The organism is Pseudoxanthomonas sp. Soil82, assembly GCF_040446535.1.
GTDB lineage: Bacteria > Pseudomonadota > Gammaproteobacteria > Xanthomonadales > Xanthomonadaceae > Pseudoxanthomonas > Pseudoxanthomonas kaohsiungensis.
The window spans coordinates 56933-169634 of sequence record NZ_JBEAAK010000002.1; the positions used below are offsets into that span (position 1 = coordinate 56933).

Consider the following 112702-nt stretch of genomic DNA (forward strand, 5'->3'; position numbering starts at 1 on the left):
CCAGGGCCGGTTCGGCCTGGATGCCGCGCAGGGTGGCGATCGCTTCCTCGATCTTGCCGGCCTCGACCTGGGCCTTGGCCACGCGCAGCGCGGCCAGGGCCGCATAGGTGCCTTCCTGGCCGGCCAGCAGCGCGCCGGCCTTGTCGGTGGCGCCGTCCTCCAGCTGCTTGACCGCTGCGGCATAGGTCGAATGCGCCTGGTACTGCTGCTGCGCCTGGTGCTTGCCCCACCACTGCCAGCCATAGATGGCCGCGATGCCCAGGGCCAAGCCCCCGAGGATGCCAAGTGCGTTGTTGCGCAGCCACGAACGGACGCGTTCGCCCTGCTCGTGCTCGTCAAGAAGGTCGTCGATTGCCATGCAGTTCCCTGCCCCGCGCGGGCCGCGCCGGGACTTCTATGTCCAGTGGAGTACCGGCCCGCGCCGGCTACTCGGCAGGGGTCACGGAACCGTCAGAGGATACCGTAAAGCGGGCCACGTTCGCCCGCTGGTACGGCGCCGTGTCCACGATACTGCCCGCTTGCTGAACGCGTACCGCGGTCGCGTTGCCGAGCACCACGCGCAATCCCGCGCCGAGGTCGAAGGTGCGGTTGTCGCCGGCACGCATCAGGCCCTGCTCGACCGTCGTGCCGTCGGGCGCGACCACCTGCATCCAGCTCTCGCCGCCGAAATCGAGCACGAGCTTGCCGGCGGCCGGGCTGCGGTTGACCGGCGGCGCGAGCGAGGCGACGTAGGGACCGGCATCCGCGGCCGGAGCGGCCAACGGTGCTGCTGGCGGCGGCAACGGGCTGCCCTGCGCGGGCATGGCCGCCTCGGGTGGCACCGCATCCAGCGAGGCGGTGGTGGGTGCCACGTCGCTGAAATGCGAACGGGTGGCCAGCCATACGGGGACGACGATGGCCGCGGTGATCACGACGTAGACCGCGCGCCGCCCCATGTTCTCCATCAGGCGCTGGTAACGGGGGGCATGCGAATGGCTCACCAGGTCCACCGGCGCCGTGGGCGCGATCTCCGCGTCCAGGAAGGGCTCGACATCGACCCCCAGCAGGCGCGCGTAGCTGCGCAGCTGGCCACGGACGAAGACGCTGGCGCCGATCACCTGCCAGCGCCCTTCCTCCAGCGCCTGGACGACGTGCACCGGCATGCGCAGGCGGGTAGCCACTTCCTGCACGCTCAGCCCCGCCGCGGTCCGCGCGTCGCGCAGCCGGCCGCCACACCCTCGCGCATCACCGTGGATGTTCGCGCTGGATTCGTGGATCACTTTGGATCTTCCCCGGTTCTGGCTGTCGCGGCCTGCGGGAACTCCGCCCGCAACCGCTGCTCATATCGATTGGCGGCCGCCCTGTCGCCAAGCCTCTCTTCGATCCTGGCCGCGAGTTGTAACACGGATGCATCGGCCGGCGCAGCCGCCAGCCTGCGTTCCGCGAACGCCCGCGCCTCGAAGTATTGCCCCTGGCCATATTGATACTCGGCCATGCTGGCAAGTGCATAGGCATTTTTGGGTTCGATTTCCAGAGCGCGACGCAAATCACGCTCCGCCCGTTCGCCCTGCCCGCTTTTGAGGGCGCAACCGCCGGCATTGGCCAGCGCCGAGCCTGGGGTGCGGTAGCCGGGCGCGGCCAGAGCACGATCGAACCAGACCAGCGCCTCGGCCGGATAGCCGTTGGCGCACAGCCACGCGCCGTAGTTGTTGAGGACCTCGCCCCGCTGGGGGGACAGCTCGGCGGCGCGCCGGTAGTGCTCGCCCGCCTGGGCGGTCTGGCCGCGCCGGGCGGCGATGGCGCCCAGGAGGGTGTAGGCGTCCGCCGCGGCAGGGTCCAGCTTCAGCGCCTTGTTGGCCTGCTTCTCGGCCTCGGCAAGGTCCCCGGTGGCGAAGCGCTGGCCGGCCAGGCCCAGGGTCTCGCGGACCCGCACCCGCTTCTTGGTGGCCTCGCTGTCCGAATAGCTGTACTCGGGCGCGATCTGCTCGCTGCCCTTGATCTTCGGTGGCTTGACCGTGGCCGACTTGGAACACGCCGCCACCAGCACCAGCACACACGCCAGGAGGATCGCGCCGCGATCAGGCCGCATGTCCGCCGACCTGCCCGTTCGTTTCCAAGTCAGGGGCCAGGCTGCGGCGGAACTGCGCCTGGCGGCGGGTGCGATCCATCACCTGTCCCTTGAGCTGGCCGCAGGCCGCGTCGATGTCGTCGCCACGGGTGCGTCGCACCATGGTCAGCACCTGCGAGTCGAGCAGGATCTTCTGGAAGGCGCGGATCTGCGCCTCGTCCGAGCGCTCGTAGCGGGTGCCGGGGAAGGGGTTGAACGGAATCAGGTTGACCTTGCCCGAATCGCGCGCCTGCACCGAGTTGTCGAACTGGCGCATCAGCTTCGCCAGCTGCCGCGCATGCTCGGGCTGGTCGTTCACGCCCTTCATCAGGGTGTACTCGAACGTCACCGAGTCACGCTTCCTGTTCGCGCGCAGGTAGCGCGCGCACGACGCCATCAGCTCGGCGATCGGGTACTTCCGGTTGAGCGGGACCAGCGTCTCGCGCAGTTCGTCGGTGGGCGCATGCAGCGACACGGCCAGCGAGACGTCGCTCTCGACCGAGAGGCGATCGATCATCGGCACCAGGCCGGACGTCGACAGGGTCACCCGCTTGTTGGCCAGGCCGTAGCCCAGGTCGTCGCGCATCACGCTCATCGCGCGGACGACGTTGTCGAAGTTCATGAGCGGCTCGCCCATGCCCATCATCACCACGTTGGTGAGTCGGCGCTGCTGGTGCGGCACGTTGCCCAGGTGGCGCGCGGCCACCCAGACCTGGCCGATGATCTCGGCCGTGGTCAGGTTGCGGTTGAAGCCCTGGGTGGCGGTCGAGCAGAACGTGCAGTTCAGCCCGCAGCCGACCTGCGAGGACACGCACAGCGTGCCGCGCCCCTTGTCCGGGATGTAGACCGTTTCGATCGCGTTCTTGCCATCGGTGCCCATCGCCAGCAGCCACTTGTGGGTGCCGTCGGCGGAAGGCTTGTCGAACACGACGTTGGGGACGACGACCTCGGCATGGGCGTGCAGCTTGGCCCGCAGCGCCTTGCCCAGGTCGGTCATCTGGTCGAAGTCGGTGACGTAGCGGTGGTGGATCCACTTCATCACCTGGTGCGCGCGGTAGCGCTGCTCGCCGAGGGTCTCGGCGAAGAAGCGCTCCAGGCCCTCGCGGTCGAGGTCGAGCAGGTTCTGGCGCGCCGGCGCCTTGCCAGCCCCGACCGGGTGCGCGGGCGCACCACCGGCGATCGGGTCGCCGGTGGTGGTGACGCTGGGAATCGGCTGCAGGCCGGCCACGTCGCTATCCCTCGCTCAGCGCGAGACGACTTCGGTCGCGGCGAAGAAGTACGCCACTTCGATCGCGGCATTCTCGACCGAGTCGGAACCGTGCGCGGCATTGGCGTCGATCGACTCGGCGAAGTCGGCGCGGATGGTGCCCGGCGCGGCTTCCTTCGGATTGGTCGCGCCCAGCAGCTCGCGGTGCTTGAGCACGGCATTCTCGCCTTCCAGGACCTGGATCATCACCGGGCCGGAAATCATGAACTCGACCAGCGCGTTGAAGAACGGACGCTCGCGGTGCACGGCGTAGAAGCCCTCGGCCTCGCGGCGCGACAGCTGCTTGTACTTGGCGGCCACGACCTTCAGGCCGGCTTTCTCGAAGCGGGAGTAGATTTCGCCGATGACGTTCTTGGCGACGGCATCGGGCTTGACGATCGAAAGGGTGCGCTCAAGCGCCATGGACTTCTTCTCTAGTGACGGACGGACGTTCCGGACCAGGACGGCCGGAGGTTAGCACGAAAAACCCGCGCTGGGACGCGGGGTTAGCTTCAAATGCGTAGCGCGATTCTAGCATCGGCGGCCCCCGCTTTGCTCAAGACCGTGCCAGCGACCGTATTGCTGCACCGCAAAATGACCCGGCCGTCGCGCGGGCCTAGGATAAAACAATCGTTTGATTTACCCGGATACGGCATCACAGGCATGGGCAAGCCCGCACACTTCTCCACCAAGGACCGGATCCTGGGCGCGGCCGAGGAGCTGTTCGCCCAGCACGGGTTCGCCGGTACCTCGCTGCGCCAGGTGACCAGCCTGGCCGCGGTCAACATCGCGGCCGTGAACTACCACTTCGGCTCCAAGGAGAACCTGGTCAACGAGGTCTTCCGCCGGCGCATGGACGGGATGACCGCCAGCCGCCTGCAGCAGCTGGAAGTGGCGCTGCGCGACCACCCCGGCCAGCTCGAGCCGGTGCTGGCGGCCTTCATCGAGCCCGCGCTGGCCCTTGCCCAGGACCGCAACGGCGGCGCCTCCTTCGTGCGGGTCATCGCCCGCGCCTACGCCGAGCACAACGAGAGCCTGCGCAAGTTCCTCTCGGACCACTACGGCCACGTGCTGCGCGAGTTCGGCAAGGCCCTGGCCGGCTGCCTGCCCGGCCTGGACAAGGAAACCCTGTACTGGCGCCTGGACTTCCTGGCCGGCTCGCTCACCTACGCGATGTCCGACTTCGGCCTGATCAAGCGGCCGGCCGGCGCCAGCGAGGCCACGCACCGGGCCCGTGCGGCCCGCGAACTGATCCGATTCGCCGCCGCCGGCCTCCAGGCCCCGGCAAAGTAATCACGTTAAAACAACAGGTTGAAAGACATGTCTGAGAAACTTCTTGTACGTCGCGTCGCCGTTCTCGGCGCCGGCGTGATGGGCGCGCAGATCGCCGCCCACCTGACCAACGCGGGCGTGGATACCGTCCTGTTCGACCTGCCCGCCAAGGAAGGTCCGGCCGACGGCATCGTGCTCAAGGCCATCGCCAACCTGGGCAAGCTCAGCCCCGCCCCATTCGCCAGCCGGTCGCTGGCCGAGGCGATCACCCCGGCCAACTACGACACCGGGCTGGAGCAGCTGAAGGATTGCGACCTGATCATCGAGGCTATCGCCGAACGGATGGACTGGAAGCAGGACCTGTACCGGAAGATTGCCCCGTTCGTGGCCGACCACGCGGTGCTGGCTTCCAACACCTCGGGCCTGGGCATCAACAAGCTCGCCGAGGTGCTGCCCGAGCAATTGCGCCACCGCTTCTGCGGCGTGCATTTCTTCAACCCGCCGCGCTACATGCACCTGGCCGAACTGATCCCGGCCAGCACCACCGACCGGGCCGTTCTGGAGGGCCTGGAAACCTTCCTGGTCACGAACCTGGGCAAGGGCGTGGTCTACGCCAAGGACACCCCGAACTTCATCGGCAACCGCATCGGCGTGTTCTCGATCCTGTCGGTGATCCACCACACCCGCCAGTTCGGCCTGGGCTTCGACGAAGTCGACGCGCTGACCGGCCCGCTGGTCGGCCGGCCGAAGTCGGCCACCTACCGCACCTCCGACGTGGTCGGCCTGGACACCATGGCCCACGTCATCAAGACCATGGCCGACACCCTGCCGGGCGACCCGTGGCACAAGTACTTCCAGTCGCCGGACTGGCTGGCCGCACTGATCGCCAAGGGCGCGCTGGGCCAGAAGACCGGCGCGGGCATCTTCCGCAAGGTCGGCAAGGACATCGTCGTCCTGGACCTGGAAAAGCAGGACTACCGCGCATCGGACCGCAAGGCCGCCGACGAGGTGGTCGAGATCCTCAAGATCAAGAACCCGGCCGAGAAATTCGCCAGGCTGCGCGAGAGCTCGCATCCGCAGGCGCGGTTCCTGTGGGCCGCGTTCCGCGACCTGTTCCACTACAGCGCCTACCACCTGGCCGACATCGCCCACACCGCGCGCGACGTCGACCTGGCCATCCGCTGGGGCTACGGCTGGTCGCTGGGACCGTTCGAGACCTGGCAGGCCGCCGGCTGGAAGCAGGTCGCGCAGTGGATCGCCGACGACATCGCCGCCGGCAAGGCCATGAGCGACGCCCCGCTGCCGGCCTGGGTGCTGGACGGCCGTGATGGCGTGCACGCGGCCGCCGGCAGCTACAGCCCGGCCGACAATGCACTGGTGCCCCGCTCCGCCCTGCCGGTCTACCAGCGCCAGCGCTTCCCCGATCCGCTGCTGGGCGAGAAGTTCGACGCCGGCCAGACCGTGTTCGAGAACGACGGCGTGCGCATGTGGCATGACGGCGACGGCATCGCCGTGGTCGGCTTCAAGACCAAGATGAACACCGTCTCCGACCAGGTGCTCGACGGCCTGCAGGAGGCGATCACCATTGCCGAACGCGATTTCCAGGGCCTGGTCATCTGGCAGCAGAAGGAGCCCTTCTCCGCCGGCGCCGACCTGGCCGGTGCGCTGGGCGCGCTGCAGGCCGGCAGGATCGAGCAGTTCGAGGCGATGGTCGCCAACTTCCAGCGCACCAGCCAGCGGATCAAGTACGCGCTGGTCCCGGTGGTGGCGGCCGTGCGCGGCCTGGCCCTGGGCGGCGGCTGCGAATTCCAGATGCACAGCGCCCGTACCGTGGCCCACCTGGAGAGCTACATCGGCCTGGTCGAGGCCGGCGTGGGCCTGCTGCCGGCCGGCGGCGGCCTGAAGGAGCTGGCGGTGCGCGCCTCGCGCGCGGCCGGCGCCGGCGGCGACGTGTTCGCCGAGCTGAAGAAGACGTTCGAAACGGTGGCGATGGCCAAGGTGTCGACGTCGGCAGTCGAAGCGAAGGAGCTGGGCCTGCTGCGCCAGGACGACGTGGTCGTGTTCAATGCCTTCGAGCTGCTGCACGTGGCCAAGGCGCAGGCACGCGCGCTGGCCGAGGCCGGTTACCGTCCGCCGCTGCCGGCTCGCCGCATCCAGGCCGCCGGCGACGTCGGCATCGCCACCTTCCGCATGCTGCTGGTCAACATGCTCGAAGGCCGCTTCATCAGCCCGTATGACGACGAGATCGCGACCCGCATCGCTACCGTCCTCAGCGGCGGGGAGATCGACCGCGGCTCGCTGGTCGACGAGGAGTGGCTGCTCAAGCTCGAGCGCAAGCACTTCGTCGAACTGGCCCAGCAGGAAAAGACCCAGGCCCGCATCGGCCACATGCTCAAGACGGGCAAGCCGCTGAGGAACTGAGGCCAGCGCGGCGCCGTCGCAGCGATGGCGCCGCGGCCTCGTTCGCAGCAGCCCCCAAGGTCTTCCCGAATTCCGGAGTAAACCAATGACCAAGCAGATCCAGGACGCCTACATCGTCGCCGCCACCCGCACCCCGGTCGGCAAGGCGCCCAAGGGCATGTTCCGCAACACCCGCCCCGACGACATGCTCGCCCACGTGCTCAAGTCCGTGGTCGCGCAGGCGCCGGGCATCGACACCTCGCGCATCGACGACGCGATCATCGGCTGCGCCATGCCCGAAGGCGAGCAAGGCATGAACGTGGCGCGCATAGGCGTGCTGCTGGCCGGCCTGCCCGACACCGTGGCCGCGCAGACCATCAACCGCTTCTGTTCCTCCGGCCTGCAGGCCGTGGCCCTGGCCGCCGACCAGATCCGCCTGGGCAACGCCGACCTGATGCTGGCCGGCGGCACCGAGTCGATGTCGATGGTGCCGATGATGGGCAACAAGGTCGCCCTATCTCCGTCGGTGTTCAAGGACGACCACGTCGCCATCGCCTATGGCATGGGCATCACCGCCGAGAAGGTCGCCGAAGAGTGGAAGGTCTCGCGCGAGGAGCAGGACGCTTTCGCGGTGGCTTCGCACCAGAAGGCGCTGGCTGCGATTGCCGCCGGCGAGTTCCGCGACGAGATCAGCCCCTACGAAATCCTTTCCCATGTGCCGGACCTGGCCGGCAACACGATCCAGCTGCGCAAGAAGCTGGCCGATACCGACGAAGGCCCGCGCGCGGACACCTCGATGGAAGGCCTGGCCAGGCTGCGCCCGGTGTTCCGCAACGGCCAGTTCGGTGGCACCGTCACCGCCGGCAACTCCTCGCAGATGAGCGATGGTGCCGGTGCGGTCCTGCTGGCCTCCGAGCAGGCGATCAAGGATTACGGCCTGACCCCGCTGGCCCGCTTCGTCAGCTTCTCGGTGGCCGGGGTGCGCCCGGAGGTGATGGGCATCGGCCCGATCGCCGCGATCCCCAAGGCGCTCAAGCAGGCCGGCCTGACCCGCGACCAGCTGGACTGGATCGAGCTCAACGAAGCCTTCGCCGCACAGGCGCTGGCGGTGATCCGCGACAGTGGCCTGGACCCGTCCAAGGTCAACCCGCTGGGTGGCGCGATCGCGCTGGGCCACCCGCTGGGCGCGACCGGCGCAGTGCGCACGGCCACGATCGTCCACGGCATGCGTCGTCGCCAGCAGAAGTACGGCATGGTGACCATGTGCATCGGTACGGGCATGGGCGCGGCGGGAATCTTCGAGGCGCTCTGACCCGCGCCTAGGCCTCAAGGGCCGGGACCCACTAATGCAGACGGCGCCCTCGGGCGCCGTCTTTTTTCTTGCTTGCCCCTGCGGTCGCACTTCAAGCAGCCGGCATACTCCGCCCGCTGGCCGCTCAGTCGATGTCGCGCACGCCCAGCTCGCTGAGCGCCTTCTGCATCATGTCGCGGGCCGGATCGCTGAGCTTTTCGTGGTCAAGCGCGTAGCGGATGGTGGCCTCGATCAGGCCGATGTGGGTGCCGCAGTCGAAGCGCGTGCCCTGGAAGCGAAAGGCATGGAACGGATCGTCGGCCAGCAGCGAGGCGATCGCGTCGGTCAACTGGATCTCGCCACCGGCGCCGGGCGTGGTCGCCTCCAGCAGCCCGAAGATGCGCGGACTCAAAACGTAGCGGCCGACCACGGCCAGGTTGCTGGGCGCATCTTCCGGCCTGGGCTTCTCGACGATGCGGCGGATCCGCCCCTGTCGGCCATCGAACGCATCGGTCGCCACGATGCCGTAGCTGCCGGTGCTTTCCGCGGGCACGTCCTGCACCGCGATCATGCTGGCACCGGACGCCTGGGCCGCATCCGCCATCTGCTTCAGCGCCCCGGGGCCGCGGTTCCAGATCAGGTCGTCGGGCAGCAGCACCGCGAACGGCTCGTCGCCGATCACTTCCTTCGCGCACAACACCGCATGGCCCAGCCCCAGCGCCTCGGCCTGGGTGACGAAGATGGCGCGCACGCCCTCGGGCAGGACGTGCCTGACCAGCTCGAGCTGTTCGGTCTTGCCGGCACGCTCGAGCTTCTGCTCGAGCTCGTAGGCCTTGTCGAAGTAGTCGGCGACCGCATGCTTGTACCGGTTGGTGATGAACACCAGCGTGTCGCACCCCGCTTCGATCGCTTCGTCCACGGCGTACTGGATCAGCGGCCGGTCGATGATCGGCAGCATCTCCTTGGGAACGGTCTTGGTGGCGGGAAGGAAGCGGGTACCCAGTCCTGCGACCGGGAAAACTGCCTTGCGGATCCTCTTGGACGTCATCGTGTCGATCGGGCCTCGCGTGCGGGGAACGGAACCACGACCGCGCCCGCATCGGGCACCGCCGCCAGCTCCGCCGGAATGAATTCGGGGATTACTTCGCGCAGCACCTGGCGCAGGCTGTCCTCGTCGTAGTGGGCCACCGCCTCACGCATCCGCTCCACTCCCAGGCGCACCTGCTCGGCGGACGACTCGCGCGCGCCGGCCTCCAGGATCTTGGAATGCGAGGTCGGGCGATAGTGCTCGTCCGCGTAGAACAGGGTTTCGTGCAGCTTCTCGCCCGGACGCAAGCCGGTGTACACCACTGCGATGTCGCGGCCGGGCTGCTTGCCGGCCAGGCGGATCATCTGCTCGGCGAGCAGCCGGATCGGCACCGGCTCGCCCATGTCGAGCGTATAGATGGCGGCGTGCGAACCGGCGGCAGCGGCCTGCACGATCAGCTGGCAGGCCTCCGGGATGGTCATGAAGTAGCGCGTGACCTCCGGGTCGGTGACCGTCACCGGCCCGCCCTTGCGGATCTGTTCGCGGAACAGCGGCACGACGCTGCCGGCCGAGTCGAGCACGTTGCCGAAGCGCACCGTGACGAAGCGGGTGCCGCTGCTCTTGGCGTCCAGCGACTGGGCGATCATCTCGGCGAAGCGCTTGGTCGCGCCCAGTACGTTGGCCGGATCGACCGCCTTGTCGGTGGAGATGAAGACGAAGGTGCCCACCCCCCTCTCGCGGCACAGCCGGGCAACTGTATCCGTGGCCAGCACGTTGTTGCGCACCGCCTCGCGCAATTGCGCCTCCAGGAGAGGCACCTGCTTGTAGGCGGCGGCGTGGAAGACCGCATCGGGCTGGCCCAGGCGCAACGCGTGGGCGGTCACGGCCGGGTCCCCGCAGTCGCCCAGGACCGCTTCGATCTCCAGGTCCGGGAAGGCGCGCTTCAGGTCGCCATGGATGGTGATCAGCGCCAGCTCGTCGATCTCCAGCAGCACGATCTTGCGCGCGCCATGGCGCGCGCACTGCCGGCACAGCTCCGAGCCGATCGACCCGCCCGCCCCTGTCACCATCACGGTGCGCCCGCCCAGCCAGCCACGGATGAGCTTCCAGTCCGGCATGACCGGCTTGCGCCCGAGCAGGTCCTCGATGGCCACTTCCTTGAGCTCGCCCGGAAGCGCCTGGCCTTCCAGGACATCGGTCAGCCGCGGCACGGTACGGAACGGCAGGCCCGTGCGCTCGCAGATCGCCATCACCCGCTGCATGCCGGCCGCGTCCAGCGATGGCATGGCGATGACCAGCATGCCGGCGGCCGTCTCCTTGGCGACCGAGACCGCATCCTCCAGGCCCCCGAGCACGGCGAGCCCGTGCAGGCGCGAACCGCGCAGCCTGGGCGCATCGTCGAGGAAGCCGACCGGTTCGTATGCGCCGGATCGCCGCAGGTCCCGCACCAGCGCCTCGCCGGCACGGCCTGCCCCGAGGACAAGGACTCGCCGGACAGCCAAGCCGCGCTGCCCCAGATGGTCTTTCCAGACCCGGTAGAGCAGCCGGGGCATCCCCAGTAGCACGGTGAGTGCGAATGGGTAGACCACCAAGACCGTGCGCGGAACCGACTCCAGCCGGTTGTAAACGGCCAGCCCCAGAACGATCGCCAGCAGGCCGAAGATACCGGCCTTCAGGATGTTCCAGAGATCGGGAACGCTGGCGAAACGCCATAGTCCGCGATAGAGACCGACCCGCCAGAAGACCAGCCCCTGGGCCACCAGCACCAGGGCCACCGTGGGCGAGAACTCCGTCCACGTATAGCCTTCCTGACGGCTGGCATAGCGCAAAACATGGATGAGCTGCCAGCACACATAAACCATGACCAGGTCGTGGATCACGACCGCTATGCGGGTCAGCGCCACACTCGAGTTCGCTCGGGGGTTCATGCTTGCCTTTCAGTTCCCTTCCCTGGAATGAGGCGCCGTCGTAACCGGACCCAGCCCAGGAGCGCAATGGACAGCCAAAGCGCCACGCCCCCCCCGGCGAGCCATGGCGCAACCCCGCTCAGATAAGACGCAAGGATAACAGCGACAAAGCTGAATGCAGCGTAGACGAGGGTCACGAATGTGTGACTGCGCCCCGCTTTTACCCAGCACTGATAGAGATGAGAAGTGTGCGGTCGCCACCACGCCTCGCCGGCCAGCATGCGCGCACCCAGCGTCAAGGACGCGTCAATCAGAAAGGCCGAGAGTGGTAGCACCAGCACGAAAGCGTACGGAATAACCTCCTTGGGTGCCCTCCAGGCAGCGAGCCCGACCAGCGCCGCCAGCGCGTATCCCAGCGTGCCGCTGCCCACGTCGCCCAGGAAGATCCGGGCCCTGGGAAAGTTGAACGGCACGAAAGCCGCCGTTGTCGCTGCCAAGGCCAACGCCGGGCACGCGGCGGCCGGAACCAGCCAGGCGAATGCAGCCGCCACCAGGACCGCCTGGCTTGAGGCCAGTCCATTGATGCCATCCATGAAGTTCCAGACGTTGACCAGTACCGGCACCGAAAGGGTGGTAAACACCGCCCATCCCCAGCGCTCCTCGGTGCCATGCAGGCCCCAGGCCAGCACCACGCCGGCCAGGCCTTGCACGCACAGGCGCAGAAGCGGCGACAGGGAATGGTGGTCGTCGACCCAGCCGATGCCGGCCACCAGCAGCAGGCCGATGGCGAAGCCCAGCAGGGGCGCAGGATCAGCCATCCCCGTCGTGCCGGCCACGAGGCACCCGAACAGCAACGCAACAGCGATCCCGATGCCCCCGCCGCGCGGCGTCGGCACCGAATGGCTTCGACGCTCTCCCGGCTGATCGATCAGCTTGCGCCAGCGCGCATAGGCCAGGGCCAACCAGGTCCCCGCCGCCGACACTCCTGCGAGGAGCATCAGCCAGGCCGCCATGCCCATCAGACGACCGCGTAGTTGAGCAGCGGCTTCACCGTGCCCCACTCCTTGCAACTGGGACACTGCCAGTGGTGGGTCCGCGCACCGAAGCCGCAACGCGTACAGCGGTAGCTCGGGTTGCGCACGAGCAACTGGTCGGTGATGTGCTTGAGGTCGTGCAGGGTCGCGGTGCTGTCCGCGCCCACGGCCAGGGTCAGGTCGATCAGCGCGGCCTCGCCCCGCACCGACGGCCGATCCTTGAGCTGCCTGCCCAGGTAGTCGCGCGCAGCTTTGGCCCCCTCTTGCCCCTCGATCAGGCGGGTCAGCGCCAGCACCGGCGCGATGCCTCGATAGTGCTCGCTCATCTCGGCGAGGAACGCGCGCGCACCCGCGTTGTCACCGACTTCGCCATAACAGGCCAGCAGGCTGGGCAGGAACTCCGGCAGGTAATCGGGATCGTGTCGTGCGGCGCGCTCGAAGGCACGGATCGCACCCTCCGGATTGTGCGAATCCACCTCGATGCGGCCCTCGAGGATGCCTGCGCGGACGCTGCTGGCATCGGCCTGGTAGGCCCTGGCGATCGCGCTGCGCGCGCCATCGAGGTCGCCGTTGGCGCGATGGCGATCGGCCAGTTCGCATTCGAACTGCGCCACCAGCTTGCCCATCGGTTCGCCGGTGACTTCCTCGTAACGCACCGCATTGTCGATCGCCCGCTCCCAGTCGCGCTCGGCCTGGTAGATGCCGATCAGGTGCCTGAGCGCCTGCGGCGCGCGCTGGTCGATCCGCGCCAGGTCGGTGAAGACCGTTTCGGCGCGATCGAGCAGGCCGGATTTCATGTAGTCCTCGCCGAGCGCGAGCAGGGCCTGGACGCGCTGCTGGTCGCTGAGGTCGTTGCGCTGGACCAGGCCCTGGTGCAGGCGGATCGCGCGGTCGACCTCGCCGCGACGGCGGAACAGGTGCCCGAGCGCGACCTGGGTCTCGAAGGTTTCCTTGTCCAATTCGGCGATGTGCAGGAAAAGTTCGATCGCCTTGTCCGGCTGTTCGTTGAGCAGGTAGTTCAGGCCTCGGAAGTAGGTGCTGGACAGGCGGCTGACCTGGGTGTCGCCGTGCCGCTGCCCTCCCCGCCTTCCCACCACCCAGCCGGTAAGCGCGGCCAGCGGCAGCAGCAGGAAGAACCAGAACCATTCGTTGAGGAATTCCATGGATCAGGTTCCCTGATAGGGGGGGCGCGGGCCGTGCTCCGCGACCGCAGCGGGCGGCGCAGGACGGGACGCGCGCCGCAGGCGCGCCTGCAAGGGCAGCACCGTGGTGGCCATGACGATGCCACCCCCGAGCAGCACGCCGGCCAGCAGCGACACCATGATGGCGACGCCCGATGTCGTGACGACCTCGGCGATGCCGAAGTCCAGCACGACCTTTTGCGGATTGAGTGAACCGACCACCAAGCCGGCGGCCAGGAAGGCGACCAGCACCAGTAGACGAAGAATGCTCATGTCCCGACTCCTGCGGCAGTCGGGGGAAGCTTAGCGGACCTGAACGACGGCGACGAGCCGGTCAGGGGCCATCATCGGACGAGGCCGGGGCCGGCAGCACGTCGCTGACCTTCTCGCGCAGCTCCTTGCCTGGCTTGAAATGCGGTACGTGCTTGCCCGGCAGGGCGACCGAATCGCCGGTCTTGGGATTGCGGCCCAACCGAGGCGGGCGGTAATGCAGGGAAAAGCTGCCGAAACCCCGGATCTCGATCCGCTCGCCGGACGCGAGCGCGCCCCCCATCATCTCCAGCAGCGACTTGACGGCGAGGTCGACGTCCTCGGCCTTCAGGTGCGACTGGCGGCGGGCCAGGATTTCGATCAGTTCGGACTTGGTCATCTCAGGCAGGCTGGATGGGTGTGGACAGGCCGCGGCGGCCCGGGAGTCCCGGACCGCCGCGGTTCTGCTTCTGCTATGGACTTACTCGGACTTGCCGCCCAGCTGCGCGCGCAGCAGCGCACCCAGGCTGGTGGTGCCGGCGGCGGCCTCGGCGGCCGTCTTGTTGTACTCGGCCAGCGCCTCGGCGGTCTCCGCCTCGTCCTTGGCCTTGATCGACAGCTGCAGGCTGCGGCCCTTGCGGTCCATGCCCACGAACTTGGCCTCGACCTTGTCGCCGACCTTCAGGTGCTGGGTCGCATCGTCGACGCGGTCGTGGCTGATGTCGCGCGCGGCCACGTAGCCCTCGATGCCGTCGGCCAGCTCGATGGTGGCGCCCTTGGCGTCCACTTCCTTGACCGTGCCCTCGACCTTGGAGCCCTTCGGGTTGGCGGCCATGTACTGGCCGAACGGATCCTGCTCCATCTGCTTCAGGCCCAGGCTGATGCGCTCGCGCTCCGGATCGACCGCGAGCACGACCGCGTCAAGCGTGTCGCCCTTCTTGTAGTTGCGCAGGATGTCCTCGCCGGTGGTGTTCCAGCTGATGTCGGACAGGTGGACCAGGCCGTCGATGCCGCCGTCCAGGCCGATGAAGATGCCGAAGTCGGTGATCGACTTGATCTGGCCGGACACCTTGTCGTTCTTCTTGTGGATCGCGGCGAAGGTCTCCCACGGATTGGCGGCGACCTGCTTCATGCCCAGCGAGATGCGGCGACGCTCCTCGTCCACGTCCAGGACCATGACCTCGACCTCGTCGCCGACCTGCACGACCTTGGACGGGTTGACGTTCTTGTTGGTCCAGTCCATCTCGGACACGTGCACCAGGCCTTCCACGCCCGGCTCGATCTCGACGAACGCGCCGTAATCGGTGACGTTGGAGACCTTGCCGAACACGCGGCTGTTGGCCGGGTAACGGCGGGCGATGTTGTCCCACGGATCCTCGCCCAGCTGCTTCAGGCCCAGCGAGACGCGGTTGCGCTCGCGGTCGAACTTCAGCACGCGCACGTCGAGCTCGTCGCCGACGTTGACGACTTCGGACGGGTGACGGACGCGCTTCCACGCCATGTCGGTGATGTGCAGCAGGCCATCGATGCCGCCGAGGTCGACGAACGCGCCGTAATCGGTCAGGTTCTTGACGACGCCCTTCAGCACCGCGCCTTCCTGCAGCTTCTCCATCAGCTGCTCGCGCTCCTCGGAGTGCTCGCTCTCGACCACCGCGCGGCGGGAGACGACCACGTTGTTGCGCTTGCGGTCCAGCTTGATGAGCTTGAACTCAAGCTCCTTGCCTTCCAGGTAGGCCGGGTCGCGCACGGGGCGCACATCGACCAGCGAACCGGGCAGGAACGCGCGGACGTCCTTGATGTCGACGGTGAAGCCGCCCTTCACCTTGCCGCTGATGCGGCCGGTGATGGTCTCGTTCTTCTCCAGGGCTTCTTCCAGCTCGTCCCACACCATCGCGCGCTTGGCCTTCTCGCGCGAAAGCACGGTCTCGCCGAAGCCGTTCTCGATGGAGTCGAGCGCGACCTTGACCTGGTCGCCCACGCCCACGTCGATCTCGCCGGCGTCATTCCGGAACTGCTCGATCGGCACGATGCCTTCGGACTTCAGGCCGGCGTTGATCACCACGACGTCGCCGCGGACTTCCACGACGGTGCCGATGACGATCGCACCCGGCTTCAGCTTGGCCAGGTTGGCCTGGCTCTGTTCGAACAGTTCGGCAAAAGATTCGGTCATTGTTGATTACTCGGTTGAACACACGGACGGGATGCCATCGGCAAGCATGAGTGCCGCGCTCCCGCCCCCCTGATCGGCCCGCAAGGAGCCTTGTGTGGTGGGTTGGAAAAAACCGCCGTGGACATCCACGACGGCGCCTTTGGCGCTTGCGCGCCTTCTGCTGCGTGCGATCTTGCAGGTCGGCCGGTCAGTCGGCGCGAGCAGGCACCAGGGCCAGCACGCGATCGACGACCTCGTCGATGGACAGGCCGGTGGTGTCGAGGAGGACGGCGTCGTCGGCCGGCTTCAACGGTGCCACCGCGCGCTGCGCATCGCGGGCGTCGCGGGACAGGATCTCCCGCAGCAGACCGTCAAATGTAACCGAAACCCCTTTTTCCTTCAACTGGTTATGGCGCCTGCGGGCGCGCTCTTCGGCACTCGCGGTCAGGAACACCTTGGTCGTGGCGTCCGGGAAGATGACCGTGCCCATGTCCCGGCCGTCGGCGACCAGGCCCGGCTCGCGGCGGAACGCCCGCTGCCGCTCCTTGAGCGCGGCCCGGACCTCCGGGATCGCCGCGATGGCCGAGGCCAGGGTGCCGGTAGTCTCGAGCCGGAGCTCGTCTGTGGCATCGGTTCCGTTGACAATGACCCTCAAACTCCCGCCATCATCCTGGAAACGGATGTCGGTATCGAAAGTGCAGCGGACCAGCGCGGCCGGATCCGACAGGTCCAGGTCGGCCCAGCTGGCCGCCACCCCCACCGCCCGGTAGAGCGCACCCGAGTCCAGGTAATGCCACCCCAGGCGACCGGCGACGAGCCGGCTCACCGTACCCTTGCCCGCACCGGAGGGGCCATCGATGGTCAGGACCGGGACGGGGGGCATGGCGGCTCCGCAGGCTGCAGGGGGCCGGATTGTAGCCCGCACCCGGCCCGGCTCCGCGCGGCGGACGCAAACGCTTGAACCGGCACGGGAAACCCGGCTAGAATGGCGGGCTTGTTTGCACGCCCGGGCCAGAGCGGCCCTGGCTTCCCATCCGTCGTCCTCCGAGGTGTGTCATGAAAGTCCTGTCCTCCCTGAAGTCGGCGAAGGCCCGTCACCGCGACTGCAAGGTGGTCCGCCGCCGCGGAAAGGTCTTCGTGATCTGCAAGTCCAACCCGCGCTTCAAGGCCCGCCAGCGCTGAAGCCGGCAGGCGCCCGGCCACGGCCGGTAGCGCGGATCGACGCGAAGGCCGCAGCGATGCGGCCTTCTGCGTTTCGGGCACCCCTGCGGCCGCCGGATGTTGACGCCGAGCCCACCTTGGCCCGTGCGCTTCTGCTTACAATCGGCGCGACGCCGGGGATCCAGGCGCGCAATCCACGCCGCCACCGGCGGCCATCCAACGGGGAGAGCACCGCGATGAAGCACCGCCCGAACACCCTGATCCTGCTGGCCCTGCTCGCCCTGTGCGGCGGCGCCCAGGCCGACACGCTGCTGGTCGAACGCGCCCAGCAGAAGCCGGCCGTGGCCCAGCCCGCGCGCGGCCTGAGCATGGGCGAAGTCGAAGCCCGCTTCGGCACGCCGCAGGAAAAGCTCGATCCACGCGGCGGCCAGAAGCGCCAGTGGCCGACGATCAACCGCTGGGTCTATCCCGACTTCATCGTGTAATTCGAGAAGAACAAGGTGATCGACGTGGTGGCCCACCAGGCCAGCCCCGGCGAAGTCGGCCCGAAGCCACCGATCAGGTAACGCCCTTCGCGGCAGTTGCCAGATGGCGTGTGGCGGGAGGCGTTTCGCCATCCGGCCCCTGCCGGAAGCGACTGCCCGCAGCCCGCGCCGCAAAGCCCGGGCCCCGAACCGGCGCGGTCCCCGCGCAAGTCCGCACTCTCCGTGCGGTGTTTTCGATTCCAGCAAGCCCGTGCCTCCAGCGCGGGCGTCGAGTAGCCCCAGGAAATGACCGATACGCTGCGCTTTCCCGCCGAATGGGAGCCCCAGGAGGCGATCCTGGTCGCCTGGCCCCACGCGGGCACCGACTGGGCCGAGCGCCTGGCCGAAGTGGAGGAAACCTACATCGCCCTGGTCCAGGCGGTCACCCGCTACCAGCCGGCCTGGATCTGCGTGGCCGACGACGACCTGCAGACCTATGCCGAGGCACGCCTGCGCTCGGCCCGGGTGGACATGACGAAAGTCCGGTTCGTGCCGTTCGACTACGACGACACCTGGCTGCGCGACTCGGGCCCGATCACCCTGCGCGAGGGCGACGGCTTCCGCGTGCTCGATTTCCGCTTCACCGCCTGGGGCGGCAAGTTCGAGGCCGGACGCGACGACCGTCTGGTCGAGGCGCTCGACCAGCAAGGGTTGTTCGGCGGCGCGCCGCGCCAGCGCATCGATTTCGCCCTGGAGGGCGGCGGCATCGAGACCGACGGCGACGGCACCCTGCTGACCACCTGGCACTGCCTGCATGAGCGGCACCCGCAGGCGAGTCGCGAGGATCTGGACGCCCGGCTGCGCCAGTGGCTGGCCCAGGACCGCGTGCTCTGGCTCGACCACGGCTACCTGGAAGGCGACGACACCGACGCCCACATCGACACGCTGGCGCGCTTCGCGCCCGGCGATGCGATCGTGTTCCAGGCCTGCGACGACCCCGCCGACAGTCATCACGCCGAACTCCAGGCGATGGCCGCCGACATCGCCGCGCTGCGCACCGCCGATGGCCGTCCCTACCGCCTGTTCCCGCTGCCGTGGGCGCGGCCGATCGTCGACAACGGCCGTCGCCTGGCCGCGTCCTATGCGAACTACCTGATCATCAATGGCGCGGTGCTGATCCCCGCCTACGGCGATCGCGCCGACGATGCCGCGGCCGCGGTGCTCGCCCTGGCCTACCCGGGCCGGGACATCGTCCAGGTCCCATGCCGTCCGCTGATCTGGCAGAACGGCAGCCTGCACTGCATCACCATGCAGCTGCCCGCCGGGCTGGGGCGCTGAGTCGCCGGCGTTCCCGATACGCGCCGCGCCTTCGTTCGTCCACGCTGCCTTCAGGCCCGGTGCGCGGCGCCGGGTTACCATCCACGTTTCCGCTTATGCACTGCACGCCCATGACCCGCAAGACCCTCACCGTCGCGCTGATCCAGGAGCGCAACCACGGCGATGCGCAGGCCAATCTTGCCGCGATCGAATCGCGCGTGGCCGAGGCCGCCGCGCAGGGCGCACGACTGGTCCTGCTGCAGGAGCTGCACAACGGGGCCTACTTCTGCCAGCACGAATCGGTCGCAGAGTTCGACCTGGCCGAGCCGATTCCCGGTCCGAGCACGGAGCGCCTGGGCGCGCTGGCGAAGAAGCACGGCGTGGTGATCGTCGGCTCCCTGTTCGAGCGCCGCGCCGCAGGGCTCTACCACAACACCGCCGTGGTGCTGGAGAAGGACGGCACCCTGCTGGGCAAGTACCGCAAGATGCACATCCCCGACGACCCGGGCTTCTACGAGAAGTTCTACTTCACCCCGGGCGACCTCGGCTTCTCCCCCGTCGACACATCGGTCGGGCGGCTGGGCGTGCTGGTGTGCTGGGACCAGTGGTACCCGGAAGCGGCGCGGCTGATGGCGCTGGCCGGCGCCGAACTGCTGCTCTACCCCACCGCCATCGGCTGGGACCCGGACGACGCGCAGGACGAGAAGGACCGCCAGCGCGACGCCTGGGTGCTCAGCCATCGCGGCCATGCCGTGGCCAACGGACTGCCGGTGCTGTCCTGCAACCGGGTCGGCCACGAGGCTTCGCCGCTCGGCGCTTCCGGCATCCAGTTCTGGGGCAACAGCCACGTGCTCGGCCCGCAGGGCGAGTTCGTCGCCGAAGCCGGTGCCGAACCGACCGTGCTGGTGTGCGACGTGGACCTGCAGCGCAGCGAGCACGTGCGCCGGATCTGGCCGTTCCTGCGCGACCGGCGGATCGACGCTTACGGCGACCTGCTCAAGCGTTACATCGACTGAGGCGCGCGCGTGCCCGCCCTGCTCCGCGACGCCACCGCGGCCGACGTGGCCGCGATCACCGCGATCTACGCCATCGAGGTGCGCGCGCACGTCAACACCTACGAGTACGACGTCCCTGACGAGGCGGAAATGGCGCGGCGCATGGACGCCATCGTCGGCGCCGGCTACCCGTACATCGTCGCGCAGGAGCCGGACGGCACGATCGCCGGCTACGCCTACGCCAGCAGCTACCGCGCGCGCCTGGGCTACCGCATGACCGTGGAGAACTCGGTCTACGTGGCCGCCGGGCGCCAGGGCCAGGGCATCGGCGCGGCCCTGCTCGGGCGCCTGATAGCGATGTGCGAGGAGCGCGGCTTCCGGCAGATGATCGCGGTCATCGGCGAGCCCACCAACACCGCCTCCATCCGCCTGCACGAGAAGTTCGGCTTCCAGCTCGTCGGCATCTTCCGCGGCATCGCCTGGAAGCATGGCCGCTGGCTGGATACCGTGCAGATGCAGCGTCCGCTGGGCGCAGGCAACAACGAGCCCCCACATGAACGCTGATCCGACGACTTCGCAAGACACCGTCCCGCCCGCGGTCGATCCGCTGCACGGCCAGCCGCACCAGATCGTCGAGCGCGACGGCGTGCGCTACACCCTGCTCGGTACCGCGCATATTTCCCAGGCCAGCATCGACGCGGTGCGGGCCGCCATCGACAGCGGCGCCTACGACACCGTGGCCGTGGAGCTGGACGCCGGCCGCCTGCAGTCGCTCTCCGACCCCGATGCGCTGGCGCGGATGGACATCGTCAAGGTGCTGCGCGACGGCAAGACCCACCTGTTCGCCGCGAACCTGGCCCTGGCGGCGTACCAGCGGCGGTTGGCCGAGCAGCTGGGCGTGGAGCCGGGCGCCGAACTCAAGGCGGCCGTGAGCGAGGCGCGCGCTCGCGACCTGCCGGTGCACCTGATCGACCGCGAGGTCGGGCTGACCTTCCGCCGCGCCATGCAGCAGCTGGGCTGGTGGGGGCGGGCCAAGACCGGTGCCGGGATCCTGCTGGCGATGGTCGGCGACGAGGAGATCGGCGAGGACGACATCGAGAAGCTCAAGGGCGGCGATGTGCTCGAATCGAGCTTCGGCGAGTTCGCCGCGCACAGCCCGGCGCTGTACGAAAGCGTGATCGCCGAGCGCGACCGCTACATGGCCGCCAACCTGCGCGACGCCGGACAGGGAGCCCGCCACGTGCTGGCGGTGGTCGGCGCCGGCCACCTGCCCGGCCTGGCGCGGCACCTGCGCGAGGACGGCACGCCGCCGCAGGCGGTACGCAGCGAACTCGAGGCGGTGCAGGAACGCAAGCGCTTTCCCTGGTTCACCCTGGCGCTGTCGGTATTCGTGGTCGGCGGCTTCGCCTGGGGGTTCTGGCAGGGCGGACTGGACGTCGGATCGGACCTGGTGGTGCAGTGGGTGCTGGCCACTGGCCTGCTCGGCGCGCTGGGCTGCGCGATCGCCGGCGGACATCCGCTCAGCATCCTGGCCGCTTTCATCGCCTCCCCGCTCACGCCGCTGCATCCGGCGCTGGCCTCGGGCACGATCAGCGCCCTGGTCGAAGCGACGCTGCGCAAGCCTACCTATGCCGATTTCATGGCACTGCGCGACGACGTGCAGACCGTGAAAGGCTGGTGGCGCAACGGCGTGGCCCGCGTGTTGCTCAACTTCTTCCTGACCAGCCTCGGCACCGCCATCGGCGTGTGGACCGGCGGCCTGCGCATGCTGGGCCGGCTGGTCGGCTGAGCCTGACGGGGCGGTTCAGCAGAGCGGGATGTCGCCGCCCCGCGCCATCCCCACGCCCAGATTCGCCTGGCGCGCGCCGCGTGGCAGACCCATGGCGGGTCGAGCCCCGCTCGCGGCGGGCTTGCGGATTCCCACCGGCGGACCTGAGCCTTACGGCTATCGCCGCGCGCGCGTCGGCGGGCAGGAGCCCGCCACGCACGTACCCGGCCACGACGGGCCGGGCTGGCCTCATTCCACGTGCATCGCCGCCACCGAGGCGGCGCTTGGCCCCGCCGCCTCGACGCCGCGCGCGCGGCGCACCAGCCGCTTAACCCCGCTGCTCAAGTCGTCGAGGATCGCGTAGATGGTGGGCAGGAACAGCAGGCTGACCACGGTGGAGAACGCAAGGCCACCGGCGATCGCCCGCGCCATCGGCGCATAGGCCGGGCCGTCGCCGGCCATCTTGGTCTCCGCCAGCGCGATCGGGATCATCGCCAGGATCGCGGTGCCCATGGTCATCAGGATCGGGCGCAGGCGCTCGCGGCTGCCCTCGACCAGCGCATCGGTGCGCGACATGCCGCGCCGGCGCAGGTTGTTGATGTGCTCGACCATGACGATGCCGTTGTTCACCACCACGCCCATCAGCACGAGGATGCCGATGAAGGACATGATCCCGAACGTCGTGCCGGTCAGCGCGAACAGCCAGAACACGCCGAACACCGAGAACAGCACGCCACTCATGATCGCCGCCGGGAACAGCAGCGACTCGAACACCGCCGCCATCACGATGTAGATCATGACCAGTGCGATCAGCAGGTTGAACATCATCTGCGCGCTGGCCTCGTCCTCCTCCTGGAACGCGCCGCCATCGAAGGAATAGCTATAGCCGACCGGGAAGACCATGCCCTTCAGGGTGTCCTCCATCGCCTTGCGCGCCTCCGGCACGGTGACCTTGTCGGCCAGGTTGGCCTGGACCGACAGCGTCGTCTGGCGGTTGGTGCGCTGGATCTGGGTCGCCGACGGCGTGACCTCCACGTCCACCAGGCTCAGCAGCGGCACCGTGCGCCCGTCCGGGGAACGGACCATGAAGCCCTCGAGGTCCTCGGTGCCATAGTCCTCGGCACCGGCGAAGCGGACCCATACCGGCACCTCGGTCTCGCCGCGGCGGAACTCGCGCAGCGGCGCGCCGCGCAGGGCCAGGCCGACGAAGCTGGCCACCTGCTCTGCGCTGAACCCGAACGCCGCCGCCCGGTCGCGGTCGACCCGGACGTTGAGCTCGCTGTTCTGGTCGCCGATGTCCACGCGCACGTCGCGCAGCTCCGGGCGCCGCGACAGGATCGGCACCAGCTCGGCGGCGATCTCGCCCAGGGTCTGGGTGGAATCGCCCACCAGCTGGAAGGACACGTTCTGGCCGGGCTGCCCACCGCCGCCCTGCCCGCCCTGGTTGCCGATGCCGATGTTGGCGCGCGCCGACTTCGGCAGTTCCTTGCGCAGCGTCTCGACCAGGGTCTTGGTCTCGCCTGGCTTGTCGGTGTCGAACTTGACCATCGTGCCGCCCCAGCCCTGCTCGCTGAAGAACGAGTAGATCTGGGTGATGCGGTACTTGGCGCGGTTGGCCTCGAGGAACTGCTCGATCCGCAGCACCTCGCTGGACATCTGCTCCTTGGTGTACGAGCCCTTCCACTGGTAGTAGACCTGGGCCTCGCCGCCCTCGTCGCCGCCGAACATGTCGAACTTGGTGAACTTGATCGGCACCAGGCTGACCAGCACGACCAGCAGGATGCCAAGCACGCTCCAGCCACGGTGGTCCAGGGTCCAGCGCAGCAGGCCGGCGTAGCGGCGCTGCATCCGCGGGATGAAGCCGTTGGTGTCGTGCACCAGCGGCGGGGTCTTCAACCGCGCCGACAGCATCGGGATCAGGCTGACCGCCACCAGCCACGAGGCCAGCAGCGAGACCGAGATCGTGATCGCGATCTGGCCCAGGTAGATGCTCAGGAAGTTGCGCTCGCCGAACAGGTTGGGCACGAACACGATGCAGTGGCACAGGGTGCCGGCGGACAAGGCGATGGCGACGTGGCGGGTGCCGACGATCGAGGCGGCGACCGGGTTGTCGGGGAACTTCTCCCGCTCCTGGTAGATGCTCTCCACCACCACCACGGCGTTGTCGACCAGCATGCCGATGGCCAGCAGCAGCCCCATCATGGTCAGGATGTTGAGGGTGACGCCGGCGAAGTACATGAAGCCCAGCGTCATCACGAAGCAGATCGGGATGGCCAGGGTGACCATCGCCACCGACGGCCAGTGGCGCAGGAAGAACCACAGCACCACGATCGACAGCACCAGGCCGATCAGGCCGGCCTCGGCCAGCTCCAGCAGCGAGGAGGTGACGTTGTCGCCCTGGTTGTCGATGATCTTGATCTGCACGTCGCGCAGCGAGGGCTGCGCGCGGATCGCCTCCACCTCCGCCAGTGCGCGGCGCGAGACCTCCACCAGGTTGGCGTTGCGCTCCTTGAAGATGTCCAGGCCCACCGCCGGCTTGCCGTCCAGGCGCCGGCCGTAGTCCATGCGCGCCGGCTTGAGGCGGACGTCGGCGATGTCGCCCAGGCGCACGTTGTTGGGTCCGACCACCAGGTCCCGCAGCTGCTGCAGGTCGGTCAGCTCGCCGACGGGCTGCACCCGCAGGCGTTGCGGGCCGTCGCTGATGACGCCGGCGGAAATCGAGAAGTTGACCGCCTGCAGGCGGGTGGTCAGGTCGTTGAGGCTCAGGTCGTGCGCGGTCAGCCGGTCCTGGTTGATCGCGATCTCGACCTCGTTGGGCGGCGCGCCCGACACCTCGACCCGGGCCACGCCGGGGATCCGCTCGATCCGGCGCTTGAACTCGCGCTCGATCATGTCGTACGCGCCGGTCAGGTCGGTCGCGCTGGCCAGGCGCACGCGCAGAACGGGTTCGTCGGTCGTGGAGAACTTGAAGACGAAGTAACGCTGCATGTCGTCGGGCAGGTCGTCGCGGATCGCGTCGAGCCGCTCGCGCGCCTCCGACGCGGCGATCGCCACGTCGCGGTCCCAGTCGGAGAACTGGATGAAGATGCGTGCGCCCTCGGCGTTGGCCTGGGACTCCATCCGCTTGATGCCCGGCATCGTCGACAGCGCTTCCTCGGCCGGCCGCAGGACCGTGCGCTCGACCTCTTCCGGCGTGGAGCCGGTGTACGGCAGCTGGACGAAGATGAACGGCGGCGACACCTCCGGGAACGCCTCGAGCGGCAGGCGGAAGGCCGCGATCAGGCCGATCACGAACAGCGACACGAAGAACATCACCGTGGTGACCGGGCGCCGGATGCTGAACTCCGCGACGCTCATGCGGGCGAGCCCTCGCCTTCGACCGCCGCCGTGCCGGCCAGCCGGCGCGCGCGGCGGCCGCGCTCCCGGTAGTACTCGTCGGCGCGGCGGTCGAGCAGGTCGTACACGACCGGGATCACCACCAGGGTCAGCAGCGTGGACACGATCAGGCCGCCGATCACGGTCACCGCCATCGGCGAGCGCACCTCCGCGCCCGGGCTGCCGAACAGCGGCGCGATCGCCAGCGGCAGGAAGCCGAAGACCGTGCACAGCGTGGTCATGGCGATCGGCCGCAGGCGCGAACGGGCGCCCTCGACCAGCGCGGTGCGCTTGTCCACGCCGGCCTCGCGCAGCTGGTTGACCTTGTCGATCAGGATGATCGCGTTCTTGGTCACCAGGCCGACCAGCAGGATCAGGCCGATGAACACCACCACCGACACCGGGGAGCCGGTGAGGAACAGCGCGCCCACCGCGCCGACCAGCGCCAGCGGGATGGTGAACAGGATCACGAACGGATGCAGCAGGGACTCGAACTGCGACGCCATCACCAGGTAGACAAGGAACACGGCCAGGCCGAACGCGAACAGCAGCGAGTTGAGCGATTCGGACAGTTCCTCGCCCTGGCCGCCGATGTGCATGCCCACGCCCGCGCCCAGCGGGTTCTCGGCCACCATGCGTTCGACCTCTTCCACCGCCGTGCCCAGGTCGATGTCGCGCAGGTTGGCCGAGACGATCGCCACGCGCACCTGGTCGGCGCGGTGGATCTCGCTCGGACCGGTGGTGGAGACCACGTCGGCCACCGCGGCCAGGGTTACCGGGCGGCTGCTCCCCGGGTTGACGATCAGGCGGCGGATGCTCTCCACCGACGTGCGATCGTCCTCCTGGGCGCGCACCAGCACGTCGATCTTGCGGTCGCGGAAGCTGTAGCGCGTAGCCACTTCGCCGCGCACCTTCTTGACCACCACGTCGGCGACCTGGCGCGTGGTCAGGCCCAGCGAGGCGGCGCGCTCCTGGTCGAAGCGGATCTGGATCTCGGGGAAGCCCTGCTCCACGGTCGAGGTCACGTCGGCGTAATGCGGGTTGGCGCGCAGCAGCGCCGCCAGCTTCTGGCCCGCGTGCTCGATGCCGGCCAGGTCCTGGCCACGCAGTTCCACCTCCAGCGGCGTGGACGAACTCAGCAGCTGCGGCCGGCTGAAGTCGACCTGCACCGCGGGCTGGTCCTTCAGCGTCGCGCGCAGCGCCTCGGTGGTGCGCGCCTCGACTTCGGCGTTGCCGCCGTTGGCCATGACCACGGTCAGCTTGCCGATGTTCTCGCCGCTTTCGGTCGGGTTGGCGTCCAGCCGGGTACCGCTGCCGCTGACGCCATACAGGCTCTGTACCCCCTCGGCGCCGGCGTGCTTCTGCTGCAGGCTCCGCACCAGCGCGTCGGTCTGCGCCAACGGCGTTCCCGGCGGGAGCTTGACCGTCATTTCGAAGCGGTCCTGGGCCAGCTGCGGGATCAGGTCCGCGCCCAGTTGCGGGACGACCAGCAGCGCGGCGACGAACACCGCCGCGGCCAGCCCGAGCACCCGGCCGGGGCGGTCCAGTGCCCGCGGTAGCAGTTTCATGTAGCCCGATTCAGCACGGTGGTACGGCGACATGGCCAGGTCACTGGCCTTGCGCATGACCGGGCCGACCACCGCCACCAGCCCGCGCCAGGCGCGGACCAGCAGCCAGGCCACGCCGAGGAAGGCGCCACGGATGCCGGCTCCGAGCCCGCGGCCGGTGGCTGCCATCGGCTTCTGCCAGCGCGACGCGGGGCGCCACTGCGGATGCGGGGCCTCCTCGGGGAACGCCAGCGGCGGCCGCCCCTTGAGCGAGCTGAGCATCGGGATCAGGGTCATCGACACGACCAGCGAGATGGCGATGGCGATCGCCACCGTCAGCGCCTGGTCGCGGAACAGCTGTCCGGCGATGCCCTGCACGAATACCAGCGGCAGGAATACCGCGATCGTGGTCAGGGTCGAGGCGACCACCGCCATGCTCACCTCGCGGGTACCGGCGATGGCCGCCTCCAGCACGCCCAGGCCGCGTTCGCGCGCCTTGGCGATGCTTTCCAGGACCACGATCGAGTCGTCCACCACCAGGCCGGTGGCCAGCGCCAGGCCGCCGAGCGACATCACGTTCAGGCTCAGGTCCAGCTGGTCCATGAAGAAGAACGTGGTGATGATCGAGACCGGCAGCGACAGGCTGATCACGAACGTGCTCCAGCCATCGCGCAGGAACAGGAAGATGATCAGGATCGCCAGCATGCCGCCGATCACCGCGTCCTTCTTGACGTCGGCGATGGCGTGCTCGATGAACAGCGACTGGTCGTCGATGATGGTCAGCTCGACGTCCGGCGGCACCTGCTTCTTCAGCTGCTCCAGGCGCGCCTTCAGCGCCTTGGCGGTGGCGACGGTATTGGCGTCGCCCTCCTTGTAGATGGCCAGTTCGACCGCTTCCTTGCCGGCCAGGCGGATAACCGCCTCGCGCTCCTTGAAGCCCTGGCGCACGTCGGCGACGTCCTTCAGCCGCACCGGCATGCCGCCGGCGACCGCGCTGCTGCCGCCGCCGGACGAGGCGCTCTGCACCGAAGCCGCCGCCGCCAGCACGCTGGCGTCGCCGGAGGCGGCGGCGATCGCCGCCATCTGCTGCGCCGCCGAGCTGGCCGCGTTGTCGCCGCCGCTCTGGGTGGTGACCAGCATCTCGCGGATCTCGTCGACCGAGGCGAACTGGTTGACCGTGCGCACCAGGTAGCGCTGCGAGCCTTCCTCCAGGCGGCCGCCGGAGATGTTGATGTTCTCCTGCTGCAGGCGCTGGATGACGGTGTCGATCGGCAGGTTCAGCTGCGCCAGCTTCTGCTGGTCGATGTCGACCTGGATCTCGTCCTCCAGGCCGCCGCCGACCTTGACCGCGGCCACGCCGGCGACCGGCTCGAGCTTCTTCTTCAGGTCCTCGTCGGCATAACGGCGCAGCTCGGTGAGCACGCGCACGCTTTCGCCTTCGCTGGTCGAATCGGCGTTGCCGGACAGCGCGACGCGCAGGATCGGCTCGGTCGACGGATTGAAGCGCAGCAGCACCGGCGCCTTGGCTTCCAGCGGCAGGAACTGCGCCAGCAGCTCCATCTTGTCGCGGACCTCCAGGCTGGCCTGGTCCATGTCCGTGCCCCAGGCGAACTCCAGCACCACGTCGCTCTGGCCGGTGCGCGAGACCGACTTGAGCTTGCGCAGGTTCTTGACCACGCCGACGGTCTCTTCGACCGGCTCGGTGATCAGGGTTTCGATCTCCAGCGGCGCCGCCCCGGTGTACTCGGTGCGCACGGTGAGGGTCGGATAGCTCAGGTCGGGCAGGAGGTTGACCTTGAGGCTGTTCAGCGAGATCAGGCCGAACAGCACCATGGTCACGGTGATCATCGCGATGGTCACGCGACGCCGGGTGGAGAACTCGACCAGCCCCCCGCCCAGCCTGCCATCCCCTGCCGCGTCGTGCGGCGCGTGGTCGGTAGCGCTCACTGCTTGCTACCGGCGGTCTTGGCGGCGTCGGCGTCGGCCACGGCCTTGGCCGGCGCCTCGGCGCCGATGACCTGCACCGCGCTGCCCTCGCGCAGGGCGACCTTGCCGGCGGTCACGACCTGGTCGCCGGGCTTGAGGCCCTCGCGAACTTCGATCCACTCACCGTCCACGTAGCCGACCTTGACCGGCACGCGCGCGGCCTTGCCTTCGCGGATCACGAACAGGGCCGGCTCGCCGTCGTCGAGCAGGGCCACGCGCGGCACCACCAGCGCCTTGGGGCGCTGGTCGTAGTCGATGCGGATGCGACCGAACATGCCCGGCTGCAGTGCGTCGCCGCCATTGAACGCGCTGATCACGCGGAACGTGCCGCTGCCGGCGTCCACCACCGGCGCGACCCGGTCGACCACGCCCTCGAAGGTGCGGCCCGGCAGCGCGTCGACCTGCATATGCACCGGCTGGCCGGCCTTCATCGTCGCCAGCTCGCGCTCGGGCACGTTGAGCGTGGCCTCCAGGCGGGAATCGTCGACGATGCGGAAGATCGGGGTGTTGATCTGGACGAAGTTGCCGGGCTTGATCGAACGCGAGGCGACCACGCCGGCGATCGGCGCGGTCACGGTGGTGTAGGAAAGCTCGAGTGTGGCCATGTTGTACTGGGCGCGCGCGTTCTCCAGGTCGTAGCGCATCTGGTCGACCTCGCCCGCGCTGATCAGCTGCTGGGCGACCAGCTGCTGCGCGCGGCGGTAGTTGTTCTCCAGCTTGCCCATCTGAGCCTGCGCCTGGGCCACGGCCAGCCGCGCCCGGTCGGGGTCGAGCCTGACCAGCGGCTGGCCCGCCTTGACCTGCTGCCCCTCCTGCACCAGCACCGCCAGGGCGACGCCGGAGGTCTTGGCCACGACCTGCGATTCGGCCAGCGGCTCGAGCGCGGCGGTGCCGGTGTAGCTGGCCGCGATCGGCCGATTGGCCGCCTTCACCACCTCCACTGGGATCGCCTCGACTTCCGGCTCCTTGGCCTGGGCCTCGCCCGGGCCACCCTCCCCCTTCTTGCAGGCGGTCAGCGTGGTGGCGAGGACGAAGGCAACCGCAGCAGCGCGCATTCCGTGGCGCCGGCGGGGGGTATGGCGAGTGGCCATGGCGATATCCATATGAGTCGGTGGCAGGGGGTGTGATCAGGTGTTGTATACAAGTAGATCACCTGAACAGTCGCGCGCCATGCGCCGAAGGTCATGGGTACCGGCGGCGCGCCTCCGTTCGACCGGACGCACGGACGCAGGTTCCGGTCGCGTGAATGCTGAGGCTATACTGCGGCGGCTTCGTGACCGGCCCCGGCCGGCACGACCGCCCTACTTCCGCGACCGACCCCGGACCACCGAATGATGCGCCCGCTGCCGCTAGCCGCCTGCCTTGCCCTGGTCACCGCCCTGCCCTTCGCCGCCGTCGCCCAGGATGCCGCCCAGCCGGCCGCCGCACCGGCCACCACCGAAGCCGCTCCCGCCGCCCCTGCTGCACCCGCCGCGGCGGGCGCCCTGGTCGGCGACCCGAAGACCGGCCACCAGCTGACCTACACCTGCCAGGGTTGCCACGGCATCACCGGCTACAAGAACGCGTATCCGAGCTTCAAGGTGCCGCTGATCGGGGGCCAGTCGGCCGAGTACCTGGCCCAGGCGCTGCACGAATACCGCGACGGCACCCGCAAGCACCCGACCATGCAGGCCCAGGCCCAGAGTTTCTCGGACCAGGACATCGCCGACATCGCCGCCTTCCTGTCCACCCTCAAGTAAGCAGCCGCCTCCAATGACGACAGCCGTGACCGCCCAGCGTCTCGCCATCGCCCTGCTCGCCGCCCTCGCCCTGGCGGCCTGTTCCGGACAGGAAAGTTCCCACGCCCCCGCCGAAGGCGAGGCGCAAGCCACCAAGAGCTCGTCCGCCGGCCTGCCCGACGGCCGCGTCGCCATCGGCGAGCAGCTGGCCAATGCGAAGGGCAAGGCCACCGGCCAGAGCTGCATCGACTGCCATGGTCCGGACGGCAATGCGCCGATCGACTCGACCTATCCCAAGCTCGGCGGCCAGTACGCCGACTACCTGGCGCATGCGCTGCAGCAGTACCGCAAGGAAGAGCGCCAGCACGCGCTGATGACCCCGCAGGCCGCCGGCCTGAGCGACCAGGACATCGCAGACCTGGCCGCGTTCTTCGCCTCGCGACCGGGCCAGCTGCGCGACCTGCACGGCGTGCACTGACCCAACCGCAGCGTCATCCGGTTCAAGCGAAGGCCCGCGCGAGCGGGCCTTCGCGTTCCCGGGATAAATCGACCAGGAGCGCTGACTCCGGGTGGGCCGTGCCGTGCGGGTATGGCTTACCCCTCGGGACGGCATCCTGCCTTTACGAGGGGCCGTGGCACATCCATGTGCCACTTGCGCCATACCCGCACGGCACGACGTCCCCGGGGCGCTGCAACGCCGCAGCTTCGATCAGACAGCCGAAGCAACCAGCGATTCCGGCAAACGGCGATGGGGCCTTGCCCCAGGCGGCCAACTTGCTGGCGACTGCGGCAGCCGATGACCCGGCTCGCTTCCGCGCCCACCCATTGACAGTCTTTTAGACCGTCCGCTCACCGCGGCACGGCACAATGCAGGCATGGCCGCCTCCCCCGCCCCTTCGCCCAAGCCGCGCCGTGAACGCGGCAACCCCAGCCTGCGCGAACGCTTCGACGCGATGCGCAACCTGCCACCGTTCCTGCGCCAGATCTGGCACACCAGCCCCGGCCTGACCCTGACCAGCCTCGGCCTGCGCCTGCTTCGCGCATTGATGCCGGTGGTGATGCTCTACATCGGCAAGCTGATCATCGACGAAGCGATCCGCGTGGTCGGCCTGGGCCTGCAGGTCGAAGGCCTCGGCCAGGCCATCCAGGGCGGCGAGCTCGACCACCTGCTCTGGCTGCTTGGGCTGGAGTTCGTGCTGGCCGTGGCATCTGACCTGCTCGGCCGGCTGGTGAGCTACGCCGACGGGCTGCTCTCGGAACTGTTCACCAACGCCAGCAGCGTGCGCCTGATGGAACATGCGGCGACCCTGGACCTGGAGGACTTCGAGGACCCGGACCTGCAGGACAAGCTCGACCGCGCCCGGCGCCTGACGATGAGCCGGATGAACCTGATGAGCCAGCTGTTCGGCCAGGCGCAGGACGCGGTCACCGTGGTCGCCTTCGCCGCCGGCCTGCTGGTCTATGCCCCCTGGCTGATCCTGCTGCTGGCCGTCGCCCTGGTACCGGCGTTCATCGGCGAGGCGCACTTCAATGCGCTGGGCTACTCGCTCAACTACCAGTGGACGCCCGAACGCCGCCAGCTCGAGTACCTGCGCCAGACCGGCGCCAGCGTGGAAACGGCCAAGGAGGTGAAGATCTTCAACCTCCACCGCTTCCTGGTCGGGCGCTACCGCGCGCTGGCGGAGAAGTTCTACCTCGCCAACCGCGCCCTGGCCCGGCGTCGCGCCTTCTGGGGCGCGCTGCTGGCGGCCCTGGGCACGCTCGGCTACTACGTCGCCTACGCCTACATCGCTTGGCGCACGGTCACCGGCGACTTCAGCATCGGCGACCTCACCTTCCTCGCCGGCAGCTTCCGCCGCCTGCGTCAGCTGCTGGAGGGCCTGCTGGTCGGATTCTCGCAGGTCGCCGGCCAGGCCCTGTACCTGGACGACCTCTACTCGTTCTTCGAGATCGAGCCGGAGATCGCCTCGCGCCCGGATGCGATCCCGGTGCCGCGGCCGATCGAGCGCGGCTTCGTGTTCGACAACGTCGGCTTCCGTTATCCCGGTGCGGACGGGTGGGCGCTGCGGGGCGTCGGCTTCGAGCTGCATGCCGGCGAAGTGCTGGCCCTGGTCGGGGAGAACGGCGCCGGCAAGACCACCCTGGTCAAGCTGCTGGCGCGGCTGTACGAGCCGGACGAAGGCCGCATCCTGCTCGACGGCCGCGACCTGCGCGACTACGACCTGGACGACCTGCGCGCCAACATCGGGGTGATCTTCCAGGACTTCGTCCGCTACCACCTCACCGCCGGCGAGAACATCGGCGTGGGCCGGATCGAGGCGCTGGACGATAGCGCGCGCATCCGCGACGCCGCGCGGCAGGCGATGGCCGATGCGACGATCCAGGCGTTGCCGCTGGGCTACGACCAGGTGATCGGCCGCCGCTTCAAGAACGGCATCGACCTGTCCGGTGGCCAGTGGCAGAAGATCGCCATCGCCCGCGCCTACATGCGCGACGCGCAGGTGATGATCCTGGACGAACCGACCGCCGCGCTGGATGCGCGCAGCGAGTTCGAGGTGTTCCAGCGCTTCAAGGAGCTCTCGCAGCGGCGTACCGCGGTGCTGATCTCGCACCGCTTCTCGAGCGTACGCATGGCCGACCGCATCCTGGTGCTGGCCGGGGGCCGGGTCGAGGCCAGCGGCACCCACGACCAGCTGATGGCCCAGGGCGGGCGCTATGCGGAGTTGTTCGAACTGCAGGCCGCCGGCTATCGTTAACGGCCTCACGCCCCGCCCGGAAAACGACGCATGCGCCCGCCACACGCCTCCGCCGCCCTCGCCCTCGCCGCCTGCTTCGGCCTGGCCGCCTGCAAGCCCGCCCAGGATGCTGCCGCACCGGCATCCACGCCCGCCGCCGCCAGCGAACCGGCGCAGACCATCGCCACCGAGAAGGGCGAAGCCCGGTTGAGCGTGATCGCCCGCGGATTGGCGCACCCCTGGGCGCTGGCGCCGCTGCCCGATGGCGGATTCCTGGTGACCGAGCGCGGCGGCGCGCTGCGCCGCGTGTCGGCCGACGGCGACGTCTCGGCGCCGCTGGCCGGCGTGCCCGACGTCTCCGCGCGCGGCCAGGGCGGCCTGCTGGACGTGGCATTGGCACCGGATTTCGCGCAGAGCCGCCGCATCTACCTCAGCTACGCCGAGCCGGGCGAGGACGGACTGGCCGGCACCAGTGCCGCCTACGCCACCCTGGGCGAGGCCGGCCTGGAGGGCGTGACCGTGTTCTACCGGCAGGAGCCGAAGGTCAATGCGGAGAACCATTACGGCTCCCGCTTCGCCTTCGACGACGCCGGCCACGTGTTCATCAGCCAGGGCGACCGCACCCTGCGCCCGGCGGCCCAGGAGCTGGACAAGCTGCAGGGCAAGCTGGTGCGCCTGAACCTGGACGGCAGCGTGCCGGAGGACAATCCCTTCGTCGGCCAGGACGGCGCGCGGCCGGAAATCTGGAGCTACGGCCACCGCAACTCGCAGGGGCTGGCCATCGACCCGCGCACCGGCACGCTGTGGGAGGTCGAGCACGGACCGCGCGGCGGCGACGAGGTCAACCTGCCCCAACCCGGCAAGAACTACGGCTGGCCGATCGTCACCCACGGCATCAACTACTCCGGCCAGCCGATCCCCGAGGCGGTGGGCAAGGAGAAGGAAGGCATGGAGCCGCCTCACTTCGTGTTCGAGGTTTCCCCCGGGCTGTCGGGGATGGCGTTCTACACCGGCCAGGCGGGCAAGCCCTGGAACGACAGCCTGTTCCTGGGAGCGCTGGCGCAACGCAACCTGATCCGGCTGCAGCTCGAGGGCGACCGCGTCGTGGCCGAGGAGCGACTGCTCCAGGACCTGGGCGAGCGCATCCGCGACGTGCGCGTGGCCGCCGACGGCAACCTGTACCTGGTCACCGACGAAGAGGACGGCAAGCTGTTGAAGCTGGAGCCACCGCAGGCCTGAGCCGCTCCCCTGGCGCTCCGTGGCCGGCAGCCGCCGGCACGGAGCGGCCGGCACGCACCGCACCCGCCGGCCTTGCGCCCTGACCCTGCGCAAGGCCGGCCCCGGCCGGTCGGCTACAATACGCGGCGAACATCCCCACGCCGCATACCCGATGTCCTCCGCCTACGGCACCGAAACGGTGCTCGACGTCCGTCACTGGACCGACGACTACTTCAGCTTCACCACCACCCGCGACGACGGTTTCCGCTTCGAGAACGGCCAGTTCGTGATGATCGGGCTGGCCACCGAGGGCGGCAAGCCGCTGCTGCGCGCCTATTCGATCGCCAGCGCCAACTGGGAAGAGCAGCTGGAGTTCTTCAGCATCAAGGTCCCCAACGGCCCGCTGACCTCGCGCCTGCAGCACATCCAGCCCGGCGACACCGTGCTGGTCGGGCGCAAGCCCACCGGCACCCTGCTGATCAGCGACCTGCATCCGGGCCGCAACCTGTACCTGCTGGGCACCGGCACCGGCCTGGCGCCGTGGCTGTCGGTGATCAAGGATCCGGAAACCTACGAGCGCTTCGAGCGCGTGGTCCTGTGCCACGGCGTGCGCAGCGCCGGCGACCTGGCCTACCGCGATTATTTCGAGAAGGAGCTGCCCAACCATGAGCTGCTGGGCGAGATCATCCGCGAGAAGCTGCTGTATTACCCGGCCGTCAGCCGCGAAGATTTCCCCAACCACGGCCGCCTGACCGACCTGATGGCCAGCGGCCAGATGATGCGCACGCTGGGCCTGGACCCGCTGGAGGCCGAGCACGACCGCGCCATGATCTGCGGCAGCCCGCAGATGCTGGCCGACTTCCGCGCCCTGCTCGATGGACGCGGCTTCACCGCCTCGCCGCGGATCGGCACCCTGGGCCAGTACGTGTTCGAGCGCGCCTTCGTCGAGAAGTGAGGCGCCGGCCTTGTCAGCGCGGCGGCCGGGCCAGTGCCCGGTCGATCGCGCCCAGCAGCGCCTCCGGGCGCGTGCGCGGTGCGTAGCGCGCCAGCACCCGGCCGTCGCGGCCGACCAGGAACTTGGTGAAGTTCCACTTGATCGCGCCGGTGCCCAGCAGGCCGCGCTTCTCGCGCCGAAGCCAGGCCCACAACGGATGGGCGCCGGGGCCGTTGACCTCGACCTTGGCGAACATCGGGAAGGTCACCCCGAAGTTGAGCGCGCAGAAATCGCGGATCGCCGCTTCGTCGCCCGGCTCCTGGTGGCCGAACTGGTCGCAGGGAAAGCCCAGCACCGCCAGGCCCTGCCCGCTGCGCTCCCGCCACAGCTGCTCCAGCCCCGCGTACTGGGGGGTGAAGCCGCAGCGCGAGGCGACGTTCACCACCAGCAGTACCTGTCCGGCGAATTCGGACAACGGCCGCTGGTGGCCGTCGATGTCGGTGGCGGTGAAATCGTAGGCGACGGTCATGGGCGGTTCGCGGAGGATTCGCGGCCAGCATAGCCCGCCGCCATCCGAAGGTGTCCGGCCTTGGCCCTGGCGCCAGCCCCGGAAACAGCACGGCCAGCGAAACGCCTGGCCTCCGGCTTCGTGGATCGCACCGCGCTTCGAGACGCCCGTGACCGGGACCCGGCCCCGGGCCGGGCCGGCGCCCGTGTCTTTCGTCACGGGCGGCCGCCCCGGCGGGCGGGTTAGATTCAACGGAATCTTTCCCGCAGGATCCGTTGTAATGAAGAAGACCGGCCTTTACCTGGCGCTCGCCGCCGCCCTTGGATTTGGCATGACCGCCTGCAACCGCACCGAAAGTCCCGCCGCCGGCGCCACCGCCGAACAGGCCGCCCCGGCCACCCAGGACAACCCGTTCTTCGTGCAGAGCGAACTGCCGCTGCAGTACCCGCACTTCGACCGGATCAAGGACAGCGATTTCGGCCCGGCCTTCGACGCCGGCATGGCCGAGCAGCTGAAGGAAGTGGAGGCGATCGCCAACAATGCCGAGGCGCCGACCTTCGACAACACCATCATCGCGATGGAGAACAGCGGCCAGGTCCTCGATCGCGCCGCCACCGTCTTCTTCAACCTGTCCAGCACCGACACCAACGACGCGCGCAAGAAGCTCGACGCCGACTACTCGCCAAAGTTCGCCGCCCACCGCGATGCGATCTACCTGAACGGCAAGCTGTTCGAGCGCGTGCAGGCGCTGTACGACCAGCGCGACACCCTCGGCCTGGACGCCGAAGGCGTGCGCCTGGTCGAGCGCTACTACACCGACTTCGTCCGCGCCGGCGCCAAGCTGTCCGACGCCGACAAGGCCAAGCTCAAGGACATGAACGCGCAGCTGGCGACGCTGGGCACCCAGTTCGACCAGAACGTGCTCAACGAAGTCAACGCCTCGGCGGTAACCTTCGACAGCGCCGACGCGCTGGCCGGCTCGTCCGAAGCGCAGATCGCCGCGGCCGCCGCCGAGGCCAAGAAGCGCGGGCTGGACGGCAAGTACGTGGTCACCCTGCTCAACACCACCGGCCAGCCGCCGCTGACCTACCTGAGCAACCGCGATGCGCGGCAGAAGATCTTCGAGGCGTCGATCGCCCGTGGCAGCCGCGGCAACGAATACGACAACACCGGCGTTGTCGCCCAGGTGATCAAGCTGCGCGCCGACCGCGCCGCCTTGCTCGGCTACCCGAACCACGCCGCCTACGCGCTGGAAGACGCCACCGCCAAGACCCCGCAGGCGGTCAACGACATGCTCGGCAAGCTGGCCCCGGCCGCGGTGGCCAACGCCACCCGCGAGGCGGCCGAGCTGCAGAAGATGATCGACCAGGAGCAGGCCGCCAAGGGCGAGCCGACCTTCCAGCTGGAGCCGTGGGACTGGGCGTACTACAGCGAGAAGGTGCGCCAGGCCAAGTACGACTTCGACGAGTCGCAGCTCAAGCCGTACTTCGAGATGAAGAACGTGCTGGAGAACGGCGTGTTCTTCGCAGCGACCCAGCTGTACGGGATCACGTTCAAGGAACGCACCGACCTGCCCAAGTACCGCGAGGACACCTGGACCTACGACGTGTTCGACGCCGACGGCAAGCAGCTGGCGATCTTCATCTTCGACCCGTACGCGCGCGAGTCCAAGCGCGGCGGCGCCTGGATGAACTCCTACGTCTCGCAGTCGAAGCTGCGCGGCACCCAGCCGGTGGTGGCCAACCACCAGAACATCACCAAGCCCGCCGACGGCCAGCCGACGCTGCTCACCTGGGACGAGGTCACCACGATGTTCCACGAGTTCGGGCATGCGCTGCACGGCATGTTCTCCGACGTCAGCTACCCGTACTTCAGCGGCACCAGCGTGCCGCGCGACTTCGTCGAGTTCCCCTCGCAGGTCAACGAGATGTGGGCCGACTGGCCGTCGATCCTGGCCAACTACGCCAAGCACTACCAGACCGGCGAGGCGATGCCGCAGGCGCTGCTGGACAAGGTCCTGGCCGCGAGCAAGTTCAACCAGGGCTTCGCCACCACCGAGTACCTGGGCGCGGCGATGCTCGACCAGCGCTGGCACCAGCTCAGTGCCGACAAGGCGCCCGACGCGGCCGGGGTGATGCCGTTCGAGGCGCAGGCGCTGAAGGACGACGGCATCTACTTCCGCCCGGTGCCGCCGCGTTACCGCACCCCGTACTTCAGCCACATCATGGGCGGCTACGCGGCCGGCTACTACGCCTACATCTGGTCCGAGGTGCTGGACGCCAACACCCAGGCCTGGATCCGCGCCAATGGCGGCCTCAAGCGCGAGAACGGCGACCGCTTCCGCGCCACCCTGCTCTCGCGCGGCGGCAGCAAGGATGCGATGCAGCTGTTCCGCGACTTCGCCGGCCACGACCCGAAGATCGAGCCGCTGCTGGAGAAGCGCGGGCTGGACGCGGCGCCGCCGCGCTGATCCCATCGCCCTGCCACAGCGACTGCGCCACCTCCGGGTGGCGCAGTCGTTTCCGGCGCCGGGTTCTCCACAGGCGGTGTGGATGACGCCTGCACAAAGCTGTGGATAATCGCCGGCGCGCCAGGCGTGGCGTGGCTGTCAAGATGACTGGCGTTTTTTTCGCCGCCGGTGTCGGTGGCCGCGCGCCCGGGCCTCAACGCGGCGCGAGGTAGCCGCCGGGCACGCCCCGCGGCGACAGCACCAGTTGCCAGAGCTGCGCGCGCCGGGTGCGGAAGCTGGCCATCGCACCGGCCAGGTAGAACCGCCACATGCGCCGGAAGCGCTCGTCGTAGCGTGCGTCCAGTCGCGGCCAGGCGGCCTCGATGTTGGTCCGCCAGGCCTGCAGGGTGCGGTCGTAGTCGGTGCCGAAGTTGTGCCAGTCCTCGATCACGAACAGCCCTTCGCTGGCGGAGGCCACCTGCGCGGCCGACGGCAGCATCGAGTTGGGGAAAATGTACCGGGCGATCCAGGGATCGGTGTGGTGGGTCGAGACGTTGCGGCCGATCGTGTGCAGGAGGAACAGTGCATGCGGCGGCAGGCAGCGCTGGACCACCTCGAAATAAGTGCGGTAGTTGCGGTCGCCGACGTGCTCGAACATCCCGATCGAGAACGCCGCATCGAACGGTTCATCGAGCTCGCGGTAGTCCTGCAGGCGGATCTCCACCGGCAGCCCGGCGCAGAGCTTGCGTGCGAAATCGGCCTGTTCGCCGGAGATGGTCACGCCCACCCCGGCAACGCCGTAGCGTTGCGCCGCGAACTTGAGCGCCTCGCCCCAGCCGCAGCCGATGTCGAGCACGCGCATGCCGGGCCGCAGCTCGAGCTTGCGGCAGACCAGGTCCAGCTTGGCCTCCTGCGCCGCGTCCAGGTCGCCGGCCTGGCGCCAGTAGCCGCAGCTGTAGACCAGCCGGGAGCCGAGCATGGTCGCGTACAGGTCGTTGCCCAGGTCGTAGTGGCGCTTGGCCACTTCGGCGCTGCGCGTGCGCGACTGGCGGTTGGACAGGCGCGCCAGCAGCGCGTCGCCGACCTCGGCCAGTGCATGGACGCGCTCGTCCAGGCGTGCGTCGATCAGGCGGGCAAGGAAACCGTCCAGCGAACGCGCATCCCACCAGCCGTCCATGTACGACTCGCCGAGCCCGAGCGACCCCTGCGCCAGGAGGCGCGCGTAAAGCCGGTCGTCGTGTACCTGCAGGTCCCAGTCGCGTCCACCGTCCACGCGCACGCCCGCTTCGTCGAGCAGGGCCTCGATCCGGCGGCGCGAGCGCGATGCGGCGGACATGGGGCGGTCGGCCTAGGGTACGAACAGCGGACTCACATCGGGCGCCAGGAGCGGCTTGAGCACCGCCGCCGGCACCTCCACGCGTTGCACGCCGTCGGCGTACGGTCCGACCTGGTAGGGCGGGAACACGAAGCGCAGCGCGGCGATGCGGCCGTCGGCCGCCGGCACCGGTTCGAACTGGGCGAAGTTCTCGGGTACCGGGCGGGTGCCCTCATCGATCATGCGGAGGGCCACGGCCAGCAGCCGCTCGCGATCGCCGGATTCGAGCGCCTCGTCGGCGGCGCGCGTGTGCGCCGCTGCACCCAACTGCTCGCCGACGTAATCGGCCACCGACCGCCAGCCTTCGGGCGAGGCCAGCAGGTCCTGCGCGGTCAGCATGCGCTGCTGGCGCGGCAGCCAGACGAACCTGGCCAGCAGGGGCTGGCCGTGGGCGCCGCCGGTGTACAGGCTGCCGTCGGCCGCCACCGCCACCACCTCGCTGCTGCGCATCACCTCGCGGAAACCCAGCGACAGCTCGTAAGGCGCGGTCGGCTTTTCCCGCAGGCCGGACACGGCCTGCATCAGTTCGCCGCGGGCCGCCTCGGCGTAACCGTGGAGGGCGCGGGCCAGGCCCGGGTCGGCGGCCACGCCCGGCGGGTAGCTGATCCCGACCACGTAACGCGGGTCGGTCTCGATCACATCGTCCAGGGAGACCGGCGCTTCGGCCGCCGCCGCGGGAGCCGAAGGTTCCGGCGCGGCCGCGGCGGCGGGCCCCGGATCGGTGGTCGCCGGGACCGGGTCGTTCCCGCGCTGGCAGGCTACCGCCGCCGGCAGGAGCAGCAGGGCGAGGACGATCCGGATGGGGCGGTTCAGGGTCATGCGGCACCTCCTTTGTGCAATACGGAAAGCCTGCCGACCGCAGGCCCGGGGAGCGGTCAGCCGGCCACCAATCCGGCATACGCCGGATGGCGGGCGACCCAGGCACGGGCGTAGGCGCAGGCGGGAACAACCCGCCAGCCCTGCTCCCGTGCATGTTCGAACGCCGCCCGCACCAAATGTCCGGCGATGCCGCGGCCGCCAATGGCGGCCGGGACCCCGGTGTGGTCGATCACCAGCCTGCCGTCCTGGACGCGGTAGACGAGCTCGGCCTGGTGGCCTTCCACCTCCACGTGGAAGCGCTGGCGGCCGGAGTCATGCTCCACGGAGGGAAGGTCGGTCATGGCGGCTCCAGGGAGGGTGGCGGCAGAAGGCGACGTCCTGCGTCACATTCTGGCCTGAACGCCGCCAAAGCGGGGTGACGACATTGCTGAACAGGTGGCTGCGGCGGGCCTCCGGGTTGGCACGGGTTGTGCGTTGATTCAGGCAAGCGATACCGAGCCAGAGTCTGCAGGGAACCTCACCATGAATGCACTGGAACACAACAGCCCGACCGATTTCGCCAGCGATTCCTCGCTGCTTGAAGGCCTCTACCAGCTCGTCGTCAACGGCCACACCGATGGCTGGGAGTTCGAGCAGCTCGACAGCGTGGTCTACGAGCGGCTCAAGCACGCCTACGCCGTGACCAACTGACGGGGGAAGGACGAAGCAGCGCGGAAACGCGCGCTTGCGTCCGGGGGCAGCTCCGTCGGCGGCGGGGCTGCCCTTTTTGTTGATGGCTACCGGTGATCGCGCTTGCGCTGGTTGCGCCGGTCATGGGTGCTGACGCTGCCCTGGATGGCCCGCATCCGGCTTTCCCCGGCGTGCAGTTCGCGAAGCCTGGCCTCGGCCTCGGCCGATGCGTGGTCGGCAGCGCCGACGGCTTGCGGCGCGGCGTGCGGATCCTCCAGTTGCCTCCATGCGGGCGTTTCCCGGGCGTGCTCCTGGTGCGCCTGCAACAGTTCGCGGGTACGTGCCAGCGCCTGTTCCGGGGTCAACGGCGGCGCCTTGCGGCGGCCTCCCGCGGCGGGGCGCACCGCCTTGCGCGACTTGGCTCCGTTGGCGGTGCGGCGTGACGGCATCACGGCCTTCGACGCCGCCTTCTTCGCGATCGCAGCCTTCTTCGGCCCCCCCGCCTCGACCACCTTCCTCGTGCCGGTGGATACCTTCCCGGTCGATGCGTTCCTGGTGGCGACTTTCTTGGTCGCGGTCTTCTTGGTCGCGGTCTTCTTCGTGGCGGTCTTCTTCGTCGCGCTCTTCTTCGGGACAGTCTTCTGGGCGGCAGACTTCTTGGTCGCAGACTTCTCGGCGGCAGGCTTCTTTGTCGCGGCCCTCTTGGCTGCAGCCTTCTTGGTCGCGGACTTCCTGGCGACACCCGACTTCTTCGCCACCACGCCCTTGGCCGCAGCTTTCCTGGCCGGAGCCTTCCTGGCTGTAGCCTTGAGCGGCTTCTTCGCGGCGAGCTTGCGCGTGGCCGCGCCCGCCACCGATTTTGCGGCGGTCTTCTTCGCCGGCGCCCTGCGCGCCGGCCTGGCCGCTCTACTGGATGTCGCCGACTTGCCGCCGGCAGGGGTCCGCTTGCTCCGGGTTGCCATCTCCGCCTCCTCTGGCCTGGACGCGGATCACCGTGGCATGCCCCGCATTCACGCCAGGTGAGCGCGACTCAGAGGTTGAAGCTCGGGTTCAGCAACTGCTCCATGAACACCTGCACCAGGCGCGGCTCCATGGCCAGCATGAACATGACGCCGAACGCCGCGCCGGCCAGGTGCGCGCTGTGGTTGATCCGGTCGCCACCCTTGCGGTCCATCCAGATGCTGTAACCGACGTAGAACACCGCATAGAGGATCGCCGGCGCCGGGATGAAGAACACGAAGATCAGCGACCACGGCGAAATCAGGATGAAGGCGAACAGCACCGCAGACACCGCGCCGGAGGCACCGAGGCTGAAGTAGTTGGGATTGGCGTGGTTCTTCAGGTAGCTGGGCAGGATCGAAACCACCAGCGCCGCCAGGTAGAACAGCGGATAGGTCAGGGCGCTGCCGGTCAGCTCCCGCATCACCTGCTCGATCAGCCGACCGAAGAAGAACAGCGTGATCATGTTGAACAGCAGGTGCGGGAAGTCCGCATGCAGGAAGCCGTAGCTCACCAGGCGCCAGTACTCGTGCCGCCTCGAGACGGCCGGCGGCCACAGGATCAGCCGGTCGACCAGGCGCCGGTCCTTGAACGCCAGCCATGAGACCAGTGCGGTGACGGCGATCAGGATGAGGGTGACGGGAGACGACATCGAACGACCTCAGGCGACGCGGTAGTTGTCCTGCATCGGGTAGCGGCGCGCGTAGGCGGCGAACGCCAGCGCGGCCAGGAACGCGAAGCCGGCGAAGAAGAACATCAGGAAGGCGTTCTCGCTCAACCCGGTGCCGGCGATGCGGCCGAGCACGGCTTCGTTGCGGATGCCGAAATTGGTCAGCAGTACCCACAGGCTGCCGAAGGTGCTGGTGAGGTACCAGAACGCCATGATCACGCCCTTCATGGCGTGCGGCGCCTGGCTGTAGGCGAACTCCAGCGCGGTCGCCGAGACCAGCACCTCGCCGAAGGTCAGCAGCAGGTAGGGCAGCGCCTGCCAGGTCAAGGAGACCTGCTGCCCCCCGTCGAGCCACAACTGCAGGGCGCCGGCCACGATCCAGGACAGGCCGGAGATGGCGATGCCCCAGCCCATCCGGCGCAGCGCTGTCGGCTCCCAGCCCAGCCGGCGCAGGGCCGGATACAGGACCAGGTTGTTGAACGGGATCAGCAGCATGACCAGCAGCGGGTTGAGCGCCTGCATCTGCGCGGCGTCCTTGATCAGCCAGCTCGGCCACCAGGCGGCGTGGTGCGGAATCACCATCTCGCGCCCCTGGATGATCCAGGTCGACGCCTTCTGGTCGAATAGCGACCAGAACGGGGTCACCAGCGCGAATACGATCAGGATGCGCAGCACCGCGCGCACGCCGTCGACCGCCGCGTCCGGATGCAGGCCGCGCGCACGCTCGAGCTGCATCGACGCGCCCCAGCCGCCGAACGCGATCACCACGCCCAGCGCCAGGCACGCGGAGATGACGAACCCGAAGTCCGGCCACCATGCGGGGGCGGCACCGGCCAGCGAAAGCGCCCACAGGCCCAGCAGCGCGACCGCCAGCGCCAGGCCTGCCATCGCCGCGAAATAGCCGGGTCGTCCTTCGCCTTGGCGCTGCGTGCGCAACGCGGTCTTGACCACCTCGAAGAACCCGTGCGGATCGTTGCCCGACGGCGGCACGTTGACGTAATAGCGGCGCCCCAGCCAGAACACGAAGGTGGCGATGAACATCAGCACGCCCGGAATACCGAACGCCACCGCAGGCCCCCAGTGCCGCAGGAACAGCGGCGCCAGCAGCGAGGCGAAGAACGAGCCGAAATTGATGATCCAGTAGAAGGCGTCGAAGACCAGCTTGGCCTTGGACTTGTTGCTCTGGTCGAACTGGTCGCCGCAGAAGGACACCACCAGCGGCTTGATCCCGCCCGAGCCCAGGGCGATCAGGAACAGGCCGGTGTAGAAGCCGGTGGCGTTGTTCTCGAACAGCGCCAGGCAGGCGTGGCCGGCGCAGTAGACCAGCGAGAACCAGAGGATGGTGTGGTACTTGCCGAAGTAGCGGTCGGCCAGCCAGCCGCCGAGCAGCGGGAAGAAGTAAACGCCGATCACGAACATATGGAATATGTCCTTGGCGGCGGTGTCGCGCTCGGGTCCCTCGGGCAGGTAGGCCAGCAGGATGGAACTGATCAGGAACGGCACCAGGATGTTGCGCATCCCGTAGAAGCTGAACCGTTCGCAGGCCTCGTTGCCGATGATGTAGGAAATCTGGCGCGGCATGCGCCCGGTGTCTGCGGTGGCTGTGCTCATCGGCGGTACGGCTGCAAAAGAAGCCGAGGGTACCCGAAGAGCGGGCGGCTCCGGAACCGCCGGGGATCCCGGCACGCGCCACGGCGCGAGCGCGTGGCTGCCTGGGGCGCGCGGCGCTGGCATCATGGGCCATCCCCCGCCGGAATTCCCGATGTCCCGTCGCTACCGCCCGTCCAGCCCCTCCCCGATCCATGCGCTGGCCTGCTCGGCCGCCCTGCTCGCCGCAGTGGCCTCCATGGCCGCGATCCCCGCCCCGGCGCTTGCGGCCGCGCCTGCCGAGCCGCTGACGACCGTGGCCGAGCGCAGCGGCTTCCAGCGCACCGGACGCTACGAGGAGGTCGCGACGCTGGCCGCCGCGTTCCAGGCGCGTTATCCGGACCGTGTCGCCGCGCGCAGCTTCGGTACCACCCCCGAGGGCCGGCCGATGCAACTGCTGGTGGTGACCGCGACCGGTGCGTTCGACGCGGCCGAGGCCCGCCGCCGCGGGCTGCCGGTGGTACTGGTCCAGGGTGGCATCCACGCCGGCGAGATCGACGGCAAGGACGCCGGCTTCCTGGCCCTGCGCCAGGTGCTGGAAGGCCGGGCCGCGCCCGGCGCGCTGGACAAGGTGGTGTGGCTGTTCGTGCCGGTGTTCAACGTCGACGGCCACGAGCGCTTCGGTGCCTGGAACCGCCCCAACCAGCGCGGCCCGGTGGAAATGGGCTGGCGCACCACCGCGCAGAACCTGAACCTCAACCGCGACTACCTCAAGGCCGATGCGCCGGAGATGCGCGCGATGCTGCGCCTGGTGCAGGAGTGGGATCCGCTGGCGATGGTCGACCTGCACGCCACCAACGGCGCGCAGTTCGAGCACGACATCTCGTTCCAGGTCGAACCGCTGCACGCGGGCGACCCGGCGCTTCGCGCCATCGGCCGGCAGTGGCGCGACGCGGTGATCGACGACGCCCGACGCCACGGCTCCCTGCCCCTGCCGTTCTATCCCTCGTTCGTTGTCCAGGACGATCCGGCCTCGGGCTTCGAGGACGGCGTGGCGCCGCCACGCTTCTCGCATGGCTATTTCCTGCTGCGCAACCGGCTCGGCATGCTGGTCGAGACGCACTCGTGGAAGCCGTACCCCGAGCGCGTGCGGACCACCCGCAACGCGGTCGTCTCGGTGCTCGAGCAGGTGGCGCGGCACGGCACGCAGTGGCGGCTCGCGGCGCTCGAGGCCGATGCACGCGCGGCGCGGCTGGGCGGTCGGCAGGAACCGCTGGCCTGGAAGGCGACCGGACAGGCGCGCACCGTGGACTTCCGCGGCTACGCCTACACGCGCGCGCCATCGTCCGTATCCGGCGCGCTGATGACCCGCTACGACGAATCCTCGCCGCAGGTCTGGCGGGTGCCGCTGCGCGACGAGGTAGTGCCGGCGCTGACCGCCACCGCACCCGCGGCCGGCTACCTGGTGCCGCCGGCCTGGGCGGAGTTCGTACAGCCGGCACTGGAGGCGCACGGCGTCGCCTTCCATCGGCTGGCCTCGGCCTGGCCGCAGGCGCCCGTCCAGGCGTTCCGCGCCGCCGGCGCGAAGGCCGAGGCGACCTCCACGGAGGGCCACCAGCGCCTGGCCATCGAGGGCGCGTGGAAGAGCGAACCGCGCGACGTCGCCGCCGGCGCGCTGTTCGTGCCGGTCGCGCAACCGCTGTCGCGCCTGGTGCTGGCACTGCTCGAGCCGCAGGCACCGGATTCGCTGGTGGCCTGGGGCCGCTTCAACAACGCTTTCGAGCGCAAGGAATACATGGAGGACTATGTCGCCGAGGATGTCGCGCGTCAGATGCTGGCCGCCGACCCGGCGCTGCGCGCGGACTTCGATCGCCGCCTGGCCACCGATCCGGCGTTCGCCGCCGATCCGGCCGCGCGCCTCGACTTTTTCTATCGCCGCCACCCGTCCTGGGACGAGCGATACGACCTCTATCCGGTGCTGCGCCTGGACCAGCCGCCGCCGGGCACCTGATTCCGAGCGACCCGCGAGCACGACATGAGCCTCCTGCCCCGCCTCGCCTCACGCCTGCTGCTCTGCGCCGCGCTGCTGCCGGCGCCGGCACCGGCGGGCGCCGCCGGGCCTCCGGCGGCGGACGAGGCGCCCGACTCCGCGCCGGAATTCACCCTGGTCACGCTCAACCTGTACCACGACCGCGACGACTGGCCGAAGCGCCGCGTGCAGATCGTGGACACCCTGCGTGCGCTGGAACCGGACGCGATCGTGCTGCAGGAGGTGCTGCAGCACGAGGGCCTGCCCAACCAGGCCACCTGGCTGGCGCGGGAACTGGGTTACCACTGGCACTTCGTCACCACCGATCCCCCCAGCCACGCCCGTCGCTATGGCAATGCGCTGCTGAGCCGCCAGCCGCTGATCGAGCAGGGCGAGACCCTGCTGCATCCGCTCGACGACCACCGCACCGCCGGCATGGCCCGGGTGCTGGTCGACGGCCGGCCGCTGAACCTCTACTTCACCCATCTCCACTCGGCACCCGACGGCGGCGCCATCCGCGCCGGGCAGCTCGCCGACCTGATGGCGTATGTCGAGGCCACGTCCGATGGCATCGCTTCGGCGATCGCCGGCGACTTCAACGCCGAGCCAGGCGCCCCCGAACTGGCCGCGCTTCGCGAAGGCTGGGACGACGCCTGGGCCGCGCTGCATGCCGACGTCGACGAGGAAGCGGCGAGCACGCTCAACCCGGCCTACTTCGCCAGCCCGGCCCGGATCGACCACGTCTTCCTGCAGCGCGGGCGCCTGCACCCGCTGGAGGCCGAACTGCTGTTCACCACGCCCGATGCCGCAGGCACGTGGGCGTCGGACCACCGCGGCCTGCGGGTCCGCTTCTGCATCGACGATCCGGCCACGCCCTGATCCGGCCAGGCGCGTGCGCCCGTCGTCGGTTTAATGCTTTGCATACATCGCCTTCGCGCCCGGCAGGAGCGGGCGGGGCCATGCTGGCGTGGCCAACCCAACATGGAGGTATCCGATGAGTCACCTGACCGGCAAGCGCGTCGCCATCCTCGCCAGCAACGGCTTCGAGGAATCCGAACTGCTCGAACCGATGCGTGCATTGCGCGACCATGGCGCGGAAGTGGAAGTCGTCTCGCCCGAAAGCGGCAGCATCCAGGGCTTCCGCCACTTCGACCGCGGCCAGAGCGTGCCGGTCGACCGCGATGTCGCCGAGGCGAGCGCGGCCGACTACGACGCGCTGGTGATCCCCGGCGGCCTGTTCAATCCCGATGCGCTGCGCCACGACGCCGATTCGATCCGCTTCACCCGCGCCTTCTTCGAGGCCGGCAAGCCGGTCGGCGCGATCTGCCATGGGCCGTGGGTGCTGGTGGATGCGGACGTCATCGACTCGCGCGAGCTGACCTCCGTGCCCAACATCCATCGCGACCTGGAGAATGCGGGCGCCCGTTGGGTCGACCGCGAAGTGGTGGTCGACCAGGGCCTGGTCACCAGCCGCACGCCCAAGGACCTGCCGGCCTTCTGCGCCAAGCTGGTGGAGGAAATCGCCGAAGGGCGCCACGCCGGCCAGGCGGCCTCGGCATGAGGCCTGCGGCGCCGAGCGGCAGGGATGATCGTCGCGCGGTGCGCGCATGCGCACCGTGGCGCCTGGCGGCAGTGGCATGCCTGGCGTTGGCGGCGAGCGCCTGCGGCCGCGACGACCAGGCCGCATCCGGCCCCGCGACCGATCCGCCGCCAGCCGATACCGCGGTGATGCGGCCAGCGCCGGCCTCGCCGGCGACCGAAGCCGCCCTGCCTGCGTCTTCGCCGCCGCTGCTGCCGCCGGGCGGTCCGGCGACCCCGGCGCAGGCGCAATGGAAGTGCGCCGACCAGCGGATCGCGGTGCGCCTGGATGCCGCCTCGCAAAGCCTCAGCCTGGTCCACGAGCGCGGCCAGCTGGCGCTGCCACGGCGCGAAGCAGCGTCCGGCGCCCGCTATGCCGACGCCAATGGCAACGAGTTCTGGGAAAAGGGCGACACCGCCACGCTCACGCTCTCCGGCACGCCGCCCCGCGCCTGCACCCGGGTCGAGAACGGTCTCGCGGACTGAACGCCTCCGCCAAGCGCGCTGACGGCGCCCGCATGCGCAGACGCCCGCCCGGGAAGCGCGGGCGGGCGTCATGGCCCCGGCGCGCCGCCGGTGGAATCAGGCGGCGGTCGTGGCGCGCAGCGCGGCGATCCGCTCGGCCAGCGGCGGGTGGCTCATGAACAGCTTGCGCAGGCCCTGGCCCACGCCACCGGCGATGCCGAAGGCCTCCACCTGGGCCGGCAAGGTGCTCTGCCCATGGTTCTGCGACAGCCGCTCCAGTGCCGCGATCATCTTCTGGCGGCCGGCCAGGTGCGCGCCACCGGCGTCGGCGCGGAATTCGCGGCGACGCGAGAACCACATCGCGATCATGGTCGCGAACAGCCCGAACACCATCTCCAGCACCATCACGATGGCGAAGTAGGCCAGGCCGCGACCCTCGCCTTCCCGATTGCCCGACAGGAAACTGTCGACGATGCCGCCGACCACGCGCGCCAGCACGATCACGAAGGTATTGAGCACGCCCTGCAGCAGGGCCATGGTCACCATGTCGCCGTTGGCCACGTGCGCGACCTCGTGGCCCAGCACCGCCTCGGCCTCGTCGGCGTCCATCTGCCGCAGCAGCCCGGTGGAGACGGCCACCAGGGCGTTGTTGCGGTTGGCGCCGGTGGCGAACGCGTTGATCTCCGGCGCGTCATAGACGGCGACCTCGGGCATGCCGATGCCCGCGGCCTGCGCCTGCCGCTGCACGGTGGCCACCAGCCAGCGCTCGGTCTCGTTGCGCGGCTCGGTAATGACGTGCGCGCCTGTGGCGCGCTTGGCCAGCCACTTGGACATCAGCAGCGAGACCAGCGAGCCGCCGAAGCCGAACAGCGCGGCCATCACCAGCAGCCCGCCCATCTGGTTCGGGTTCACACCCAGGAAGGACATGATGATGCCGGCCAGGAACAGCACGGCCAGGTTGGTGGCGAGGAACAGGGCGATACGGCTGAACACGGCAAGTCTCCGGGGGGTTGGCTTGTCGCCGGAGTTATGGGAGCGGGCCGGCTTGAAATCAAGCCATCGCCGCCGCGACCATGGCCCGGATGCAGGACGCAACCACCCCACCCCGCCCGCCGCGCAGCGGTTCGACCGACACGCCCGCCAGCACGGGCTACCGAGGGCGATTCGCCCCTTCGCCCACCGGACCGTTGCATTTCGGCTCGCTGCTGGCGGCGTTCGGCAGCTGGCTGCTGGCCCGCCATGCCGGCGGTCAGTGGCTGGTGCGCATCGAGGACCTGGACCCGCCGCGCGAGGTCGCCGGTGCGGCGCAGGCGCAGCTGGACACCCTGGCCGCCTTCGGCCTGGAACCGGACCTGCCGGTGGTCTGGCAGAGCGAACGCCATGCGCTGTATCGCGCGGCGCTGGACCGCCTTCTCGCCGGGGGACAGGCGTTCGCCTGTTCCTGCAGCCGCAGCGAACTGGCCGCCCAGGGTGGCATCCATCGCCACTGCGTCGCCACCGCGGCGCGGCCGCGCCCCGCCTTCCGGCTGCGGGTGGCCGACGGCAGCGTGGTCGCCTTCGACGATGCCCTGCAGGGACCGGTGCGGCAGGACGTCGCCAGCGAGGTCGGCGACTTCGTGCTGCTGCGCGCCGACGGCTGCTGGGCCTATCAGTTGGCGGTGGTGGTCGACGACGCCGAGCAGGGCATCACCGACGTGGTCCGCGGCGCCGACCTGCTCGATTCCACGCCGCGCCAGATCCTGCTGCAGCGCGCGCTCGGCCTGCCGACCCCGCGCTACCTGCACCTGCCACTGGTGGTGGACGCGCATGGACACAAGCTGTCCAAGTCCAGCGCCGCGATGCCCGTGGACACCGGCGACCCGCTGCCGGCGCTGCGCCTGGCCTGGTCGCTGCTGGGCCAGGATCCGGCACCGTTGCGGGGCATTGCCGGCCGCGATGCACTGCTGCGGTGCGCGCGCCAGGCCTTCGATCCGATACACCTGACGCCGCGCTTGCACTTTCATCAGGCCACCACTACAACTGCGATGGAACAGCCTGAATAGCCATCAAGCGCCTCCGGGAGGGGTCCAATGAACAGTCGCGTCGCGTTCGTCACCGGCGGCACCGGTGGTATCGGTACGGCCATCTGCAAGAAGCTGGCCGACATGGGCCACCGCGTGGCCACCAACTACCGCAACGAAGAGAAGGCCAAGGCCTGGCAGGCGCAGATGAAGGCCGACGGCTACGACATCGCCCTGGTCAAGGGCGACGTGACCTCGCCGGACGAAGCCCAGGCGATGGTCGCCGAAGTGGAAAAGACGCTCGGACCGGTGGAGATCCTGGTCAACAACGCCGGCATCACCCGTGACGGCACCTTCCACAAGATGACGGCGCAGCAGTGGAACGACGTCATCAACACCAACCTCAATTCGGTGTTCAACGTCACCCGCCCGGTGATCGAGGGCATGCGCGAGCGCAAGTGGGGGCGGATCATCCAGATCAGCTCGATCAACGGCCTCAAGGGCCAGTACGGCCAGGCCAACTACGCCGCGGCCAAGGCCGGCATGCACGGCTTCACCATTTCGCTGGCGCGCGAGAACGCCAAGCTGGGCATCACCGTCAATACGGTCTCGCCCGGCTACGTGGCCACCGACATGGTCATGGCCGTCCCGGAAGAGGTGCGCGCCAAGATCGCCGCCGACATCCCGACCGGGCGCCTGGGCAAGCCCGAGGAGATCGCCTATGCGGTCGGGTTCCTGGTCGACGACCAGGCCGCGTGGATCACCGGCTCCAACCTCGACATCAACGGCGGCCACCACATGGGCTGGTGAGGGTCAAGCCGGACCTGCGGCAGTTGCATGCGCTGCTGCGGTGCGCCATGCTCGGCCCCTCTTGAAGTCCAGTCCGCGAGCGCCCGATGGCCGCCACCCGCATCATCAAGAAGTACCCGAACCGCCGGCTCTACGACACCGAGATTTCCAGCTACATCACCATCGAGGACGTGCGCCAGCTCATCCTCGACGGCGAATCGTTCGAGGTCCGCGACGCCAAGAGCGGCGAAGACCTGACCCGTTCAGTGCTGCTGCAGATCATCGCCGAGCAGGAGCAGGACGGCGAACCGATGCTGTCGACCCAGCTGCTGAGCCAGATCATCCGCTTCTATGGCGACTCGCTGCAGGGCTTCATGGGCAACTACCTCGAGCGCAGCATGACGCTGTTCCTCGAGCAGCAGCAGACCTTCCGCCAGCAGATGGGCAACCTGCTCGGGCAGACGCCGTGGACGGCGATGAACCAGCTGACCGAGCGCAACCTGGAGCTGTGGCAGGAATTCCAGCGCGGCCTGGCCGGCAACCTGGGCCGGCCCACCGGCACCGGCGCCGGAACGCGCGGCGAACCGGAGCGTGGCAGCGGCACCGGCGGCAAGCCCCGGCGCTGAATTCCGCCAGGCGCGGACTGCCCCACTTCCCTCGCGCGCCACGAGGGCCCGGATCGGACCCGGGCCGCGTAGAGCGGGGCTTGCCCGCAAGGACGAGCCCCGCCTTACCGGCAGAACTTCTGGCGGTATTCCATGGCCTTGGGCATCAGCGATTGCAGCGTCTGGATCCGCGTTCCCGGGTTCGGGTGGGTCGAGGCGAACTCCGGTGGCGCCTCCCCGCCCGACGACTGGCTCATGCGCTCCCACAGGCCGATGGACTGCTGCGGGTCGTAGCACGCCGCCGCCGCCAGCATCAGGCCGACCTCGTCGGCCTGGGTCTCGTGGGTGCGCGCGTAGGGCAGCAGGTAGCCGTAGCCCATCGCCGCCATCACCATCTGCTGCTGCTGCGGATCCATGCCGCTGGCCGCGCCGGCCATCTGCCCGATCTGCGCCAGCTTCTGCTGGCTCATCCGCTGCGCACCGTGGCGCAACAGCGCATGGGCGATCTCATGGCCCATCACCACCGCCATCGCGTCCTCGGTCTGCGCCACCGGGATCAGCCCGGTGTACACCGCCATCTTCCCGCCCGGCAGGCAGAACGCGTTGGCCTGGTCGGACGGGATCACGTTGACGTCCCATTCGAACTCGCGCCAGTGCTCCGGCGCGGCCATCCCGTGCTCGGCGGCCAGTTCGGCGGTCACCTCGGGCACCTTCGCGATCAGGCGCTGGGCGATCGCGGCGACCTGCTGCGATGTCGGGTCGTTCCTGGGCAGCGGCTGTTCCTGCGAGAGGATCTCCTCGTACGCCTGCAGGCCCATCGCCCGTTCCTCGTCCGGGCCGATCGAGCCGTCGATCAGCACGGTCTCGCCGGTGTAGGGATCCTCGGTGCGGTTGGAGAGGTAATAGCAGCCGCCGTAGACCAGGAAGCCGAGCAGGATCAACCAGCGCAGGCTGCCCAGGCCGACGCCACGGCGGCGCGGCGCCTGGCCTCCGGACTGGCCGAACGGATCGTTGCGCATCGCTCCACTCCTTCTGTCAGATGCCGCGCACCAAGCGGAAGCCGATGCGCGCGTTGGTCATGTCCGAGTCCATCGAGGCCCGCCAAGCCGATCGCGTCTGTTCCGGCGAACCGGACCAGACGCCGCCGCGGATCACCCGCGACCGGCAGCCGGGATTGAACCAGGCCGCGCCATCGGCCGGCGCCCGCCGGTAGCTGGCGTGCCAGCAGTCGGCGACCCATTCGCTGACATTGCCGGCCAGGTCGTGAAGGCCCCATGCATTGGCCTGGAAACGCCCGACCGGCGCCGGCCCCCAGTAGCCGTCACCGAAGCCGATGAAGGCGTTGTTCCAGGTCCGGCCGCTGGGTGAAACGTCGTTGCCGCCGGCGAAGTTGCCCGAGCCTGCCGGCGGCACGGCCGCGTCCCCCCAGGGGAAGCGGCCCTGGCTGCCGGCACGCAGCGCGTATTCGAACTCCGCCTCGCTGGGCAGGCGGTAGTGGCGGCCGGTCTGCTCCGACAGCCACGCCGCATAGGCCTCGGCGTCGCGCACGCTCACGTGCAGTACCGGATCGTCCGGGTCGGCCGGGCGGCCGTCGTAGCCCGATCGCCAGTCCGCGCCACTGCGCCGGGCGAAGTTGCCGCTGCGCTCGTCGTAGACGATCGAGTTGCCGCGGCGGGTGGCACGCGGCCGCGCGCCCGCCTGGGCGACGAAGCGACCGAACTCGGCCACGGTCACCTCGGTCAGCGACATCGAGAAGCCGCGGTCGAAGCGCACGTAATGCGCCGGCCGCTCGGCGTCGCTGGCGCCGGGCTCGGTGTCCAGCGCGCCCATCCGGAACGCACCGTGCGGCACCACCACCATCTGCGGCCCGCGACTGCCGTCGCGCAAGGCGTCGGTGAAGACCTGGCCTGGGCGGAAGGCGCCGTAATGCGTGGCCAGGTCGATCCGCTGGCGAAGCTGCGCGGCGACCGGATCGCCGTGTGCGGCAATCTGCAGGATCTCGGCCAGGCGCGCACGCGCGTCGCGCAGGCCGTCGCCGCGGACCAGGTCATGCAGCGCGGCGTCGCGCAGCGCCAGGATGCGCGCATTGCGCGCGGCCTCGAGCCGGGCACGGGCATCGGCCACCGCGCCGGCCTCGTCCTCGCGCACCGCCTGTGCGTGGCCGAGCCAGCGCTCGGCGCCGCCGAAGTCCAGGCTTGCCGTGGCCTGCTCGGCCCGGCCGATCGCCGCGCTCTCGACCGCGGCCCGTCCCTGCAGCGCCCGCGGATCGTTCGGCCGCAGCGCCAGCGCGTCGCGGAAATAGGCCAGCGCGCCGTTGCCCTGTTCGCCCAGGCGGCCGGCGCGCAGGTCTTCGTCGCCGGCGCGAACGAGCGCCGACAGGCGCCGGGCGGCATCGACGTCGCGTTGCAGTTGCTGCACCTGCGGATCCTCCGGTGCCAGCACGCGTGCCACCGCGGCCAGCTGTTCGCTGCGGACCAGCGCCTGGGGATCGGTCGCCGCCCCGGCCAGGGCATCACCGGCCTCGGCCAGCACCCGCGCGCGCGCGCGCTCCAGGCCACGGCGCGCCGCCCGGTCGTCCGCATCGGCCTGCAGCAGCGCCAAGTAGATCGGCACTGCCGCATCGGCGTCCTCGAACAGGCGCCCGTCCTCGAGCGCCTGCGCCGCCTGGTCGCGCCAGAGACGACGGTCGCGTTCGCCGAGGGCGACCGCCGGCGGCCTCCATACCCCGACCACCGCAAGGCTTTCGTCGCCACTGACCGTGACGCTCGGGCGCTCCACGCCCGCCTCCGCCGCCTGCTCGGCGGGCAGCGGAGCGGCCGCCTGGGGCGCGCGACTGCAGGCGCAGGCCGCCAGCAGCAGGCCCGTCCACAACAGCAGCTGCCCACTCGCGCGCAAAGCCCCTCCCTTCCGTTCCGGCCGCCGACGGCGGTTTGACGTTAGGCTATCGCAGCCCACGCAGGCAAACGAACGCCAACCGGAACCGACGTGTCAGAACCCCTCTGGATCGACCAGCCCGCCGAGCTCCTGCGCCGGCTGGAAAGCGCCCCGCCCCGCATCGGGCTGGATACCGAATTCATCCGCGAACGCACCTACTGGCCGCGACTGGCGCTGGTCCAGATGGCGGTGGGAGCGGAAATCCTGCTGGTCGATCCGCTGGTGCCGGACATGCCCGCCGCCATCGCCGCCTGGCTCGATGCGCCCGGCGTGCTCAAGGTCATGCACAGTGCCAGCGAGGACCTCATCGCGTTCAAGTGCGCCTGCGACACCCTGCCACGGCCGATGTACGACACCCAGGTCGCCGCCGCGCTGGCCGGCATCGGCAGCGGGCTCGGCTACCAGAAGTTGGTCGGCCAGGTGGCCGGCATCACGCTGCCCAAGGGCGAAACCCGCTCGGACTGGTTGCGCCGCCCGCTCAGCGCGGCCCAGCTGGAATACGCTGCCGACGACGTGCGCCACCTCGACGCGCTGTACGCGGCCACCATCGAGCGCCTGGACGCGCTCGGCCGCAGCCGATGGCTGGCCGAGGACATGGAGCGCACCCTGGCCAACGCGGCGCGCGAGGAAGGCGAAGCCTGGCCGCACCTGTCGCTGCGCGCCGCGCAGTTCCTGGACGGGGACGGGCAACGGCGCCTGCTGCGGCTGCTGCGCTGGCGCGACCGCTACGCGCGCGAGCAGGACCACCCGCGCAGCTGGGTGCTCGACAACGAACTGGCGGTCCTGCTGGCGCGCGACCCGCCCGCCGACGGAGACGCCCTGAAGCGCCAGCTGGACGCCACCCCGAAATCGCCCCGCCGCCTGGCCGACGCGATCTGGCAGGCGCTGGTCACCCCGCTGCCCGACGAGGCGGCGATGCCGGCGCCGGCGCCGGAGGCTGACCGCAACGCGATCAAGCGCCTGCAGGATGCCGTCGCCCGCCGCAGTTCGGAGCTGGGCCTGCCCGATGGCGTGCTCGCCTCCCGCCGCTACCTGGAGGCGCTGCTGGAAGGCGGACAGTGGCCACCGGCGCTGCAGGGCTGGCGGCGCCACGAGCTGGAAGCCGCGCTGGCCCCCCTGTTGGCACCCAAGGCCGGTGCAGGCTAGAATTCCCGCCTCGCACAGGTGTCCTGTCGCACCGTGGGGCCATAGCTCAGCTGGGAGAGCGCGTCGTTCGCAATGACGAGGTCGGGAGTTCGATCCTCCCTGGCTCCACCATATTTCCAAAGCCCCGCTCCGGCGGGGCTTTTTCATTCCTGCCGGCAATGGACCGCTGCCGCACGCCGGCTGGCTAAGATCGGGGTCCTCTTCCGCGAGCATGCAGATGCGACCGCACGCCTTCCTCCTGCTCCTGGCCGCCTCCGGCATCCTGCCGGCCGCGGCCGCGCCCGCCACGGTCGCGCGCCTGGCGGCGCTGCCCGATGGCGCCACGCCCACGCCTGCGGTACACAGCGGCCGCACCGTCGCCAGGGAAGGCGGCATGCTGGCCTACCAGTGGCCCGGGTTGTACTTCGAAACCCGCTTCGAAGGCCGGCGGCTCGATTTCGCCACCGGCCCGGGCGAGGTGATCCTGCACCTACGGGTCGATGGCGCGCCGGTGGCGACGCTGGAACGCCCGGAGCCGGGCGCTTACCGCATCGACGGACTCGACGATGGGCCGCACGAAGTGCGGATCGAGGTGGCGACCGAAAGCCAGGCCGGGCCCAACCGCTTCGACGGCTTCTTCCTGCCGCCCGGCAGCCACGCCCTGCCGGTGCCGGCGCGCGCGCGCCGGATCGAATTCATCGGCGACTCGCACACCGTGGGCTACGGCAACCTGTCGACCCAGCGCGAATGCAGCGAGGCACAGGTATGGGCCAGCACCGACAACACCCGCGCCTTCGGTCCCCGGGTCGCACGGCACTACGACGCCGACTACCGGGTGAGCGCGATCTCCGGCCGCGGCGTCGTGCGCAACTACGGCGGCGGGCCCGGCGACACCCTGCCGCAGGCCTGGCCTTGGCGGCTGTTCGACCATGGCGCGGCCGACACCGGCGGCGACGGCTGGCAGCCGCAGGTGGTGGCCATCGCCCTGGGCACCAACGATTTCTCCACGCCGTTGCGGCCCGGCGAGCGCTGGCCGGACCGGCCCGCGCTGCACGCCGACTACCAGCGCGCCTATGTCGCCTTCGTGCGTTCCCTGCGCTCGCGCTACCCCGGCGCGCACTTCGTGCTGTGGGCCACCGACCGGGCCGAAGGCGAGATCCGCGAACAGGTCGAGCGCGTGGTCGCCCGCCTGCACGAGGGCGGAGAGCGGGCGGTCAGCTTCCTGCCGGTGGCCGGACTGGACGTGGGCGGCTGCCACTGGCATCCCTCGCTGGCCGACCACGCGCGCATCGCCGATGCGCTGGTCCGGCACCTGGACGCGCTTGCGGTCGGCTGGCCGCGGTCGCCGCACCCCACAGCTCAGGACGACGGCAGCGTCCAGCGCGACGCATCGCCCCACGGCCGCCGCTGGCGGAACAGCACCAGGTACACGCCGGCGGTCCACGCCAGTCCCGCCGCCCAGCCGGCGAGCACGTCGGACGGGTAATGCACGCCCAGGTACGGCCGGGACAGGCCGACCAGGCCGGTGAACGCCAGCGCCACGGCCAGCACCGGCCAGCGCCAGCGCGTGCCCCAGGCCAGCAGGACGACGACCGCGGCCAGGGTCATCGAGCCCATCGCATGGCCGCTGGGGAAGCTGAAACTGCTCTCCGGCGCGATGGATTCCCACAGCGATGGCCGGTCGCGGCGGAAGAACGCCTTGGTGCCCAGGTTGAGCAGGCCGGAGCCGGCCAGTGCGACGATCGCGAAGCTGGCCTCGCGCCAGCGCCGCGCCACCAGCAGCGCCAGGCACAGCGCGATGTCGGCGGGGATCACGCCCCAGGCATAGCCGACGCGGCTGACGAAGACGAAGAAGGCATCCAGCCGGGGGCCGGCCCGTTGTTGTAGCCACAGCAGCAGCGCATCGTCGAGGACCATCGCCTCCAGCTCGTGGACCTCGTCGGCCAGTTCGGCGAACACCCACAGCGGCAACAGCAGGCCGACGAACAGCAGCCCCAGCAGGGCCAGGTTGCCGCGCAGCACCGCCGCCAGCGACGACAGGCGCGAGAGCGGCTCAGCCGGCTTTCCGGGCATACCGGCTTTCGACGTACTCGTCGATCAGGGCCACGAATTCGGTGGCGATGTTCTCGCCCTTGAGCGTGACCTTCTTCTCGCCGTCGATGAACACCGGCGCCGACGGCGCCTCGCCGGTGCCCGGCAGGGAGATGCCGATGTCGGCGTGGCGCGACTCGCCCGGGCCGTTGACCACGCAGCCCATCACCGCCAGCGACAGGTTCTCCGCGCCGGGGTGCGAGATGCGCCATTCCGGCATCTTCGCCCGCACGTGTTCCTGCACCGTCTTGGCCAGTTCCTGGAAGAACGTGCTGGTGGTACGGCCACAGCCCGGGCAGGCGGTGACCATCGGCGTGAACGCGCGCTGCCCGGTGGTCTGCAGCAGTTCCTGCGCCACCACCACCTCGGCGGTGCGCGACTGGCCGGGCTCGGGCGTGAGCGAGATGCGGATGGTGTCGCCGATGCCCTCCTGCAGCAGCACCGACAGCGCCGCCGCCGAGGCGACGATGCCCTTGCTGCCGATGCCGGCCTCGGTCAGCCCCAGGTGCAGCGCGTAATCGCTGCGCGCCGCCAGGTCGCGGTAGACCGCGATCAGTTCCTGCACGCCGCTGACCTTGCAGCTGAGCACGATGCGGTCGGCCGGCAGGCCCAGTTCCACGGCGCGGTCGGCCGACTCCAGCGCCGACAGGATCAGCGCCTCGCGCAGCACGCGGCCTGCATCCCACGGTTCGGCGCGGGCATGGTTCTCGTCCATCAGCCGCGCGGCCAGGGCCTGGTCCAGCGAGCCCCAGTTGGCGCCGATGCGGACCGGCTTGCCGTATTCGATCGCCTTCTCGATGATCGAGGCGAACTGGGTGTCCTTCTTCTTGCCGAAGCCGACGTTGCCGGGATTGATCCGGTACTTGGCCAGCGCCTCGGCACACGCCGGCTCGCCGGCCAGCAGCTGGTGGCCGTTGTAGTGGAAGTCGCCGATCAAGGGCACGTCCACGCCCATCATCAGCAGCTTCTCGCGGATGCGCGGGATCGCGGCGGCCGCCTCGGGCGTGTTCACCGTCAGCCGCACCATCTCCGAACCGGCCCGCCACAGCTCGGCGACCTGCCTGACCGACCCGGCCACGTCGGCCGTGTCGGTATTGGTCATCGACTGGACCACCACCGGCGCGCCGCCGCCGACGGCGACGCCGCCGATCATGACCTGGCGGGTGGGACGGCGCGGCCAGGGCGCGGCCGAGGCGGGAGGCGTGGGGCGGGTGATGGCGTCATGCTGCATGCACGCATTCTAGACGGGCCGCGGCAACGCCGCCCCAACCGGTGCGCGCGCCGGCGGTCGGTCGCCCCGCGCACGCGCGGACGTGGCGGCGGTCCGGCGCCTGCCGGTTCAGGACAGGCGCCGCGCCGCCGGACGCCCGAGCAGGAAGCCCTGCCCGCAATTGCACCCCAGTTCCAGCAAGGTGTCGCGCTGGGCGTCGGTCTCCACGCCCTCGCCCACCGTCTCGATGCCCAGGGTCCCGGCCAGGGCCAGGATCGCGCGGACCAGGGCCAGGCTTTCCTGGCGCCCGCCGTCCTCGTCCAGCCCGGCCACGAAACTGCGGTCGATCTTCAGTCCGGAGATCGGGAAGCGGTGCAGGTAGGACAGCGCCGAGAAGCCGGTGCCGAAGTCGTCCAGCTGCGCCTGCACGCCGTGTTCGCGCAGGGTGTTGAGGATGCGCAGCGTGCGCGGTGCGTCGTCCAGCAGCGCGACCTCGGTGATCTCCACCCGCAGCCGTGCCGGGTCGGCATCGGCCGATTCGAGCAGGCCCAGCAGGCGGTCGGCGAAATCCGGCGAGCGGAAATGGCGCGGCGAGACGTTCACCGAGACGTAGCCGTTGCCGCCGCGGGCCAGCTCGCCGATGACCTGCTCGTACAGCAGCCAGTCGACCTGCTCGATCAGCCCGCTCTCCTCGCCCAGGGCGATGAACGCGGCCGGCGCCAGCAGGCCGCGGCGCTCGTGCTGCCAGCGCAGCAGCGCCTCGTGGCCGATCACCTCGCCGTCCTCCAGGCGCACGATCGGCTGGTAGTACGGCAGGAAGTCGCGGCTGATGATCGCCCGGCGCAGGTCCGCTTCCAGGTCCAGGCTGCGCACCGCCTGCTCGCGCATGTCCTCGTCGAAGATCGCGTAGCGGTCGCGGCCTTCGTTCTTGGCCCGGTACATGGCCGCATCCGCGTCGCGCAGCAGCTCCTCGCCGCTGCTGTAGCGCGGGTGCCACAGGGCGATGCCCATGCTCGCCGACGGGAACAGCTCGCGCCCGGCCACCCACAGCGGCCGCCCGATCAGTGCCAGCAGCCGCGGCGCCAAGTCGCGTACGCTATCGCCGCCGTCCGGGCAGCTGACCAGGATCGCGAACTCGTCGCCGCCCAGGCGCGCGACCACGTCCTCGGCGCGCATCGCGGAAACAATGCGCTTGGCCACCTCGACCAGCAGTTCGTCGCCGGCAGCGTGGCCGATGCTGTCGTTGACCAGCTTGAAGCGGTCCAGGTCCAGGAACAGCACCGCGAACGGCATGCCGTCGCCGAACTGCGCCCGCTCGATCGCGCTGGCCATGCAGTCGAGCAGGTAGGCGCGGTTGGGCAGCCCGGTGAGGGTGTCGTGCAGGGCCTGGTGGGTCAGCCGCTCCTCGGCGCGCATGCGCTCGCCGATCTGCGCCACCAGCTGCTCGTTGGCCTCCTCCAGCTCGGTGGTGCGCTCGATGACGCGCCGCTCCAGCTCGGCGTGGGCCGCGCGCAGGCGCTCCTGCGAACGCTGCCGGGCCAGGCCGTTGCTGATGTTGTGGGCGACGAAGGTCAGCAGGCGCTGGTCGTCGGCGCTGAAGCGGATGTCGGCCGTGTAGCTCTGCACCGCCAGCACCCCAACCACCTCGCCGTCGCGGTGCAGCGGCACGCCCAGCCAGCTCCAGGCCTGGATCCCGTACTCGTGGATCTCGCCGGCGGCGGCGAGGCGGTCGATGTCGCTGCGGTCGGCGAGCAGGGCTTCGCGGATGCGCAGCACGTACTCGGTCAGGCCGTTGCTGAGCCTGCGCGCGGGCCGGTGGTCGCCCTTCTCGTCGACCGAGTAGACGAACTCGATCGACTGCTGGTCGTCGCTGAGCAGGGCGATGTAGAAATTGCGCGCATAGATGAGCTCGTCCACCGCCGCGTGCACCTTGGCGTAGTACTGCTCCAGCGACTCGGAGCTCATCGCCATCTCGGTGATGCGGAACAGCGCGTGCTGCAGGCGCTCGGCGCGCTGCCGCTCGACCACCTCCTCCTGCAGTTCGCGGTTGGCGTGCTGCAGCTCGACCGTGCGCTCGTGCACGCGGCGCTCGAGCTCGACCTGCGCCTGGCGGCGGTCCAGCGTGGTGAGCACGTGCTGGGCCACGTAGCCCAGCAGTGCGCGGTCCTCGTCGGTATAGCTGGCCGGGCGGTCGTAGCTCTGCACCACGATCGCGCCGCAGACCTGTTCGCCGCGCTTCATCGGCACGCCCAGCCAGTCCTGGCTGTCCGGCCCCTGGATCGCGCTGTACTCGACCTGCAGCTTGCGCCGGATCAGGTTGGACGGCCCGCGCAGCGCGCGCCCGTGGCGCAGCAGGGCGAAGGTCAGGCTGTGCGGCATGTCCGACTCGGTCCACTCGTGGTCCGGGTCGGGCTGATAGTCGTCGGCCTCGTCGGCGAAGTAGATGAAGCGCAGCGTCTCGCGCTCCTCGTCGTAGGTGACGATGTAGCAGTTGGGCGCGTACATCAGCGAGCCGATGATGGCGTGCAGCCGGTGCAGCATCTCGCCCATCTCGACCTCGGCGCTGGCCAGCTCGGCGATCTCGTACAGCGCCTGCTGCAACTGCCGCGACTTCTCCAGCGCTTCCATCCGCGCCTGCGCGCGGGTGGCCTCCAGCGCCGATTCCAGCAGCGTCCGCGCCGTCGCCAGCCAGGCCTCGCGCGCGGCCGGATCGAAGGGACCGCCGAGCCGCGCCACCAGCGACAGCCGCGCATCCTCGGCGTCGTGCCAGGCCAGCGAGAGCGTGTCCGGCTCGTTGCCCAGCGATCCCGCCTCGACCAGCGCCAGCTCGAGCCGCCGCGCCGGGCCGGCCTGCATCACCGGCTCCATCAGGAAATGGCTGCCCAGGGTGGCGTCGCGCCAGCCCACCGCCAGCTGCGCCGTCGCCGGCAGCAGCGCACGCAGCGCCACCACCGCGCGCTCCAGCGGCGTGCGCGGACCGGCCGCCGCGATTGGCACCTGCGGTGCGCTCTCAACTGTGCCTGCTGGACTCATGCATCCCCGACGGCCACCCCACGGCGCCAGCATAGCGCGGCGGCGCGACGGCCAGCGCCCAACCCCGACAGGCCCACCCGGACGTTGGTCGAAGGCATGACCCCGCCCCACGCCCGGGCCCACGCCCGCCCGACCCGGACCCGACGCCGCCCGCTTGCGTCGCCCGCCGCGGCCCGTAGTCTGTCGGCCATGGACCAGCCCGTGGCCGCCACCACCGATGACTCGCTGATGCTCGCCTGGGCAGCCGGCGAGGCCTCGGCGTTCGAGGTCCTCTACGGCCGCCACCGCGGCCCCCTGTTCCGCTTCCTGCTGGCCCAGCTTCGCGACCGGCCGCTGGCCGAGGAGCTCTACCAGGACGTGTGGCAACGGGTGATCGCCGCCCGCGCCACCTGGCGGCCGGAGGCCGCGTTCGCGACCTGGCTCTACCGGATCGCCCACAACCGGCTTAACGACCACTGGCGCGCGCAGCGCCACCGTCCGCCGGCACCGCTGGACGCCGAACTGCGCACCGCCGCCCTGGCCGACCCCGAGCATCCCGGTTCGGTGGCCGAGCAGGACGAGCAGCGACAGCGGTTGCAGCAGGCCCTGGACGAGCTGCCCGACGAGCAGCGCGAGGCCGTCCTCCTGCGCCTGCAACAGGAGCTGAGCCTGGAGGAGATCGGCCGGATCACGGGCGTCGGCCGGGAAACCGTCAAATCGCGGCTGCGCTACGCGCTGGACAAGCTGCGCGCGAGGCTGAATCCATGAACCCACGCCACGACCCCCTCGACCACGAAGAGCGCGCGCTGGCGCGCCTGCTGCCCGGCGACGATGCCGTCGCACCGGATGCGGCAGTCGACGCACGCATTCTCGCCGCCGCGCGCGAGTCGCTCGTGCCGCCGCCGGCCGCCGGCCGCGCGCCGCACCGGTCCGGCGCCGCGCGGCGGCCACGCCATGGCTGGCCGGTGGTGCTGGGACTGGCGGCCTCGGTGACGCTGGCGGTCGGAGTCGCCTGGCAGTTGCGCGAGCCGCCCCTGCCCGCCATCGCGCCGGCGACCGCCCCGTCGGCGAAGCCAGCCGGCGATACTGCGCAGGCGCCGGTCGCCCGGGCGCCTGCGCCTGCCGCCACCGCGCCTGCCACGGCGGCACCCGACGCCGAAGCCGGCCCTGCCCCTGCGGAACACGATGCAGCGGTCGCCGCTGCAGGCGCGCGGACGACGCAACGCCAGGAGAAGGCAGGCCGCCAGGCCGAGGCATCGGCCGCTGCCGCAGTGGCCGATGCCGGCGCCGACGCTCACTCCGAAGACACGCAGGCCGCCACGGCCGCCGCGATGCAACGCCCCGCGCAGCGCCAGGAAAAGGCCGGTCGCCAGGCCGAGGCGCTGGCCGCGGGCGAAGCCGAACAGGCACATGCGCACCAGGCGGCCACGGCTGCCGCCATGCAGCGTTCGACCCAGCGCACCGAGAAAGCCGCCCGCCAGGCGATGGCATCGCCGCCACCGCCGGCCGCGCCGCCCGCCCCGATGGCCGAGCCGCGTGCCACCGCCGTCTCCCAGGAACCCTCGCCGCCCGCCCCGCCGGCACCGGTCTCCGTCCGTGCCGCGCCGGCGCCCGCGGCGGCGGGCGCCCGTTCGGACGAACACGGCGGCGGATTCGCTCCCGATCCGCCGGTGGCCGTCGCGGCCGAGGCGAGCGACCTGTCGATCACCGCAGCGGCGAACGTGGTCGACGACGATGCACGCCTGCCGCCGTCGCAGTGGCTGCAGCGCATCCGCGAACGCAGCGGCCGCGGCGAGACCGCACTGGCGCGCGCGAGCCTGGCGCGTTTCCTCGAGGTCCATCCGCAGGAACCGGTGCCGGCGGACCTGCGGCCCCTGCTGCCCTGATCCGCTCCCGGGGCCGGCCGGGCGTGCCGGTACAATGCGCGCGGAATGACCGACACCCTCGCCGCCCCGGCCACCCACGCGCTCGAAGTCCGGCACAGCCGCTTCCTTGCCCATGCCGCCCCGGTCGACGCCCCCGCCGCGGCGATGGCGTTCATCGCACGCGCGTCCGAGCCGGAGGCGACCCATAACTGCTGGGCCTGGCGGATCGGCCAGGAGTACCGCTCCAGCGACGACGGCGAGCCGGCCGGCACCGGTGGCCGGCCGATCCTGGCCGCGATCGATGGCCAGGGCTGCGACCGCGTCGCCGTGGTGGTTACCCGCTGGTACGGCGGGATCAAGCTCGGCGCCGGCGGCCTGGTCCGCGCCTATGGTGGAACCGCTGCCGAATGCCTGCGCCTGGCCGAACGCCGCCCGCTGGTGGCGATGGCCGCGCTCGAGCTGGCCTGCGCGTTCGAGGACCTGGGCGCGGTCCATGTCGCCCTGGCGGCGCATGCGGCGGAAAAAACCGGCGAGCGGTTCGAGGCCGATGGCGCCCACCTGTCGCTGAGCCTGCCCGCCGCCAGGGTCGAGGCCCTGCAGGCGCGCCTGCGCGATGCGACCCGCGACCGGGTCCGCTTCACCACCCCTGTTTCCGTGGAGATCCATTGATGGACCAGCCCGCTGCCGAGGTCACCGGCGAACGCGAAGGACGCCTGCGCCGGCTGGGCAGCCTGCGCACGCTATGGCCGTTCGTGCGTCGCCACCGCGGCCTGTTCTTCGCCTGGCTGCTGGCGCTGGCGGTGTCCTCCTCGGCCACGCTCAGCCTGCCGGTGGCGGTGCGCTACATGATCGACCACGGCTTCGGCGGCGGCAGCCAAATCAACCTGGCCTTCGGCCTGCTGTTCGTGGTGGCGGTGGTCCTGGCGGCAGCCACGGCGGCGCGGTTCTTCTTCGTGTCACTGCTGGGCGAAAAGGTCGTCGCCGACCTGCGCGGCCAGCTCTACGCGCACCTGATCGGGCTCGACCCGGCCTTCCACGACCGCAGCCGCAGCGGCGAGCTGGTCTCGCGGCTGTCGGCCGACAGCGAACTGCTGCGCAGCGTGATCGGCACGACCATGTCGGTGGCCCTGCGCAGCAGCGTCACCGTGGTCGGCAGCCTGGTCATGCTGTTCGTGACCAGCCCGCACCTGGCGGCTTACTCGCTGGTCGGGATCCCGCTATCGGTGCTGCCGATCGTGCTGGGCGCGCGGCGCCTGGAGAAGGCATCGCGCGCCAGCCAGGACCGGGTGGCCGATGCCAACGCCCTGGCCGCCGAGACCCTGGGTGCCGTGCGCACGGTCCAGGCGTACGCACGCGAACCCTACGAACAGGCGCGCTTCGGCAAGGCGCTGGAGGTGGCCGTGGCGACCGCGCGTCGCCGCATCGGGGCGCAGGCGGCGGTCACCGCCGCGGCGATCGTGCTGGTGTTCGGTGCGATCGTGCTGGTGCTGTGGTCCGGTGCGCACCAGGTGATCGACGGCACGATGAGCGCCGGCACGCTGGGCCAGTTCGTGCTCTATGCCCTGATCGGCGGTGGCTCGGTCGGCGCGCTGGCCGAGGTCTGGAACGAGCTGCAGCGCGCCGCCGGCGGCATGGGTCGGATCTCCGAGCTGCTGCACGAGCAGCCGCAGGTGGCCGCACCGGCGCGGCCGGTCGCGCTGCCGGCGCCGCTGCGCGGCGAGATCCGCTTCGAAGAGGTGGTGTTCCACTATCCGGAACGTCCCGATGCCGCGGCATTGAACGGGTTCGACCTGCACGTGCGCCCCGGCGAGACGGTGGCCCTGGTCGGTCCCTCCGGGGCCGGCAAGAGCACCGTGCTGTCGCTGCTGCTGCGCTTCCACGACCCGCAGTCGGGCAGCGTGCGGCTCGATGGCATCGACCTGCGCGACACCGATCCGGCCTGCGTCCGCGCCCGCGTGGCGCTGGTGCCGCAGCAACCGGTGCTGTTCGCCGCCAGCGCGATGGACAACATCCGCTATGGCCGGCTCGAGGCCAGCGACGCGGAGGTGCGCGCCGCCGCACGCGCGGCCGAGGCCGACGGCTTCCTCGAGGCGCTGCCGCAGGGGTACGCCAGCGAGCTGGGCGAGCGCGGCTCGCGCCTGTCCGGCGGCCAGCAGCAGCGCGTGGCGATCGCCCGGGCGCTGCTGAAGGACGCGCCGGTGCTGCTGCTGGACGAGGCGACCAGCGCGCTGGACGCGCAGAGCGAACGCGCGGTCCAGCACGCGCTGGAGAACCTGATGCGCGGCCGCACCACCCTGGTGGTGGCCCATCGCCTGGCGACCGTGCTGCGGGCGGACCGGATCGTGGTGATGGACCAGGGCCGGATCATCGCCGAGGGCACCCACGAGCAACTGCTCGCGCAGGGCGGCCTGTACGCGGAGCTGGCGCGGCTGCAGTTCCTGGATTGAGGCGGGGGGTAGCCGGGCAAGCCCGGCTCTACCAGGAGCGGACGTAGAGCGGGGCTTGCCCCGCTGCTTCCGCGGCGAGCCGGAAGACGCCCGCCTACCGTGGCAGCGCGCGGGCGAGGATCGGGCCGAAGTCGATGTCCACCGGCAGCGTGCCCAGCGCCTGCCCGTGCTCGCCGCCGAGCCGGCTGCGCAGGAACGCTTCCGCCAGCGGGCTGCCTGCTTCCAGCAGCACCGCCCCCTGCAGGACCAACGCCAGCCGTTCGACCAGCGCCCTCGCCTGCGCCTCCATGCCCTCGCCGCCGCCCGCCAATCCTGCGCCCAGGCGCGCGGCTTCGTGCTCGAGCAACGGGTGGCGCGCCGCAGCGCGTGACAGCGTCGCCTGCAGGGCCTGCGCGCACGCGGGTTCCCGCGCCAGTGCGCGCAGCACGTCCAGGCACTGGATGTTGCCGCTGCCTTCCCAGATGGAGTTGAGCGGCGCCTGCCGGTACAGCCGCGGCAGGATCGATTCCTCGACGTAGCCGGCGCCACCCAGGCATTCCTGCGCCTCGTTGACCACGGCAGGCGCGCGCCGGCAGAGCCAGTACTTGCCGGCCGCGGTGGCAATGCGTGCCAGTGCAGCGGCCTCCGGATCCGAGGGCGCGGCGTCGACCAGGGCGGCGACGTGCAGGGCCAGCACGGTCGCCGCCTCCGACTCGATCGCCAGGTCGGCCAGCACGTTGGCCATCAGCGGATGCGCCGCCAGCGGCCGGCCGAACGCGACCCGGTGGCGGGCGTGGTGCAGCGCCTGCGCCAGGGCCATGCGCACCTGCGCGGCAGCGCCGAGCATGCAGTCCAGGCGGGTCAGCATCACCATCTCGATGATGGTGGCCACCCCACGCCCCTCCTCGCCCACGCGCCAGGCCAGCGCGCCGCAGAACTCGACCTCGGACGAGGCGTTGGCCCAGTCGCCGAGCTTGTCCTTCAGGCGCACCAGCCGGAATGCGTTCTTCGCCCCGTCCCGCAGGCGCCGCGGCATCAGCAGGCAGGTCAGGCCGGCGGGCGCCTGCGCCAGGACCAGGAAGCCGTCGGACATCGGCGCCGAGAAGAACCACTTGTGCCCGACCAGCGCATAACCATCGCCGGACGCCAGCGGCGTGGCGGTGGTGGCGTTGGCGCGCACGTCCGAGCCGCCCTGCTTCTCGGTCATGCCCATGCCCAGGGTGATCCCCGCCTTCTCGCTCGTGGCGACGTCCCGCGGGTCGTAATGCGGCGCGGCCGCCTTGTCGGCCCAGTCGCGCAGCGATGGTTCGCGGCGCAGCACCGGGACGGCGGCGTGGGTCATGGTCAGCGGGCAACTGGTGCCGGCTTCGACCTGGTGGTGCAGGTAGCTGAGCGCGGCGCGGGCCACGTGGGCGCCGGCGCCAGGCCGGTGCCAGGACAGGCCGGCCACGCCATGCGCCTTGGCCAGTTCCATCAGCCGGTGGTAGGCCGGGTGGAATTCCACCGTGTCGATGCGCTGGCCGTGGCGGTCATGCGTGCGCAGGCGCGGCCGATCGCGATTGGCGTCGAAGCCCAGCCGGTACAGCTCGTCGCCGGCCAGGCGCGCATAGCCCTGCAGGCCATCGCGGTACCCGTCGGCGCCGCCGCGTGCCACCCCCTCGCGCAGGGCGATGTCATCGGCCCACAGGTCGCGCGGCTCGAACGCCGGCGGGTCCGGGCCCACGCGATGGGTCTCGAACGGCGGCAGGTCCGGCGCGGATGGTTCGGACATGGCGTCCCTCCTCCCGGCGCGGCCGACGGCTTCGACGCCGCTGCCGCGGTCAGCTGAAGTCGAAGTTCATCGCCGCCCCCACCGGAGCGACGAATCCGCCGGCGACGTAGTCGACGCCCGCGCTGAACAGCTGGCTCATTGCCTGCGCGTCGTCGACGTCCTCGGCCAGGGTGGCGATGCCCTCGTCGCGCGCCCGGGCAGTGATGTCGCGGACCTTGTCCTGCGCTTCCCCGGGCCGGCCGATCTCGGCGGTCAGGCCTGGATCGATCTTGAGGAACGAAGGCTTGAAGTGGGCCAGCAACTGGAAGGAGTCCAGGCCGGAGCCGAACTGCTCCAGGCCGACCCGGCAGCCCAGCGGCGACACCGCGGCGAGGAACTGCTGCGCGTTGCGCAGGTGGGTGAACACCTTCGCTTCCGGCGCCTCCAGCCACAGGCGCTCGCCCGGCACGCCATGGGCAGCCAGCTCCTTCCGGATCAGGTCGACCATCGTGGCGCTGGCGAACGAGGCGGGGCTGATCCGCACCAGCATGCGGGTCTGGCGGCCGGCGCGCTCGCGCTCGCCCAGCGTGGCGATGGCGTGGCGCACCACCCAAAGGTCGATCTCGCCGAGCAGGCCATGTTCCTCGGCGATGCCGAGGAAGCCCGACGGGGTGACCAGCTCGCCGTTGGCGTCGACCCGCAGGTGGGCCTCGTAGAGTTCGCCGGGCTCGCCCTGCAGGCTCATCACCGGCTGGTAGTGCAGGACGAAGCCTTCGCCGACCAGGGCCTCGCGGATGCGGGTGACCCACAGCGCCACGCGCTCTTCCTCCGCGCGGTCGGCCGCGCCCGGGTCGAACACCTGCACCGTGTTGCCGCCGAGCTCGACCGCCGCACCCAGGCACTGGTTCGCCCGCGACAGGATTTGCGGCACGCTGGCGATCTTCTCGCCCACCTGCACGCCGCCGATGCTCGCGGTCACGGCCACCGAGCGCGCGCCCACGCTGAAGACATGGGTGGCGAATGCATCGCGCAACGCATCGGCCGCCGCGCGGGTCCGCGCGTGGTTGCCCTCGAGCAGCAGGGCGAAGCTGTGCTCGCCGAAGCGCGCGGCCTTGACGTTGGCATCGATCGTGCTGCGCACGCGCTCGCCCAGCGCCGCGACCAGCGCATCGGCCGAGTCCAGGCCGATGTCCGGCAGCAGGCGCGCGTAGTGGTCGGGCTCGACCAGCAGGAAGCCGTACTGGCCTCCGTCGCGACCGACCGCGGCCACCGCGTCCTCGAGCAGGTGCATGAACGTGGGCCGGTTGAGCAGGCCGGTGACCTGGTCGCGGCGGCGCAGTTCCTCGACCTCGCGCGCCAGCTCCGGGTCCAGTTCCTCGCGCCTGCGGAACACCACCTGCACGCACGGCTCGCCTTCGTAGGTGGCGGTGGCGAACTCGAGCTTGGCCGGGAAGGTGCTGCCGTCGACGTGGCGCGCCTCCATCAGGTACTCCGGAGGCGGCGGCTCGCCCTTGGACAGGGACTTGAGCAGCTGCTTGAAGCCGTCGATGTGCTGCGGACCGACCAGGTCCAGCAGCGACATGCCCTCGACCTCGTCGAACGCCTCGAACCCGAACATCTCCAGGTAGGCGTCGTTGGCGCGGATGTGCATGCCTTCGTGGATGTAGGCCACCGGGTCGCGCGAGGAGGCGATCAGCGAATCGCAGCGCCGCTCGGTCTCGCGCAGCTGCGCCTCCAGCCGGCGCAGGCCACGCCGCGCGTCGAGGTCGGCCCATTCGCGGCGGACCGTTTCCAGCAGGTGCTCGGGCCGGTGCTTGAGCACCAGCGCGCGCGCGCCGCCGCCGAGCGCGCCCAGCACCGCGGCCTCGTCGATCCGGTCGACCATCAGCAGCAGCGGCAGGTCCTTGCCGCTGGCGGCCACCTGGGCGCGGACCTGGTCCAGCGGCATCGCCGCCGAGTCGACCGCCACCACCAGGTCCACCGCCTGGCTGGTGACCATGTGCGCCAGTTCGGCGGCGTTCTGCGGCCGCAGGGGCCGCACCGCGATGCCGCCGTTGCGCAGGGTGCTGACGATCGCTTCGGCGTCTTCCACGCGGTCGTCGACGATGAGCAGGCGGATCGCGGTGTCTTTCTGCATGCGTAAGGGCCAGGGAACCTGTCGGGCGCCGGGGGCGCGGCAACCGGTTTAATACACGATGCCCGCCGGAGCGTCCATGCCGCGCCGCGTGAAAGCCGACGCCGTTGGCGGCTGCACCATGCGGCAGCGCGCACTACCATGGCCCGCCTGGCAGGCACGGGTCGCGGCAAGATGGGCATCGAGATCGAACGCAAGTTCCTGGTCACCGGCGATGGCTGGCGCGGCGGCGCCGAGCGCGTGCAGGCGATGGCGCAGGGGTACCTGAACGACCTGGGCGCGGTCGAGGGCGGCACGCAGAAGGCCTCGGTGCGGGTGCGGATCGAGGGCGACCGCGCCTTCCTCAACCTGAAGTCGCGCGAGCTGGGCCATACCCGGCAGGAATTCGACTACCCGCTTCCGGTGGAGGACGCACGCCAGTTGCTCGCGCTGTGCGTCGGCGGGCTGGTGGAGAAGCGGCGCCACTATGTGCGCCACGCCGGCCACCTGTGGGAGATCGACGAGTTCCTCGGCGCCAACGCCGGGCTGGTGGTGGCCGAGCTCGAACTGGATTCGGCCGACGAGGCCTTCGTCCGACCGGCCTGGCTCGGCGAAGAGGTCACCGACTCGCCGCGCTACTACAACCTGGCCCTGGCCGGACGCCCGTATTCGCAATGGTCCCCTGCCGAGCGCGACGGCTCCCGGTAGCCGCCCGGCGCGCCGGCGACAGCGGCGGTGGAACCACGACGGCGTCGCCCGCGCCGGCGCCATCGCCTCGCCGGCACCGCCGGCTCCGGCAGGACCGGTGCACCGGCTTGCCCGCGGCGCCTCGCGCCCCCATTGTCCCGTCCATGAGAATCGACATCTGGTCCGACGTGGTCTGTCCCTGGTGCTGGATCGGCAAGCACCGCTTCCAGCGCGGCCTGGACCTGCTGGGCCCGGGGGCGCCCGCGGTCGAGGTCCACTGGCACCCCTTCCAGCTCGACCCCGACGCCGGCACCGATCCGGTGCCGCTGCGCCAGGCCTACGCGGCCAAGTTCGGCGGTCCCGAGCGCACCGAGCAGATCCTGTCGCACACCCAGTCCACGGCACGCGCCGAGGGATTGGCGATGGACTTCAGCCGTGGCCAGGTGCGGGTCACCACCCTGCCCGCGCATCGACTGATGTGGCTGGCCGCGCGCGAGGGCGACGCAGGGGCAGTCGGCGAGGCCCTGTTCCGGGCCCACTTCGCCGAGGGCCGCAACCTGGCCGATCCGGCGACGCTGGTCGAGGCCGGCGCCGCCGGCGGCCTGGCGGCCGAACGCATCCGCGCCAGCCTCGACTCGGACGAAGGCTTGGCCGAGGTCCGCGCGGAGCTGGCCCAGGCCCAGGCGATGGGTATCCGCGCGGTGCCGACCTTCGTCATCGACGGCCGCCATGCGGTCCAGGGTGGGCAGGCGCCCGAGGTGTTCGCCCAGGCGCTGCGCCAGGCCATGGCCGGGTCGGCAGCGGCCGCCGCCGCCGCCGGCGAGTCCTGCGGCCCGGACGGCTGCTCCGTGTAGGAGCCGATTCATCGGCGACGCGACGCCGCAGGCACAGGCGACGCCGCCACTGTGGCGACGCCCGTGTCGCCGATGAATCGGCTCCTACAATGCCGAGGCGGCGATCATCCGGCGCCCGGGAGTCGTGCCGCCATGAATGCCCGCATCTGCGACAATGCCCCGGCGCGCGGTCCGCGCGTGATACGGAGTTCCAACGCATGCTCGTGATCGGCGTCGCCGGCACCGAACTGACCGCGCAGGAGCGCGACTGGCTGCAGCACGATGCCGTCGCCGGCGTGATCCTGTTCAAGCGCAATTTCGCTTCGCGCGACCAGGTGGCCGACCTGTCGGCTGCCATCCGCGCCGCCGCGCCGCGGCCGCAGCTGGTCTGCGTGGACCAGGAAGGCGGACGGGTGCAGCGCTTCCGCGACGGTTACAGCGACCTGCCGCCGCTGCAGCGCTTCGGCGAACTGTACGCCGGCGACCCGCAGGCCGCCCTCGCCCTGGCCGAGGAACACGCCTGGCTGATGGCCAGCGAAGTGCGCGCCAGCGGCGTGGACCTGAGCTTCGCGCCGGTGGTCGACCTGGCCCGCGGCAACCGCGCGATCGGCGATCGCGCCTTCAGCGACGATCCGCAGGTCGTCGCCGCATTCACCCGCGCCTACGTGCGCGGCATGCACAGCGTCGGCATGGCCGCCACGCTCAAGCATTTCCCGGGGCACGGCACCGTGCTGGAGGACACCCATTTCGACGACGCGGTCGATCCGCGCCCGCTGGGCACCTTGCGCGCCGAAGACCTGGTGCCGTTCGTCGCCGGCATCGAGGCCGGCGCCGACGCGGTGATGATGGCGCACGTGGCCTATCCGCAGGTGGCGCCGGAGCCGGCCGGCTATTCCCGGCGCTGGATCGAGGAGATCCTGCGCGCGGAGATGGGTTTCCGCGGCGTGGTCTTTTCCGACGACATCGGCATGGCCGCCGCGTTTTCCGCCGGCGGGGTCCGGTCGCGCATCGACGCGCACCTGGATGCCGGCTGCGACGTGGTCCTGGTCTGCCACCCCGAGCTGGTCGAGGAGTCGCTGCGCGCGGTCGAGGGCCGTGCCCTCAACACCGCCGCCCTCGCCGGCCTGCTCGGCCGCGGTGCGCTCGGCTGGGACGGCCTGCTCGCGGACGCACGCTACGGCGGTGCGCAGGCGCGGCTGCCGTCATCGGCGGCGTGACGCCCCTCCTTCCCTTCCCACTTTCCGGTAGCCCCCTACGATGTCCGAACTGCTGATCGCCGAAGTCCTGGAAAAATCCGACCTCCTGGTCGACCGACCCGCCATCGATGCGGCCATCTCGACCATGGCCGACGCCATCGCACGCGACTACATCGGCGACGTGCCGCCGCACCGCCTGGGCGACAGCTTCGTGCCGGTGTTCCTGACCGTGATGCACGGCGCCCTGCCGTTCGCCGGCCAGCTGGCGCTGGAACTGGGCGCGCGCGGCCTGGACCTGCAGTTCGACTACCTGCACGCGACCCGCTACCGCGGCACCAACCAGGGCGGCGAGCTGGTCTGGAAGCACCGGCCGGCCACGTCCCTGTACGGCCGCCGGGTGCTGATCGCCGACGACATCCTCGACGAGGGCCACACCCTGGCCGAGGTGCGCCGCTGGTGCATCGAGCAGGGCGCCACCGACGTGCGCATCGCCGCGCTGACGGTCAAGGACCACGACCGCTGCGTGGCCGGCCTGAAGGCCGACTACGTCGGCCTGCACCTGCCCGACCGTTACGTATTCGGCTTCGGCATGGACTACCACGAGCAGGGCCGCAACCTGCCCGGCATCTACGCGCTGAAGGACTGAGCCGGGGATGGACATCGCGCTGGCAGTGATCGGCGGCACCGGCGTCTACCGACTGGCGACGCTGGAGGACGAGGAAGCCCGCCACATCGACACGCCGTACGGCGCTCCCTCCGGCCCCCTGCGGATCGGTCGGCTGGGCGAGGTGCGCATCGCCTTCCTGGCCCGCCATGGTGAAGGCCACGCGCTGCCGCCGCACAAGGTGAACTACCGCGCCAACCTGTTCGCGCTGCGCCAGGCCGGCGCGCGCCGCGTGCTCGCGCTCAATACCGTCGGCGGCATCACCGACGCCTACGGCCCGCGCGTGCTGGCCTGCCCGGACCAGCTGATCGACTACACCTGGGGGCGCGAGTCCACCTTCTGGGATGGCGAAGGCGAAGCGCTGCACGTGGACTTCGGCCATCCGTACAGCCCGATGTTCCGGCACAAGCTGCTGGCGGCGGCGCGGGTCACCGGCGTGCGCGTGGTCGATGGCGGCTGCTACGGCGCCACCCAGGGGCCGCGACTGGAAACCAATGCCGAGATCGCGCGCATGCGCCGCGATGGCTGCGACCTGGTCGGCATGACCGGCATGCCCGAGGCGGCGCTGGCGCGCGAACTGGGGCTGGAATATGCCTGCCTGGCGATCGTGGCGAACTGGGCGGCCGGTTGCGGCGACGCGCAGGAGATCACCCTGGCCGAAGTGCTGGATAACGTGACTGCCGCCTCGGCGGGGCTGCCGGAACTGGTCGGCGAACTGGCGCGCGGCTGATCGGCCGCGGCCGCGTTAGCGGTAACGCCGGCAACCGTCCGGTGCACGGATTGTCAGCGGCGTTCCACATTTGCATACTCCGCCTCGCGGCAGCCGCCGCGCATCCGTCAATCAAGGACTTCGCAGCATCATGGCCAACGGTACCGTCAAGTGGTTCAACGACGCCAAGGGATTCGGCTTCATTTCGCCGGAAGATGGCAGCGCGGACGTGTTCGCACACTTCTCCGCGATCAACTCCAAGGGCTTCCGCTCCCTCAGGGAAGGACAGCGGGTGAGCTACGAGGTCACCCAGGGCCCGAAGGGTGCGCAGGCATCGAACATCACCCCGCTCGACTGACCGCGCACCGCGCAGTCGCACGCAGGGAACCCCGCCGCATGGCGGGGTTTTTCGTTTTGTTCGCCCTGGCCAGGGATATACCAGGCTTGGGCATGCGCCGGTGCCGGCGGAAAGCGCTGGCTCCGGAAGGCGCCGCCGCCACGCCGGGGGATGGCGCACCCCCTCTGCGCCCGCATCACGGAGAAGGCGCCGATTCCTCGTGCAGGAACGCGCCGTAACGCAGGAACTGCAGGGTCTGGCCGATGACCACGTCGTTGACCACCATGAAGGTGTGGTTCACCGGCAGCACCAGGAAGTCGTGCATGCCCTCGACCCTGGCCCGTTCCACCGCCACCTTGCCGTCGTTCTCGCCGGGGATCCGGCTCGCCAGCACGCTGTCGATCGCGGTCTGCTCGTTGCCGCTGATGACGCCGAGCGGGAAGGCCACCGGCCCCAGCCGCGCCGGCAGTCCCTCCGGCCCGGTCACCAGTTGCGTCCCCGCCGGGCCGTTCACCCGGTCGTAGAGCGCGGTGCCCGCCAGCGCGTCGGCCACTTCGCTGCCCTGGTTCGGCGGGCCGAGCATCACCACGCGCCCCAGTCCGTCGACCGCGCCGGATTGCAGGTAGTAGCGCAGCAGCAGCCCGCCCATCGAGTGGGTGACGAAATGGATCGTGTGCGCACCGGACTGGCGGCACGCCCGGACCCCGCGCGGGATCGCGTCGCGCGCCGACACCTCGATGGTCTGGCTCTGCGACGGATAGTCGATGTTGGCGGTGGCGTAGCCGGCCTGGCGCAGAACCGCCTCGATCCTGGCCATCGAGCGGTGGGTCCGGCCAAGGCCGTGCAGCAGGACCACGCACTGGCCCTCGACCGGCGCCAGCTCCGGATCCGCTGCAGCCGGCGGCGCGGCGTAGGCGGATGCCATCGCAAGCAGCGCCGCGCAGCCGAACGCGAAGCGACGTGCATGGCTCCGATCGCGCTTGCTGCGCATGCCGCGCTCCCTCGTCCCGCCTAGCTTGCCGGCACTATATATCCGCGGTGCCCCCGGACGCCGGGGGTTGGCGACGGTTTCGTCCGCAGCGGCGCTCTGCTACAACGGGCCGGACGGGACGGGCGTGGCTGTCGTGGCCTCGGCCGCGGGAAGAACGACGCCCTGCTCCAACCAGCCGCCGAGGTTCCGCGATGATCCGCTTCGCCTTATGCCTGGCCTGCCTGCTCCTGCTCAACGCGTGCCAGCCACCGGTGCGCCTGATGCCGGCGCCGGCGATCTTCCTCAACGGCGGACACAACCTGTTCGCGGCCAACGCGCACCTCGACAGGAGCAGCCAGATCGAGGTGTTCTACGCGACCAACCGGCTGGCATTCGGCCCGTCCGCCGCGCCGGCGTATACCGTTTTCCCCGGCGACGAGCTGCGCATGGGCGTGGCCACCCTGGACATCGGTGGCGGCGGCCGCAGCTGGGACTGGCTGTACGAGCAGTCCACCCAGGCCTCGGCCGAGCGGCGCCCGCAACTGCTGGTGAACTCGATGGACCCGCAGGCCACGGTGCCGCTGGGTGGCAGCGTCGACGCACCGGGCGAGGCGGCACTGGCGTACTTCCGCCGCATCGACGAAGCCCTCGCGCAGGCGGCCGATCCTGACCTGACCATCTACGTGCATGGCGCCAACACCAGCGTCGGCCGGGCCACCGCGCAGGCGGCGCAGTACCGCCACTTCACCGGGCGGAACTCGGTGGTGTTGTCGTTCCTGTGGCCGTCGGCGGAGAACTTCATGCGTTTCTCGCACGACGTGTCCAAGGCCGGCGAGACCGCCCCGGCCTTCGCGCAACTGGTGCGGATGCTGGCCAGGCACACGCGTGCGCGCCACATCGACGTGATCGCCTACAGCTCGGGGGCGATGGTCGCCTCGCCAGGCCTGGCCCTGCTGGGCACGCCGGCGCCCGGCTACGACCCGGCGTCGGTGCGACTGGGCGAGGTCTACTTTCCCGCACCGGACGCCGATTTCCGCCAGTTCGTCAGCGAACTGCAGGCCTACCATGGCTATCCGCGCCGGGTGACGGTCACGGTGAACATGCGCGACTCGGTGCTGGTGCTGTCGCGCCTTCACCAGCGCGGCTCGCGCGCCGGCCGGCCCGACCCGTCCGAACTCGGCCCGGAAGATGCGCAGTGGATGGTCGAGGCATCGCAGCGCCTCGATTTCGACCTGATCTCGGCGCGTGCCGGCGACCTGCCCGGCATGGACCGGCGCTCCCACGTGTTCTGGTACGACCACCCGTGGGTCAGCAGCGACGTGCTGCTGAAGATGCTGTTCCACTTCGAGCCCGGACAGCGTGGCCTGCAGCGCAACCGCAGCGAGGCCGGCCTGCAGTACTGGACGTTCCCGCAGGACTACGAGGCGCGGCTGGACGCGGTCATGGAGGGACTGGTCCGCACCGCTGCGGCGCAGGCGCAGCAGGACGAGAAGACCTCGACGCAGTAGGGCCCGTCGCCGTGGCTGCAGCGTAGAGCGGCGCTCGCCCCGCCGCCCACGCTGCAGGCGTCGTAGAGCGGGGCTTGCCCCGCTGCCCGCCCTGCAGGCGCCGTAGAGCGGGGCTTGCCCCGCTGCCCCTCCGCCCGGCCAGCCCATCAGCGGGGCAAGCCCCGCTCTACGCCTCCCACCCCACGACATGGCGGACCATCGGCGGGGCAATGCCCCGCCTCCTGGCCGGCGATGCCACCCGCCCTCAGGGAGGCGTCACCGTCACCTGCGCCGGGCGTGCCACGCCGGTGCCGCGCAGGGTGGGCCGGTACATGTCCTCGGCCTGCGGCGGCGGCACCGTGTAGGTGCCCGGAGTCACCGCGCGCACCAGGTAGTACAGTCGCGCGGTCGTACCCTGGCCCAGCGCCAGCGCCGCCACGTAGCGGTCGTCGCGGTACTCCTCGTGGCGCAGGTCGGCCTGGCCGGCGCGGTCGGCGAGCGCCACGCCCTCGATGCCCACGCCGTCCCACTGCGCGGCGTCGCCCAGGTTGAGGTTCTCGGCCTCCAGCCCCGCCGGCAGCAGGTCGGTGACCAGGGCATCGGGCATCGCTTCCTGGGCCTGCACGGTCAAGCGCGCCACCAGCACCTGGCCCTCCTTGAGCGCACCGCCTTTCCACGGCGTGCCGTCGGTCAGGAACCAGTCGCGGACCACGCCCACCTGGCGGCGGTCCTCGCCCGGCGGCTTCTGCGGGATGCCGGCGACTTCGATGCTGGCGTAGAACGGGCCGCCCTCGGGCTCGAACCGCAGGCCGCGCGCCAGCGCGGCATGGTCGAGCCGGCGGGTGAGGCTGGCCGCCGGCTGCAGCACCTGCGCGTCGCCACCGGCCAGCAGCCGCCCGCCGAGCTTGCGCCCGTCGCCGGCCTCCAGCGCGCGTCCCAGCCGGGCCAGGGCCATCTGCTCCTGGGTACTGAGCCACACCCGGCCCTGGTCGTCGCGGCGGGCCTGCAGCGCGCGGGCCAGGTCGACCGCGCGCGCGTCGTACTTCGCCTCGGCCCTGCCGCGCTCGTGCAGCAGCGCCACCATCAGCGCGTCGTCGCGGATGCGGCTGCCGTAGTCGCCCAGCCACGGCGGCCGCTGCGCCGGATCGCGGGCGAAGCCATCGGCGATCGCCGCCGCCCCGCGCTTGCCATCGCCCTGCAGGGCCAAGGCCAGGCCCAGCTGCACCAGCGGCAGGCCGGTGAGGCTGCTGCCCTTCTCCTGGTCGTACATCGCGCGCAGGGTGCCAAGCGGGGCGCGGTTGACCCGAGCCAGCACGTAGCCGGCGTAGGCGCGGTTGGCGAAGCGCAGGTGTTCGCGGTGGTCGCGGCCGTAGAACTGCGCGCCACCGGACAGCAGGTCTTCGGAGAGCCGGTCCAGCGCCTTCTGCAGCACGCCATCGGGCACGGCGAAGCCGGCCTCGCGCGCGTCGAGCAGGAAGTCGACGATGTACGGGGTCAGCGCCGGCTCCGCATCGCCCTCGCCTCCCCACAGCAAGAAGTGCCCGTTGCCCGCCTGCATCGCGGCCAGGCGGCCGAACGCACCTTCCATGCGTGCACGCCGTGCCGGTGCGTCCAACACCGGGCCGCCGAGCCGCTGCGCGGTCTGCGGATCCATCACCAGCGCCGCATAGCCCTTGCTGGTGGTCTGTTCGGCGCAGCCGTAGGGATAGTCGAGCAGGCCCTGCAGCGCCGAGGCGAACGGGATCGGTGGCGTGGCGGTCACCCGCAGGCGCACGTCGACGGTATCGGCGATCAGGCCATCGGCCAGCGCGGCATCGAGCACCAGCGGCGCGCCGTCCTCCAGCACCCGCGTCTGCGCGCGCAGGATGCCCGGCCAGGCCGCGCGCACCGGCAGGTCGTAGCGCCGGTCGACCGCGTAGCCGCCGCCGTCCACGCGTACGCGCACCTGCGCCACGGAATTGCCCGGCTGCGCGAGCAGCGGGAACTCGAGCGTGGCCTTGGCGCCGTCCTCCAGCCGCAGCCGGCGCTGGCCCTCGCCCACCACCAGCGGGCCCTCGCCTTCCACGCGCACCCGGAACTCGCCGGCGCTGCCGCTGAAGTTCTGCACGTCCAGGCTGACCGTGCCGCGATCGCCCGGGGCCAGCACCCGCGGCATGCCCGCTTCGGCCACCACCGGCGCGCGCACAAGCACCTCGCCGTCGCGCTTTCCGTAACGGTCGTCGGCATAGACCAGCGCAGACACCCGCAGGGTGCCGTTGAAGTCGGGCAGCGGCAGCTTCAGCCGGGCATTGCCCTGCGCGTCCAGCGCCACCGGCCCGGAGAACAGGTCCACGGTCTGCACACGCGCGGTCGGCCGCCGCGCCTGCGGCAGCGCGTCGAGCGCCAGGTCGCCACCGAACCGCATCCGCGCGCTGCCGCCGTCGAAGCTCTCGATCACGCGTCCGTAGACGTCATAGGCATCGGTGGCCAGCCGGCGCTGGGCGAAGAAATGCGCATTGGCGTCCGGGACCGGGAAACGGGTGATGTTGAGGATGCCCACGTCCACCGCCGACACGGTCACGTGCGCCTGCCGCCCGGCCAGCTGCGGCGCGCTGACGGTGACCGGCAGGTCCTGTTGCGGCCGCATCTGCGCCGGGACCTTGAGCCCCACGGCGACCCTGCGGTCGTCGCGCCGCATCGGCACGTGGGCCACGCCGACCGCGCGCGCCGGCGTCACCTGGCTGGTCGCCGAGCCGCCGCGGAACACCAGCGCGGTGACATAGACGTCGTGCCGCTCCCAGTCCTCGGTGACCGGGACCTCGAAGGTGCCCGACGCCTTGCCGTCCTTGCCGCGCACCTCGATCTCGTGCACGTAGAGCAGGCGGTCGCTCTCCACCATGAGGACGCCGCGACCGGCATGCGGCGGGGTCACGGTCACCTTGAGCGTATCGCCGGCACGATAGGCGGTGCGGTCCAGGGCCAGCTTGACCTTGTCCGGGCGCGCATCGGGGCCGCGGTTGTCGTCGCCCCAGCCCCAGCCGGCGCGGAACGGGTAGCGCATGGTCAGGCCGGTCGAGGGGTCGAGCACATCGACCCGGTACTCGCCCCACTCCACCGGGAAATCGAAGCGGGCCGCGGTCGCGCCAGCGTCGAGCGTGCGCGTTTCCACGTTCTCGAAGCGGCGGGTGAAGTCGTAGTCCCAGCCGCCGTCGTCCTGGTAGCGCCAGTGGTAGTCGCGCAGCTCGCGCACCAGCGTGACCTTCAGCCCGCCCGCCGGTTGCGGCCGGCCCTGCGCATCCACGCGCACCAGTTCGAAGCGGGCGCTGGCGTTGGCATCGGCGCCGTCGTCCGGGTCGAACAGCGGACGCACCCCGACCAGCGCCGGCGCAGGCCACAGCACGCGCTGCAGGTTCCGGTTCACCGGGCGGCCACCGCTCTCGTGCACGCTGCCGGCGAGGGTCACCCGCACCGGCGTGGCGGCGCGCGCCGCTTCCTCCGGCAACGGCAGCGAGGCCTCGATGCGTCCCCGCGGATCGAACGCCTGGTCGAGCACGTCGCGCGGCTCCTTCGGCAGTTCCACGGTCGGGTCGCCGAAGGAATAGCCCGGCAGTCCATCGAGCGGTTCGCGAGCCACGGCCAGCGCCATCTTCGCGGTGAAGCGGTTGCCCGCCGCCGGCGCGCCGTACAGGTAGGCCGCATCGGCCTGCAGCTTCAGCGGCTCGCCCGGGCGCAGGGTGGCCTGCTCCTTTGGCGTGGACAGTTCGAGCTTCAGGCGCTCGGGCAGGAATTCCTCGATCCGCAGGGTCATGCCCTGGACCACGTCCTTGCCGGCCGGGTCGGTGCGGAACTCGACCTGCCAACGCCCGGTCGGCGCGTCGGCCGGAATCGCCTGCTCGAAGGCGTAATAGCCCTGCGCACCCGGGTCGAGCCGCGTCTCGCGGAACACGCGGCCGTCCGGCTGCTTGAGCCGCAGGAACAACGGCTGGCCGCGGCCGCCCGCCGGCAGCGGCAGTGCCCGGCCGTCGTCGTCGCGCAGCAGCGCGCTGATCCGCACCGTCTCGCCGGGGCGGTAGAGGTCGCGCCCGGACCAGGCGAACACGTCGAACGCGGCCTGCGCGCGCCCGCCCACCGCGAACTCGGACAGGTCCAGTGCCGGCTGGTTGAACGGGAGCAGGGACACATCCTTGCCGCGGCGCGCGACCAGCACGTGGCCGGCGTCCAGGGTGTATTCGAGCAGCGCGTTGCCATGGCCGTCGGTGGCCGACTTCAGCAGCGCCTCGCCCCTGGCATCGAGCACGCGCAGCTCCACCCCGCTCAGCGGCGCTCCATCGTGCAGCGAGGCGGCATGCACGAACACGGTGTCGCGATAGGCGCGCGCATGCAGGCCGATGTCGCTGACGGTGAAGAACGCGGTGTCGTACTGGTCGCTGAACTGCCCGACCCGGCGCAGCACCGCGAAGTACAAGCCCGGCTGCTGCAACTCGGCAATCTCCTGCAGCGGCAGGTAATTGAGCACGCGTTCGTTGCGCTCGCCGCCCAGGACGAAGCGGTTGAGGTAGACCGGCTCGGCCAGGTCGCGCAGCGGCGCCTCGTCGCCGTAGTCGCGGTCGAGCTCCCAGCCACCACGACGGCCGCCGCGCTGGAACTGGGCGAAGAAGCGCGGCAGTTCGGACTCGCGCACGCGCAGGAACTCGACGTCCACCTCGGGCACGTTCACCGACACCACCGGCAGGCCACGGCTGTCGCGCGCCGGCAGCACGCTGCCCTGCGAAGCGAAGCCGGCCACCGGATCCAGCTCGCCGGTGTGTACGGTCTTCTTCAGCGGCGCGGCCAGGCGGCTGCCATCGGCAGCCAGCAGGCCCGCGGCCACGGTCACGGTGTAGTCGCGCGCCGGCTCCACGTAGGGGTAGCGCAGGGTCCTGCCGTCGTCCGACAACGACCAGCCGCTGTCCCCGGAACCGGCCGGCTCGACCGTCAGCAGCCGGTCGAACTCCTGGGTGCCGACCAGGGGCCGCGAAAATTCCAGCGCCAACGCCAGGCTGCCCTCGTGCTGGTCCGGCCAGGCACGGACCAGGCCGAAACCGCTGACTTGCTCGCGCTTGGCCTGCAGCTTCTCGCCACCGGCCTCGGGCAGTTGCCCGCCGGGATCACGGCTGCACCCGGCCAGGGCGAGCAGCAGCGCCAGGCATCCCGCCACCATCCCGCCGGAGAACCGGCCCCCGTTCCCCCTGCCCACACTCGCCGCCATGCGCCGCACTCCCTGCCCGCGTTGCAGGGAGTATAGGCGGCACCGGCCGAGACCCGGCGCGTCAGGTCATCCGCGCCCGCGCAAGGCCTCGGCGACCGCCTCGAACAGGCGGTGCATCCCCAGCGGCTGCGCCAGCCGCAGCAATGGCATCGTCGCCGGCACGAGCGAGGCGTCGAGCGGCGCATCCTCGTCCTCGATCACGATCGCCGGTCCCTCGTAGCCGGACTCGTGCATGGTCGAGAGCAGCCGTTCGGCCGGGAACAGCTCGATCCCGCTGTCGACCAGGACCACGTCGCACGAACCGGTCTCGGCCCAGCGCCGCAGCGCCGCGGCACCATCCGTGGCCAGTTCCGGCCGGTAGCCCTGGCTGACCAGGGCGTTGCCGATCAGGCTCATGCGCGAGCCCTCGCGGAACACCAGCAGGATCCGCTCGCCCTGGCCGAGGACCGTGACCGGCGCCTCCTCGACCTCGGGGCCGGACTCGTCCAGCGCGGCAGGCAGCCACAGCTCGAAACGCGTGCCCTGGCCCGGCGCGCTGTCCACCCCGATGCGGCCGCCCAGGCTCTCGATGATGCGCTTGCACGACACCAGCCCCAGGCCGGTACCGCCGGGCTTGGTGGTGAAGAACGGGGTGAACAGGTTCTCCCGGGTATGGGCGTCCATCCCGTTGCCGGTGTCGGCCACCACCACGCGCACGCCCCCGTCGGCCTCGGCCGCCGACAGTTCCAGGCGCCCGCCGGCGGGCATGGCCTGGATCGCGTTGAGGCACAGGTTGAGCAGGCATTGCTGCAGCTCGGTGTAGTTCGCGTCGAGGACCAGCTCGGGGTCGGCCAGCTCCACCTCCAGTTCGACCGTGCGCGGCAGGCTGCCCTTGAGCAGCAGCTGCACCGCATGGAACAGGTCGGCCAGCCGGAAGCGCTCGCTGGCGCGTCGCGAACCGCGCACGAAGGACAGCATCGACTCGGCCATCTCGTGCCCGCGCCGGCCGCACTCGGCCACGACCTTGGCCAGCTGGTGCAGGCGCGGGTCCTCGCTGCGCTGGGCGATCAGGTCCGGCACGATCAGCAGCGGCTGCAGGATGTTGCGCAGGTCGTGGCTGAGGCCGGCGGCCAGCAGCGACAGGCTTTCCAGCCGCTGGCTCCGCATCAGCTCGGCTTCGACGCGCGCGCGCTCGGCCTCGGTCCGGGCTTCGCGCAGCGCGCGTTCCACGGCGGCCGGCAGGCGCGCGCTGCTGTGCTTGAGGATGTAGTCGTTGGCGCCTTCGCGCAGCGCGGCGACCGCCACGTCCTCGCCGATCGTGCCCGAGACGAAGATGAAGGGCAGGCCGGGCGCCTGCCCGCGCACGATCCGCAGCGCCTCGTGCCCGGAGAAGCCGGGCATCGACAGGTCCGACAGGACGATGTCCGGATCGAAGTCCGCCAGCGCATGCAGCAGGCCCTTCTCGTCGTCCACCCGCAGGTAGTCCGCGACCAGGCCGGCCTCTTCCAGCTGCATCTGCAGCAACTCGGCGTCCTCCGGCGAATCCTCGACGAACAGGACCCGGAACCGCGCGTCGCTGCTGATCGCCCGCAATGGCGCCATGGTCAAGCGTCGCCCACCGGGGGTTCGTTGATCACCGCCCAGAACTTGCCCAGGGTCTTGACCGCGGCGAAGAACTGGTCGATGTCCACCGGCTTGACCACGTAGGCGTTGACCCCGAGGTTCCAGCTGCGGACCAGGTCGCTCTCCTCGCGCGAGGACGACAGGATCACCACAGGCATCCTGCGCAGGCGCTCGTCGGCGCGGATGCGCTGCAGAACTTCCAGCCCGTCCATGCGAGGCATCTTGATGTCCAGCAGCAGCACCGCCGGGTCCTCGTCGGAACGGTCGGCGAAGCGGCCCTTGCGGTGCAGGTACTCCATCGCCTCGACCCCGTCCTCGACATGGACGATGGGGTTGGCCAGGTTGGCCTCGCGCAGCGCATCGATCGCCATCTCGGCATCGGCGGCGCTGTCTTCGGCCAGTAGGATGGTGCGGATCGCGCTCATGCAAGGATCTCGTTCGTGGAAGTGGCGTCCTGCGCGGGCAGGACGAAATGGAACGTGGCGCCCTGGCCGGGGGCCGATTCGGCCCAGACCCGGCCGCCGTGGCGCGCGACCACCCGGCGCACGCTGGCCAGGCCGATGCCCGTGCCGGGGTAGTCGCTGGCCTTGTGCAGCCGCTGGAACACGCCGAACAGCTTGCCGGCGTATTCCATGTCGAAGCCGACGCCGTTGTCGCGGACGCTGAAGTGCAGCTCGCCGGCAGGCGTGGTCTCGCACGCCACCTCGACGATGGCCGGCTCGCTGCGCGCGGAGTACTTGACCGCGTTGCCGAGCAGGTTGAGCCAGACCTGGCGCATCATGTTCTCGTCCGCGATCACCACGGGCAACGGCGCGATGCGCCATTCGATCCGGTGCGAGGCCATGCCCTCCCCGGCATCCGCCTCGCGGTTGGCGTCGAGCACCGCGCGCGTTTCCTGGGCCAGCGACTGCATGTCCACCGCCTGCAACTTCATCGCGTGGCGGCCCAGACGCGAGTAGACCAGCAGGTCGTCGATCAGCGACGACATGCGCCGGGCCGAACCCCCGATCACCTCGAGGTAGTGGGCGCCCTTCTCGTCGAGTCCTTCCCCCAGGTGGCGCGAAAGCTTGTCCGCGAATCCTGCCACATGGCGCAACGGCGCACGCAGGTCGTGCGAAACCGAATAACTGAACGCTTCAAGTTCCCGGTTGACTTCGGTCACCTGCTCCACCTTGCCCTCGAGCTGGCGGTTGAGGTCGCCGATGCGCTGCTGCGCCGCCTTCTGCGCGCTGATGTCGCTGACCGTCATCAACACCACGTCGTCCTCGCGGTCGGGCAGCTGCATCCGGCGCGCGTTGAGCAGCATGGTGCGGTTCACGCCATCCGACGTGCGCTGCACGTGCTCGAAATCCCAAAGCTCGCGGCCGCGGCTGAGCACCTCGGTCAGGCGCTGGCGGATGACCGGGTCGCGCCAGGCGCCATGCCCGATCTCGTCCAGGTGCTCGTGCATTCCGCCCTCATCGCCGGCGTAGAGTTCGGCGAAGGCGGTGTTGTGCATGAGCACGCGCAGGTTGGCGTCCAGCAGCACGATGGGCTCGCGCACGGTTTGTACGACGGCCAGCGCGCGGCCGCTTGCGCGCACCAGCTCCTCTTCCGAGGCGGTGCGCCGCTGCTCCAGGCGGAACAGCAGGTAGATCACGCCGCCCATCAGTGCCAGCTGGGCCAGCAGCGCGGCCAGGCCGAGCTGGCGCACGCGCGTTCGCTGCAACTGCGCATGCGCGCTGCGCTCGGCCAGCAAGCCGCGCTCGTTACCCAGGAAATCGCTGAACAGCTGGCGCACGGCGTACTGGCCATAGAGCTCGTCGACGAACCGCTCGCGCTCGGCCGGAGCCACGCCCATCGCCAGCCGGCGGGCGACGTCCACCCGGCGCAGCATCATGCTCTGCAGCCGGCCGATCAGGACCTGCTGTTCGGGATTGTCGCGACTCATTGCGGTCAGCTGCTGCAGCTGCGGGTCGATCCGCGCGATCGTGTCCTCCAGCCGCTCGGCCAGCACGGGATTGCGGCCACCCACGCTCATCGCCAGGCCCAGCGAATCCATTTCGCGTATCAGCGCCTCCAGCCCGCGCGCCACGGCCTCCACCTCCTGGGTATGCCTGACCCAGCGGTCGGCCTCTTCGCTGCCGGCGTTCCATTGACGGATCAGCAGGAACGGCACGAGCAGGATCAGGACCACCGCCGATACGAGCAGGGGCAGCCGCCAGCGGACATAGGAGGTGGTTACGCGGTCCTGCAAGATCGGCCTCTACGGTTGGGGGGCCGCCGGGCGGCCAGGCAACGGAGGATCATGCCCTCTGGGGGCGCCACTTGTTAAGACCGGCCCCGTGAAGGAATGTGAAGGCCGCGCCTGGACTGCCGCATACAAGCAAAAAGCCGGCTGCAAGCCGGCTTTCTGACCTGGTGGGCGGTACAGGGATCGAACCTGTGACCCTTGCCGTGTGAAGGCAATGCTCTACCGCTGAGCTAACCGCCCGAAATCTTGGGTATCCGCATCGCTCGATGCGGGGTGCGCATGTTAAATGGACGCCGCAATCCGGTCAACGCCGGCGCGGCGGCGAACGCCCCGGCCGCCGCGCAGGCTGCGTCGGGGCCGGGAGCCGCACGCGGTCCGGGCATGGATGCCCCCTCCCCGAATGCTCAGGCCTTGCTCCGGCGCAGGGCGTCCACCCGGGCCGGCGGCTGGAACGCGTCGCTGCGCGCCTCGGCCCAGAAGTCGTGGAAGACCGCATGCCCGGGGATGTGCTGGAGCAGCTCGCCCGGGCGCAGGTAGCGGTACAGCGCCGCCAGCGACCTGATCTCCACCGGCGATACCCGGCGCAGGATGTGTTCCGGGCCCAGGTCGGAGGGGTGGTCCAGGCCGGCGGCGCACAGCAGGTCGCGCAGCGCGCGCAAGGTGTTGTCGTGGAAATTGTGCACGCGTGCGGCCTTGTCGGCCGGGTCCAGGTGCTTCCAGCGGTGCGGGTTCTGGGTGGCGATGCCGGTCGGGCAGCGGTCGGTGTGGCAGCTCATCGACTGGATGCAGCCGAGCGCGAACATGTAGCCTCGCGCCGCGTTGCACCAGTCCGCGCCCAGCGCCAGGGTGCGCGCGATGTCGAAGGCGCTGGTGATCTTGCCCGCGGCCGCCACCCGCACCCGGTCGCGCAGCCCCAGGCCGACCAGGGTGTTGTGCACGAGCAGCAGCGCCTCGTGCATCGGCACGCCGATGTGGTCGATGAACTCGGCCGGCGCCGCGCCGGTGCCGCCCTCGGCGCCGTCGACGACGATGAAGTCCGGCAGCAGGTCCGGCGCCAGCGACGCGCTCTCGTGCATGGCCTTGGCGATGCCGAACCATTCCCAGGGATGGCCGATCGCCAGCTTGAAGCCGACCGGCTTGCCGCCCGACAGCTCGCGCAGCCGGGCGACGAATTCCAGCAGGCCGATCGGCGTGGAGAAGGCCGAATGGCTGGCCGGCGACACGCACTCCACGCCCACCGGCACGCCGCGGGTGGCGGCGATCTCGGCGCTGACCTTGGCCGCGGGCAGGACCCCGCCGTGCCCGGGCTTGGCCCCCTGCGACAGCTTGACCTCGATCATCCGCACCTGCGGCCGCGCGGCCTGCCCGGCGAAGCGGACCGGATCGAAGCGGCCGCCGGCGTCGCGGCAGCCGAAGTAGCCCGAGCCGATTTCCCAGACCAGGTCGCCGCCGTTCTCCAGGTGGTACGGCGAGATCGAGCCCTCGCCGGTGTCATGGTAGAAGCCGCCGCGCCGGGCGCCCTCGTTGAGCGCGCGTATCGCGTTGGCCGACAGCGAACCGAAGCTCATGGCCGAGATGTTGAACACGCTGGCCGCGTAGGGCTGCCGGCGGCCGGCACCGACCACGATCCTGAAGTCGTGGTCGGCGATCCGGGTCGGCGCCAGCGAGTGGTTGATCCATTCGTAATCCACCGCGTACGGGTCCTGCAGCGAACCGAACGGAACCACGTCCATCACGTTCTTGGCGCGCCGGTACACCAGCGTGCGCTGCTGGCGCGAAAACGGCGCCTCGGCGGTGTCGCTTTCGATGAAGTACTGGCGCATCTCCGGGCCCACGGATTCGAGTCCATAGCGGAAATGGGCCAGGATCGGGTAGTTCCGGCGCAGCGTGGTCCGGGTCTGCAGCAGGTCCCAGCTGCCGAGCAGCACAAGCAGTCCGCCGGCCACCACGCCCCACCACCAGCCAGGCCAGCGCAGGGCCAGCGGTACCGACGCCAGCAGCAGCAGCCAGCTGGCGATATAGGCCGAATAGCGGCTCATCCCGTCTCCCGCGAATGGCGTGGCGGCCCCCAGTCTAGCGGTGTCGGGTGCCGGCGGCGCCTCCGTGAGCGGGAGGCATGCCGCACACCTCCCGCCGTGTCGATGCCGCGCGGCGTGCGCGATGCGCGAGAGCGGAGGCCGACGGGCGCGGATGCGCGCCGCTACAGCCGGTCGTCCACCGCGCTTCGCGGCCAGACCGACTTGACGTCGTACACCGCCGCGCCGGGCCGGCCCAGCGCGCGCACCTGGCCGGCGTCGTAGCCGCGGTACTGGTCATGCGCCACCGCCAGTACCACTGCATCGTAGGCGCCGGCTTCAGGCACCCGCCGCAATGGCACGCCCAGCCGTGCCGACTCTTCCGGGTCGGCCCAAGGATCGCAGGCATCCACGCGCGCACCGCCCGCGGCCAGCTGCAGCGCTAGGTCGAGCGCGCGGCTGTTGCGCAGGTCCGGGCAGTTCTCCTTGAAAGTCACGCCCAGCACCAGCACCCGCGCGCCCTGGGCCTCGACGCCCCGCTCGGCCAGCATCGCCCGCACCCGTCCGGCGACATGGGTCCCTACCCGTTCGTTGACCTGGCGCGCCGTGCGGATCAGCTCGGGGTGGTAGCCCAGGCTCTCGGACTTGTGCAGCAGGTAGTAGGGATCCACGCCGATGCAGTGCCCGCCGACCAGGCCGGGCCGGAACGGCAGGAAGTTCCACTTGGTGCCGGCCGCTTCCAGGACATCGCTGGTGTCGATGCCCAGGCGGTCGAAGACCAGCGCCAGCTCGTTGACCAGCGCGATGTTGACGTCGCGCTGGATGTTCTCCACCACCTTGGCTGCCTCGGCCACGCGGATGGAAGGCGCGCGGAAGGTGCCGGCGGCGATCACCTGTCGGTAGAGCGCGTCGACCGCGGCGACTGCCTCGGACGATGAGCCGGAGGTGATCTTGCGGATGTCGGCCAGCCGCCGCTGGCGATCGCCCGGGCTCACCCGCTCGGGGCTGTAACCGCAGCTGAAATCGATGCCGAAGCGCAGCCCGGAACCCTGCTCGAGGATCGGCACGCAGATTTCCTCGGTGGTGCCCGGGTAGACGGTGGACTCATAGATGACCAGCGCGCCGCGGCGCATTGCGCGAGCGACCAGAGCGCTGGCTTCGCGCAACGGCCCCAGGTCGGGGTTGTGCCCGGCATCGATCGGCGTGGGCACTGCGACGATGAAGATGTCGCACGCGGCCAGTTCGCGCGGATCGTTGCTGAAGCGCAAGTGCGCAGCCACTGCGATCTCTTCGGCGTCCAGCTCCCGGGTCCGGTCCATGCCGCTGTCCAGCTCGGCCACCCGGCGCGCGTCGACGTCGAAGCCGGTCACCGGCCTGACCGCCCCGAAGGCCACCGCCAGCGGCAAGCCTACATAGCCCAGGCCGATCACCGCGATGCGGGCATCTTCCGGGGGCAACGGCAGGATCGATGGGGCGGGCATGGAACTCCTGGCAGGTTCGGGAATGCCCGGGGCGGGGGTCGAACCCGCATACCCTTTCGGATGGGGGATTTTAAGTCCCCTGTGTCTACCGGTTTCACCACCCGGGCATGGCGCGTGCATTGTGCCATCGACTTGGGGACGTACCGCGACCTGCCTGCGTTGCTATGATGCCGGCGGCCCGCGACCAGCCGACGGGCCAAGGGAATGCGGACGCATGCGCGCCAGGATCGAGGACGTCGCCGCGGCGGCGGGCGTTTCCATGAAGACCGTCTCGCGGGTGTTCAACCGCGAGCCCAACGTGCGCGAAGACACCCGGCTCAGGGTCGAGGAAGCCGCGCGCCAGCTGCGCTACCGCCCCAATTCCTCCGCGCGCAGCCTGGCCGGCCGGCGCTCGTACCTGATCTCGCTGCTGTACGACAATCCGTCGTCGAACTACATCATGGAGATCATCGAAGGCGTGCTCGCCGCCTGCGAGCAGGCGCACTACGGCCTCACCCTGCGCCCGGTCGATTTCAGCCGCCGTGGCCACGTCGAATCGGTCGAAGGCCTGGTCAACCAGTACCGTCCGGACGGCCTGATACTGACCCCACCGCTGACCGATGACCTGCCCCTGCTGCGCCGCCTGCGCGAGCTGGACGTGCGTTACGCCGGCATCTCCGCCAAGCGCAACAACGCGCGCATCGGCGCCACCCTGGACGAGCGCGCGGCGGTGGCCGACATGATGGCCCACGTGGTCGCGCTCGGGCACCGGCGCATCGCCCACATCACCGGCCATCGCAGCCACGGCGCGCGCGCCTGGCGCCTGGCCGGCTACCTGGACGGCCTGAACCAGGCCGGGATCGAGCCGGATCCGGCGCTGGTGATCGAAGGCGAGTTCTCGTTCGAATCCGGCATCGCCGGCGCACGCCGGCTGCTGGACCTGGACGACCCGCCGACCGCGATCTTCGGCGCCAACGACGACACCGCCTGCGGCGTGATCTACGAAGCGGCCGCGCGCGGACTGGCCGTCCCCGACCAGCTGTCGGTGTTCGGCTTCGACGATACACCGATGTCGCGCCAGGTGTGGCCCAGCCTGAGCACCATCCGCCAGCCCAGCCGCGACATGGGCCGGATCGCCGCGCGCCAGCTGCTGGACGAGATCAGCGGGCACGGTGCGGGCGGCATCGTCCGCCTGCCCTACCAGCTGCAGATCCGCCACTCGACCGGGCCGGTGCCGCAACGGCGCTGAGCAGGCGCGGCATCCGGCCCCGGGTCGAACCGGGCCACGCGAACGCGGACCCGGCAGGACGGCGTTGTCGCTATCGGATCATTGCGGACGCGGGCGGATGTCCACCGCCACCGCTTCGCTGAAGGTCACCCGCAGCAGGTCCCCGGCCTTGATCCTTGCCAGGCCCGCACGCAGGTCTTCGCGCAGCACCTCCAGGGTGACCACGTTGCCGCGCGGCCCCTTGAGGGTCACGGTGCTGGCGGCCGCGTCGACGGCCAGGACCTCGGCCACCAGGGTGACGGTCTCGGAAGCCGATCCGCCCGGCCTGCTGCCGGCCCCCGCGCGGCTGCCGCCCTGCTCCACCGTCGTGCCGACCTGGGCGCTGCCCGCCGGTTCGATCGCCGCGGCGATGGCGCGGTGGTAGTCCAGCGACACGCGGTCGCCGACCTGGAGCCGGTCGAAATTGCGCACGTCGTCGCCGACGAACAGGTCGAGCTCGGCTCCCTCGCTGCCGCGGATCGTAACCATCCGGTTGGCGCGGTCGACCCGGGTGATCGAGCCTTCCAGGGTCACCTGCTCGGAGCTCAGGGTGACGGGCGCACGGGCCGCCGTGTCGGCCGGGGTGCTGCTGCAGGCGGACAGGGCAAGCACGGTGGCGATGGCGAGCGGTGACGAGAAGCGGGTCCAGCGCATGACGGGACTCCAGGCACGCCGCGGGAGTGCGGACGGGCCGAGGATCGGCAGTCGTGCGTTAAGCCGGCGTTGGGCACCTGGCATGCGGCGGTGAGCGGCCGGGCGATGGGCCGGAAAGCACCTGGCCCGCTTGCGCGGGCCAGATGGGAGTACCGGATGGAGGCCTGGGTCGGAATTGAACCGGCGTACGCGGATTTGCAGTCCGGTTTTCAGCCCCGCTTCGCCCCTTGCCGCTACGACGTATCCGGCGACGGAAAGCCGTAAAAACCCCATATTCCAGTTGTATTACACGGACAAAGGGGGTACAAGGTGGATCGTAGATAGTGCAATCCGAATCGGATACGCGCCGGATATGAAGCCGGCCAACCGGTACGCGGACAGGCACTGCGATCCCCCTGGAGGTGCCGTGGCCAAGTTCCGATTCGACGACAAGAGCGTCCGCACCGCGGAAGGCGCACCCTCGCGTCCGGTGATCCACTACGACATGCCCGCCACCACTGGCAAGGGCGAATACGTCCGCGGCTTCGCACTGCAGATCACCCCCGCCGGCACGCGCACGTTCCTGCTGGTCTACGTGGCCAAGGCCACCGGCCATGAACGCCGCCTTCCGATCGGCGCCTACCCCACCCTGTCCCTTTCGGCTGCGCGGAAGCGCGCCCAGGAGCTCCGCGCCCAGGTCGACACGGGCCGCGACCCATGGCAGGAGCAGCGCGATTCCCGTGCCGCTGCCCAAGCCGCCAAGGGCGCGCCCAATGACTCGCTGGGCGACCTGCTGGACGCCTACGTCGCCCTGCTCCGCCGAGCCAACGCCGCCGACACCAAGAACGTGGAGCGCGAGCTGCGCGCCACGATCAAGGAGCCTTTCAAGAGCCTGTGGAAGAAGCCCGCCGCGCAGGTGACGATCGATGACCTGATGAAGCCCCTGAACGCCCTGGTGCGCGACGGGCGGCTGCGCCAGGCGCAGAAGGTGCGCAGCTACCTGCGCGCGGCCTACAACCGGGCGGCCGGTGCGAGCGGAGACGCGGCCACGGCGGACTTGATGCGGCCATTCAAGAGCCTGCCGAACATCGCGCGCGACCTGGCCACGATCAAGCGCAAGGACCGCAAGGACGCCGAGGCGATGCATGCCGGCGGCGCCGAGGGCAGCGAGGAATCCAAGCGCCCCCTGTCGCAGCCTGAGCTGGCCGCGTACTGGCGGCGGATCCGCGACAAGCCCGGCGTCGACGGCGCCCTGCTGCGCTTCCACCTGCTGACCGGCGGCCAGCGCTGCAAGCAACTCAGCCGCCTGCGCTTGGCCAACCTGGACGCCAAGGCGCCGGCCGTCGTGATCTACGACCCGAAAGGGCGCCGCGACGAGGCGCGCCGGCACTTGGTGCCACTGATCCCCGAGGCCGTGGCCGCCCTGGAAGCCATGCGCGGCGATGCCGGGGAGTTCCTTTTCAGCATCGACGGCGGCCGCTCAGGCGCCGGATTCCACCAGGTGCGCCGCGCGCTGGCGCCTGTCGTGGCACAGATGCTGGAGGCCGGCGAAGTGGCCGAGGCCTTCACCCCGGGCGAAATCCGCATGACCGTCGAGACGCGCCTGCAGGCCGCTGGCGTACCGATGGAAACCCGCGCGCACCTGCAGTCGCATGGCCTGGGCGGCGTGCAGAACAAGCACTACGCCAAGCACGACTTCACGACGGAGAAGCGCGACGCGCTGGAGCTGCTGCGGCAGCTGTGCGAGCCGCAACCCGACAACGTCGTCACTTTCGCCCGGAAGGGCAAGAAAGCCGCACCAGCGGCATAAGGAACCGACCATGGAAACCGCCACCACCCTCCCCGCCGCCCTGGCCACCGCAATGGAGCTGTCGCCGTCTGACCGTGTCGAGCTCGAGCGCTGGCTGCGCGCGTGCAACCGCGGCGGTGTCGCGCTGGATCCGGCGTCCGTGCGCGAATCCTCGCCGGAGCAGCTGGGCGAGCTCTTGGGCAGCCGGGCCAATTGAAGGCGCCGGCGAGGCTGGGCGCCCCGCGCGGGCGCCCATGCGCGCTAACTCACTGATCCAAAAGGCGCTTTTCAAATACCCTGCACGACTGTTTGTTGTATCTTTTACCCATGCTGGCACGGCAAGTGCCAGCCACATCGATAGCCGGTGGCGAAGCGGAAGCGGATAGGCCTTGAGCCTGGCGGGGAAGGATCCCCGCGCAGCTAGCAGCAGACCACGCAGTAATTCACTCGGCGAAACCCTCGTGGTCGACCAAAGAATCGACCACGCCCCCGCGGGAAAGCCCGCCGGAATGGGGGCATAGGAATGGTGCCAGCCCGCAGCCATGGTCCCCGTGCTGCAACGCTGCCCGGTCCGCCCAATAAATCCAGTCGCACCGGTGCAGCGCATCCCATCGAGGATCGCCGTGACCGACAACACCCCCGCTGGCCGCTGGGCCAGCATCGCCGATGACAACCTGACCACCAAGCAGGCAGCCGACTGGCTGCGCCGATCGGACGCCACGCTCAAGCGCTGGCGTCGCATGCGCATCGGCCCGCCGTTCTTCACCGTCAACGGCCGCGTCCTGTACTCCAAGACCCAACTGCAGGCATGGGTCGAGACCTGCCGCCAGCAGTCGCAGGAGGCCGCATGAACTCCCTGACACTGCACGAGGCGGCGCAGCTGCTGCTGTCCCTGTCCGCCGCCGAGCGTGACCTGTTCGCAGCCCAGGCGGCCACCTTGGCCTTGCGCCACGGCAACCTGGAAGCGGGTCTGCGCGCCGCCCTCGAAGAGATCGCTCGCGATCGCCGCGAAGGGGGTGCGCATGGGTAAGGGATCCCGGAAACGACGACGCCCCCGCGGACCAGGCGGAGGCGTCGGTAAAGCACAGTCGGGCGGACTGCAGGCCGATCATACGCTGACCACGGTCATCTACAACATCCTGGCCCTGCCTGCCGGATCGATGCACCTGATCGACGACCGGTACATGGCCATGACGCCCGATGCCCTGCACCTGATCCGCCAGATGACGGCCAGGCTCACCGCCCTGGGCGGCAACGGCCAACGCCACATCGACAACGCGCTGCGCGTGCTGCAGCAAGGGGGGCGCGTATGACCACCCCGATCGACAAGTTCCTGGCCGCGCTGCCTGGCCGGTACAAGCCGGCCGGGACGCGCAAGTGGAAGGCTGCCTGCCCTGCCCATGGCAGCGACAACCCGACCACCCTGAGCATCGCAGAGGGCGAGAACGGCGCGGTACTGCTCAAGTGCCACGCGCACGACTGCTCTGTCGCTGAGATTGCCAGCGCGGTCGGCTTGCAGCTGTCCGACCTGTTCCCGCCCAGCGATCGGCACAGCCACAGCCGTGGCAGTAGCCCGCTCCAACGCAACTTTACCCGCGAGCCGGGGGCGAAGCTGGCCGCCCCCGAGCGGGCGCCGGAGTCGCTGCCCACGCCTTCCCTGTTCACCCTGACCCAGTACGGCAAGATCCAGCGCCATCCGGTGGACTGGCTGGTGCGGGGCTACCTAGTGCGCAACACGCTCGCCGGGCTGATCGCACCGCCCGGCACCTGCAAGTCGTTCCTGGCCGTCGACTGGGCCTGCCGCGTGGCCACCGGCACGCCGTGGAACGGCCGGGAGGTGAAGCGCGGCGCGGTGTTCTATCTCGCCGGCGAGGGGCAGTCGGGCCTGGCCAAGCGCATCGAGGGCTGGGAGATCGAGAACAAGGTCGACGCCAAGGAGGCACCGCTGTACGTCTCCAGCGGCCTGCCGTTCCTGTGCGACCCGGTCAACGTCACCGCCAGCATCGAGATCATCGAGGCGGTGGCGGAAGAGCTGTTCTTCGCGGCGGGCATCGAGCCGGCCCTGATCGTGATCGACACGGTCGCTCGCGCCATGAACGGGGCGAACGAGAACGCCAGCGACGACATGGGGCGATTCATCGCGGCCAAGGACGCGCTGCGCACGCGCTGGGGCTGCACGGTCCTGTCGGTCCACCACACCGGCCACGATGCCGCGGCGCAAAAGCGGGGGCGTGGATCCAGCAACTACGGCGCCAACCTGGACAGCGACTTCTACCTGACCAGCAAGGGCGACACGATCCAGCTGGCCGCCGGCACCAAGTCCAAGGACTGGACCACCCCGGCGCCCATCACGCTGGATCGCGTCGTGGTGACCACCTCGGTCATCGGCGAAGACGGCGAGCCGGAGACCACGCTTGTCCTGCGGGATGTTGCTGGCGCCCTGCTGGAGCAGAGGGCCAGGACACAGCGAGACCGGGCGCTGGAGCTGCGCCGGCGTGGACTGTCTGAGCGTGCGATCGCCGACGAGCTGCAGACGTCGAAAACCACCGTGCACCGGTGGCTGCAGGAGGCGGCGTAGGGCGGTCCAACCGGCTGGTCCGGCCGGGGTATTACATACCCCCGGACCGGTGGACCACCTCGCATGGTCCGTGGACCGGACCGGAGTGGACCAAGTGGTCCACTGGACCACTGGCAGGGCGGGAGGCCTGCCGGGGAGGCAGGGGGTAGTGGCAGGCGAAACGCCAGTAAAATCAAACACTTATGCGCCATACGGTCGACCAATCACCCCCGTATGGTCAATAAAATCAAGGACTTAGCCGCAAAGGCAGTCACGCATGTACGCGGATAGGTTGTCCCCTCGCCCATCGCCATTTCGCCCTGCTTTTATGCCTCTTTTCCACTCTTTGTGGACTGGTATCCGGCCCGTATCCGGCGCACGCTGGATTCCGCAACGCGCGCTTGCGCTAACGCCCACCGAGAAGGCACCCATGGCGATCGACCAAGACACCCTCAACCGCCTGCCGGCGGCCGCCCGCGCCAACCTGCGGCGCACGCAGGACCACACCACGCCCGTGGCGCTGCGGTCCAAGTTTGGTCCGCGCCTGCTCCTGGACGCCGAGGACGAGGAAAACCCTTACCCGCCCGCGCCCACGCGCGAGCTGGCCAAGCACCTGGTCGCGCACGCGGAGGCCTGCCAGCGCACCTGGCTCAACATCCACGATTCGCACTACCGCAGCCTGGCCGACCGCAGCGTCGACGCCAACACGGCCTTCCTGCGCAGCGCCAAGGCCGCCCGTCAGCAGCTCAGGGAGCGCGATGCAGAGGCGCACCGCCTGCTCGACAGCGTGGGCGAGAAGCTGGCCCACCTGGACACGGTCAAGGCCAACGCCCTGAAGCCGCCCACCAGCGTGGGCGAGGCCATGGTCGACGCCGAGATGCGGGCCATGATCCGCGCCGAGAAGAATCCGATCAGGGCGGCAGAGCTGGCCGCGACCCACCCGCGCGCCGTCGCCACCGCCCCCTCCGTGGCTTCCGGTCTGGCCGCCGACAGCGAGCTCTACACCAGCATGCGCGACGCCCACCTGCGCACCGCCGTGCCCGAGGCAATGGCCGAGCAGGACGAGCTGCGCGACGCCCTGGACCAGTTCACCCGCGCCGGCGACGGCCTGGAGAAGTTCTCGCGCGACCTGATCGACTTCGACCTGGCCGATGGCCTGGAGAAGGGCGCGAGCTGGGAGCCGGTGGCGGCGTGAGCCCTGCCCCACTCCACAGCGAAAGGTGACCCATGCCCCGGACCGTCTACCACTACACGAGCGCATTCGCGGCGGTCAGCATCGTCCGGTCGGGCCGACTGAAGGACCTGCGTAACTTCAAGAACCCCAAGATCTTCTTCACCGAGTCGAGGACTTGGGACGGGGGCGCCAACCGCGTCAGCTTCGCAAACGGCGTGCGGCGGGAGATCGGCTTCGACGAAATCCGGGAGGCGTTGGGCGCGGTGCGATTCGTAACCACGACAGCGGGCTTGCGACTGTTCTGGGAGTGCGTCGACGAGCGCCTGGTGCGGCCACGGAGCAACGTGAGCGAGAACGCCGACCCCCGCCAGTGGTGGCTATGGCTGGGAGGAGACTACCTCTTGAGCCGCTGCTCGGGATTCGAGATCCACGACGGTTACCGCTGGCAGCCAGGCACCCGCAGGGAGCTCTACGAAGCTGGCCCCCAGACGATGGGCCAGTACCTCGCCGCCATGCGCCAGCTGGGGCTGTAACGATGGCCCGCCCCTGCTCCACCTGCAACCACCCGGACCGCGCGGCCATCGAGATCGGCCTGGCCAACGGCGTGGCCTGCCGGGTGCTGGGCAAGCGCTACGGGCTGGACCCGTCGCAGCTGTCCCGGCACCGGACCAAGCACATGCCGGACGGGCTGGTCGCCAACCTGCGCGTGCGTGGCAGCCGCAGCGACGCCGAGCTGGCCCAGCTGCGCGAGCTCGAAGGCAAGAGCCTGCTGGACAACATCGTCTGGCAGCGCGGGCGCATGTACGCAAATGCTGACCGCGCCCGGGCCATCGGCGACGACGCCGGCGAGCGCGCTGCCATGGCCGAGGCAGGCAAGGCCACCGACCGCATTGGCAAGCTCCTGGACGAGTACGGCTCACACGTCACGATCAACAACACGATCAACCTAGTGGCCAGCCCCCAGTGGCACGCCATCCGAACCGCGCTGGTGCGCGAGCTGCGCCCGCTGGGGCATGAGGCGATGCAGGCTGCCGCCCGGGCGATCGCCTACGTCGAGACCCAGGAGCTGCCCTCACCGGTGCCCGCGCAGCGCGTGCTGGAGCACGCCGCTTGAGCGCTGCCGCTGACTTCCTGCGCGCCGGCGACCCGGTGCTGGTGTTCACGGAAGGAGCGCGCGACGAGGAAGGCAACCCCATCGTGCCCGCCCAGTGGCAGGCCGACGTCCTGGTGTCGACCGCGCGCCGCGAGCTGATCCTGGTGAACCGCCAGGGCGGCAAGTCGACCGTGGTAGGCGCCAAGTGCGCGCACGGCCTGATCTACGAGCCGGGCCTGTACTTGATCATCGCCCCGACCCTGCGCCAGTCCAAGCTGCTCTTCCGCAAGGCGCGGGCCATCCTGAAACGCCTGCGCGGAGCCCCGCGCATCGTCAAGGACAACGACACCGAGCTCGAGCTGGAGAACGGCGCGCAGCTGGTGGCCCTGCCGGGCGACAGCGACGCCAACATCCGCGGCTACAGCGCCCCGCGCGCGGTCTACATCGACGAGGCCGCCCGCGTGAGCGATGCGGTCTATGCCGCCCTGCGCCCGATGCTGGCCGCGTCCAGGTCCGGGCAGATGATCGCCCTGACCACGCCCTACGGCCGCCGCGGCTGGTTCTTCGAGGCCTGGGAGTACGGCGGCGGCGCCTGGACGCGCACGACGATCACCGCCAAGGACTGCCCGCACATCACCGCCGAGTTCCTGAAGGAGGAACAGGAGGGCATGAGCGATTGGCAGTTCCGGTCCGAGTACCTGTGCGAGTTCACCGATACCGACGAGGCCTTTTTCAGCAGCGAGCTGATCGAGGGCATGGTCGACGCAAGCTTGGAGCCGTGGTGATGCGATACGAACCGCTGGAAGAGCGCCACGTCGCCATTGGCGTCGACCTGGGCCAGTCCCGCGACCCCACCACGATCGCGGCCGTCGAGCGGGTGCGCCTGATCGTGCCCGGTTACGTGGTCGACGAGCTGCGCGATAGCGAGCATGGCCGCCGCCGGCTGGTCGACCTGCGCAAGGAGCTGCCCAAGCCCATCTTCAACCTGCGCATCCTGGAGCAGGCGCCGCTGGGCGAGGCCTACCCCGCCCAGGCGCTGCGCATCCATCGGGTGCAGGCCAATCCGAATCTCCAGGGGCAGCGCGTGCCCGTGTTCGTCGACTACACCGGCGTGGGCCGGGCGGTCTTCGAGATCTTCCGCGGCGCCAACATCCGCCACATGGCCGGCGTGACCCTGACGTTCAACGGACAGGAGGGGCCCAACGGCCAGGGCGGCCATTCGGTGCCCAAGCTGGCGCTGGTGAGCCGGATCAACGCGCTGATGCACTCCGGGCGATTGAAGATGCCCGCCGAGCTGCCGCTCAAGTCCACCCTGCACCGCGAGCTGCAGGACTTCCGCGTCTCCTACACCGCCGCGGGCAACGCCACGTTCAACGCACTGGAGGGGCGGCACGACGACACGCTCACTGCCGTGGGCCTGGCGCTGTACGGACTGAGCGGCGAGCGGGAGGCGAGCGTCGAGCCGTTGAGGATGTAGCGGCGGAGCCGGCACTTAGTCGGGCCTAGTTGCCGTGAAGCCCTTCGCTGACAGGGGCGGGTCCAGAGTTACCGTCTCATTAGTAGTGAGAATGGCCGGATCCGCACGTTTACGCGTCTTTAAGGGCGAAGGTGGACAATTTGGCGAAACCCCCTGCTACCATCACCGTCCATGAGATGCCGGGGAAGTCTCATATGAAGCCCAAAGAACTATTGATCGCCTGCTATTTTGAGCGCGCTGGGGACCAGTGGCTCGGATTCTGCCTCGACTATTCGCTGGTGGCGCAGGCTGACACCTTGGCCAATGCTAAGGACAAGCTCGAGGAGCAAATCCGAGAGTACGTCTATGACGCCACTGTAGGCCAAGATCGAGAACACGCGGGCTATCTGCTCCGCCGTCGTGCGCCGCTCAAGTATTGGCTGAAGTTCTACGTCACCTTGTATCGGCAGTACCGAAATCATGTAGCCCAAGTGAGTAAGCGGCGAAAGGCTGAGCACGCCTCCGTGCCGCTTGCCCCCATTGGTTGCCACGCCTAACACGTGGGTGGCCACTACCGTCCCGTCTCCGTAAAGGAGGTCGAGGCAGTACTGCGCCATCTGGGGTTCGAGGCACGCCCGCAAAAGGCGACTAGTCATGTGAACTGGGTCCGCGGCCAAGGACCAGACTTCAAGAAGGTCACGGTGGACGCGAACAACGCGCCATTCAAGGATCAGGCTTTGGCCTGGATGCTTAATCAAATGGGCATTACCAAGAAGAGCTTCTTCGAGACCCTTCAGTCACTCTGATGGCGTACTTGGATAGCCAGCTACCCGCCGCCCTTCCAGTGATTCGATGGCCTGGTCGCGATCTTGACCGCGACCTCGCGCCGCAGCCGTTCCTCGTGCCGGAGCGCCCACAGCTCGCACCCTAGCCGCCCCGCATCGAAGCTGCTGCAGTCGCGATGCGGACGCTTAGCCTCGGGTGGCCGCTGCATCTCCAGCACGGCGAACCAGCCCCCGTCGACCTTGTCGATCAGGTAGGCAACCGCCTCGCCGTCCAGATGCAGTCCATCGTCCACCGTGGACAGGTGGCAGCGGCGGGTCCAGATGAAGCCGGCGGGGAGCATGCCGGCATCGTATGCCCGGGGGTCGCGCCAGTTGCGACTAGGATGCAGACAATGACCGCACGGCGGGTATGGCCCGCCGAGCCAATCAAGGAGAACTGTTATGCCCAGCCGCCAGATCCTGATCGTGGACGATGAAGGCGACGAGTTCGAGGCAACTGAGTCCTGGCAGGAGATCAACACGACCAGCTTGGACTCAGCCACCCGCAGCGCCATCTCCGGCATCCCCGACTACCAGATGCGCGGCCAGAGGCTGAACCCTCAAAGGGACGGCTCCTTCGTCGGAGTGCTAGACGGCAAGCGCTACAGGCTCAAGGCGGCTTGATGCAGCCAGCGGCCCCGCACCAGGGAGGGTCACGGGGCGCGCGCGGGGGTGGTGCCTGGACTCCAAGGGTCGGCGCCGCGCGGTGCTGGCAAGCTCAGGATCGCCCCTGACTGCAGCGGCCGGTATCAGAAGCCGCCGCGCGCCGGGGTAGGAAAAACCTTACGCGACGCCCGCATCCGGATTCATGCGTACAAAGCGCCTTTCATAGGTGGATTTGCATACCGGGCACGTGCATTTGGCGTCAATCGTGTTGCCCGCATAGGCTATGTGGTACAGCGCATGATCCTTTTCGTAGCAGCGCTGGCAGTAGGCTTCACCAACAGCCTTGCCATCGCTGTCCACCTCGTAGTACCCGTTCGCGCGCCTCACCACCTTCGCACGATTGGCCAAGGCCTCATTGAGGCGGGCGATCTCGACGTCTCGAGCGTCGATAGCAGTCTGGGCGTCCATCACTGCTGCCCTGGCATCGAGAAGCGTTGCGGCGGCGTCGGCAAGGCGGAATTTGAGGTCCGCTTCACTTAGGGCTTTGTCAGCCGCCAATACCCCTCGAATCACTTCATTAGTGGCTTTTAGCGCAGCCATCGCCGCGGTCAATTCGCCGATCATGATCTTCCCCCTCCCCCGTTCGGCTCGAAGCTACCCGGAGCAGAGATCGCCATCAAGGGCGGCTCAATCGGATACGGGCCGGATACGCGGCTTCGTAATCGCAGAAATCAGGGGCGCGGGATAACAAAAACCCCTGATTTCTCAGGGGCTTATGTCTGGAGGCCTGGGTCGGAATTGAACCGGCGTACGCGGATTTGCAGTCCGCTGCATAACCACTCTGCCACCAGGCCGGATGGCGCAAGGCCGCCGCCGCAGTGTAAACGCTGGCGCCGGCCCGACAAAACAAAACCCCGTTGCCGGGGTCTGGTTTCGGCCCTGTCCGAAGCCGGCGGCTACGGCAGGATCGTGTGTCTGGAGCGGGAAACGAGACTCGAACTCGCGACCTCAACCTTGGCAAGGTTGCGCTCTACCAACTGAGCTATTCCCGCTTGGGAGACGCGCATTTTAGGGATTCGGGCGACGCTGTCAACCATGTTTCCGCTTTTCTTCGCGGGCCCGTTCCGTGGCCGCCTTTTCGTCGGCGCGCAGTGCCGGCCAGGCCGCATGCAGGTACTGGACGCCGGACCACAGGGTCAGCAATGCGGCCGCAGCCAGCAGCCAGTCGCCCAGGTGGAAAATCTGCTCGCCCAGCCAGATGTCGGTGCCCGGATGCAGGGGATGGCGCGGATTGATCGCGTACAGCAGGCAGGACAGCGCGACCATCTGCGCGACGGTCTTGATCTTGCCGATCGTGGCCACCTTCACCGTCGCCCGCTGGCCCAGTTCGGCCATCCACTCGCGCAGCGCCGACACCGCGATCTCGCGACCGACGATCACCGATGCCCAGAACGCCATCCACGGCGTGGGGTGTCCCTGCACGATCAGGAACAGGGCCACGGCCACCATCAGCTTGTCGGCGACCGGGTCGAGGAAGGCGCCGAACGCCGAATACTGGTGGTAGCGGCGCGCGATCCAGCCGTCCAGCCAGTCGGTGACCGCGGCCAGGATGAACACGGCCGCGGAGGCGAAGTTGGTCCACTTGTACGGCAGGTAGAAGACCATCACCAGCACCGGGATCAGCAGGATCCGCAGCAATGTCAGCCAGGTCGGGATGGTCAACTTCATCGAGAGGGGGTCTATCCGTTCGCGGCCGGGGGCGCCAGCCCGTGCAGGGTAGCGTAGATGCGCGCGGCGAGTGCGGCATTGATGCCTTCGACCCGTGCGATTTCCTCCTCGCCCGCCGCCTTCAGCCCGCCCAGCCCGCCGAAGTGGCGCAGCAGCGCGGCGCGACGGCGCGGGCCGATGCCCGGGATGTCTTCCAGCCGGCTGGTCGTGCGCGCCTTCTGCCGCCGGCCGCGGTGGCCGGTGATGGCGAAGCGGTGCGCCTCGTCGCGCACCTGCTGGATGAACTGCAGCGCCGGCGAGGCGGCGCCCGGGCGCAGTTCGCGTCCATCGGCGAGGACGAGGGTCTCGTCGCCGGCGCGCCGCTGCTCGCCCTTGGACACGCCGACCAGCAGCACGCCCTCCACGCCCAGGTCGGCGAGCGCCTCGCGCGCCTGCGCCAGTTGCCCGGCGCCGCCGTCGATCAGCAGCACGTCGGGGAGCACGGCGTTGGCGGCCGCCGGCCCCGGCCCGCCGGCAGCCTCGGCCTCCAGCGCGCGCCGGAAACGGCGCTCGATCGCCTGGCGCATCGCCGCGTAGTCATCGCCCGGTTCGATCCCGCTGATGTTGTAGCGGCGGTACTGGTTGCGCACCGGCCCGGCCGGGTCGAACACCACGCAAGAAGCCACCGTGGCCTCGCCCAGGGTGTGGCTGATGTCGAAGCATTCGATCCGCGCCGGCACCTCGGCCAGGCCGAGCAGGTCGCGCAGACCCTCGCTGCGGGCCTGCTGCGCTCCACGGCTCGCGAGCTCGGTGGCCAGGGCCAGCTGGGCGTTGCGCCGGGCCAGGTCCAGGTAGCCGGCACGTTCGCCGCGCACGCTGGATTTCAGCGCCACCTTGCGTCCCGCCGCCTCGGCCAGCGCCAGTTCGATCAGCTCCGCGTCGGGGATGGCGCGGTCGAGCACGATCTCGGCCGGGGGCGGCTGCTCGGCGTAGTACTGCGACACGAACGCGGCCAGCACTTCCTCGGCGCTGTCCTCGCCGTTGGTGCGCGGATAGAACGCGCGCGTACCCAGGTTGCGGCCGTCGCGGAACGCCAGCAGCAGCACGCAGGCGGCGCTGCCCTGCATCGCGCAGGCCAGCACGTCCAGGTTGGCCGCGTGGCCGTCCACGTACTGCCGGGCCTGCAGGCCGCGCAGCGTGGCCAGCAGGTCGCGCAGGCGCGCGGCCTGCTCGAACTCCAGCTGCGCGCTGGCCGCCTCCATCGCCGCGGCCAGTTCCTCGCCCAGCTCGTCGCTGCGGCCCTCCAGGAACAGCGAAGCGCGGTGCACCGACTCGGCATAGGCGTCGGCCTCCACCAGGGCCACGCAGGGCGCGCTGCAACGCCCGATCTGGTACTGCAGGCACGGCCGGCTGCGGTTGCGGAACACGCTGTCCTCGCAGCTGCGCAGGCGGAACAGCTTGTGCATCAGGTCCATGGTCTCGCGCACCGCGCCGGCGCTGGCGTAAGGACCGAAATAGCGCCCTGGCACCGCGCGCGGCCCGCGATGGAACGCCAGCCGCGGCCAGCGCTCCTGGGTGAGCAGCACGTACGGATAGCTCTTGTCGTCGCGCAGCGAGACGTTGTAACGCGGCGCCAGCGACTTGATCAGCTGGTTCTCCAGCAGCAGCGCCTCGGCCTCGGTGCGGGTGACCGTGACCTCCATCCGCGCCACCTGCGCCACCATGGCGTGGATCCGCGCGGTCTTGGGCGTGTTGCCGAAGTAGCTGGCGACGCGGCGCTTCAAGGCGCCGGCCTTGCCCACGTAGAGCAGGCTGCCGTCGGCGGCGTACATGCGGTACACGCCCGGGGCGGTACTCAGCTGCGCGACGAACGCCTTGCCGTCGAACCCGCCCGCCGTCGCATCGCCCACCGCCTCGCTCATTCGCTGATCGACACGTCTTCCAGGGTGCCGCCGGCGATGTCGTAGCGCAGGATGCCGTGCGCGTCGGTCTCGGCGATCCAGACCGCACCGCCGGCGATCGCCAGCCCGGTGGGCCCGTGCAGGCGCCGCGGCAGTTCGACCGTGCTCAACTCGCCACCACCCAGGCGCAGGGTCCGCAGCATCCCGTTGCCGCTGTCGGCGATCCACAGCAGCGGCGCATCGGCGCTGAGCGCGATTCCCAGCGGGTGCTGCAGGCGCGCGCTCGAGCGCGGGCCATCGGCGTCGCCGAACTCCCAGGGCCCCTGCCCGACCAGGGTCTGCACCAGGTCGTTGCGCAACTGCAGCGAGCGCACCGCCGAGCCCAGTGCATCGCACACGTACAGCGCCTGCTGCACCGCGGCCAGGCCCGCCGGCTGGGCGAACGCGGCCATCATCGCGTTGCCGTCGCGCACCTCCAGGCGCCCGGAACCGGCGCGCAGGTGCAGCTCGGTGCGGCCGAGGTCGCAGCTCCAGATGCGGTTGTCGCCGGCGCTGGCGATGTGCACCTGGTTGCCGGCCACGGCCAGCGCGAGCGGGTGGTTGAGCGGCCCGCGCGCGGCCGGATTGACCGGACCCTCGATCGGATCGCCCGGGCGGCCGTTGCCGCACAACGTGTCGACCTGCCCGGTGCGCAACTGGATCCGGCGCAACGCATGGTTGCCGGTGTCGGCGACGAACAGCTGCTCCCGCTCCAGGGCCAGGCCCTGCGGGCGGTGGAACGCGGCCTGGTCGCCGGGGCCGTCCATGAAGTCGGCGGTCCCCAGGCCGAACTGGCGCAGGATGCGACCGCCGTGGCTGCATTCGAGGATGCGGTGGTGGCCGCTGTCGGCGATGTACAGCCGGTCGGCACTGGCGGCGATGCCCGCCGGGAAGCGCAGGGTCAGGCGCGGCTCGGGCGCGGTCTCGGACGTGGTCAGGTCCTCCTCGAGTGGAGGGGGCAGGCCCTCCACTAAGGCGAAGAGCGCCCGCTCCATGTCCCCGCCCAGCCCGACGATGCGTTCGCGCTCGCGCCCGTCGGCATCGACCAGCAGCAGCGTCGGCCAGGCCTCGATGCCGTAGCGCTGCCAGGCGGCCCAGTCGGCGTCGAGCAGGACCGGCGATGCCACCCCCAGCCGGCGCAGCAGCTTGAGCGAGCGTTGCGGCACCCGTTCGCTGTCGAAGCGCGGCACCTGCACCACCAGCACCTGCAGGCGCCCGGGATTGCGCGCCTGCCACTGCGCCAGCTCGGCCAGGCGTTGCGCGCACCAGGCCGAGGCGGCGTTGACGAAGGCCAGCACGACCGGCCGGCCGCGCAACTCGTGGAGCGAGGCCGCCGGGGCGTTGAGCCAGGGCAGTTCGCGGGGCAGTTCCTGGAGGATGGCCGCGTTCATGGCCTGATTATGCCGGACGCCGGCCGCGCGGACAGGCGGTCCACGACCGCCCGTGCCGCCGTATCGACCAGTTGCCAGACCCCTTCGAAGTGGCTGCCGTCGCCGTAGTACGGGTCGGGCACCTCGCCATGCGGCACCGTACCGGCCCAGTCCAGCAGCAGCGCGGTGCGCTCGCGTGCTCCTGGTGGCGCCAGGGCGCGCAGGTCGCGCAGGTTGTCGGCATCGGCGCAGAGCAGCCAGTGGAAGTCCTCGAAGTCGCGCGCGCGCAACTGGCGCGCGCGCAGGCCGGCGATGTCCACGCCATGCCCGCGCGCGCAGGCGATCGCGCGGCGGTCCGGCGGCTCGCCGGCGTGCCAGCCGCCGGTGCCGGCCGAATCGACCATCACCCGCCCGGCCAGCGGCGACGCTTCGATGCGGGCACGCAACGCGCCTTCGGCGAGCGGGGAACGGCAGATGTTGCCCAGGCATACCACCAGCAGGCGCGTCGGCCCGGCACTCATGCGGCGGCGCCGCGCAGGCGCGCCTCGGCGCGCTCGAGGTCCTCGGGCGTGTCGACCCCTGGCGGGAACGGTGCCGGCGCCAGCGCGACCGCGATGCGGTGCCCGGCTTCCAGCACCCGCAACTGCTCCAGCGACTCGACCTGTTCCAGTCGGCCCGGCGGCATCCGCGCGAACACCTGCAGGAACCCCGCGCGGTACGCGTAGATCCCGATGTGGCGCAGCCAGTGGCCGCCGGCCGGCAACACGCTGCGGTCGCGGGCGAAGGCATCGCGCGGCCAGGGCAGCGGCGCCCGGCTGAAGTAAAGCGCATCGCCGGACGCGGCGCGGACCAGCTTAACCGTATTCGGATCGAACAGGGTTTCCACCTCCGCCACCGGCTCGGCCAGGGTCGCCATCGGCGCGCCGCTGTCGACCAGTGCGCGCGCCACTTCGGTGATACCCCTGGCCGGGGCGAAGGGCTCGTCGCCCTGCAGGTTCACCACCACGGTGTCGTCGTCCCAGCCCGCGATCGCGGCGCACTCGGCCAGGCGGTCGGTACCGGAGGCATGGGCCGGCGACGTCATCGCCACGCGCACGCCCGTGGTGCCGGCGACCGCCGCGGCCACGCGTTCGTCGTCGGTGGCCAGCCACACCTCGCGCGCGCCGGCCTCCAGCGCGCGCCGGGCCACGTGCAGCACCAGCGGCTCGCCGCCGAGCAGGCGCAGCGGCTTGCCGGGCAGGCGGCTGGCCGCATAGCGCGCCGGCACGGCGACGACGAAATCGATCTGCGGGTCCATCGGATCCTCCGTAGCGAAGCGGCATTGTATGGGCGCGGCGGCGGGTCTCCCCCCAGCCAGGGCGGCGCCGGCGCGCAGCCTTCCGGGGGCACGGGCCCACATCGGCCCCCGGGCGGCGGGTGCCACGACACGCCCGTTGCAGAACCTGCCCGGCAGAATCTACCGAAGGAACGATGAGGGCCGGCAACGCACCGGCGACCAGGGGCTCGGTCGGGCGCCGATCCCCCTCTCGGATTCTCCCCTCTTGCCCGCAGCAGAGGACCTGTCAGCGAAGCCGGTCGAGCCGGTCCAGCAGCGCCACCCAGAAGGCCGCGGGCAGCTCCGCGTCGACCGGTACGGCGAAACAGCGCGCATCGGCGAACGGCGCGCATTTCACCGCGTCCTTCTCGGTCATCAGCACGGGCAGGTCGTTGCCGAACTGCAGGTCCTCGGGGCGATACGCATGGTGGTCGGCGAACGCGTGCGGCACCACGCCCACGCCCAGCGCGCGCAGCATGTCGAAGAACCGCTGCGGGTTGCCGATGCCGGCCACCGCATGCACGCGGATGCCGATGTACGAGGCCAGTGCGCGTGGGCGCCCGCCGGCGATCGGCAGCGCGGCGCGCGCCTGCAGGTGCATCGGCCACTCGCCGAAGCCGGTGCCGCCCTGCCCCGCCCCATGGCCCAGGTTGACCACGCGGAAATCGCAGCAGCGCCCCCGTTCGACCGGCTCGCGCAGCGGTCCGGCCGGCAGCATCCGGCCGTTGCCGTAGCGTCGGCTGCCGTCGATCACCTCGATCTCGATGTCGCGCGCCAGGCGGTAGTGCTGCAGGCCGTCGTCGCAGACCACGATGTCGCAGCCGGCTTCGGCCAGCGCGCGCGCGGCCGCGGCGCGGTCGCGGTCCACGCGCACGGGGACCGGCAGGCGCCGGGCGACCAGCACCGGTTCATCGCCGCCGTCCTGCGGCAGGGTCTCGGCGGTGACCCATAGCGGCGCCGCATCGTCGCGCCGGCCGTAGCCGCGGCTGGCCACTCCCGGCCGCCAGCCGGCCTCGCGCAGCTTCTGCACCACCGCGATCGTCAGCGGTGTCTTGCCGGCGCCGCCGGCGGCCAGGTTGCCGATCACCACCACCGGCACCTCGACCCTGCGCTGCCGCAGCAGGCCGCGGCGGTACAGCCGCCGCCTGAGTGCGGTCACGCCGGCATAGAGCGGCGCCAGCAGGCGTGCCCACGCGGGCACCGCGGCGTCGCCGAACCACCAGCCCGGTGTCCGTGGAGCCCCCTTGTTCATGCCGTCCGCCTCGCCCCCGGCCTCATCCGGCGCCGCGCTCGCGGAACTGCGCGCCATGCAGGTGGGCATACAGCCCCCCCGCGGCCAGCAACTGCGCGTGGTTGCCGCGCTCGACCAGCCGCCCGTGGTCCAGCACCAGCACCTGGTCGGCATGTTCGATGGTGGAAAGGCGGTGGGCGATGACCAGCGTCGTGCGTTCGGGCATCAGCCGGTGCAGCGCATCCTGGACCAGGCGCTCGGACTCGTTGTCCAGCGCCGCGGTCGCCTCGTCCAGGATCAGGATCGGCGCGTCGCGCAGGATCGCCCGGGCGATCGCCAGGCGTTGGCGCTGGCCGCCGGACAGCAGCGCGCCGTTCTCGCCGATGTGGGTGTCGAGGCCGTGCGGCAACCGCTCGATGAATTCCCAGGCGTTGGCGGCCTCGGCTGCGGCCCGGATCGCCTCCGGGCTGGCGTCGGCGCCATAGGCGATGTTGGCCGCCACGGTGTCGTCGAACAGCATCACCTTCTGCCCGACCAGGGCGATCTGCCGGCGCAGGTCGGCCATGCGGTAGTCGTGCAGCTCCACCCCGTCGAGGGTGATATGGCCGCTGCTGGGCTCGTAGAAGCGCGGCACCAGCCGCACCAGGCTGGTCTTGCCGCTGCCGGAGCGGCCGACGATCGCCGTGACCGTGCCCGGCCGGGCGGTAAAACTGATGTCGTCCAGCGCGAAACCGGGCTGGTCGCGGTAGCGCAGGCTCACGCGGTCGAAGACCAGCTCGCCCCGGGCGCGGCCGAGGGCGCGGGTGCCGGCGTCGGCTTCCTCCTCGGCGTCGAGGATCGAGAACAGGCGCTCGGACGCGGCCACCCCGCGGGAAATGGCGGTCTGCACGCTGGTGATCCGCCGCAGCGACGGGATGATCGCCATCATCGCCGTCATCAGCATCACGAAATCGCCGGCGTCCAGCCGCCCCTCCAGGGCCTCGTGCGCGGCGACCCAGACGATCGCCGCCAGCGCCAGCGCCGCCAGCAGCTGGGTCATGGCGGATGCGCCGGCGCGGGTGCTCTCGACCTTCATGTTCAGGCCGAGGATGCGGTTGGCGAGGGCGGCATAGCGGGAGATCTCCAGCCCCTGCGCGCCATGGATCTTGACGTCCTGCTGCGCCGACAGCGATTGCTCGGCGCTGGCCGCCATCCGGCCCATCCCATCCTGGATGCCGCCGCTGATCCGGCGGTAGCGCTTGCCCACGTACCACACGATCACGCCGATCAGCGGCGTGACCAGCAGCATGGCGATGGTCACCTTGACGCTGGCCCAGAGCATAAGACCCAGCAGGTAGGCGATGGTCAGGCTGTCGGTGACCAGGGTCTTGAGCGCGTCCGAGCTGGCCTGGGTGACCTGTTCGGTGTCGAAATTGAGCCGGCTCACCATCACCGGCGTGGACTCGGCGTCGAACTGGGTCGACGGCAGGCGCAGGTACTTGGCCAGGACCTGCTCGCGCAGGTCGCGCACCACGCTGCGGCCGGTCCGGGCCATGCCGTAGTCGGTGACGAACGTGGCCAGGCTGCGCAGCACGAACAGGCCGACGATGGCCAGCGGCAGCAACACCGCGTCGCGAGCCGAGGGTTCGACGAAATTGTTGGTGAGCGGCTTCATCAGGCGCACGAAGCTGCCGCCGGCGATCGCCTCGATGACCATCCCGACCAGCGCTGCGGCCAGGAACGGCCAGTAGCGGCCGGTGTAACCCAGCAGGCGCCGGTAGATCGGCCAGACCGGGGGATGCCGGTCGCTCAAGGCTGCGGCCCCGGCGAAGCCGCGGATGTCGTCTCCGGAGCGGTGGCGATGGCGATCCGGCGGAAGCCCAGCTGCGCCAGCGCGTCCTGCGCGGTGACCACGGCCTGGTAGGGCGTGCGCGCGTCGGCGCGCAGCATCACCGGCAGTTCGCGGTCCTCGCCGGCCGACTCCACGATCGCCTGCTTCACTGCCTCGATCCCGGTCTGCAGCACTTCGCGCTCGCCGACGAAGTAGCGCCCGTCGGCGTTGACGATGATGTTGAGCGTGCGCGCCGGCGGCGGTGCCTGGGGACTGGCCACCGGCAACTGCAGCTGCAGGGTCGAGCGTACGTCGAAGGTGGTCGTGATCACGAAGAAGATGATCAGCACCAGGATGACGTCGATCAGCGGGACCAGGTCGATCCCGGGCTCGTCGTAGGCGCGCTGGTCGCGGATGCGCATGGCAGGCTCAGCCGCGGGCCGGTGCGGGCGGCGCCGGGCGCGCGCCGGCCACGCGGGCCGCCGCCTGCGCGGTCGCGGCCGGCGACACCTGCGGCGCCGGGCGGGCGGTGTCCAGGGCATCGAGCAGCGCCGTGGCCTCCTGCTCCATCTCGATCACGTAGCCGGCGATGCGGCTGCGGAAAAAGCGGTGGAAGATCAGCGCCGGCACCGCGATGATCATGCCGGTCGCCGTGCACACCAGCGCCTTGCCGATGCCGCCGGCAAGCTGGTTCACGTCGCCCAGGCCATGGTCGAGGATGCCCAGGAACATCTGGATCATGCCCACGACGGTGCCCAGCAGGCCCAGCAGCGGACCGGCCGAGGCGATGGTGCCGAGCGCGCTGAGGAACTTCTCCATCCTGAAAACCAGGTGCCGGCCGGTGTCCTCGAGCCGCTCGCGGATCACCTCGCGTGGCTTGTGGCGCACGTCCAGGGCCGCGGCCAGCAACGCGCCCAGCGGCGAGTTGCGGCGCAGCGACTCGATGTGGGCCGGGTCGAGCTGGCCGCGCGCGGCCCAGTTGCGGACTTCCTCGCCCAGCTTCGGCGGCATGACCTCGGCGCGGCGCAGGCTCCACAGCCGTTCCAGGATGATCGCCAGGGCCGCCACGCCCAGCAGCAGCAACGGCAGCATCGGCCATCCACCGGCCTTGACCAGCTCCCACACCTGAACCACCTCCGGCACCGGGCCCTATCGACGAGGCGTAAGGATGACGGCAAAGACGGCCCCGGCGCCAGCCCGGCGCGCCGGGGCTGAGGACCGGCGCACGTTAACAGTGGACGGTGCATGCGCCGCCTCGGCAGGGGCGCGTCGGGCATCCGCGACCGGGCGCCATGCCGATGGGAGGTCCGCCGGCAGTCGCATGGCCCGGTCCGGCGCGGCTTCCGGGCTTCGCCGACACGGGAGCTGGCGACGGCGCGCAGGCGAAGACCGGGCAGGCACGGGCGGTTGTGCATCGGCGGCTAGGGCGGCGGGTCGTCGGGATACCAGAGGCGGCGACGCCAGGCGCGGCGCTCCCGCAGCGACAGGCCATCTGCGTCGAGCCAGACCCTGATCGCACCGGATCGCGGTGTCGCCAGCACCTCGGCGCCATGGTGCCGCCAGCGCCGGACCACCGCCTCGCGCGGGTGCCCGAAGCGGTTGCCGCGGCCGGCCGAGACCAGCGCAAGGCGTGCCCCGGTGGCGGCGACGAAGGCGCCGGAGGACGATTCGTCGCTGCCATGGTGCGGGACCACCACCACCTCGGCGCGCAGGCGCCGCGGGTCGCGCAGCAGGCGCCGCTCCACCACCTCGCCGATGTCGCCGGTGAGCAGCACCGCGCCGTGGGCCGATTCGATCCGCAACACGCAGCTGGACTCGTTGCGCAGGTACGGGAAATGCGCGGTGGGGTGCAGGAAGGCGAAGCGCACCCCATCCCATTCCCAGCCTTCTCCTGCCCTGCAGGGACGATCCACCTGCACCGGGCCCCCTTCAGGCCCCGACGACGACCCTGTCGGCAGCGTCCGCTGGATCGCGGGCCAGCCGCCGGCATGGTCGAGGTCGCCGTGGCTGAGTACCGCCCGGTCCACGCGGGTGATGCCGAGCGCGCGCAGGGCCGGCACCACCGCCCGCTCGCCGGCGTCCCAGCCATCGTGCACGGCCGGCCCGGCGTCGTAGAGCAGAACGTGGCGCGAGGTCCGCGCCACCAGCGCGAGCCCCTGCCCCACGTCCAGCACGTGCAACTCGACCCCACCCGGTGCGGGCAGCTCCCGCGGCGGCCACAGCAGCGGCAACCAGAGCAGCAGCGCCAGGCCCTTGCCCGGAACCCCGCGCGGCAACAGCAGCCAGAATGCCGCGAGCAACGCCACTGGCAGCGCCCACGCTTCGGCCTCCGGCAGCCACCACAGGGCGAAGGGACTGGCCGCCATGCGTTCGAACAACTGC

At 70.3% G+C, this 112702-nt stretch carries 99 protein-coding genes, 5 tRNA genes and 2 pseudogenes (2 of these 106 cut by a window edge); 51 read left to right on the forward strand and 55 right to left on the reverse strand.

What is annotated here, in order from left to right; translation table 11 throughout:
• The 5 genes from ABKA19_RS05710 to ndk all read right to left on the reverse strand — a co-directional run.
• A protein-coding gene (locus tag ABKA19_RS05710; protein ID WP_353688094.1) for a YfgM family protein crosses the window boundary here: on the reverse strand, positions 1-358 show its 5' portion. It extends 269 nt beyond the left edge of the window; 358 of the gene's 627 nt are visible here — the first part of the coding sequence; its start codon is at positions 356-358; its stop codon lies beyond the left edge, outside the window.
• 67 nt (positions 359-425) lie between these two features.
• On the reverse strand, positions 426-1259 hold the full coding sequence (locus ABKA19_RS05715) for a helix-turn-helix domain-containing protein (protein WP_353688095.1): 834 nt from the start codon (positions 1257-1259) through the stop codon (positions 426-428).
• Positions 1256-2068 (reverse strand): type IV pilus biogenesis/stability protein PilW, encoded by an 813-nt coding sequence (pilW, locus tag ABKA19_RS05720; protein ID WP_353688096.1) that lies wholly within the window; start codon positions 2066-2068, stop codon positions 1256-1258. The genes ABKA19_RS05715 and pilW overlap by 4 nt, the downstream gene beginning before the upstream one ends.
• The gene (gene rlmN / locus ABKA19_RS05725; RefSeq protein ID WP_353688592.1) at positions 2058-3266 is read right to left on the reverse strand and encodes a dual-specificity RNA methyltransferase RlmN; all 1209 of its coding nucleotides are present in this window, start codon (positions 3264-3266) and stop codon (positions 2058-2060) included. Before rlmN ends, pilW begins: the two co-directional genes overlap by 11 nt.
• Before the next feature lie 63 nt (positions 3267-3329).
• Positions 3330-3755 (reverse strand): nucleoside-diphosphate kinase, encoded by a 426-nt coding sequence (ndk, locus tag ABKA19_RS05730; protein WP_162375564.1) that lies wholly within the window; start codon positions 3753-3755, stop codon positions 3330-3332.
• A gap of 240 nt (positions 3756-3995) precedes the next feature.
• Between ndk and ABKA19_RS05735 the strand changes: the two genes are divergently transcribed.
• The 3 genes from ABKA19_RS05735 (at position 3996) to ABKA19_RS05745 (ending at position 8316) form a co-directional block, all read left to right on the forward strand.
• Complete coding sequence (locus ABKA19_RS05735) at positions 3996-4625, forward strand: TetR/AcrR family transcriptional regulator (RefSeq protein WP_353688097.1); 630 nt, start codon at positions 3996-3998, stop codon at positions 4623-4625.
• A gap of 27 nt (positions 4626-4652) precedes the next feature.
• Positions 4653-7025: a 3-hydroxyacyl-CoA dehydrogenase/enoyl-CoA hydratase family protein gene (locus ABKA19_RS05740; protein WP_353688098.1), complete on the forward strand. Its 2373-nt coding sequence runs from the start codon at positions 4653-4655 to the stop codon at positions 7023-7025.
• 85 nt (positions 7026-7110) lie between these two features.
• On the forward strand, positions 7111-8316 hold the full coding sequence (locus tag ABKA19_RS05745; protein ID WP_353688099.1) for an acetyl-CoA C-acyltransferase: 1206 nt from the start codon (positions 7111-7113) through the stop codon (positions 8314-8316).
• Positions 8317-8440: 124 nt separating this feature from the next.
• On the opposite strand, the gene galU is transcribed toward ABKA19_RS05745, so the two are convergent.
• The 8 genes from galU to cmk form a co-directional block, all read right to left on the reverse strand.
• Positions 8441-9343: a UTP--glucose-1-phosphate uridylyltransferase GalU gene (gene galU / locus ABKA19_RS05750; RefSeq protein ID WP_353688100.1), complete on the reverse strand. Its 903-nt coding sequence runs from the start codon at positions 9341-9343 to the stop codon at positions 8441-8443.
• Entirely contained in the window at positions 9340-11250 is a 1911-nt protein-coding gene (locus ABKA19_RS05755) for a polysaccharide biosynthesis protein (protein WP_353688101.1), read from the reverse strand. Before ABKA19_RS05755 ends, galU begins: the two co-directional genes overlap by 4 nt.
• Positions 11247-12308, reverse strand: a complete 1062-nt coding sequence (locus ABKA19_RS05760) for an MraY family glycosyltransferase (protein ID WP_353688102.1) — start codon at positions 12306-12308, stop codon at positions 11247-11249. Before ABKA19_RS05760 ends, ABKA19_RS05755 begins: the two co-directional genes overlap by 4 nt.
• Positions 12248-13426, reverse strand: coding sequence for a lipopolysaccharide assembly protein LapB (lapB, locus tag ABKA19_RS05765; protein WP_353688103.1), 1179 nt, complete (start codon positions 13424-13426; stop codon positions 12248-12250). The genes ABKA19_RS05760 and lapB overlap by 61 nt, the downstream gene beginning before the upstream one ends.
• 3 nt (positions 13427-13429) lie before the next feature.
• Complete coding sequence (locus tag ABKA19_RS05770; protein WP_353688104.1) at positions 13430-13717, reverse strand: hypothetical protein; 288 nt, start codon at positions 13715-13717, stop codon at positions 13430-13432.
• Between the two features lie 61 nt (positions 13718-13778).
• On the reverse strand, positions 13779-14093 hold the full coding sequence (locus ABKA19_RS05775; protein ID WP_353688105.1) for an integration host factor subunit beta: 315 nt from the start codon (positions 14091-14093) through the stop codon (positions 13779-13781).
• An 81-nt stretch (positions 14094-14174) separates the two neighbouring features.
• Positions 14175-15863 (reverse strand): 30S ribosomal protein S1, encoded by a 1689-nt coding sequence (rpsA, locus tag ABKA19_RS05780; protein ID WP_162375582.1) that lies wholly within the window; start codon positions 15861-15863, stop codon positions 14175-14177.
• Positions 15864-16050: 187 nt separating this feature from the next.
• On the reverse strand, positions 16051-16725 hold the full coding sequence (gene cmk, locus ABKA19_RS05785) for a (d)CMP kinase (RefSeq protein WP_353688106.1): 675 nt from the start codon (positions 16723-16725) through the stop codon (positions 16051-16053).
• 173 nt (positions 16726-16898) lie between these two features.
• Here cmk and ykgO point away from each other — a divergent pair, with 173 nt between their 5' ends.
• The 6 genes and pseudogenes from ykgO (at position 16899) to ABKA19_RS05815 (ending at position 21568) form a co-directional block, all read left to right on the forward strand.
• Entirely contained in the window at positions 16899-17024 is a 126-nt protein-coding gene (gene ykgO / locus ABKA19_RS05790; RefSeq protein WP_010342887.1) for a type B 50S ribosomal protein L36, read from the forward strand.
• Between the two features lie 215 nt (positions 17025-17239).
• Positions 17240-17569: pseudogene (locus ABKA19_RS05795) on the forward strand (hypothetical protein).
• A 204-nt stretch (positions 17570-17773) separates the two neighbouring features.
• A complete protein-coding gene (locus ABKA19_RS05800) occupies positions 17774-18805 on the forward strand; it encodes an agmatine deiminase family protein (RefSeq protein WP_353688107.1) in 1032 nt (343 codons plus the stop codon).
• A gap of 110 nt (positions 18806-18915) precedes the next feature.
• Positions 18916-19800, forward strand: coding sequence for a carbon-nitrogen hydrolase (locus ABKA19_RS05805; RefSeq protein WP_353688108.1), 885 nt, complete (start codon positions 18916-18918; stop codon positions 19798-19800).
• A 9-nt stretch (positions 19801-19809) separates the two neighbouring features.
• Complete coding sequence (locus ABKA19_RS05810; RefSeq protein WP_353688109.1) at positions 19810-20343, forward strand: GNAT family N-acetyltransferase; 534 nt, start codon at positions 19810-19812, stop codon at positions 20341-20343.
• Positions 20333-21568 carry a TraB/GumN family protein gene (locus tag ABKA19_RS05815; RefSeq protein ID WP_353688110.1) on the forward strand — a complete coding sequence of 412 codons (1236 nt, stop codon included), beginning with the start codon at positions 20333-20335 and terminating at the stop codon, positions 21566-21568. The genes ABKA19_RS05810 and ABKA19_RS05815 overlap by 11 nt, the downstream gene beginning before the upstream one ends.
• Positions 21569-21796: 228 nt before the next feature.
• On the opposite strand, the gene ABKA19_RS05820 is transcribed toward ABKA19_RS05815, so the two are convergent.
• The 3 genes from ABKA19_RS05820 to ABKA19_RS05830 are packed head-to-tail and all read right to left on the reverse strand — an operon-like array spanning position 21797 to position 29546.
• The gene (locus ABKA19_RS05820; protein WP_353688111.1) at positions 21797-24904 is read right to left on the reverse strand and encodes an efflux RND transporter permease subunit; all 3108 of its coding nucleotides are present in this window, start codon (positions 24902-24904) and stop codon (positions 21797-21799) included.
• A complete protein-coding gene (locus tag ABKA19_RS05825; protein ID WP_353688112.1) occupies positions 24901-28416 on the reverse strand; it encodes an efflux RND transporter permease subunit in 3516 nt (1171 codons plus the stop codon). Before ABKA19_RS05825 ends, ABKA19_RS05820 begins: the two co-directional genes overlap by 4 nt.
• The gene (locus tag ABKA19_RS05830) at positions 28413-29546 is read right to left on the reverse strand and encodes an efflux RND transporter periplasmic adaptor subunit (protein WP_502945722.1); all 1134 of its coding nucleotides are present in this window, start codon (positions 29544-29546) and stop codon (positions 28413-28415) included. Before ABKA19_RS05830 ends, ABKA19_RS05825 begins: the two co-directional genes overlap by 4 nt.
• Before the next feature lie 243 nt (positions 29547-29789).
• On the opposite strand from ABKA19_RS05830, the gene ABKA19_RS05835 reads away from it, so the two are divergent.
• The 5 genes from ABKA19_RS05835 to ABKA19_RS05855 all read left to right on the forward strand — a co-directional run bounded on the left by ABKA19_RS05835 (position 29790) and on the right by ABKA19_RS05855 (position 35081).
• Positions 29790-30194 (forward strand): c-type cytochrome, encoded by a 405-nt coding sequence (locus ABKA19_RS05835; RefSeq protein ID WP_162375599.1) that lies wholly within the window; start codon positions 29790-29792, stop codon positions 30192-30194.
• Between the two features lie 13 nt (positions 30195-30207).
• The gene (locus tag ABKA19_RS05840) at positions 30208-30651 is read left to right on the forward strand and encodes a c-type cytochrome (protein ID WP_353688114.1); all 444 of its coding nucleotides are present in this window, start codon (positions 30208-30210) and stop codon (positions 30649-30651) included.
• Between the two features lie 397 nt (positions 30652-31048).
• A complete protein-coding gene (locus ABKA19_RS05845) occupies positions 31049-32929 on the forward strand; it encodes an ABC transporter ATP-binding protein (RefSeq protein ID WP_353688115.1) in 1881 nt (626 codons plus the stop codon).
• Positions 32930-32959: 30 nt separating this feature from the next.
• On the forward strand, positions 32960-34147 hold the full coding sequence (locus ABKA19_RS05850; protein ID WP_353688116.1) for a PQQ-dependent sugar dehydrogenase: 1188 nt from the start codon (positions 32960-32962) through the stop codon (positions 34145-34147).
• Positions 34148-34298: 151 nt separating this feature from the next.
• Positions 34299-35081, forward strand: a complete 783-nt coding sequence (locus ABKA19_RS05855) for a ferredoxin--NADP reductase (RefSeq protein WP_353688117.1) — start codon at positions 34299-34301, stop codon at positions 35079-35081.
• Between the two features lie 13 nt (positions 35082-35094).
• Here ABKA19_RS05855 and ABKA19_RS05860 read toward each other — a convergent pair whose 3' ends face one another.
• Positions 35095-35589, reverse strand: coding sequence for a glutathione peroxidase (locus ABKA19_RS05860; protein ID WP_162375608.1), 495 nt, complete (start codon positions 35587-35589; stop codon positions 35095-35097).
• A 259-nt stretch (positions 35590-35848) separates the two neighbouring features.
• Here ABKA19_RS05860 and ABKA19_RS05865 point away from each other — a divergent pair, with 259 nt between their 5' ends.
• Positions 35849-38038, forward strand: coding sequence for a M3 family metallopeptidase (locus ABKA19_RS05865; protein ID WP_353688118.1), 2190 nt, complete (start codon positions 35849-35851; stop codon positions 38036-38038).
• A gap of 193 nt (positions 38039-38231) precedes the next feature.
• On the opposite strand, the gene cfa is transcribed toward ABKA19_RS05865, so the two are convergent.
• From cfa to ABKA19_RS05880, 3 genes are read right to left on the reverse strand one after another with little or no spacing between them, the layout of a single operon-like run.
• Complete coding sequence (gene cfa, locus ABKA19_RS05870) at positions 38232-39353, reverse strand: cyclopropane fatty acyl phospholipid synthase (protein WP_353688119.1); 1122 nt, start codon at positions 39351-39353, stop codon at positions 38232-38234.
• Positions 39354-39365: 12 nt separating this feature from the next.
• The gene (locus ABKA19_RS05875; RefSeq protein ID WP_353688120.1) at positions 39366-40211 is read right to left on the reverse strand and encodes a DUF3298 and DUF4163 domain-containing protein; all 846 of its coding nucleotides are present in this window, start codon (positions 40209-40211) and stop codon (positions 39366-39368) included.
• Between the two features lie 56 nt (positions 40212-40267).
• The gene (locus tag ABKA19_RS05880; RefSeq protein ID WP_353688121.1) at positions 40268-40552 is read right to left on the reverse strand and encodes a GNAT family N-acetyltransferase; all 285 of its coding nucleotides are present in this window, start codon (positions 40550-40552) and stop codon (positions 40268-40270) included.
• Positions 40553-40733: 181 nt separating this feature from the next.
• Here ABKA19_RS05880 and ABKA19_RS05885 point away from each other — a divergent pair, with 181 nt between their 5' ends.
• Complete coding sequence (locus tag ABKA19_RS05885; protein WP_202935572.1) at positions 40734-40901, forward strand: hypothetical protein; 168 nt, start codon at positions 40734-40736, stop codon at positions 40899-40901.
• A gap of 86 nt (positions 40902-40987) precedes the next feature.
• Here ABKA19_RS05885 and ABKA19_RS05890 read toward each other — a convergent pair whose 3' ends face one another.
• From ABKA19_RS05890 to ABKA19_RS05900, 3 genes are all read right to left on the reverse strand, one after another.
• Positions 40988-41842: a hypothetical protein gene (locus ABKA19_RS05890; protein WP_353688122.1), complete on the reverse strand. Its 855-nt coding sequence runs from the start codon at positions 41840-41842 to the stop codon at positions 40988-40990.
• A 68-nt stretch (positions 41843-41910) separates the two neighbouring features.
• The gene (locus ABKA19_RS05895; RefSeq protein ID WP_353688123.1) at positions 41911-42531 is read right to left on the reverse strand and encodes a rhomboid family intramembrane serine protease; all 621 of its coding nucleotides are present in this window, start codon (positions 42529-42531) and stop codon (positions 41911-41913) included.
• Between the two features lie 9 nt (positions 42532-42540).
• Positions 42541-44160, reverse strand: coding sequence for a POT-type proton-dependent oligopeptide transporter (locus ABKA19_RS05900; RefSeq protein WP_353688124.1), 1620 nt, complete (start codon positions 44158-44160; stop codon positions 42541-42543).
• A gap of 235 nt (positions 44161-44395) precedes the next feature.
• On the opposite strand from ABKA19_RS05900, the gene ABKA19_RS05905 reads away from it, so the two are divergent.
• From ABKA19_RS05905 to ABKA19_RS05920, 4 genes are all read left to right on the forward strand, one after another.
• On the forward strand, positions 44396-46147 hold the full coding sequence (locus ABKA19_RS05905) for a M14 family metallopeptidase (protein WP_353688593.1): 1752 nt from the start codon (positions 44396-44398) through the stop codon (positions 46145-46147).
• Positions 46148-46171: 24 nt separating this feature from the next.
• Positions 46172-47044, forward strand: coding sequence for an endonuclease/exonuclease/phosphatase family protein (locus ABKA19_RS05910; protein ID WP_353688125.1), 873 nt, complete (start codon positions 46172-46174; stop codon positions 47042-47044).
• 115 nt (positions 47045-47159) lie between these two features.
• Positions 47160-47726 carry a type 1 glutamine amidotransferase domain-containing protein gene (locus ABKA19_RS05915; RefSeq protein WP_353688126.1) on the forward strand — a complete coding sequence of 189 codons (567 nt, stop codon included), beginning with the start codon at positions 47160-47162 and terminating at the stop codon, positions 47724-47726.
• Positions 47727-47893: 167 nt separating this feature from the next.
• Positions 47894-48229: an MliC family protein gene (locus tag ABKA19_RS05920; RefSeq protein ID WP_353688127.1), complete on the forward strand. Its 336-nt coding sequence runs from the start codon at positions 47894-47896 to the stop codon at positions 48227-48229.
• Between the two features lie 96 nt (positions 48230-48325).
• Here the strand turns inward: ABKA19_RS05920 and htpX are convergent, their stop codons facing one another.
• Positions 48326-49201 carry a protease HtpX gene (htpX, locus tag ABKA19_RS05925; protein WP_353688128.1) on the reverse strand — a complete coding sequence of 292 codons (876 nt, stop codon included), beginning with the start codon at positions 49199-49201 and terminating at the stop codon, positions 48326-48328.
• A gap of 89 nt (positions 49202-49290) precedes the next feature.
• Here htpX and gluQRS point away from each other — a divergent pair, with 89 nt between their 5' ends.
• From gluQRS to phaR, 3 genes are all read left to right on the forward strand, one after another.
• Positions 49291-50250 (forward strand): tRNA glutamyl-Q(34) synthetase GluQRS, encoded by a 960-nt coding sequence (gene gluQRS, locus ABKA19_RS05930; RefSeq protein ID WP_353688129.1) that lies wholly within the window; start codon positions 49291-49293, stop codon positions 50248-50250.
• Between the two features lie 27 nt (positions 50251-50277).
• On the forward strand, positions 50278-51018 hold the full coding sequence (locus tag ABKA19_RS05935; RefSeq protein ID WP_162375632.1) for a beta-ketoacyl-ACP reductase: 741 nt from the start codon (positions 50278-50280) through the stop codon (positions 51016-51018).
• Between the two features lie 86 nt (positions 51019-51104).
• Complete coding sequence (gene phaR / locus ABKA19_RS05940) at positions 51105-51623, forward strand: polyhydroxyalkanoate synthesis repressor PhaR (protein ID WP_353688130.1); 519 nt, start codon at positions 51105-51107, stop codon at positions 51621-51623.
• Positions 51624-51727: 104 nt separating this feature from the next.
• Here the strand turns inward: phaR and ABKA19_RS05945 are convergent, their stop codons facing one another.
• Positions 51728-52621 carry a M48 family metallopeptidase gene (locus ABKA19_RS05945; protein WP_353688131.1) on the reverse strand — a complete coding sequence of 298 codons (894 nt, stop codon included), beginning with the start codon at positions 52619-52621 and terminating at the stop codon, positions 51728-51730.
• Between the two features lie 16 nt (positions 52622-52637).
• Positions 52638-54497, reverse strand: coding sequence for an SUMF1/EgtB/PvdO family nonheme iron enzyme (locus ABKA19_RS05950; protein ID WP_353688132.1), 1860 nt, complete (start codon positions 54495-54497; stop codon positions 52638-52640).
• Between the two features lie 90 nt (positions 54498-54587).
• Between ABKA19_RS05950 and rnd the strand changes: the two genes are divergently transcribed.
• From rnd to ABKA19_RS05965, 3 genes and pseudogenes are all read left to right on the forward strand, one after another.
• Entirely contained in the window at positions 54588-55682 is a 1095-nt protein-coding gene (gene rnd, locus ABKA19_RS05955) for a ribonuclease D (RefSeq protein ID WP_353688133.1), read from the forward strand.
• A gap of 35 nt (positions 55683-55717) precedes the next feature.
• Positions 55718-55793: transfer RNA gene (locus ABKA19_RS05960), tRNA-Ala, on the forward strand.
• Between the two features lie 106 nt (positions 55794-55899).
• Positions 55900-56949: pseudogene (locus tag ABKA19_RS05965) on the forward strand (SGNH/GDSL hydrolase family protein); the annotation flags it as partial.
• Positions 56950-57020: 71 nt separating this feature from the next.
• Here the strand turns inward: ABKA19_RS05965 and ABKA19_RS05970 are convergent.
• The 3 genes from ABKA19_RS05970 to ABKA19_RS05980 all read right to left on the reverse strand — a co-directional run bounded on the left by ABKA19_RS05970 (position 57021) and on the right by ABKA19_RS05980 (position 61995).
• Entirely contained in the window at positions 57021-57734 is a 714-nt protein-coding gene (locus ABKA19_RS05970; RefSeq protein ID WP_353688134.1) for a phosphatase PAP2 family protein, read from the reverse strand.
• On the reverse strand, positions 57715-58983 hold the full coding sequence (gene ispG / locus ABKA19_RS05975) for a flavodoxin-dependent (E)-4-hydroxy-3-methylbut-2-enyl-diphosphate synthase (protein ID WP_353688135.1): 1269 nt from the start codon (positions 58981-58983) through the stop codon (positions 57715-57717). Before ispG ends, ABKA19_RS05970 begins: the two co-directional genes overlap by 20 nt.
• Positions 58984-59091: 108 nt before the next feature.
• A complete protein-coding gene (locus ABKA19_RS05980; protein WP_353688136.1) occupies positions 59092-61995 on the reverse strand; it encodes a bifunctional diguanylate cyclase/phosphodiesterase in 2904 nt (967 codons plus the stop codon).
• 189 nt (positions 61996-62184) lie between these two features.
• Between ABKA19_RS05980 and ABKA19_RS05985 the strand changes: the two genes are divergently transcribed.
• From ABKA19_RS05985 to ABKA19_RS06000, 4 genes are read left to right on the forward strand one after another with little or no spacing between them, the layout of a single operon-like run.
• On the forward strand, positions 62185-62742 hold the full coding sequence (locus ABKA19_RS05985; protein WP_353688137.1) for an RNA polymerase sigma factor: 558 nt from the start codon (positions 62185-62187) through the stop codon (positions 62740-62742).
• Positions 62739-63860, forward strand: coding sequence for a hypothetical protein (locus ABKA19_RS05990; RefSeq protein WP_353688138.1), 1122 nt, complete (start codon positions 62739-62741; stop codon positions 63858-63860). Before ABKA19_RS05985 ends, ABKA19_RS05990 begins: the two co-directional genes overlap by 4 nt.
• Positions 63861-63905: 45 nt before the next feature.
• Positions 63906-64508 (forward strand): IMPACT family protein, encoded by a 603-nt coding sequence (locus ABKA19_RS05995; RefSeq protein ID WP_162375651.1) that lies wholly within the window; start codon positions 63906-63908, stop codon positions 64506-64508.
• The gene (locus tag ABKA19_RS06000; protein WP_162375653.1) at positions 64508-66286 is read left to right on the forward strand and encodes an ABC transporter transmembrane domain-containing protein; all 1779 of its coding nucleotides are present in this window, start codon (positions 64508-64510) and stop codon (positions 66284-66286) included. Before ABKA19_RS05995 ends, ABKA19_RS06000 begins: the two co-directional genes overlap by 1 nt.
• Before the next feature lie 94 nt (positions 66287-66380).
• Here the strand turns inward: ABKA19_RS06000 and ABKA19_RS06005 are convergent, their stop codons facing one another.
• The gene (locus ABKA19_RS06005) at positions 66381-68036 is read right to left on the reverse strand and encodes an acyl-CoA dehydrogenase family protein (RefSeq protein WP_353688139.1); all 1656 of its coding nucleotides are present in this window, start codon (positions 68034-68036) and stop codon (positions 66381-66383) included.
• Positions 68037-68085: 49 nt separating this feature from the next.
• Positions 68086-70152 (reverse strand): GGDEF/EAL domain-containing response regulator, encoded by a 2067-nt coding sequence (locus ABKA19_RS06010; protein WP_353688140.1) that lies wholly within the window; start codon positions 70150-70152, stop codon positions 68086-68088.
• Positions 70153-70323: 171 nt separating this feature from the next.
• Between ABKA19_RS06010 and ABKA19_RS06015 the strand changes: the two genes are divergently transcribed.
• The 6 genes from ABKA19_RS06015 to cspE all read left to right on the forward strand — a co-directional run bounded on the left by ABKA19_RS06015 (position 70324) and on the right by cspE (position 74575).
• Positions 70324-70836, forward strand: coding sequence for a CYTH domain-containing protein (locus tag ABKA19_RS06015; RefSeq protein WP_353688594.1), 513 nt, complete (start codon positions 70324-70326; stop codon positions 70834-70836).
• A gap of 143 nt (positions 70837-70979) precedes the next feature.
• Entirely contained in the window at positions 70980-71669 is a 690-nt protein-coding gene (locus ABKA19_RS06020; protein ID WP_353688141.1) for a DsbA family oxidoreductase, read from the forward strand.
• Between the two features lie 197 nt (positions 71670-71866).
• On the forward strand, positions 71867-72865 hold the full coding sequence (gene nagZ / locus ABKA19_RS06025; protein WP_353688142.1) for a beta-N-acetylhexosaminidase: 999 nt from the start codon (positions 71867-71869) through the stop codon (positions 72863-72865).
• A gap of 40 nt (positions 72866-72905) precedes the next feature.
• A complete protein-coding gene (locus ABKA19_RS06030) occupies positions 72906-73490 on the forward strand; it encodes a hypoxanthine-guanine phosphoribosyltransferase (RefSeq protein ID WP_353688143.1) in 585 nt (194 codons plus the stop codon).
• A gap of 7 nt (positions 73491-73497) precedes the next feature.
• Positions 73498-74238, forward strand: a complete 741-nt coding sequence (locus tag ABKA19_RS06035; RefSeq protein WP_353688144.1) for an S-methyl-5'-thioinosine phosphorylase — start codon at positions 73498-73500, stop codon at positions 74236-74238.
• 130 nt (positions 74239-74368) lie between these two features.
• A complete protein-coding gene (gene cspE, locus ABKA19_RS06040) occupies positions 74369-74575 on the forward strand; it encodes a transcription antiterminator/RNA stability regulator CspE (protein WP_052629532.1) in 207 nt (68 codons plus the stop codon).
• A gap of 175 nt (positions 74576-74750) precedes the next feature.
• On the opposite strand, the gene ABKA19_RS06045 is transcribed toward cspE, so the two are convergent.
• Positions 74751-75545 carry an esterase/lipase family protein gene (locus ABKA19_RS06045; protein WP_353688145.1) on the reverse strand — a complete coding sequence of 265 codons (795 nt, stop codon included), beginning with the start codon at positions 75543-75545 and terminating at the stop codon, positions 74751-74753.
• A 191-nt stretch (positions 75546-75736) separates the two neighbouring features.
• On the opposite strand from ABKA19_RS06045, the gene ABKA19_RS06050 reads away from it, so the two are divergent.
• Complete coding sequence (locus ABKA19_RS06050; protein ID WP_353688146.1) at positions 75737-77032, forward strand: alpha/beta hydrolase; 1296 nt, start codon at positions 75737-75739, stop codon at positions 77030-77032.
• A 244-nt stretch (positions 77033-77276) separates the two neighbouring features.
• Here the strand turns inward: ABKA19_RS06050 and ABKA19_RS06055 are convergent, their stop codons facing one another.
• From ABKA19_RS06055 to ABKA19_RS06090, 8 genes are all read right to left on the reverse strand, one after another.
• Positions 77277-82190, reverse strand: a complete 4914-nt coding sequence (locus ABKA19_RS06055) for an alpha-2-macroglobulin family protein (protein WP_353688147.1) — start codon at positions 82188-82190, stop codon at positions 77277-77279.
• 114 nt (positions 82191-82304) lie between these two features.
• Positions 82305-83819 (reverse strand): ATP-binding protein, encoded by a 1515-nt coding sequence (locus ABKA19_RS06060; RefSeq protein WP_353688148.1) that lies wholly within the window; start codon positions 83817-83819, stop codon positions 82305-82307.
• A 2-nt stretch (positions 83820-83821) separates the two neighbouring features.
• Entirely contained in the window at positions 83822-84265 is a 444-nt protein-coding gene (locus tag ABKA19_RS06065; protein WP_353688149.1) for a response regulator, read from the reverse strand.
• Positions 84262-86076 (reverse strand): sensor histidine kinase, encoded by a 1815-nt coding sequence (locus ABKA19_RS06070; RefSeq protein ID WP_353688150.1) that lies wholly within the window; start codon positions 86074-86076, stop codon positions 84262-84264. The genes ABKA19_RS06065 and ABKA19_RS06070 overlap by 4 nt, the downstream gene beginning before the upstream one ends.
• 162 nt (positions 86077-86238) lie before the next feature.
• Positions 86239-86313: transfer RNA gene (locus tag ABKA19_RS06075), tRNA-Val, on the reverse strand.
• A gap of 164 nt (positions 86314-86477) precedes the next feature.
• Entirely contained in the window at positions 86478-88112 is a 1635-nt protein-coding gene (locus ABKA19_RS06080) for an FMN-binding glutamate synthase family protein (RefSeq protein ID WP_353688151.1), read from the reverse strand.
• Positions 88113-88273: 161 nt separating this feature from the next.
• Positions 88274-89569 carry a nucleotide sugar dehydrogenase gene (locus ABKA19_RS06085; RefSeq protein WP_353688152.1) on the reverse strand — a complete coding sequence of 432 codons (1296 nt, stop codon included), beginning with the start codon at positions 89567-89569 and terminating at the stop codon, positions 88274-88276.
• Positions 89570-89592: 23 nt separating this feature from the next.
• Positions 89593-89676 (reverse strand) — tRNA-Leu (locus ABKA19_RS06090).
• 107 nt (positions 89677-89783) lie between these two features.
• On the opposite strand from ABKA19_RS06090, the gene ABKA19_RS06095 reads away from it, so the two are divergent.
• Positions 89784-90797, forward strand: coding sequence for a LacI family DNA-binding transcriptional regulator (locus tag ABKA19_RS06095; RefSeq protein WP_353688153.1), 1014 nt, complete (start codon positions 89784-89786; stop codon positions 90795-90797).
• 78 nt (positions 90798-90875) lie between these two features.
• Here ABKA19_RS06095 and ABKA19_RS06100 read toward each other — a convergent pair whose 3' ends face one another.
• Entirely contained in the window at positions 90876-91469 is a 594-nt protein-coding gene (locus ABKA19_RS06100) for a hypothetical protein (RefSeq protein ID WP_353688154.1), read from the reverse strand.
• Positions 91470-91875: 406 nt separating this feature from the next.
• On the opposite strand from ABKA19_RS06100, the gene ABKA19_RS06105 reads away from it, so the two are divergent.
• From ABKA19_RS06105 to ABKA19_RS06160, 12 genes are all read left to right on the forward strand, one after another.
• Positions 91876-93258, forward strand: a complete 1383-nt coding sequence (locus ABKA19_RS06105; RefSeq protein ID WP_353688155.1) for an integrase family protein — start codon at positions 91876-91878, stop codon at positions 93256-93258.
• A gap of 10 nt (positions 93259-93268) precedes the next feature.
• Positions 93269-93454, forward strand: a complete 186-nt coding sequence (locus ABKA19_RS06110) for a hypothetical protein (protein WP_353688156.1) — start codon at positions 93269-93271, stop codon at positions 93452-93454.
• Between the two features lie 406 nt (positions 93455-93860).
• Positions 93861-94088 carry a helix-turn-helix domain-containing protein gene (locus ABKA19_RS06115; RefSeq protein WP_353688157.1) on the forward strand — a complete coding sequence of 76 codons (228 nt, stop codon included), beginning with the start codon at positions 93861-93863 and terminating at the stop codon, positions 94086-94088.
• Positions 94085-94267, forward strand: a complete 183-nt coding sequence (locus ABKA19_RS06120; protein ID WP_353688158.1) for a hypothetical protein — start codon at positions 94085-94087, stop codon at positions 94265-94267. Before ABKA19_RS06115 ends, ABKA19_RS06120 begins: the two co-directional genes overlap by 4 nt.
• Positions 94260-94550 carry a hypothetical protein gene (locus ABKA19_RS06125; protein ID WP_353688159.1) on the forward strand — a complete coding sequence of 97 codons (291 nt, stop codon included), beginning with the start codon at positions 94260-94262 and terminating at the stop codon, positions 94548-94550. Before ABKA19_RS06120 ends, ABKA19_RS06125 begins: the two co-directional genes overlap by 8 nt.
• Positions 94547-95815, forward strand: coding sequence for an AAA family ATPase (locus ABKA19_RS06130; RefSeq protein WP_353688160.1), 1269 nt, complete (start codon positions 94547-94549; stop codon positions 95813-95815). The genes ABKA19_RS06125 and ABKA19_RS06130 overlap by 4 nt, the downstream gene beginning before the upstream one ends.
• A 409-nt stretch (positions 95816-96224) precedes the next feature.
• Entirely contained in the window at positions 96225-96989 is a 765-nt protein-coding gene (locus tag ABKA19_RS06135) for a hypothetical protein (RefSeq protein WP_353688161.1), read from the forward strand.
• 32 nt (positions 96990-97021) lie between these two features.
• Positions 97022-97501: a hypothetical protein gene (locus ABKA19_RS06140; RefSeq protein ID WP_353688162.1), complete on the forward strand. Its 480-nt coding sequence runs from the start codon at positions 97022-97024 to the stop codon at positions 97499-97501.
• Positions 97502-97503: 2 nt separating this feature from the next.
• Positions 97504-98082: a hypothetical protein gene (locus tag ABKA19_RS06145; protein ID WP_353688163.1), complete on the forward strand. Its 579-nt coding sequence runs from the start codon at positions 97504-97506 to the stop codon at positions 98080-98082.
• Positions 98079-98846: a terminase large subunit domain-containing protein gene (locus ABKA19_RS06150; RefSeq protein WP_353688164.1), complete on the forward strand. Its 768-nt coding sequence runs from the start codon at positions 98079-98081 to the stop codon at positions 98844-98846. The genes ABKA19_RS06145 and ABKA19_RS06150 overlap by 4 nt, the downstream gene beginning before the upstream one ends.
• A complete protein-coding gene (locus ABKA19_RS06155; protein WP_353688165.1) occupies positions 98846-99538 on the forward strand; it encodes a phage terminase large subunit family protein in 693 nt (230 codons plus the stop codon). Before ABKA19_RS06150 ends, ABKA19_RS06155 begins: the two co-directional genes overlap by 1 nt.
• A 194-nt stretch (positions 99539-99732) precedes the next feature.
• Entirely contained in the window at positions 99733-100074 is a 342-nt protein-coding gene (locus ABKA19_RS06160) for a hypothetical protein (protein WP_353688166.1), read from the forward strand.
• 269 nt (positions 100075-100343) lie between these two features.
• On the opposite strand, the gene ABKA19_RS06165 is transcribed toward ABKA19_RS06160, so the two are convergent.
• Positions 100344-100643: a hypothetical protein gene (locus tag ABKA19_RS06165; RefSeq protein WP_353688167.1), complete on the reverse strand. Its 300-nt coding sequence runs from the start codon at positions 100641-100643 to the stop codon at positions 100344-100346.
• A gap of 100 nt (positions 100644-100743) precedes the next feature.
• Between ABKA19_RS06165 and ABKA19_RS06170 the strand changes: the two genes are divergently transcribed.
• The gene (locus tag ABKA19_RS06170) at positions 100744-100965 is read left to right on the forward strand and encodes a hypothetical protein (RefSeq protein WP_353688168.1); all 222 of its coding nucleotides are present in this window, start codon (positions 100744-100746) and stop codon (positions 100963-100965) included.
• A 159-nt stretch (positions 100966-101124) separates the two neighbouring features.
• Here ABKA19_RS06170 and ABKA19_RS06175 read toward each other — a convergent pair whose 3' ends face one another.
• The 13 genes from ABKA19_RS06175 to ABKA19_RS06235 form a co-directional block, all read right to left on the reverse strand.
• Entirely contained in the window at positions 101125-101571 is a 447-nt protein-coding gene (locus tag ABKA19_RS06175) for a hypothetical protein (RefSeq protein WP_353688169.1), read from the reverse strand.
• A 156-nt stretch (positions 101572-101727) separates the two neighbouring features.
• Positions 101728-101801 (reverse strand) — tRNA-Cys (locus ABKA19_RS06180).
• A gap of 122 nt (positions 101802-101923) precedes the next feature.
• Positions 101924-101999 (reverse strand) — tRNA-Gly (locus ABKA19_RS06185).
• 37 nt (positions 102000-102036) lie between these two features.
• A complete protein-coding gene (pgsA, locus tag ABKA19_RS06190; RefSeq protein WP_353688170.1) occupies positions 102037-102675 on the reverse strand; it encodes a CDP-diacylglycerol--glycerol-3-phosphate 3-phosphatidyltransferase in 639 nt (212 codons plus the stop codon).
• Between the two features lie 11 nt (positions 102676-102686).
• Complete coding sequence (gene uvrC, locus ABKA19_RS06195) at positions 102687-104576, reverse strand: excinuclease ABC subunit UvrC (RefSeq protein WP_353688171.1); 1890 nt, start codon at positions 104574-104576, stop codon at positions 102687-102689.
• A complete protein-coding gene (locus tag ABKA19_RS06200) occupies positions 104573-105985 on the reverse strand; it encodes a hypothetical protein (protein ID WP_353688172.1) in 1413 nt (470 codons plus the stop codon). The genes uvrC and ABKA19_RS06200 overlap by 4 nt, the downstream gene beginning before the upstream one ends.
• A complete protein-coding gene (locus ABKA19_RS06205; RefSeq protein ID WP_353688173.1) occupies positions 105982-106485 on the reverse strand; it encodes a low molecular weight protein-tyrosine-phosphatase in 504 nt (167 codons plus the stop codon). Before ABKA19_RS06205 ends, ABKA19_RS06200 begins: the two co-directional genes overlap by 4 nt.
• Positions 106482-107261: a 3-deoxy-manno-octulosonate cytidylyltransferase gene (gene kdsB, locus ABKA19_RS06210; RefSeq protein WP_353688174.1), complete on the reverse strand. Its 780-nt coding sequence runs from the start codon at positions 107259-107261 to the stop codon at positions 106482-106484. Before kdsB ends, ABKA19_RS06205 begins: the two co-directional genes overlap by 4 nt.
• 265 nt (positions 107262-107526) lie before the next feature.
• On the reverse strand, positions 107527-108531 hold the full coding sequence (gene lpxK / locus ABKA19_RS06215; RefSeq protein WP_353688175.1) for a tetraacyldisaccharide 4'-kinase: 1005 nt from the start codon (positions 108529-108531) through the stop codon (positions 107527-107529).
• A 22-nt stretch (positions 108532-108553) separates the two neighbouring features.
• Positions 108554-110302 (reverse strand): lipid A export permease/ATP-binding protein MsbA, encoded by a 1749-nt coding sequence (gene msbA / locus ABKA19_RS06220; protein WP_353688176.1) that lies wholly within the window; start codon positions 110300-110302, stop codon positions 108554-108556.
• The gene (locus ABKA19_RS06225) at positions 110299-110742 is read right to left on the reverse strand and encodes an ExbD/TolR family protein (protein ID WP_353688177.1); all 444 of its coding nucleotides are present in this window, start codon (positions 110740-110742) and stop codon (positions 110299-110301) included. Before ABKA19_RS06225 ends, msbA begins: the two co-directional genes overlap by 4 nt.
• A 7-nt stretch (positions 110743-110749) precedes the next feature.
• Positions 110750-111445, reverse strand: coding sequence for a MotA/TolQ/ExbB proton channel family protein (locus ABKA19_RS06230; protein ID WP_353688595.1), 696 nt, complete (start codon positions 111443-111445; stop codon positions 110750-110752).
• Positions 111446-111741: 296 nt separating this feature from the next.
• A protein-coding gene (locus tag ABKA19_RS06235) for a DNA internalization-related competence protein ComEC/Rec2 (RefSeq protein WP_353688178.1) crosses the window boundary here: on the reverse strand, positions 111742-112702 show its end. 1409 nt of this gene lie beyond the right edge of the window; 961 of the gene's 2370 nt are visible here — the last part of the coding sequence; its start codon lies beyond the right edge, outside the window; the stop codon is at positions 111742-111744.

What these genes read in the sequence shown, in the direction of transcription:
- pilW (WP_353688096.1), bottom strand. Translation starts at nt 2,068, where the DNA reads ATGCGGCCTGATCGCGGCGCGATCCTCCTGGCGTGTGTGCTGGTGCTG.
- ndk (WP_162375564.1), bottom strand. Translation starts at nt 3,755, where the DNA reads ATGGCGCTTGAGCGCACCCTTTCGATCGTCAAGCCCGATGCCGTCGCC.
- ABKA19_RS05735 (WP_353688097.1), top strand. Translation starts at nt 3,996, where the DNA reads ATGGGCAAGCCCGCACACTTCTCCACCAAGGACCGGATCCTGGGCGCG.
- ABKA19_RS05740 (WP_353688098.1), top strand. Translation starts at nt 4,653, where the DNA reads ATGTCTGAGAAACTTCTTGTACGTCGCGTCGCCGTTCTCGGCGCCGGC.
- ABKA19_RS05745 (WP_353688099.1), top strand. Translation starts at nt 7,111, where the DNA reads ATGACCAAGCAGATCCAGGACGCCTACATCGTCGCCGCCACCCGCACC.
- galU (WP_353688100.1), bottom strand. Translation starts at nt 9,343, where the DNA reads ATGACGTCCAAGAGGATCCGCAAGGCAGTTTTCCCGGTCGCAGGACTG.
- ABKA19_RS05755 (WP_353688101.1), bottom strand. Translation starts at nt 11,250, where the DNA reads ATGAACCCCCGAGCGAACTCGAGTGTGGCGCTGACCCGCATAGCGGTC.
- lapB (WP_353688103.1), bottom strand. Translation starts at nt 13,426, where the DNA reads ATGGAATTCCTCAACGAATGGTTCTGGTTCTTCCTGCTGCTGCCGCTG.
- ABKA19_RS05770 (WP_353688104.1), bottom strand. Translation starts at nt 13,717, where the DNA reads ATGAGCATTCTTCGTCTACTGGTGCTGGTCGCCTTCCTGGCCGCCGGC.
- ABKA19_RS05775 (WP_353688105.1), bottom strand. Translation starts at nt 14,093, where the DNA reads ATGACCAAGTCCGAACTGATCGAAATCCTGGCCCGCCGCCAGTCGCAC.
- rpsA (WP_162375582.1), bottom strand. Translation starts at nt 15,863, where the DNA reads ATGACCGAATCTTTTGCCGAACTGTTCGAACAGAGCCAGGCCAACCTG.
- cmk (WP_353688106.1), bottom strand. Translation starts at nt 16,725, where the DNA reads ATGCCCCCCGTCCCGGTCCTGACCATCGATGGCCCCTCCGGTGCGGGC.
- ykgO (WP_010342887.1), top strand. Translation starts at nt 16,899, where the DNA reads ATGAAAGTCCTGTCCTCCCTGAAGTCGGCGAAGGCCCGTCACCGCGAC.
- ABKA19_RS05800 (WP_353688107.1), top strand. Translation starts at nt 17,774, where the DNA reads ATGACCGATACGCTGCGCTTTCCCGCCGAATGGGAGCCCCAGGAGGCG.
- ABKA19_RS05805 (WP_353688108.1), top strand. Translation starts at nt 18,916, where the DNA reads ATGACCCGCAAGACCCTCACCGTCGCGCTGATCCAGGAGCGCAACCAC.
- ABKA19_RS05815 (WP_353688110.1), top strand. Translation starts at nt 20,333, where the DNA reads ATGAACGCTGATCCGACGACTTCGCAAGACACCGTCCCGCCCGCGGTC.
- ABKA19_RS05820 (WP_353688111.1), bottom strand. Translation starts at nt 24,904, where the DNA reads ATGAGCGTCGCGGAGTTCAGCATCCGGCGCCCGGTCACCACGGTGATG.
- ABKA19_RS05830 (WP_502945722.1), bottom strand. Translation starts at nt 29,546, where the DNA reads ATGGCCACTCGCCATACCCCCCGCCGGCGCCACGGAATGCGCGCTGCT.
- ABKA19_RS05835 (WP_162375599.1), top strand. Translation starts at nt 29,790, where the DNA reads ATGCGCCCGCTGCCGCTAGCCGCCTGCCTTGCCCTGGTCACCGCCCTG.
- ABKA19_RS05840 (WP_353688114.1), top strand. Translation starts at nt 30,208, where the DNA reads ATGACGACAGCCGTGACCGCCCAGCGTCTCGCCATCGCCCTGCTCGCC.
- ABKA19_RS05845 (WP_353688115.1), top strand. Translation starts at nt 31,049, where the DNA reads ATGGCCGCCTCCCCCGCCCCTTCGCCCAAGCCGCGCCGTGAACGCGGC.
- ABKA19_RS05850 (WP_353688116.1), top strand. Translation starts at nt 32,960, where the DNA reads ATGCGCCCGCCACACGCCTCCGCCGCCCTCGCCCTCGCCGCCTGCTTC.
- ABKA19_RS05855 (WP_353688117.1), top strand. Translation starts at nt 34,299, where the DNA reads ATGTCCTCCGCCTACGGCACCGAAACGGTGCTCGACGTCCGTCACTGG.
- ABKA19_RS05860 (WP_162375608.1), bottom strand. Translation starts at nt 35,589, where the DNA reads ATGACCGTCGCCTACGATTTCACCGCCACCGACATCGACGGCCACCAG.
- ABKA19_RS05865 (WP_353688118.1), top strand. Translation starts at nt 35,849, where the DNA reads ATGAAGAAGACCGGCCTTTACCTGGCGCTCGCCGCCGCCCTTGGATTT.
- cfa (WP_353688119.1), bottom strand. Translation starts at nt 39,353, where the DNA reads ATGTCCGCCGCATCGCGCTCGCGCCGCCGGATCGAGGCCCTGCTCGAC.
- ABKA19_RS05875 (WP_353688120.1), bottom strand. Translation starts at nt 40,211, where the DNA reads ATGACCCTGAACCGCCCCATCCGGATCGTCCTCGCCCTGCTGCTCCTG.
- ABKA19_RS05880 (WP_353688121.1), bottom strand. Translation starts at nt 40,552, where the DNA reads ATGACCGACCTTCCCTCCGTGGAGCATGACTCCGGCCGCCAGCGCTTC.
- ABKA19_RS05885 (WP_202935572.1), top strand. Translation starts at nt 40,734, where the DNA reads ATGAATGCACTGGAACACAACAGCCCGACCGATTTCGCCAGCGATTCC.
- ABKA19_RS05890 (WP_353688122.1), bottom strand. Translation starts at nt 41,842, where the DNA reads ATGGCAACCCGGAGCAAGCGGACCCCTGCCGGCGGCAAGTCGGCGACA.
- ABKA19_RS05895 (WP_353688123.1), bottom strand. Translation starts at nt 42,531, where the DNA reads ATGTCGTCTCCCGTCACCCTCATCCTGATCGCCGTCACCGCACTGGTC.
- ABKA19_RS05900 (WP_353688124.1), bottom strand. Translation starts at nt 44,160, where the DNA reads ATGAGCACAGCCACCGCAGACACCGGGCGCATGCCGCGCCAGATTTCC.
- ABKA19_RS05905 (WP_353688593.1), top strand. Translation starts at nt 44,396, where the DNA reads ATGGCCGCGATCCCCGCCCCGGCGCTTGCGGCCGCGCCTGCCGAGCCG.
- ABKA19_RS05910 (WP_353688125.1), top strand. Translation starts at nt 46,172, where the DNA reads ATGAGCCTCCTGCCCCGCCTCGCCTCACGCCTGCTGCTCTGCGCCGCG.
- ABKA19_RS05915 (WP_353688126.1), top strand. Translation starts at nt 47,160, where the DNA reads ATGAGTCACCTGACCGGCAAGCGCGTCGCCATCCTCGCCAGCAACGGC.
- ABKA19_RS05920 (WP_353688127.1), top strand. Translation starts at nt 47,894, where the DNA reads ATGCGGCCAGCGCCGGCCTCGCCGGCGACCGAAGCCGCCCTGCCTGCG.
- gluQRS (WP_353688129.1), top strand. Translation starts at nt 49,291, where the DNA reads ATGCAGGACGCAACCACCCCACCCCGCCCGCCGCGCAGCGGTTCGACC.
- ABKA19_RS05935 (WP_162375632.1), top strand. Translation starts at nt 50,278, where the DNA reads ATGAACAGTCGCGTCGCGTTCGTCACCGGCGGCACCGGTGGTATCGGT.
- phaR (WP_353688130.1), top strand. Translation starts at nt 51,105, where the DNA reads ATGGCCGCCACCCGCATCATCAAGAAGTACCCGAACCGCCGGCTCTAC.
- ABKA19_RS05945 (WP_353688131.1), bottom strand. Translation starts at nt 52,621, where the DNA reads ATGCGCAACGATCCGTTCGGCCAGTCCGGAGGCCAGGCGCCGCGCCGC.
- ABKA19_RS05970 (WP_353688134.1), bottom strand. Translation starts at nt 57,734, where the DNA reads ATGCCCGGAAAGCCGGCTGAGCCGCTCTCGCGCCTGTCGTCGCTGGCG.
- ispG (WP_353688135.1), bottom strand. Translation starts at nt 58,983, where the DNA reads ATGCAGCATGACGCCATCACCCGCCCCACGCCTCCCGCCTCGGCCGCG.
- ABKA19_RS05980 (WP_353688136.1), bottom strand. Translation starts at nt 61,995, where the DNA reads ATGAGTCCAGCAGGCACAGTTGAGAGCGCACCGCAGGTGCCAATCGCG.
- ABKA19_RS05985 (WP_353688137.1), top strand. Translation starts at nt 62,185, where the DNA reads ATGGACCAGCCCGTGGCCGCCACCACCGATGACTCGCTGATGCTCGCC.
- ABKA19_RS05990 (WP_353688138.1), top strand. Translation starts at nt 62,739, where the DNA reads ATGAACCCACGCCACGACCCCCTCGACCACGAAGAGCGCGCGCTGGCG.
- ABKA19_RS05995 (WP_162375651.1), top strand. Translation starts at nt 63,906, where the DNA reads ATGACCGACACCCTCGCCGCCCCGGCCACCCACGCGCTCGAAGTCCGG.
- ABKA19_RS06000 (WP_162375653.1), top strand. Translation starts at nt 64,508, where the DNA reads ATGGACCAGCCCGCTGCCGAGGTCACCGGCGAACGCGAAGGACGCCTG.
- ABKA19_RS06005 (WP_353688139.1), bottom strand. Translation starts at nt 68,036, where the DNA reads ATGTCCGAACCATCCGCGCCGGACCTGCCGCCGTTCGAGACCCATCGC.
- ABKA19_RS06010 (WP_353688140.1), bottom strand. Translation starts at nt 70,152, where the DNA reads ATGCAGAAAGACACCGCGATCCGCCTGCTCATCGTCGACGACCGCGTG.
- ABKA19_RS06015 (WP_353688594.1), top strand. Translation starts at nt 70,324, where the DNA reads ATGGGCATCGAGATCGAACGCAAGTTCCTGGTCACCGGCGATGGCTGG.
- ABKA19_RS06020 (WP_353688141.1), top strand. Translation starts at nt 70,980, where the DNA reads ATGAGAATCGACATCTGGTCCGACGTGGTCTGTCCCTGGTGCTGGATC.
- nagZ (WP_353688142.1), top strand. Translation starts at nt 71,867, where the DNA reads ATGCTCGTGATCGGCGTCGCCGGCACCGAACTGACCGCGCAGGAGCGC.
- ABKA19_RS06030 (WP_353688143.1), top strand. Translation starts at nt 72,906, where the DNA reads ATGTCCGAACTGCTGATCGCCGAAGTCCTGGAAAAATCCGACCTCCTG.
- ABKA19_RS06035 (WP_353688144.1), top strand. Translation starts at nt 73,498, where the DNA reads ATGGACATCGCGCTGGCAGTGATCGGCGGCACCGGCGTCTACCGACTG.
- cspE (WP_052629532.1), top strand. Translation starts at nt 74,369, where the DNA reads ATGGCCAACGGTACCGTCAAGTGGTTCAACGACGCCAAGGGATTCGGC.
- ABKA19_RS06045 (WP_353688145.1), bottom strand. Translation starts at nt 75,545, where the DNA reads ATGCGCAGCAAGCGCGATCGGAGCCATGCACGTCGCTTCGCGTTCGGC.
- ABKA19_RS06050 (WP_353688146.1), top strand. Translation starts at nt 75,737, where the DNA reads ATGATCCGCTTCGCCTTATGCCTGGCCTGCCTGCTCCTGCTCAACGCG.
- ABKA19_RS06055 (WP_353688147.1), bottom strand. Translation starts at nt 82,190, where the DNA reads ATGGTGGCGGGATGCCTGGCGCTGCTGCTCGCCCTGGCCGGGTGCAGC.
- ABKA19_RS06060 (WP_353688148.1), bottom strand. Translation starts at nt 83,819, where the DNA reads ATGGCGCCATTGCGGGCGATCAGCAGCGACGCGCGGTTCCGGGTCCTG.
- ABKA19_RS06065 (WP_353688149.1), bottom strand. Translation starts at nt 84,265, where the DNA reads ATGAGCGCGATCCGCACCATCCTACTGGCCGAAGACAGCGCCGCCGAT.
- ABKA19_RS06080 (WP_353688151.1), bottom strand. Translation starts at nt 88,112, where the DNA reads ATGAGCCGCTATTCGGCCTATATCGCCAGCTGGCTGCTGCTGCTGGCG.
- ABKA19_RS06085 (WP_353688152.1), bottom strand. Translation starts at nt 89,569, where the DNA reads ATGCCCGCCCCATCGATCCTGCCGTTGCCCCCGGAAGATGCCCGCATC.
- ABKA19_RS06095 (WP_353688153.1), top strand. Translation starts at nt 89,784, where the DNA reads ATGCGCGCCAGGATCGAGGACGTCGCCGCGGCGGCGGGCGTTTCCATG.
- ABKA19_RS06100 (WP_353688154.1), bottom strand. Translation starts at nt 91,469, where the DNA reads ATGCGCTGGACCCGCTTCTCGTCACCGCTCGCCATCGCCACCGTGCTT.
- ABKA19_RS06110 (WP_353688156.1), top strand. Translation starts at nt 93,269, where the DNA reads ATGGAAACCGCCACCACCCTCCCCGCCGCCCTGGCCACCGCAATGGAG.
- ABKA19_RS06120 (WP_353688158.1), top strand. Translation starts at nt 94,085, where the DNA reads ATGAACTCCCTGACACTGCACGAGGCGGCGCAGCTGCTGCTGTCCCTG.
- ABKA19_RS06125 (WP_353688159.1), top strand. Translation starts at nt 94,260, where the DNA reads ATGGGTAAGGGATCCCGGAAACGACGACGCCCCCGCGGACCAGGCGGA.
- ABKA19_RS06130 (WP_353688160.1), top strand. Translation starts at nt 94,547, where the DNA reads ATGACCACCCCGATCGACAAGTTCCTGGCCGCGCTGCCTGGCCGGTAC.
- ABKA19_RS06135 (WP_353688161.1), top strand. Translation starts at nt 96,225, where the DNA reads ATGGCGATCGACCAAGACACCCTCAACCGCCTGCCGGCGGCCGCCCGC.
- ABKA19_RS06140 (WP_353688162.1), top strand. Translation starts at nt 97,022, where the DNA reads ATGCCCCGGACCGTCTACCACTACACGAGCGCATTCGCGGCGGTCAGC.
- ABKA19_RS06145 (WP_353688163.1), top strand. Translation starts at nt 97,504, where the DNA reads ATGGCCCGCCCCTGCTCCACCTGCAACCACCCGGACCGCGCGGCCATC.
- ABKA19_RS06155 (WP_353688165.1), top strand. Translation starts at nt 98,846, where the DNA reads ATGCGATACGAACCGCTGGAAGAGCGCCACGTCGCCATTGGCGTCGAC.
- ABKA19_RS06160 (WP_353688166.1), top strand. Translation starts at nt 99,733, where the DNA reads ATGAAGCCCAAAGAACTATTGATCGCCTGCTATTTTGAGCGCGCTGGG.
- ABKA19_RS06165 (WP_353688167.1), bottom strand. Translation starts at nt 100,643, where the DNA reads ATGCTCCCCGCCGGCTTCATCTGGACCCGCCGCTGCCACCTGTCCACG.
- ABKA19_RS06170 (WP_353688168.1), top strand. Translation starts at nt 100,744, where the DNA reads ATGCCCAGCCGCCAGATCCTGATCGTGGACGATGAAGGCGACGAGTTC.
- ABKA19_RS06175 (WP_353688169.1), bottom strand. Translation starts at nt 101,571, where the DNA reads ATGATCGGCGAATTGACCGCGGCGATGGCTGCGCTAAAAGCCACTAAT.
- pgsA (WP_353688170.1), bottom strand. Translation starts at nt 102,675, where the DNA reads ATGAAGTTGACCATCCCGACCTGGCTGACATTGCTGCGGATCCTGCTG.
- uvrC (WP_353688171.1), bottom strand. Translation starts at nt 104,576, where the DNA reads ATGAGCGAGGCGGTGGGCGATGCGACGGCGGGCGGGTTCGACGGCAAG.
- ABKA19_RS06200 (WP_353688172.1), bottom strand. Translation starts at nt 105,985, where the DNA reads ATGAACGCGGCCATCCTCCAGGAACTGCCCCGCGAACTGCCCTGGCTC.
- ABKA19_RS06205 (WP_353688173.1), bottom strand. Translation starts at nt 106,485, where the DNA reads ATGAGTGCCGGGCCGACGCGCCTGCTGGTGGTATGCCTGGGCAACATC.
- kdsB (WP_353688174.1), bottom strand. Translation starts at nt 107,261, where the DNA reads ATGGACCCGCAGATCGATTTCGTCGTCGCCGTGCCGGCGCGCTATGCG.
- lpxK (WP_353688175.1), bottom strand. Translation starts at nt 108,531, where the DNA reads ATGAACAAGGGGGCTCCACGGACACCGGGCTGGTGGTTCGGCGACGCC.
- ABKA19_RS06225 (WP_353688177.1), bottom strand. Translation starts at nt 110,742, where the DNA reads ATGCGCATCCGCGACCAGCGCGCCTACGACGAGCCCGGGATCGACCTG.